The organism is Burkholderia sp. 22313 (assembly GCF_052045245.1).
Lineage (GTDB): Bacteria > Pseudomonadota > Gammaproteobacteria > Burkholderiales > Burkholderiaceae > Burkholderia.
In genome coordinates this window covers 57,672-173,014 of sequence record NZ_JBQEON010000002.1, presented here as the reverse complement: position 1 = coordinate 173,014, position 115,343 = coordinate 57,672, and the positions used below count along the sequence as shown (strand labels likewise).

General features: G+C 68.0%; 96 protein-coding genes and 2 pseudogenes (1 of these 98 only partly in view). 36 read left to right on the top strand and 62 right to left on the bottom strand.

Annotated features, from left to right (window positions below; genetic code table 11):
- From ACTJKF_RS02480 to ACTJKF_RS02440, 9 genes and pseudogenes are all read right to left on the bottom strand, one after another.
- Positions 1–266, bottom strand: the start of a protein-coding gene (locus tag ACTJKF_RS02480; protein WP_440621970.1) for an NAD-dependent succinate-semialdehyde dehydrogenase. It extends 1,195 nt beyond the left edge of the window; the window shows 266 of its 1,461 coding nt (coding positions 1–266); its start codon is at positions 264–266; its stop codon lies off the left edge, out of view.
- 194 nt (positions 267–460) lie between these two features.
- Positions 461–1,168 carry a GntR family transcriptional regulator gene (locus ACTJKF_RS02475; RefSeq protein WP_440621969.1) on the bottom strand — a complete coding sequence of 236 codons (708 nt, stop codon included), beginning with the start codon at positions 1,166–1,168 and terminating at the stop codon, positions 461–463.
- An 11-nt stretch (positions 1,169–1,179) separates the two neighbouring features.
- Complete coding sequence (locus ACTJKF_RS02470; RefSeq protein WP_440621968.1) at positions 1,180–2,277, bottom strand: ABC transporter ATP-binding protein; 1,098 nt, start codon at positions 2,275–2,277, stop codon at positions 1,180–1,182.
- An 11-nt stretch (positions 2,278–2,288) separates the two neighbouring features.
- Positions 2,289–3,089 carry an ABC transporter permease gene (locus ACTJKF_RS02465; protein ID WP_440621967.1) on the bottom strand — a complete coding sequence of 267 codons (801 nt, stop codon included), beginning with the start codon at positions 3,087–3,089 and terminating at the stop codon, positions 2,289–2,291.
- A gap of 1 nt (position 3,090) precedes the next feature.
- Complete coding sequence (locus ACTJKF_RS02460) at positions 3,091–3,975, bottom strand: ABC transporter permease (protein WP_440621966.1); 885 nt, start codon at positions 3,973–3,975, stop codon at positions 3,091–3,093.
- Between the two features lie 151 nt (positions 3,976–4,126).
- Positions 4,127–5,167, bottom strand: coding sequence for an ABC transporter substrate-binding protein (locus tag ACTJKF_RS02455; RefSeq protein ID WP_440621965.1), 1,041 nt, complete (start codon positions 5,165–5,167; stop codon positions 4,127–4,129).
- A 186-nt stretch (positions 5,168–5,353) separates the two neighbouring features.
- Positions 5,354–5,785, bottom strand: a pseudogene (locus ACTJKF_RS02450) (flavin reductase); the annotation flags it as partial.
- Between the two features lie 256 nt (positions 5,786–6,041).
- Complete coding sequence (locus tag ACTJKF_RS02445) at positions 6,042–6,731, bottom strand: GntR family transcriptional regulator (RefSeq protein WP_440621964.1); 690 nt, start codon at positions 6,729–6,731, stop codon at positions 6,042–6,044.
- 135 nt (positions 6,732–6,866) lie between these two features.
- The gene (locus ACTJKF_RS02440; RefSeq protein ID WP_440621963.1) at positions 6,867–7,157 is read right to left on the bottom strand and encodes a DUF1330 domain-containing protein; all 291 of its coding nucleotides are present in this window, start codon (positions 7,155–7,157) and stop codon (positions 6,867–6,869) included.
- 111 nt (positions 7,158–7,268) lie between these two features.
- On the opposite strand from ACTJKF_RS02440, the gene ACTJKF_RS02435 reads away from it, so the two are divergent.
- From ACTJKF_RS02435 to ACTJKF_RS02405, 7 genes are all read left to right on the top strand, one after another.
- Positions 7,269–7,871 carry an amino acid synthesis family protein gene (locus tag ACTJKF_RS02435; protein ID WP_440621962.1) on the top strand — a complete coding sequence of 201 codons (603 nt, stop codon included), beginning with the start codon at positions 7,269–7,271 and terminating at the stop codon, positions 7,869–7,871.
- Positions 7,840–8,658 carry an alpha/beta fold hydrolase gene (locus ACTJKF_RS02430; RefSeq protein ID WP_440621961.1) on the top strand — a complete coding sequence of 273 codons (819 nt, stop codon included), beginning with the start codon at positions 7,840–7,842 and terminating at the stop codon, positions 8,656–8,658. The genes ACTJKF_RS02435 and ACTJKF_RS02430 overlap by 32 nt, the downstream gene beginning before the upstream one ends.
- Before the next feature lies 1 nt (position 8,659).
- A complete protein-coding gene (locus ACTJKF_RS02425) occupies positions 8,660–9,595 on the top strand; it encodes a flavin reductase (RefSeq protein ID WP_440621960.1) in 936 nt (311 codons plus the stop codon).
- 11 nt (positions 9,596–9,606) lie between these two features.
- Entirely contained in the window at positions 9,607–10,644 is a 1,038-nt protein-coding gene (locus tag ACTJKF_RS02420) for an LLM class flavin-dependent oxidoreductase (RefSeq protein WP_440621959.1), read from the top strand.
- A gap of 12 nt (positions 10,645–10,656) precedes the next feature.
- Positions 10,657–12,126: an aldehyde dehydrogenase gene (locus ACTJKF_RS02415; protein WP_440621958.1), complete on the top strand. Its 1,470-nt coding sequence runs from the start codon at positions 10,657–10,659 to the stop codon at positions 12,124–12,126.
- Between the two features lie 122 nt (positions 12,127–12,248).
- Positions 12,249–13,658 carry a purine-cytosine permease family protein gene (locus ACTJKF_RS02410; protein ID WP_440621957.1) on the top strand — a complete coding sequence of 470 codons (1,410 nt, stop codon included), beginning with the start codon at positions 12,249–12,251 and terminating at the stop codon, positions 13,656–13,658.
- A 15-nt stretch (positions 13,659–13,673) separates the two neighbouring features.
- A complete protein-coding gene (locus tag ACTJKF_RS02405) occupies positions 13,674–14,063 on the top strand; it encodes a carboxymuconolactone decarboxylase family protein (protein WP_440621956.1) in 390 nt (129 codons plus the stop codon).
- Between the two features lie 69 nt (positions 14,064–14,132).
- On the opposite strand, the gene ACTJKF_RS02400 is transcribed toward ACTJKF_RS02405, so the two are convergent.
- Positions 14,133–15,095: a 2-hydroxyacid dehydrogenase gene (locus tag ACTJKF_RS02400; protein ID WP_440621955.1), complete on the bottom strand. Its 963-nt coding sequence runs from the start codon at positions 15,093–15,095 to the stop codon at positions 14,133–14,135.
- A 313-nt stretch (positions 15,096–15,408) separates the two neighbouring features.
- Between ACTJKF_RS02400 and ACTJKF_RS02395 the strand changes: the two genes are divergently transcribed.
- The 4 genes from ACTJKF_RS02395 to ACTJKF_RS02380 all read left to right on the top strand — a co-directional run bounded on the left by ACTJKF_RS02395 (position 15,409) and on the right by ACTJKF_RS02380 (position 19,316).
- Positions 15,409–16,167 carry an SDR family oxidoreductase gene (locus ACTJKF_RS02395; RefSeq protein WP_440622138.1) on the top strand — a complete coding sequence of 253 codons (759 nt, stop codon included), beginning with the start codon at positions 15,409–15,411 and terminating at the stop codon, positions 16,165–16,167.
- 96 nt (positions 16,168–16,263) lie between these two features.
- Positions 16,264–17,550: an MFS transporter gene (locus tag ACTJKF_RS02390; protein WP_440622137.1), complete on the top strand. Its 1,287-nt coding sequence runs from the start codon at positions 16,264–16,266 to the stop codon at positions 17,548–17,550.
- 59 nt (positions 17,551–17,609) lie between these two features.
- Positions 17,610–18,002, top strand: a complete 393-nt coding sequence (locus tag ACTJKF_RS02385) for a VOC family protein (protein WP_440622136.1) — start codon at positions 17,610–17,612, stop codon at positions 18,000–18,002.
- Between the two features lie 66 nt (positions 18,003–18,068).
- Positions 18,069–19,316, top strand: a complete 1,248-nt coding sequence (locus tag ACTJKF_RS02380; RefSeq protein ID WP_440621954.1) for a citrate/2-methylcitrate synthase — start codon at positions 18,069–18,071, stop codon at positions 19,314–19,316.
- Positions 19,317–19,481: 165 nt separating this feature from the next.
- On the opposite strand, the gene ACTJKF_RS02375 is transcribed toward ACTJKF_RS02380, so the two are convergent.
- Together ACTJKF_RS02375 and ACTJKF_RS02370 are read right to left on the bottom strand one after the other, a co-directional pair.
- Positions 19,482–22,859, bottom strand: a complete 3,378-nt coding sequence (locus ACTJKF_RS02375; RefSeq protein ID WP_440621953.1) for a YadA-like family protein — start codon at positions 22,857–22,859, stop codon at positions 19,482–19,484.
- A gap of 331 nt (positions 22,860–23,190) precedes the next feature.
- Positions 23,191–23,331: a hypothetical protein gene (locus ACTJKF_RS02370; RefSeq protein WP_440621952.1), complete on the bottom strand. Its 141-nt coding sequence runs from the start codon at positions 23,329–23,331 to the stop codon at positions 23,191–23,193.
- Between the two features lie 549 nt (positions 23,332–23,880).
- On the opposite strand from ACTJKF_RS02370, the gene ACTJKF_RS02365 reads away from it, so the two are divergent.
- On the top strand, positions 23,881–24,696 hold the full coding sequence (locus tag ACTJKF_RS02365) for a response regulator (protein ID WP_440621951.1): 816 nt from the start codon (positions 23,881–23,883) through the stop codon (positions 24,694–24,696).
- A 24-nt stretch (positions 24,697–24,720) separates the two neighbouring features.
- Here the strand turns inward: ACTJKF_RS02365 and ACTJKF_RS02360 are convergent, their stop codons facing one another.
- A complete protein-coding gene (locus ACTJKF_RS02360; RefSeq protein ID WP_440621950.1) occupies positions 24,721–26,916 on the bottom strand; it encodes a TonB-dependent siderophore receptor in 2,196 nt (731 codons plus the stop codon).
- A 677-nt stretch (positions 26,917–27,593) separates the two neighbouring features.
- Here ACTJKF_RS02360 and ACTJKF_RS02355 point away from each other — a divergent pair.
- Entirely contained in the window at positions 27,594–29,792 is a 2,199-nt protein-coding gene (locus ACTJKF_RS02355; protein ID WP_440621949.1) for a LamG-like jellyroll fold domain-containing protein, read from the top strand.
- 31 nt (positions 29,793–29,823) lie between these two features.
- Here ACTJKF_RS02355 and ACTJKF_RS02350 read toward each other — a convergent pair whose 3' ends face one another.
- The 13 genes from ACTJKF_RS02350 to ACTJKF_RS02290 all read right to left on the bottom strand — a co-directional run bounded on the left by ACTJKF_RS02350 (position 29,824) and on the right by ACTJKF_RS02290 (position 45,933).
- The gene (locus ACTJKF_RS02350) at positions 29,824–30,726 is read right to left on the bottom strand and encodes a GNAT family N-acetyltransferase (protein ID WP_440621948.1); all 903 of its coding nucleotides are present in this window, start codon (positions 30,724–30,726) and stop codon (positions 29,824–29,826) included.
- Between the two features lie 141 nt (positions 30,727–30,867).
- Positions 30,868–32,055 carry a M20 aminoacylase family protein gene (locus ACTJKF_RS02345; RefSeq protein WP_440621947.1) on the bottom strand — a complete coding sequence of 396 codons (1,188 nt, stop codon included), beginning with the start codon at positions 32,053–32,055 and terminating at the stop codon, positions 30,868–30,870.
- 69 nt (positions 32,056–32,124) lie between these two features.
- A complete protein-coding gene (locus tag ACTJKF_RS02340) occupies positions 32,125–33,594 on the bottom strand; it encodes an aldehyde dehydrogenase family protein (RefSeq protein WP_440621946.1) in 1,470 nt (489 codons plus the stop codon).
- Complete coding sequence (locus tag ACTJKF_RS02335; protein ID WP_440621945.1) at positions 33,591–34,868, bottom strand: NAD(P)/FAD-dependent oxidoreductase; 1,278 nt, start codon at positions 34,866–34,868, stop codon at positions 33,591–33,593. The genes ACTJKF_RS02340 and ACTJKF_RS02335 overlap by 4 nt, the downstream gene beginning before the upstream one ends.
- A 136-nt stretch (positions 34,869–35,004) precedes the next feature.
- The gene (locus ACTJKF_RS02330) at positions 35,005–36,330 is read right to left on the bottom strand and encodes an NAD(P)/FAD-dependent oxidoreductase (protein ID WP_440621944.1); all 1,326 of its coding nucleotides are present in this window, start codon (positions 36,328–36,330) and stop codon (positions 35,005–35,007) included.
- Between the two features lie 2 nt (positions 36,331–36,332).
- Positions 36,333–37,067, bottom strand: coding sequence for a cupin domain-containing protein (locus ACTJKF_RS02325; RefSeq protein WP_440621943.1), 735 nt, complete (start codon positions 37,065–37,067; stop codon positions 36,333–36,335).
- A gap of 269 nt (positions 37,068–37,336) precedes the next feature.
- Complete coding sequence (locus ACTJKF_RS02320; RefSeq protein WP_440621942.1) at positions 37,337–37,792, bottom strand: helix-turn-helix domain-containing protein; 456 nt, start codon at positions 37,790–37,792, stop codon at positions 37,337–37,339.
- Between the two features lie 153 nt (positions 37,793–37,945).
- Positions 37,946–39,223, bottom strand: coding sequence for an NAD(P)/FAD-dependent oxidoreductase (locus ACTJKF_RS02315; RefSeq protein WP_440622135.1), 1,278 nt, complete (start codon positions 39,221–39,223; stop codon positions 37,946–37,948).
- Between the two features lie 200 nt (positions 39,224–39,423).
- Positions 39,424–41,310, bottom strand: coding sequence for an ABC transporter ATP-binding protein (locus ACTJKF_RS02310; protein WP_440621941.1), 1,887 nt, complete (start codon positions 41,308–41,310; stop codon positions 39,424–39,426).
- Positions 41,310–42,269: an ABC transporter permease gene (locus ACTJKF_RS02305; RefSeq protein WP_440621940.1), complete on the bottom strand. Its 960-nt coding sequence runs from the start codon at positions 42,267–42,269 to the stop codon at positions 41,310–41,312. Before ACTJKF_RS02305 ends, ACTJKF_RS02310 begins: the two co-directional genes overlap by 1 nt.
- A gap of 30 nt (positions 42,270–42,299) precedes the next feature.
- Entirely contained in the window at positions 42,300–43,253 is a 954-nt protein-coding gene (locus tag ACTJKF_RS02300; RefSeq protein ID WP_440621939.1) for an ABC transporter permease, read from the bottom strand.
- 58 nt (positions 43,254–43,311) lie between these two features.
- Entirely contained in the window at positions 43,312–44,895 is a 1,584-nt protein-coding gene (locus tag ACTJKF_RS02295; RefSeq protein WP_440621938.1) for an ABC transporter substrate-binding protein, read from the bottom strand.
- 369 nt (positions 44,896–45,264) lie between these two features.
- On the bottom strand, positions 45,265–45,933 hold the full coding sequence (locus ACTJKF_RS02290; protein ID WP_440621937.1) for a haloacid dehalogenase type II: 669 nt from the start codon (positions 45,931–45,933) through the stop codon (positions 45,265–45,267).
- 412 nt (positions 45,934–46,345) lie between these two features.
- Between ACTJKF_RS02290 and ACTJKF_RS02285 the strand changes: the two genes are divergently transcribed.
- From ACTJKF_RS02285 to ACTJKF_RS02250, 8 genes are all read left to right on the top strand, one after another.
- Positions 46,346–47,206: a GNAT family N-acetyltransferase gene (locus ACTJKF_RS02285; RefSeq protein ID WP_440621936.1), complete on the top strand. Its 861-nt coding sequence runs from the start codon at positions 46,346–46,348 to the stop codon at positions 47,204–47,206.
- A gap of 12 nt (positions 47,207–47,218) precedes the next feature.
- Positions 47,219–48,145 (top strand): 2-hydroxyacid dehydrogenase, encoded by a 927-nt coding sequence (locus ACTJKF_RS02280; RefSeq protein WP_440621935.1) that lies wholly within the window; start codon positions 47,219–47,221, stop codon positions 48,143–48,145.
- Between the two features lie 167 nt (positions 48,146–48,312).
- A complete protein-coding gene (locus ACTJKF_RS02275) occupies positions 48,313–49,713 on the top strand; it encodes an aspartate aminotransferase family protein (protein ID WP_440621934.1) in 1,401 nt (466 codons plus the stop codon).
- 85 nt (positions 49,714–49,798) lie between these two features.
- On the top strand, positions 49,799–50,290 hold the full coding sequence (locus tag ACTJKF_RS02270) for an Lrp/AsnC family transcriptional regulator (RefSeq protein ID WP_006749694.1): 492 nt from the start codon (positions 49,799–49,801) through the stop codon (positions 50,288–50,290).
- Between the two features lie 110 nt (positions 50,291–50,400).
- Complete coding sequence (locus tag ACTJKF_RS02265; protein ID WP_440621933.1) at positions 50,401–51,873, top strand: NAD-dependent succinate-semialdehyde dehydrogenase; 1,473 nt, start codon at positions 50,401–50,403, stop codon at positions 51,871–51,873.
- A gap of 216 nt (positions 51,874–52,089) precedes the next feature.
- A complete protein-coding gene (locus tag ACTJKF_RS02260) occupies positions 52,090–53,610 on the top strand; it encodes a diguanylate cyclase (protein WP_440621932.1) in 1,521 nt (506 codons plus the stop codon).
- A 251-nt stretch (positions 53,611–53,861) separates the two neighbouring features.
- The gene (locus tag ACTJKF_RS02255) at positions 53,862–55,820 is read left to right on the top strand and encodes a phosphatase PAP2 family protein (RefSeq protein ID WP_440621930.1); all 1,959 of its coding nucleotides are present in this window, start codon (positions 53,862–53,864) and stop codon (positions 55,818–55,820) included.
- 279 nt (positions 55,821–56,099) lie between these two features.
- Positions 56,100–56,270, top strand: coding sequence for a hypothetical protein (locus ACTJKF_RS02250; protein WP_440621929.1), 171 nt, complete (start codon positions 56,100–56,102; stop codon positions 56,268–56,270).
- Positions 56,271–56,403: 133 nt separating this feature from the next.
- On the opposite strand, the gene ACTJKF_RS02245 is transcribed toward ACTJKF_RS02250, so the two are convergent.
- The 3 genes and pseudogenes from ACTJKF_RS02245 to ACTJKF_RS02235 all read right to left on the bottom strand — a co-directional run bounded on the left by ACTJKF_RS02245 (position 56,404) and on the right by ACTJKF_RS02235 (position 57,955).
- Positions 56,404–56,877 (bottom strand): RES family NAD+ phosphorylase, encoded by a 474-nt coding sequence (locus ACTJKF_RS02245; RefSeq protein WP_440621927.1) that lies wholly within the window; start codon positions 56,875–56,877, stop codon positions 56,404–56,406.
- Positions 56,874–57,005 (bottom strand): annotated as a pseudogene (locus ACTJKF_RS02240) (antitoxin Xre/MbcA/ParS toxin-binding domain-containing protein); the annotation flags it as partial. The pseudogene ACTJKF_RS02240 and the gene ACTJKF_RS02245, both read right to left, overlap by 4 nt.
- Positions 57,006–57,079: 74 nt before the next feature.
- Entirely contained in the window at positions 57,080–57,955 is an 876-nt protein-coding gene (locus ACTJKF_RS02235) for an aldo/keto reductase family oxidoreductase (protein WP_440621926.1), read from the bottom strand.
- A 100-nt stretch (positions 57,956–58,055) separates the two neighbouring features.
- On the opposite strand from ACTJKF_RS02235, the gene ACTJKF_RS02230 reads away from it, so the two are divergent.
- Entirely contained in the window at positions 58,056–58,958 is a 903-nt protein-coding gene (locus tag ACTJKF_RS02230) for a LysR family transcriptional regulator (RefSeq protein WP_440621925.1), read from the top strand.
- 33 nt (positions 58,959–58,991) lie between these two features.
- On the opposite strand, the gene ACTJKF_RS02225 is transcribed toward ACTJKF_RS02230, so the two are convergent.
- From ACTJKF_RS02225 to xylA, 5 genes are all read right to left on the bottom strand, one after another.
- Positions 58,992–60,191, bottom strand: coding sequence for a sugar ABC transporter permease (locus tag ACTJKF_RS02225; RefSeq protein WP_440621924.1), 1,200 nt, complete (start codon positions 60,189–60,191; stop codon positions 58,992–58,994).
- Positions 60,188–61,747, bottom strand: a complete 1,560-nt coding sequence (xylG, locus tag ACTJKF_RS02220) for a D-xylose ABC transporter ATP-binding protein (protein WP_440621923.1) — start codon at positions 61,745–61,747, stop codon at positions 60,188–60,190. The genes ACTJKF_RS02225 and xylG overlap by 4 nt, the downstream gene beginning before the upstream one ends.
- Before the next feature lie 72 nt (positions 61,748–61,819).
- Positions 61,820–62,848, bottom strand: a complete 1,029-nt coding sequence (gene xylF / locus ACTJKF_RS02215; RefSeq protein ID WP_440621922.1) for a D-xylose ABC transporter substrate-binding protein — start codon at positions 62,846–62,848, stop codon at positions 61,820–61,822.
- Between the two features lie 87 nt (positions 62,849–62,935).
- A complete protein-coding gene (gene xylB, locus ACTJKF_RS02210; RefSeq protein ID WP_440622134.1) occupies positions 62,936–64,414 on the bottom strand; it encodes a xylulokinase in 1,479 nt (492 codons plus the stop codon).
- Between the two features lie 10 nt (positions 64,415–64,424).
- A complete protein-coding gene (gene xylA / locus ACTJKF_RS02205; protein WP_440621921.1) occupies positions 64,425–65,747 on the bottom strand; it encodes a xylose isomerase in 1,323 nt (440 codons plus the stop codon).
- 269 nt (positions 65,748–66,016) lie between these two features.
- Here xylA and ACTJKF_RS02200 point away from each other — a divergent pair, with 269 nt between their 5' ends.
- The 3 genes from ACTJKF_RS02200 (at position 66,017) to ACTJKF_RS02190 (ending at position 69,650) form a co-directional block, all read left to right on the top strand.
- Positions 66,017–67,210, top strand: coding sequence for a XylR family transcriptional regulator (locus ACTJKF_RS02200; protein WP_440621920.1), 1,194 nt, complete (start codon positions 66,017–66,019; stop codon positions 67,208–67,210).
- 27 nt (positions 67,211–67,237) lie between these two features.
- Positions 67,238–68,326 (top strand): aldose epimerase family protein, encoded by a 1,089-nt coding sequence (locus tag ACTJKF_RS02195; protein ID WP_440621919.1) that lies wholly within the window; start codon positions 67,238–67,240, stop codon positions 68,324–68,326.
- A 151-nt stretch (positions 68,327–68,477) separates the two neighbouring features.
- Positions 68,478–69,650 carry a glycoside hydrolase family 53 protein gene (locus tag ACTJKF_RS02190; RefSeq protein ID WP_440621918.1) on the top strand — a complete coding sequence of 391 codons (1,173 nt, stop codon included), beginning with the start codon at positions 68,478–68,480 and terminating at the stop codon, positions 69,648–69,650.
- Positions 69,651–69,693: 43 nt separating this feature from the next.
- On the opposite strand, the gene ACTJKF_RS02185 is transcribed toward ACTJKF_RS02190, so the two are convergent.
- The 6 genes from ACTJKF_RS02185 to ACTJKF_RS02160 form a co-directional block, all read right to left on the bottom strand.
- Positions 69,694–70,974, bottom strand: a complete 1,281-nt coding sequence (locus tag ACTJKF_RS02185) for a sugar efflux transporter (protein WP_440621917.1) — start codon at positions 70,972–70,974, stop codon at positions 69,694–69,696.
- 4 nt (positions 70,975–70,978) lie between these two features.
- Positions 70,979–72,949, bottom strand: coding sequence for a beta-galactosidase (locus ACTJKF_RS02180; RefSeq protein ID WP_440621916.1), 1,971 nt, complete (start codon positions 72,947–72,949; stop codon positions 70,979–70,981).
- Positions 72,950–72,985: 36 nt separating this feature from the next.
- Positions 72,986–73,837: a carbohydrate ABC transporter permease gene (locus ACTJKF_RS02175; RefSeq protein ID WP_440621915.1), complete on the bottom strand. Its 852-nt coding sequence runs from the start codon at positions 73,835–73,837 to the stop codon at positions 72,986–72,988.
- A 10-nt stretch (positions 73,838–73,847) separates the two neighbouring features.
- Entirely contained in the window at positions 73,848–74,765 is a 918-nt protein-coding gene (locus tag ACTJKF_RS02170) for a carbohydrate ABC transporter permease (protein ID WP_440621914.1), read from the bottom strand.
- Positions 74,766–74,884: 119 nt separating this feature from the next.
- Positions 74,885–76,123: an ABC transporter substrate-binding protein gene (locus tag ACTJKF_RS02165; RefSeq protein WP_440621913.1), complete on the bottom strand. Its 1,239-nt coding sequence runs from the start codon at positions 76,121–76,123 to the stop codon at positions 74,885–74,887.
- Positions 76,124–76,185: 62 nt separating this feature from the next.
- Positions 76,186–77,340, bottom strand: a complete 1,155-nt coding sequence (locus ACTJKF_RS02160; protein WP_440621911.1) for an ABC transporter ATP-binding protein — start codon at positions 77,338–77,340, stop codon at positions 76,186–76,188.
- Positions 77,341–77,575: 235 nt separating this feature from the next.
- Here ACTJKF_RS02160 and ACTJKF_RS02155 point away from each other — a divergent pair, with 235 nt between their 5' ends.
- Complete coding sequence (locus ACTJKF_RS02155; protein WP_440621910.1) at positions 77,576–78,589, top strand: LacI family DNA-binding transcriptional regulator; 1,014 nt, start codon at positions 77,576–77,578, stop codon at positions 78,587–78,589.
- 7 nt (positions 78,590–78,596) lie between these two features.
- On the opposite strand, the gene ACTJKF_RS02150 is transcribed toward ACTJKF_RS02155, so the two are convergent.
- From ACTJKF_RS02150 to ACTJKF_RS02140, 3 genes are all read right to left on the bottom strand, one after another.
- Positions 78,597–79,787, bottom strand: coding sequence for a porin (locus ACTJKF_RS02150; RefSeq protein WP_440621909.1), 1,191 nt, complete (start codon positions 79,785–79,787; stop codon positions 78,597–78,599).
- A 55-nt stretch (positions 79,788–79,842) separates the two neighbouring features.
- Positions 79,843–80,637, bottom strand: coding sequence for an ABC transporter substrate-binding protein (locus ACTJKF_RS02145; protein WP_440621908.1), 795 nt, complete (start codon positions 80,635–80,637; stop codon positions 79,843–79,845).
- A gap of 61 nt (positions 80,638–80,698) precedes the next feature.
- Entirely contained in the window at positions 80,699–81,820 is a 1,122-nt protein-coding gene (locus ACTJKF_RS02140) for a M20 aminoacylase family protein (protein ID WP_440622133.1), read from the bottom strand.
- Positions 81,821–82,039: 219 nt separating this feature from the next.
- Here ACTJKF_RS02140 and ACTJKF_RS02135 point away from each other — a divergent pair, with 219 nt between their 5' ends.
- The 3 genes from ACTJKF_RS02135 to ACTJKF_RS02125 all read left to right on the top strand — a co-directional run bounded on the left by ACTJKF_RS02135 (position 82,040) and on the right by ACTJKF_RS02125 (position 84,577).
- The gene (locus ACTJKF_RS02135; protein WP_440621907.1) at positions 82,040–83,002 is read left to right on the top strand and encodes a LysR substrate-binding domain-containing protein; all 963 of its coding nucleotides are present in this window, start codon (positions 82,040–82,042) and stop codon (positions 83,000–83,002) included.
- Between the two features lie 132 nt (positions 83,003–83,134).
- Entirely contained in the window at positions 83,135–83,410 is a 276-nt protein-coding gene (gene frmR, locus ACTJKF_RS02130) for a formaldehyde-responsive transcriptional repressor FrmR (protein ID WP_440621906.1), read from the top strand.
- A gap of 57 nt (positions 83,411–83,467) precedes the next feature.
- Positions 83,468–84,577 carry an S-(hydroxymethyl)glutathione dehydrogenase/class III alcohol dehydrogenase gene (locus ACTJKF_RS02125; protein ID WP_440621905.1) on the top strand — a complete coding sequence of 370 codons (1,110 nt, stop codon included), beginning with the start codon at positions 83,468–83,470 and terminating at the stop codon, positions 84,575–84,577.
- A gap of 165 nt (positions 84,578–84,742) precedes the next feature.
- On the opposite strand, the gene ACTJKF_RS02120 is transcribed toward ACTJKF_RS02125, so the two are convergent.
- Positions 84,743–85,936 (bottom strand): NnrS family protein, encoded by a 1,194-nt coding sequence (locus ACTJKF_RS02120; protein ID WP_440621904.1) that lies wholly within the window; start codon positions 85,934–85,936, stop codon positions 84,743–84,745.
- Between the two features lie 160 nt (positions 85,937–86,096).
- Positions 86,097–87,122 (bottom strand): AraC family transcriptional regulator, encoded by a 1,026-nt coding sequence (locus ACTJKF_RS02115; protein WP_440621903.1) that lies wholly within the window; start codon positions 87,120–87,122, stop codon positions 86,097–86,099.
- A 354-nt stretch (positions 87,123–87,476) separates the two neighbouring features.
- Between ACTJKF_RS02115 and ACTJKF_RS02110 the strand changes: the two genes are divergently transcribed.
- The 5 genes from ACTJKF_RS02110 to ACTJKF_RS02090 all read left to right on the top strand — a co-directional run bounded on the left by ACTJKF_RS02110 (position 87,477) and on the right by ACTJKF_RS02090 (position 92,386).
- The gene (locus ACTJKF_RS02110; protein WP_440621902.1) at positions 87,477–88,706 is read left to right on the top strand and encodes a dienelactone hydrolase family protein; all 1,230 of its coding nucleotides are present in this window, start codon (positions 87,477–87,479) and stop codon (positions 88,704–88,706) included.
- A 66-nt stretch (positions 88,707–88,772) separates the two neighbouring features.
- Positions 88,773–89,561, top strand: a complete 789-nt coding sequence (locus tag ACTJKF_RS02105) for an SDR family oxidoreductase (RefSeq protein ID WP_440621901.1) — start codon at positions 88,773–88,775, stop codon at positions 89,559–89,561.
- Between the two features lie 60 nt (positions 89,562–89,621).
- Positions 89,622–90,860: a styrene monooxygenase/indole monooxygenase family protein gene (locus ACTJKF_RS02100; RefSeq protein ID WP_440621900.1), complete on the top strand. Its 1,239-nt coding sequence runs from the start codon at positions 89,622–89,624 to the stop codon at positions 90,858–90,860.
- 5 nt (positions 90,861–90,865) lie between these two features.
- Positions 90,866–91,393, top strand: a complete 528-nt coding sequence (locus ACTJKF_RS02095; protein WP_440621899.1) for a flavin reductase family protein — start codon at positions 90,866–90,868, stop codon at positions 91,391–91,393.
- Positions 91,394–91,426: 33 nt separating this feature from the next.
- Positions 91,427–92,386 (top strand): SphA family protein, encoded by a 960-nt coding sequence (locus tag ACTJKF_RS02090; protein WP_440621898.1) that lies wholly within the window; start codon positions 91,427–91,429, stop codon positions 92,384–92,386.
- A gap of 102 nt (positions 92,387–92,488) precedes the next feature.
- Here the strand turns inward: ACTJKF_RS02090 and ACTJKF_RS02085 are convergent, their stop codons facing one another.
- From ACTJKF_RS02085 to ACTJKF_RS02055, 7 genes are all read right to left on the bottom strand, one after another.
- Positions 92,489–93,997: a hypothetical protein gene (locus ACTJKF_RS02085; RefSeq protein ID WP_440621897.1), complete on the bottom strand. Its 1,509-nt coding sequence runs from the start codon at positions 93,995–93,997 to the stop codon at positions 92,489–92,491.
- Positions 93,998–94,174: 177 nt separating this feature from the next.
- A complete protein-coding gene (locus ACTJKF_RS02080; protein WP_440621896.1) occupies positions 94,175–96,949 on the bottom strand; it encodes a helicase-related protein in 2,775 nt (924 codons plus the stop codon).
- The gene (locus ACTJKF_RS02075; RefSeq protein ID WP_440621895.1) at positions 96,946–98,958 is read right to left on the bottom strand and encodes a hypothetical protein; all 2,013 of its coding nucleotides are present in this window, start codon (positions 98,956–98,958) and stop codon (positions 96,946–96,948) included. The genes ACTJKF_RS02080 and ACTJKF_RS02075 overlap by 4 nt, the downstream gene beginning before the upstream one ends.
- A complete protein-coding gene (locus ACTJKF_RS02070; protein WP_440621894.1) occupies positions 98,955–100,265 on the bottom strand; it encodes a hypothetical protein in 1,311 nt (436 codons plus the stop codon). Before ACTJKF_RS02070 ends, ACTJKF_RS02075 begins: the two co-directional genes overlap by 4 nt.
- Positions 100,266–100,333: 68 nt before the next feature.
- Positions 100,334–101,968: an ATP-binding domain-containing protein gene (locus ACTJKF_RS02065; RefSeq protein ID WP_440621893.1), complete on the bottom strand. Its 1,635-nt coding sequence runs from the start codon at positions 101,966–101,968 to the stop codon at positions 100,334–100,336.
- 10 nt (positions 101,969–101,978) lie between these two features.
- Positions 101,979–102,998 carry a helix-turn-helix transcriptional regulator gene (locus ACTJKF_RS02060; RefSeq protein ID WP_440621892.1) on the bottom strand — a complete coding sequence of 340 codons (1,020 nt, stop codon included), beginning with the start codon at positions 102,996–102,998 and terminating at the stop codon, positions 101,979–101,981.
- Positions 102,999–103,145: 147 nt separating this feature from the next.
- Entirely contained in the window at positions 103,146–103,289 is a 144-nt protein-coding gene (locus ACTJKF_RS02055) for a hypothetical protein (protein ID WP_440621891.1), read from the bottom strand.
- Between the two features lie 221 nt (positions 103,290–103,510).
- On the opposite strand from ACTJKF_RS02055, the gene ACTJKF_RS02050 reads away from it, so the two are divergent.
- On the top strand, positions 103,511–104,050 hold the full coding sequence (locus ACTJKF_RS02050; RefSeq protein ID WP_440621890.1) for a hypothetical protein: 540 nt from the start codon (positions 103,511–103,513) through the stop codon (positions 104,048–104,050).
- Between the two features lie 424 nt (positions 104,051–104,474).
- Positions 104,475–104,879, top strand: a complete 405-nt coding sequence (locus ACTJKF_RS02045; protein WP_440621889.1) for a helix-turn-helix domain-containing protein — start codon at positions 104,475–104,477, stop codon at positions 104,877–104,879.
- A gap of 275 nt (positions 104,880–105,154) precedes the next feature.
- Here the strand turns inward: ACTJKF_RS02045 and ACTJKF_RS02040 are convergent, their stop codons facing one another.
- The 10 genes from ACTJKF_RS02040 to cpaB form a co-directional block, all read right to left on the bottom strand.
- Positions 105,155–106,129 (bottom strand): type II secretion system F family protein, encoded by a 975-nt coding sequence (locus ACTJKF_RS02040; RefSeq protein WP_440621888.1) that lies wholly within the window; start codon positions 106,127–106,129, stop codon positions 105,155–105,157.
- Between the two features lie 38 nt (positions 106,130–106,167).
- On the bottom strand, positions 106,168–107,145 hold the full coding sequence (locus ACTJKF_RS02035) for a type II secretion system F family protein (RefSeq protein WP_440621887.1): 978 nt from the start codon (positions 107,143–107,145) through the stop codon (positions 106,168–106,170).
- 33 nt (positions 107,146–107,178) lie between these two features.
- On the bottom strand, positions 107,179–108,546 hold the full coding sequence (locus ACTJKF_RS02030) for a CpaF family protein (RefSeq protein WP_440621886.1): 1,368 nt from the start codon (positions 108,544–108,546) through the stop codon (positions 107,179–107,181).
- A 19-nt stretch (positions 108,547–108,565) separates the two neighbouring features.
- Complete coding sequence (locus ACTJKF_RS02025; RefSeq protein WP_440621885.1) at positions 108,566–109,774, bottom strand: AAA family ATPase; 1,209 nt, start codon at positions 109,772–109,774, stop codon at positions 108,566–108,568.
- Positions 109,775–109,795: 21 nt separating this feature from the next.
- Positions 109,796–110,239, bottom strand: a complete 444-nt coding sequence (locus ACTJKF_RS02020) for a TadE/TadG family type IV pilus assembly protein (protein ID WP_440621884.1) — start codon at positions 110,237–110,239, stop codon at positions 109,796–109,798.
- A complete protein-coding gene (locus tag ACTJKF_RS02015; protein ID WP_440621882.1) occupies positions 110,236–110,769 on the bottom strand; it encodes a TadE/TadG family type IV pilus assembly protein in 534 nt (177 codons plus the stop codon). The genes ACTJKF_RS02020 and ACTJKF_RS02015 overlap by 4 nt, the downstream gene beginning before the upstream one ends.
- Positions 110,770–110,782: 13 nt before the next feature.
- Entirely contained in the window at positions 110,783–112,054 is a 1,272-nt protein-coding gene (locus ACTJKF_RS02010) for a pilus assembly protein TadG-related protein (RefSeq protein WP_440621881.1), read from the bottom strand.
- 25 nt (positions 112,055–112,079) lie between these two features.
- Positions 112,080–112,376, bottom strand: coding sequence for a hypothetical protein (locus ACTJKF_RS02005; RefSeq protein WP_440621880.1), 297 nt, complete (start codon positions 112,374–112,376; stop codon positions 112,080–112,082).
- Between the two features lie 20 nt (positions 112,377–112,396).
- Positions 112,397–114,376: a type II and III secretion system protein family protein gene (locus ACTJKF_RS02000; protein WP_440621879.1), complete on the bottom strand. Its 1,980-nt coding sequence runs from the start codon at positions 114,374–114,376 to the stop codon at positions 112,397–112,399.
- 113 nt (positions 114,377–114,489) lie between these two features.
- Positions 114,490–115,332 carry a Flp pilus assembly protein CpaB gene (gene cpaB, locus ACTJKF_RS01995; protein ID WP_440621878.1) on the bottom strand — a complete coding sequence of 281 codons (843 nt, stop codon included), beginning with the start codon at positions 115,330–115,332 and terminating at the stop codon, positions 114,490–114,492.
- Positions 115,333–115,343 lie beyond the last annotated feature (11 nt).

Here is a 115,343-nt window from a genome sequence, read left to right as displayed (position 1 = left end):
TCGATCATCAATTCGTACCAGCGGCGCAGGATGCGCGCGCGCTCCTTCGCCGTGCTTGCCCGCCACGCCGGCCAGGCCGCGTTCGCGGCGTCGATCGCGCGCGTCGTCTCGGTCGCGCCCATCAGCGGAACACCGCCAAGCGTCGCGCCCGTCGCCGGATCGAGCACGTCGAGGCGCTCGCCCGAGTCGGCGTCGCACCATTGCCCGTCGATATAAGCCTGATGACGCAAGAGCGCCGGATCCTTCAACAGCGTTGTCAATTCCACGTTGGTTCCTTCCGGGGATAAAAATGCAACGGGCGACCCGAGCACGACTCGGGCCGCGAATACGGAAAATTTCGAATGACGATCTGTGGTGACGCTACGGTGCGACGACGGGATTTCCTGCAATTCCTGAAATCCTCATCCCATTCGCAGTGCAAAGCAGTCAAATCAGAAACGGCGCCGTAAAGCGAATTTCACTACCCCGCCTGACGCCACCCAGCACTCTCGTGACCCTGCGCCAACAGCTTGCGCGCGATCTCGGCCACCCGGCCGACGTGCGCGATGGCCGCCGCGCGCGCCGCCACGCCGTTGCCCGTCTCGATACCCGCGAGAATCTCGCGCATTTCCTCGACCGCCTGGCGCCCGCGATCGTCCGACGCGATGGTCAGCGCACGCAACCGGTTGATGCGCGCGATCAGCGTCTGCACGATCTCCCACGCGACGTGCTTTTTCCCGGCGATGAACATGCGCTCATAGAATGCCGACGTGAGCGCCTTCACCGCCTGGTGATCCTGCTTATCGAACGCGTGCTGGATCTGGTCGATACACGCGGCCAGCTCGGCGACCAGCGTTTCATCCGCATGCTGCGCGCAGGCCATCGCCGCCTCGCCTTCCAGCAACGCGCGGATTTCGTAGATCTCGGCCGCCGTGTCGAAGTCGAGGATCGCGACGATCGGCCCCTGGTTCGGGATCGAGTCGACCAGCCCTTCCGTTTCCAGATGCCGCAGGACTTCGCGCACGACGGTTCGGCTCACGCCGAGGATCTCGCACAGCGAGCGCTCGACCAGCCGCTCGCCGGGCTGGAAATGCGCGTCCAGGATCGCGGTGCGCATCTTCTCGAGCGCAAGCTCGCGCAGCGTGGCGGTGGGTCGCTGGACTTTCAGGGACGGCAGTGCGGGATTCATGGCGGCCGCCGTCAGGCTTGCGCGAAGAGGCGCACGTCGCGTGCGTCCCAGTCGACGAGGGCCTGCGCGCCGATCACGATCCCGTTGTCGTGCCGATGGGCGGCCGGCATGCGGATCGAGATCTCCTGCTGCCACGGTGTCGCCACCGCGTAGTGCATCGCATCGCCCAGATAGGTGACGTCGCGCACGGTCACCGGCAGGCCCGCCGTGCCGTTCGACCCGCCGGCGCGTTGCAGCGAGCTGATGCGCATCTGTTCCGGGCGGATCATCAGCGCGCCTTCGTCGCCGGCGGCGAGCGTCGGATGAAACGCGTCCGACGCCATTTCGAGCCCGTTGGGCAACACGCCGCCGAGGCGGCCGTCGCCGTGCTTCGTCACCTTGACCGGCAGGAAATTCGAATTGCCGATGAAGCTCGCGACGAAGCGCGACGCCGGATTCGCATAAAGCTCCTCGCCGGTGCCGACCTGCTCGATGCGACCCTGGTTGAACACGGCGATGCGGTCCGACAGGCGCAGCGCCTCCTCCTGGTCGTGCGTGACGTAGAGGATCGTCACGCCGGTTTCCTGGTGAATGCGGCGCAGTTCGAGCTGGATTTCCTCGCGCAACTTCTTGTCGAGCGCGGAGAGCGGCTCGTCCATCAACAGCACCGGCGGATCGTACGCCAGCGCCCGCGCGATGGCGACGCGCTGCTGTTGCCCGCCCGAGAGCTGCGCGGGCATGCGGTCGCGGCACTCGGACAGGTGCACGAGTTTCAGCATCTGCTCGACTTTCGCGCGCACTTCGGCATCGGGCCGACGGCGCACGCGCAGCGGAAAGGCGACGTTCTCGCCGACGGTCAGGTGCGGGAACAGCGTATAGCGCTGAAACACCATGCCGATGTTGCGCTGGTTCGGCGCGACCGACAGCAGCGACTTGCCGTCAAGCAGCACGCGGCCGTCGGTCGGCTCCTGAAAGCCCGCGACGATATAGAGCGTGGTGCTCTTGCCCGAACCCGACGGCCCGAGGAAGGTCATGAATTCGCCCTTGCGGACGTCGAGCGACACGTGGTCGATCGCGACGACATCGTCGTAGGTCTTGCGCAGGCGCTGGATTTGCAGGAATGCAGTCATGGCGTGTTACCTCAGTGGGCGCGTGCGCGGCGCACGACGGCGCCCGCCAGCATCAATACGGTCGTCAGTCCGACGAGCAGCGACGACGCGGCCGCGACGACGGGCGTCAGGTCTTGCCGCAACGTCGCCCAGATCCGCACGGGCAGCGTTTGCAGCGTCGGGCTCGACATGAAGATCGACACCACGACTTCGTCCCACGACGCGAGGAACGCGAAGATCGCGGCGGCAAACAGGCCGAGCCGGATCGCGGGAAGCGTGACGCGCAGCTTCACGGTGAGCGGCGACGCGCCGCAGATCAGCGCCGCATCCTCCAGCGCGGTGTCGAAGCTCACGAGCGAGTTGCTGATCGAGATGATCGAGAACGGCAGCGCGATGATCAGGTGACCGATCACGAAGCCGGTCATCGTCCCGTTCAGGCCGATGCGCAGGAAGAACGCATAGAGCGCGACCGCGAGCACGACGACGGGCAGCACCATCGGCGTGAGGAAGAAGCCGCGCACGGCTTCGCGGCCGCGGAACTTGCCGCGCACGAGCGCCAGCGACGCGAGGAACCCGATCGCGACCGACAGCGCCGTGACGATCACCGCGAGCTTCGCGCTGGTCATCAACGAGTCGAGCCAGCCGGCATCGGTGAAGAGCTGCCGATACCATTCGAGCGTCCAGCCCGGCGGCGGGAAGATGAGCCACTGCGAATCGCCGAACGACAGCGCGACGATGAAGAAGATCGGCAACAGCAGGAACAGCGCGACGGCCGCGCCCACGGCCACGAGAACCCAGCGCAGCGCGCCCAGGCGATCGAAATCGAGCAGCATGTCAGCGACCTCCGGTGGTGGCGTTGGCGCTGTTGGTGAAGCGCAGCTGCAACGCATAGAGCGCGAGTGTCACGGCGAGCAGCACGAACGCCGCGGCGCCCGCAAGGCCCCAGTTCAGCAGCTCCTGCACGAGCTGCGCGATGAGTTCCGCGAGCATCATGTAGGACGGCCCGCCCAGCAGCGTCGGCGTGACGAAGTAGCCGAGCGCCATCACGAACACCATCAGCGCGCCCGACGCGACACCGGGCATCGCGAGCGGCACGAGGATGCGCCAGAACGCCTGCCAGCGGCTCGCGCCGCACACGGCGGCGGCGCGCAGCGTCGACGGATCGATGCCGCGCAGCGTCGCATGCAGCGGCATCACGAGGAACGGCAGCATGATGTAGGTCATGCCGATCGTCACGCCGGTCAGGTTGTTCACGAGCGACAGCGGCTCGTGAATCACGCCGATCGCCATCAGCGCGCGGTTGATCGGCCCGGTTCCCTGCAGCAGCACCATCCACGCGAAGGTCCGCGCGAGCAGGTTGGTCCACATCGACAGCAGCAGGATCGCGAACAGCACGGCACTGAGCTTGCGCGGCGCGATGGCGAGCAGCCACGCCATCGGGAAGCCGACCAGCAGCGTGACGAGCGTCACGACCGTCGCGACGAGAAACGTATTGCCGAACACGCGCACGTAGGTCGTCGAGCCGAGCAGTTGTGCGTAGTTGTGCAACCCGGGCGTCGGCTCGAGCACGCTGCGCAGCAGCAGCGACAGCACGGGCAGCAGGAAGAAAATCACGAGCAGCAGCATCGCGGGCGTCAGCAGCCGGATGCTGCGCCAGTCGCGCCGCTTGCGCGCGGCCGCCGACGGCGGATGCGCGACGGTACTCAATACGTTGGGCATGGTGTCTCCTTTGTCGGCCAGAGCCGGCATTTCAGCGCCCTTCAGCGCCCGCCACCCTGGCCCCATGCAGATGCGTTGCTCGGCCGGCGCGGTTCGATTCGATTCGTGATCCCGATCGGAACGCGTGCCGGCAGCCTGCGTGCGGGCCTGCTTACTTCGATTGCCACGCGTACCAGCGCTTCGCGATCGCGTCGCGGTTCTCGGCCCAGTACTTCATGTCGAGATTGATCTGCGAGCTCTTGTACTGGTCGGGCAGCGTCTTCGCGATGGCCGGCGGCATCAGCGCGGCCGACTTCACGTTGATCGGCGCATAGCCGGTATCGGCCGCGAATTTCGCCTGGGACTGCGCGCTCGTCGCGGCGGCGAGGAACTTCATCGCCGCGTCGCGATGCTTCGCGCCCTTCGGGATCACGAGCATGTCGGCGGCGGTCAGGTTCTGGTTCCACGACATGCCGACCGGCACGCCGGTCTGCGCGAGCGCATGCAGGCGGCCGTTCCAGAACATGCCGATCGGCGCCTCGCCCGACGCGAGCAGCTGCTGCGACTGCGCGCCGCCGCTCCACCAGACGATGTCGCCCTTGATCGAATCGAGCTTCCTGAACGCGCGATCGAGATCGAGCGGATACAGCTTGTTGGGCGCGACGCCGTCGGCGAGCAGCGCGATTTCGAGCACGCCCGGCGCGGACCACTTGTAGAACGTGCGCTTGCCCGGGAAGCGCTTGGTATCGAACAGGTCGGCCCAGTTCTGCGGCTGCGCGCCCGTGTACTTCGACTTGTTGTAGCCGAGCACGAACGAGTAATAGAAGCTGCCCACCGCGGAAGGTGTCGCGAAGCGCGGATCCAGGTCGGCCTTCTTCACCACGCCATAGTCGATCGGCTCGATCAGGCCGGCTTTCTCCGCCGCATACGCGAAGTCGCCCTCCACGTCGACCACGTCCCAGCTCACGTTGCCGCTGTCGACCATCGCCTTGAGCTTGCCGTAGTCGGTCGGCCCGTCCATCAGCACGCCGATGCCGCTCGCCTGCGTGAACGGCTGCGCCCAGTCCTTCTGTTGCGACGACTGGGTCGTGCCGCCCCAGCTCGTGAACACGATCTGATCCGCGGCCATTGCCGGCGCGGCGCACAGCGCGACCAACGGGGCGATACAGGCGAGGCGCGATGCTGCGAAACGCGGGATGCTTCTGCTGCTCATGGTCTCTCTCCAGGTGAAACGATGCGGCTCGCGGCCACCGGGACGGCAGCCATCCGAATACGCGTGTTCAGGCCGGCAGCATCAGCGCGCCGGCGTCTCGATCTTGTTGTTCATCGCTGCGCGACGGTCGCGGTGGCGTTGGGCGCCATCCATCCGCGCGCGGCACGCCGGCTCCGGGCAGCGACGTCAGTGCGCGAATGCGAGCGGCTGCACCGTGCCGGCTTCCGTGTCGCCGACATAGATGCCGTACGCGTCCTGCCGGCGTTCGCGCACGTAGCGCTCGAGCATCGAACGCACGGCGGTATCGGCGATGTCGCCCCACGGCACCTGCCAGAGCGGCACGATGCGGATGCTGCTGTCGAACCACGGCGAACCGTTCGGCATCACGCGGCCGCGGTAATAGACATGGACGCCCGGCTCGCGCTGGCCGGCTGCCTCGAACACGGCAAACAGGAAGTCGAGATGCGCGTTGAGGCCGAGCTTCGCGAGCACGCCGCGCAGGCTCGCCGCGTCGCTCGCCGGTTCGAGCCGCGTGCCGGTCGGCAAGCACAGCCCGTGCGGCGTATCGACGAGCACCAGTCCGTCGCGATGTTCGAGAATCGCACCCACCCGCGCGCGGCCGAAGCCAAGCATGTCGAAGGTCTGTTGCGCGATTGCTCCGGTCATCGACTCAGTCATGGCGTGCTCCCGTGGTCACTGCGTTACTCGATGAGATTATGGTATGCCATCTTATGGGTTACAACAATGAACATCGTATTATGGAATACCATGAGTCGAACCCGTCGAATCGACCGGCAAAGCAAAAGGCCGCGGGCGGGATGCCGGCGGCCTTTGTCGTGGCACGCGGGTTGCGATCCCGCGCTCGAGACGTTCGTCAGGTGTCGCTGACTGCCTCGTCCTGCTGCCGGGCGAGCGCCGACAGCGCCAGCTCGGACACCCGCTTGATGTGCGCGGCCGACGCGGCCGACGCCGCGTCGCCGTCGCGCCGCTCGATCGCGTCGAGCAGCCGGTTCATCTCGGTGTTGGAATCGCCGCCGCGCCCCGGCATCGCGATGGTCAGCGCCCGCAGCCGGTTGATGCGCGCGTTGAGCGTCTTGACGACGGTCAGCGACACCTGCTTGCCCGCGGCTTCGAACAGCGTTTCATAGAAGCGCTCGGTGTACTCGAGCACACGCGGCAACGCCTGCTTCTCGAACGCGTCCTCGATCGTCTTGCGAATCTCGCGCAGCTGCCGCACGACCTCGGGCGTCGCGCTCTCCGCGCACGCGCGTGCGGCATTGGCTTCGAGCAGGCCGCGCAATTCGTAGATCTCGCCGACTTGCGCCGGATCGAGCCGCGCGACCACCGGCCCTTGCCGCGACACGGTCTCGACCAGGCCTTCGGTCTCCAGGTGGCGCAGCACTTCGCGCACCACCGTGCGGCTCACGCCGAGTTCGTCGCACAGCGTGCGCTCGACGAGCCGCGCGCCGGGCCGGAAATAACCCTGCACGATCGCCCCGCGCAGTTTGTCGAGCGTCAGTTCGCGCAAGGTCTTGGCATTGCGGTCGATTTTGAGGTCTTGCATAGGCGGCACTCTGAAAACGGATGGGCGGCCCGCACCCGGCGATGCGCCGGATGCGGACATGGAATGCCATATTATGACCGAACTGTCAGCGCGCTTTCCATCCTGCCCGCCGCACGCGTGCCATCCGCCTCGCGATCAGCCCTGCAAGCCCTCGACGATCGAGACCTGCGCGCGGCAATGCCCGTCCCGCTTCGCCTTCGCCGCCTGGTACTCGGGCGAGTGATAGCACGCGAGCGCCGTCTCCATGTCGGGGAAGCGGATCACGACGTGGCGCTCGAACGACTCCCCCTCCAGCACCTGCGATGCGCCGCCGCGCGCCAGAAACACGGCACCGAACTTCCTGAACGCCTGCGGCGCGAGGTCCGTGTAGTCCTTGTACTTCGCGGGGTCCAGCACCTGCACGTGGGCAATCCAGTACGCACTCATTTTCCACCTCCACATTCGGGAAATTTCGAGACACGGGTTAACACTCATGGCATGCCGTAACATGGTATACCACAATGAATCCCACAATCAACGCACGAAAGGAAAGGTGCCATGAGCCTGATTCGGAAATCCGTCCTCCATGTCGAGACGCTGTATGTGGATGGCGACAAGGTCGCGGCCAGGCCGCTGAAGATGATCGGCGCGGTCGCCGTGATCAAGAACCCGTGGGCCGGCCGCGGGTACGTCGAGGACCTGTCGCCGGAGATCCGCGCGCTCGCGCCGCAGCTCAGCGAACACCTGACGAAGCTGATCCTCGACGAAGCCGGTGCGGGCGACGCGGTCGAAGCGTTCGGCAAGAGCGCGATCGTCGGCCTCGACGGTGAAATCGAGCATGCGTCCGCGCTGATCCACACGCTGCACTTCGGCAATACGTATCGCACGGCCGTCGGCGCGAAGTCGTATCTCGCGTTCAACAACACGCGCGGCCCGGCCAATGCGCCGCTGCTGATCCCGATGATGGACAAGAACGACGAAGGCCGACGTTCGCACTACCTGACGCTCCAGTTCTCGATTGCGGACGCACCGGCCGCCGACGAGCTGGTCATCGCCATCGGCGCCGCTACCGCCGGCCGTCCGCACCACCGCATCGGCGACCGCTACAAAGATCTCGCAGAGCTCGGAAATGACGTCAAGAACCCTGCCGCTGTCAAATAAGCGCGTCGCCCACTATCTCGACCAGGGCGCCGGCGAACCGCTGGTGCTGATTCACGGGGTCGGCATGCAGGCGAGCGCGTGGTATCCGCAGATCGACGACCTGTCGCGCGATTTCCGCGTGATTTCCGTCGACATGCCCGGTCACGGCACAAGCGATGCGCTCGACCCCGACGCCGACCTGCAGCAGTTCGTGCAGTGGGCGATCGAATTCATCGAGGCGTTGCAGGTCGGCCCCGTCAACCTGGCCGGCCATTCGATGGGCTCGCTGATCGCCGCCGGCGTCGCGGTGACGCGGCCCGAGCTGGTGAAGCGCGTCGCAGTCCTGAACGGTGTGTACCGCCGCACCGAGCAGGCGCGCGAAGCCGTGCTGCAACGCGCCGCCGAACTGCGCTCGGGCACGATCGACGTCGATACCCCGCTCAAGCGCTGGTTCAACGCGGAAGAAGCGCAGCAGGTCGCCGCGCGGAAGGTGGAAGCGTGGTTGCAGTCCGTCGATCTGGCGGGTTATGCGACTGCGTACACCGCGTTTGCGAAGGGCGACGACGTGTATGCCGACGGCTGGCACCGCATTACCTGCCCTGCCCTCGTGCTCACCGGGTCGGACGATCCGAATTCGACGCCCGGGATGGCCAGGCAGATGGCGCAGGCCGCGCATGACGGCACGGCCGTCGTGATCGAGAACGAGCGCCACATGGTGAACCTGACCGCGCCCGAGGAAGTCAATCGTGCCCTGCGTGCCTGGTTGCAGACCGCGCCGCAGGCGGAAACCCTGAAATCGGAAGTGTGAGATGAGCCCAGCAACCAGCCAGGAAGCCCCGACGATCAACACCCGGGAGCTGCGCGATGCATTCGGCGCGTTCATGACCGGCGTGACGATCGTCACCACCGCCCGCGACGACGGCCAGCCGCTCGGCTTCACCGCGAACTCGTTCTCGTCGGTGTCGCTGGACCCGGCGCTGCTGCTCGTCAGCATCGCGAAGACGTCGAGCAATTTCCAGACGTTTTCCACCACCGGCCACTTCGCGATCAACATCCTCGCGGAAGGGCAGAAGGACCTGTCCAACACGTTTGCCCGGCCGAGCGACGATCGCTTCGCGACAGTCGGCTGGCACCTGAGCGCGCATCGCAACCCGCTGATCGACGACGTCAGCGCGTGGTTCGACTGCACGACGCACGCGGTGATCGACGCGGGCGATCACGCGCTCATCGTCGGCAAGGTCGAGGCGTTCCATTCCGCCGGCTACGCGGGGCTCGGCTATTACCGCGGCGGCTATTTCACGCCGGCGAAGCTGTCGGCCGAAGTGATCGCCGGCCCGAAGGTCATCGTCAGCGCGATCATCACGCGCGACGACAAGGTGCTGATGGTGAAGGCGGCCGACGGCAAGTGGGCGCTACCCACGAAGGAGATCGGCAACGCAGGCGCCGACAAGGCGCTCGCCGAACTGTTCCGGCAGTACCAGCCGGACGCATCGGCAAGCTTCATTTATTCGGTCTACAACAATACCGAGACGCACTACCAGTACATCTCGTTCCTCTGCAGCGCACCGGACGAAGTGGCGGCCGCCGGCGAGTTCGTGAACCTCGACGACCTCGACGCCGACGCGTTCCAGGACAGCGCGCTGGCCAGCATGCTCGAACGCTATCGCAAGGAGAGCCAGTTGAAGAGTTACGGCCTGTACTTCGGCGATCACAGCACCGGCACCGTCCGCCCGCTTCTTTCCTGAAAGGTCACATCATGCGTTTTTCGCTTTTCGTCCACATGGAGCGCGTCTCCGACCAGACCAGCCAAAAGCAGCTGTACGACGAGATGGTCGAGCTGTGCCAGATCGCCGATCGCGGCGGCATGCACGCCGTCTGGACCGGCGAGCACCACGGCATGGACTTCACGATCGCGCCGAATCCGTTCATCAACCTCGCCGATCTCGCCAACAAGACGAAGCGCGTGCGGCTCGGCACCGGCACGGTCGTCGCGCCGTTCTGGCACCCGATCAAGCTCGCCGGCGAAGCCGCGATGACCGACATCATCTCGGGCGGCCGCCTGGAACTCGGCATCGCGCGCGGCGCCTATTCGTTCGAATACGAGCGCCTGATGCCGGGCCTCGACGCGTGGGGCGCGGGCCAGCGCATGCGCGAACTCATTCCCGCCGTGAAGAAGCTGTGGGAAGGCGATTACGCGCATGACGGCGAGTTCTGGAAATTCCCGTCGACGACGTCGTCGCCGCTGCCGCTGCAGCGCCCGCATCCGCCGATCTGGGTGGCCGCGCGCGATCCGAACAGCCATGAGTTCGCGGTCGCGAACGGCTGCAACGTGCAGGTCACGCCGCTGCACCTCGGCGACGAGGAAGTCGAGAAGCTGGTCGGGCACTTCAACGCCGCGTGCGAGAAGTTCAGCGACGTGCCGCGCCCGCAGATCATGCTGCTGCGCCACACTTACGTGGCGAGCAGCGAGGACGACGCGCAAGTGGCCGCCGACGAAGTCAACGTGTTCTACAACTACTTCGGTGCGTGGTTCAAGAACGAGCGGCCGGTCAGCCGCGGGATGATCAAGCCGCTGAGCCGCGACGAAATCGCCGCGCATCCGTTCTACACGCCGGAAGCGATGCGCAAGAACAACGTGATCGGCACGCCTGCCGAGGTCATCGAGCGTCTGAAGGCATACGAAGCGCTCGGCTTCGACGAGTACTCGTTCTGGATCGATACCGGCATGAGCTTCGAGCGCAAGAAGGCGTCGCTCGAACGGATGATCCGCGACGTGATGCCTGCGTTCCAATAAGGTCCCGATGCCATGAATGCGCACTTTCAGCTGTATATCGACGGGCGGTTCGAGCCCGGTGCCGCGACCTTCGGCAGCATCAATCCCGCAACCGGCGCCGTATGGGCGCAGATGCCGGAGGCGCGGACGGACGAAGTCAACCGGGCGGTCACGGCGGCCGGCCGCGCACTGACCGATCCGGCCTGGGCCGGACTGTCGGCGTCGGCGCGCGGCAAGCTGCTGTACAAGCTCGCCGAGCTCGTCGAAAAAGCCGCGCCGCGACTCGCTGAAATCGAAACGAACGACACCGGCAAGATCATCCGCGAAACGTCGAGCCAGATCGCGTATGTCGCCGAGTACTACCGCTACTACGCGGGCATCGCCGACAAGCTCGAAGGCAGCAGCATCCCCGTCGACAAGCCCGACATGCAGGTGTGGCTCGAGCGGCAGCCCGTCGGCGTGGTCGCCGCGATCGTGCCCTGGAACAGCCAGTTGTTCCTGTCCGCGGTCAAGGTCGGGCCGGCGCTCGCGGCCGGCTGCACGGTGGTGCTGAAAGCATCCGAGGAAGCGCCGGGGCCGTTGCTGGAATTCGCGCGCGTCGTGCACGAGGCCGGGTTCCCGCCGGGCGTCGTCAACGTCATCACCGGCTTCGGCCCGGAATGCGGCGCGGTGCTGAGCAGCCATCCGGGCGTGGACAAGGTCGCGTTCACCGGCGGCCCCGAGACCGCGCGCCACATCGTGCGCAATACGGCCAGCAACCTCGCGAAGGTGTCGCTGGAACTCGGCGGCAAGTCGCCGTTCATCGTGTTCGCCGATACCGATATCCAGAGCGCGGTCAATGCGCAGGTCGCCGCGATCTTCGCGGCGAGCGGCCAGAGCTGCGTGGCGGGTTCGCGCCTGCTGATCGAGGCGTCCGTCAAGGAGCGGTTCCTTGCGTTGCTGGTCGAGCGCGTCGCGCGCATTCGCGTCGGGTCGCCCAACGAGCAGGAAACGGAGTACGGGCCGCTGTGCACCGAGCGTCAGCTTCGCAACATCGAGGCGGTGGTCGCGAGTTCGGTGCGCCAGGGCGCGAAATTGCTCGCGGGCGGCAGGCAGCTGGAGCGCGACGGCTATTACTACGCGCCGACGATTCTCGACTGCACGGGTGTCGCGCACGCCGACAGCATCACGACGGAACTGTTCGGCCCGGTGCTGTCGGTCGACACGTTCGACACCGAGCAGGAAGCGATCGAGAAGGCGAACGGCACGGCTTACGGCCTCGCGGCCGGCATCTTCACGACCAGCCTGACCCGCGCGCACCGCGTGTCGAAGCGCGTGCGCTCGGGCATCGTGTGGATCAACACGTATCGGGCGGTATCGCCGCTCGTGCCGTTCGGCGGCTTCGGCCTGTCCGGGCACGGCCGCGAAGGCGGCCTGAGCGCCGCGCTCGAATATACGACGACGAAATCCGTGTGGCTGCGCACGTCGGACGATCCGATCAGCGACCCGTTCGTGATGCGTTGAGCGGGCCGGCATTCGCGTGCCGGACCCACTCGAAGCCGACCAGCGCCTGCCGTGCCATGCCGCGTCGAACCGCGTGCGTGGCGCGACACGGCCGACAATAAGGATGGAGACAGCGACACAACATGAAGCAAGCGGAAAACGATAACGGTGTTCTGGCGATCGAAAGCAACTCGATCGAGTACGTTGCCCCCGAGGCGCGGCACGGCAAGCCGGCCGACCTCTTCACCCTGTGGTTCTGCACGAACGTCGCGCCGCTGGCCGTGATCTCGGGCGCCACGTCGGTGCTGGTGTTCCACCTGGACCTGGTCAGCGCGATGCTCGCGATCGCGGCCGGGCAATGCTTCGGCGCGATCTTTCATGCGCTCACGTCCGCGCAAGGGCCGCTGGTCGGCGTGCCGCAGATGATCCAGAGCCGCGCGCAGTTCGGCCGCTACGGATCGCTGCTGGTGGTGGGATTCACCACGCTGATCTATCTCGGCTTCTTCGTGTCGAACATCATTCTCGCCGGCAAGACGCTCCATACGGCGGTGCCCGCGGTGCCCGTGGCGGTCGCGACCGTCATCGGCGCGGTGCTCGCGACGCTGGTCGGCGTGATCGGCTGCCACTTCATTCATCGCTTCAACAAGATCGGCGCGTGGTTCATGGGCAGCGCGCTGCTGATCGGCATCGCGTTGATGGCGCCGGGGCTCGACGCGCGAATCTTCGCGCACGGGCATTTCGATCTCGCGAACTGGTTCGCGATGTTCGGGCTGTGCGCGGTGTGGCAGATCAGCTTCGCGCCCTATACGTCCGACTATTCGCGCTATCTGCCGGCGTCCACCGGATTCGGGAAGACCTTTGCGTACACGTATTTCGGCACGTCGGTGGGGACGATCTTCGCGTTCCTGTTCGGCGTGCTCGCCGTCAGCACCGGGCATTCGACCGATGCGATGCAGGCGATCCGCGAGCAGACCGGCGCGTTCGGCTACGTGCTGATCTTCCTGTTCCTCGTCAACATCATCGGCCACAACGGCATGAACCTGTATGGCGCGGTGCTGTCGTTCATCACCGCCGCGCAGACGTTCCGCCCGCACTGGGTGCCCGGCCGCAACGTGCGCGTCGCCGTGTCGGCGGCGCTGCTGGTCGCGTGTACCGCGACCGCGCTGTGGGCGTCGAGCAACTTCATCGCGATCTTCCTCAACGCGATCTTCGCGCTGCGCATCGTGCTGGCGCCGTGGATCGCGATCAACCTGATCGACTTCTACCTGGTCAACCGCCGCCACTACCGGGTCGCGGAGATCATCAGCAGCAACGGCGGCGTGTACGGGGCGTTCAACGTCAAGGCGCTCGCGATCTACGTGTTCGGCATCGCGGTCCAGGTGCCGTTCATGGAGGAAAGCTTCTTCCACGGCCCGTGGGCATCGATTCTCGGCGGCGCGGACGTGTCGTGGATGGTGGGCCTCGTCGTCACCGCACTGGTGTGCTACCTGTTCGCGTCGAAGGACGGTTCGCGGGCGCGCGGCCGGTGCCCGGCGGGCGCCGCTCTGGATTAACCAAGGAGATCAATCATGAATGAAGACGACGTGCTGTTTCAGAAAGGCTTGCCGATCCGCCGCGAAGTGCTCGGCCCCGAGTACGTCGATGCGTCGATGGAAAAGGCCGATGCGTTCATGATGGCGTTCCAGCGCGCGACCACCGCGTGGGCGTGGGGCTGGGCATGGGGCGACGACACGCTCGATCGCAAGACGCGCAGCCTGCTCAACCTCGCGATGCTCACTGCCGGCGGCCATACCAACGAACTCAAGCTGCATGTGAAGGGGGCGCTCAACAACGGCGTGAGCGTCGAGGAAATCAAGGCGACGCTGCTGCATGCGACCGCCTATTCGGGCATCCCGCACGGGCTCAGCGCGTTCAAGGCCGCGCATGAGGTGCTGGTGGCGGAGGGGGTGTTGAAGTGACGAGCCGCGAATGCCGGGGTTTCCGTTATCGGACACCCCGGCATGGACGAGCGACGTCGCCCGTTTCCTTCACAGCGCGTTCGGCGCCCCCCTCCCGTCGAGCACCGCCGCGACGTTATCGAGCGCGGTGAACCCCATCTGGTCGCGCGTCTCGATCGTCGCGCTGGCCATGTGTGGCGACAGAAACACATTGTCGAGCTTGGCAAAGCGCGGATCGATATCGGGCTCGTTCCGATAGACGTCGAGCCCCGCGCCGAACAGCCGATGCGACGTCAACGCATCGTAGAGCGCATCCTCGTCGACGAGACTCCCGCGCGCCGCGTTGACGAACACCGCCCCGTCGCGCATCAAGCCGAACGCGCGGCGCGTCATCAGCGGCGTGCCGCCGCCCGGCACGTGCAGCGTGAGGATGTCGCACTGCGGCAGCAGCGTGTCGAGATCCGGGCAATAGCGCGCGCCGGCCTCGATCTCGGGCGGCGCCGGCCGCCGGTCGGTATAGACGATCTTCATCCCGAAGCCGCGCGCGCGTTGCGCGACCGCGCGGCCGATCCGGCCGAAGCCGACGATCCCGAGCGTCTTGCCGTTCACGCGCGTGCCGAGCATGTCGGTCATGCCGAACGACTTGCCCCATCCCGCGCGCACGATGCGCTCGTATTCCGATGCACGCCGGCACGCGGCCAGAATGAGCAGCATCGTGAAATCGGCCGTGCATTCGGTCAGCGCGTCAGGCGCATTGCTGACCACGATGCCGCGTGCGCGCGCGGCAGCCACGTCCATGTGGTCATAGCCGGCGCTCGCGTTCGCGATGATCCTCACACTCGGCGGCAAGGCCGCGATGTGCTCGGCCTGCAGCCCCGATTTCTTGCCGATCAGCACCGCCGGCGTTTCGTAGCGATTGCAGAACGCGACGACGGACGGCGCGTCCATGTCGGCATCCGTCACGTATGCGTGAAATTCGGCTTCGGCGCGTGTGGCCACGGCCGCGGGAACCCGTCGCGCTACCAGCAGGCGGGGGCGGTTGGTGTCAGGCATGGTCTCGTCCTTGGGTCGGAAAACGGAGCACAGCCTACGAAGCGCGGTCGGCAAGGGTCAATATTGATTGATTCAATCAACGTATGCGTGCGGCGCGGCGCTGCCGGTTTTCGGCGTCGTTCCCGTTGTGCCGTGCGCTGCGCGTCACGCCGTGCCGGCCAGCGAACGACGTATCCGCGGGCTCAGGAAAACCCTGACGCCGCCCCGCCGCGACGGGGCGGTTGATATTGATTGAAAGAATCAAGATTGCTGGGGAATCGTCACCGCGCAATGCTTTTCGCATGTTCAACGGACTGAAGACGAGGTCGTGAAAATGCACGTAGAGAAAAGAATCGCGGCAGTGACGGGCGCCGGCAGCGGAATCGGGCACGCAGCGGCGGTTGCGCTGGCGCGGGCCGGCTTCGCCGTCGCACTGCTCGGCCGACGGATCGATCCGCTGCTCGCGACGAAAGAGACGATCGAGCGGGCCGGCGGCGTGGCCGCGGCCATTCCGACCGACGTTTCCGACGAAGCATCGGTCGACGCTAGCTTCGCGCAGGTCGCGCGGGAGTTCGGGCGCCTCGACGTGCTCTTCAACAATGCCGGTCGCAATGCGGGCGCCATGCCGCTCGACGACTACTCGCTTCAATTCTGGAACGACGTGGTCGCGACCAACCTGACGGGCGTGTTCCTGTGCGCCCGCGCCGCGTGGCGTCAAATGAAGCGCCAGACGCCCCAAGGCGGCCGCATCATCAACAACGGGTCGATCTCCGCGCACACGCCGCGCCCGAACACCATCGCGTACACGGCCACGAAGCACGCCGTGCTCGGCATCACGCGCTCGCTCGCGCTCGACGGTCGGCCGTTCAACATCGCGTGCGGCCAGATCGACATCGGCAACGCGGCCACGTCGCTGACCGAGCGCATGAACAGCGGCGTGCTTCAGGCCGACGGCCGCGTCGCGCCGGAGCCGCGCGTCGACGTCGCGCACGTTGCCGATGCCATCGTGCAGATGGCGCGCCTCCCGCTCGAAGCCAACATTCTGAACATGACGCTCATGGCGAGCGCGATGCCCTTCGTCGGGCGCGGCTGAACACACGAGCGCCGGCGCCCATTGCAGCCCTGCGCCGCCCTATCAATCAGGAGACAGGAGACGACATTGAAAACCGCAGAAGAACAGGTTCCGGTCATGCGCGAGTTCGACGCGCACGCAGGCGCCGCCAGACGATCGCGGGTGCGCTACGGCGTGCTGTCGATGCTGCTGGTGGCCACCATCCTCAACTACGTCGACCGGTCGGCGCTCGGCATCGTCGCGCCGGCGCTGTCGAAGGATCTCGCGCTCACCCGCGTGCAGATGGGCGAGCTGTTCGCGGTGTTCGGCCTCGCGTACTCGCTCGCGCTGCTGCCGGCGGGCGTGCTCGCCGACATGCTCGGCTCGCGCGTCGCGTATGCGCTGTCGCTGGTCGGCTGGTCGTTCGCGACGCTGACGCAAGGGTTCGCGCACGGCTACCACATGCTGCTCGGCTCGCGGCTGGCGATGGGCGCACTGGAAGCACCCGCGTTTCCATCAAACGCGCGGGCGGTGACGATGTGGTTCCCGGTGCAGGAGCGCGGCTTCGCGACGAGCGTGTACGTGATGGGCCAGTACATCGGCACGCCGCTCTTCACCGGGCTGCTGCTGTGGATCTCGTCGGCGTTCGGCTGGCGCGCCGTGTTCTTCGCGACGGGCGCGTTCGGCATCCTGTTCAGCGTCGTGTGGTACCGGCTCTATCGCGATCCGTCGCGGCATCCCGCCGTCAACGCGGCCGAGCTGCAGTACATCACCGAAGGGCGCCCGGTCGTGACCGCGCGCGATCGTTTCGACTGGCGCATGGCGCTGCGGCTGCTCGGCTATCGGCAGATCCTCGCGATCTGTCTGGGCAAGTTCTGCAACAACACGCTGCTGGTGTTCTTCACGACCTGGTTCATGACCTACCTGGTCGAGGAACGGCACATGTCGATGATCAAGGTCGGTTTCTTCCAGGCGATGCCGTTCATCGGCGCGACGCTCGGAATCCTGATCGCCGGCTACCTGTCCGATCTCTGCATCCGGCGCGGCGTGTCGATGTCGTCGTCGCGCAAGGCACCGCTCGTGATCGGCACCTTCCTCGGCGCATCGATCGTGCTCGTCAACTTCGTGCACTCGAACGCACTGGTGATCGCGATCCTGACGGTCGCGTTCTTCGCGCAGGGAATCGGCTCGATGTCGTGGGCGGCCGTGTCCGAGATCGCGCCGAAACGCTATGTCGGGCTCACCAGCAGCATCACGAGCCTCGCGGCCAATATCGCGGCCGTCACCACGCCGCTGATGATCGGCTACGTGACCCAGCACACCGGCAACTTTTTCTGGGCGCTGAACCTGATGGGCGCAATCTGCCTCGTCGGCACGCTGTCGTACTCGCTGCTGCTCGGCAAGCTGTCGCGTATCGAACTCTGACCCCATTCATCGCTTCCTGTTTGCCGCTCCGGCAACTCAACCCCATCCAACCCACGACCATGATCGAATTCAAATGGGATCACCTGCAACTCTGCTCGGCTGATGCCGAAGCCACCGCCGCGTGGTTCGCGCGCTGCCTGAATGCCGAAATCGTGCGACGGCCCGGCCGCGTCGACCTGCGGATCGGCACCATCGACCTGTTCATCACGGCCCTGCCCGACGCGCGGTCAACCGCCGTGCGCGACGGCGCCCGCGTGCAAGGCATCGATCACTTCGGTGTACTGGTCGAGGATCTCGATGCCGCGTACGCGCATCTGGTCGAGCATGGCGCCGAGGTCGTGCAGCCGGTGACACGAATCCGCGCCGGCGTGCGCGGCTGTTTCGTGCGCGCGCCGGGGGAAATCCTCGTGGAAGTGCTCGAGCGGCGCCCAGCCGAGATGACATTCAACTGAACCCGGTCTATAGTCGGCGCAAGCGGCCGGACACCGGTCGCGCCTTTGCCTTCATCACGACGCCCCATGCAGAACTGGATCACCCTGACGGAAGCGGCACGTCGGCTCGGCGTGCGGGCGCAGACCGTCTACGCCTATGCGAGCCGCGGCAGCATCGCCGTGATGCAGGATCCGGACGATCCGCGCAAGAGCCTGTATCGCGTCGATGACGTGATCGCGCTGTGCCGCAAGAAGCAGGTCGGCCGCAAGCGGGCGGCGCTGGCGGCGAGCACGATCTTCGGCGCCGAGCCGTGCATCTACAGCGGCATCACCACGTTCTCCAAGGGCCGTGCGTGGTATCGCGGCCGCGACAGCATTCAACTCGCGGACACCGCCACGCTCGAGGAAACGGCCGCGCTGCTGTGGCAAGCCACCACGCCTGTCTCGTTCGACGCGCCCGCGGTTGTGTTGCCGCCCGGCGAGCGTGACCGCCAATGCGCGTTCACGATGCTCGCGACGCTGACCGCGCACGGCCACTCGACCCTCGGCCGGCTCGACAGCGCGCTGCACGCGGAGGCCGGGCAGCTCGTTGCAATCGTGTCGCGCGCGTTCGGTGCGCATGACGATGCCCATGCGGGGCTGCCCTGGACGCATCAGCGGCTTGCAGCCGGCTGGGGCCTCGACAGCCGTGGCGCGGACCTGCTGCGCCGCGCGATGGTGCTGGTCGCCGATCACGAGATCACGAGTTCGGCGTTCGCCGCGCGCATCACGGCATCGACCGGCGCGTCGCTCGCCGGCTGCCTGCTGACCGGTCTCGCGACGCTGTCGGGCCCGCTGCACGGCGACGCATCCGGCCGCGTGCGCGCGGTGTTCGACGACGTGCAACGATTAGGCGCCGAGCGCGTGGTCGACCATCACCTGAAGTCAGCGATCCCGATTCCAGGTTTCGGTCATCATCTTTACCCCGACGGCGATCCGCGCGCGGCCGCGCTGCTCGCGCGGCTCGAGCCGCCGGCGGAACTGGCGCACTTCGTCGACAAGGTCACGACGCTCACCGGCCAGCGGCCGACCATCGATGTCGCGCTTGCAATGCTGTCGGTGCAGCTTCAGTTGCCGCGCGATGCGGCGTTCGGATTGTTCTCGATCGCGCGCAGCGTCGGGCTGCTGGCCCACTGTATTGAACAACTGCGCGTGGGCAAGGTGATCCGGCCACGCAGCCGCTATACGGGGCCGGCGCTCGACGAGCGACATCTGCGGCCCGACGCCGAGGACGATGGCCGGCTGCCGAAAGCAGGGGTGATCGAGAAGAACCGGGTGTTCAAGGTCGTGGATTGACCAGATTGACCAGCGTGACGATGGCGGGTGAAGGCGACCTGGGTCGTCATGCGAAACGAAGCCGCCCGGGGGCAACCCTGCGCCCCCGGGCCCGGACGCATCGGAAGCGCCGGACATCACCCGCATGCCCGCCGCTTCCGCGCATTCAACGCGGTTCAGCTCACATCAGAACTGATACCCCGCCCCGACGACCGCGCCGAAGTCCGACCGCGCGTTGCCCGTCACCGACGCCTTGACGACCCAGCGATTGCTCTCCGTCACGTACGAGTACCCGGCCGCGAACCCTTGCTGCCCGTGATAGTTCGACGTCGCCGCCGACACCATCGAGCGCCCGGCCCCCGTCGGCTGCGGCAAGCCGGCCACCGCCATCGCCGACGCCACGCCGCCGTACATGTCCTTCTTCAGGTCGTTGAACGCGTTGTACACCTGCCCGACCCGCTGGTCGGTGTAGCCCCGCGCCTGCGTCGACGCGGCGTTGAGATTGTCGTTCAACTGCTGCACGTTGACCGCGTCGGTGGGCGCCGTGCCGGCCGCCACGTTCGTGACCTGGCGCTCGTTGCCCTTCGCGCCGACCGAGAACGAATTGTCGCGATCCGCCACCGAGCCCGCGCCAACCGCCACCGCATTCTTGCCGGTTGCGGTCGCCGTCGTGCCGATCGCGCCGGCATCGGCACGTGCGATCCACGTCGCGTTCGCATCGGTTGCCGCGGTACGGATCTTGTCGTTCGTCGCCGCGGTCCTCAACGCATCGTTGAACTGAGCCATGTTGACCGCGTCGTTCGCGTTCACGCCGGCCGCGACACCGCTCAGCACGCGGTCGCCCGCCGTGCCGGAGAAGTTCACGCGGGTGCCGCCCGAATCCTTGCCGACCGTGATCGCGCCGTTCGGGTCCTGTTGCTGCACAAGGCCGGCCTTGCCGTTCGCGATGTTCGTCACGTTCCCTTGCAGGTTCGAAATGTCGGTCGTGTTCTTCGATACCTGCTGGTTGGTCGCGTACAGCTGCGAGCCGTTCACCGCGTCCGTGCTGGTCGCGCCGAGTGTGCCGGCCTTCACGTTGGTGATGCGCGTGCCGCCGGCGCCGCCGAGCGTGATCGAGCCCTTCGATGCGTCGTCGTACTGCACCGCGAGCGCGCCGAGCTGGTCGAGATTCGACTGCACCGACTTCAGCTGCTTCACGTTCACCGCGTCCGTGTCGTCGGTGCCAGCCGCGACGTTCTTCAGCACGACTGCCGCGTTCGCGTTGCCGCCGACCAGCGACACCGAATTCAGCCGGTTGCCGTTGCCGTCGACGTCGTACTTGACGACGTTCTTCACGGCTTCGCCCGTCTGGTTCGACACCTGCGTGATCTGCTGCTCGAGATCGGACTTCACGCCGGACAACTGGCCGCCGTTCACCGCGTCGGTGCTGCCAGCGGCGAGGGTGCCGTCGGCGACGTGGGTCACCTTCGTCGGCGCACCGCCACGTGCCGCGCTGTACGCGCCGAGCGTCGGGTCGAACTGCAGCGCATCCTTCTGCAGCCCGGCGATTGCGTTCGTATTGCTGACGATGTTGGCTTCGGCGTTGCCGAGCCGCGTTTCGTGATTCGCGAGCGTCGTCGTGTTGCTGCCGACGCGGCCATCGAGGTTGGTGAGTGCATCGCCGACATTGTTGAACGAACCGCCGCCGAGCTTGTAGGCCGGCGCGGTGATCGAGCCATCGGAGTTTGCCGTCGCACCGCCGCCGAGCGCGGCCGCCGTGCCGTCGACCGCGCGGCGCAACTGCGCGCCGTTCACCGCGTCCGTGCTGCCGGCCGACACGCCGCCTTCCGCGACGTTGGTCACGCGCACCGGCACCCCGCCGTTGCCCGCGCCGAGCGACACCTGGCGCTTGCCCGCATCGTCGTACTTCACGGCGAGCGCGTCGAGCTGGCTCGTGCCGTCGTGGATTGCCGCGTTCAGCTGGTCGACGTTGACCGCGTCGGTGCCGTTCTGGCCGGCGGCGAGATTGCCGATGCGCTGCGGTCCGTTGCCGCCGTGGCTCGCGTCGTAGGTGCCGAGGGTCGCGTTCCATTGCAGCGCGTCCTGCCGCAACGCGGCGAGGTTGCCGGTGTTCGTCGTCACCTGGTCGCCGAGCTTCGCCACGCTGTTGCCGACGTTGGCGATCGACTGGTTCAGCGTGTCGGTCGCCTTGCCGAGCTGACCGACGTTCACCGCATCGTGCGCGGCCACGCCGTCCGCGACGTTGTGCAGCGTCGTGCCGTTCGGGCCGGCGAAGGTGACCGAGTCGAAGCCGCTCGCACCGTCGTATTTCACGTTGCGCGCATCGGCCGCCTGCAGCCCGCCGATGTTCGACGCGGCCGTGCTCAGCGATGCGTTGAGGCCCGTCACGTTGTTCTGCAGGTTCATGATGTTCGCGGCGGCCGTCGACAGCGACGTCTGCAGCGGTGCCACGCTGCCCTTCAGCTGCCCGACGTTGACTGCGTCCGTATCGGCGACGCCGGCCGCGAGACCGCCGATCGTCGTGCCGTTGGCGCCGTCGAGCGCGATCGCGGCATGCGAATTGTCGGTGTATTTGACGACGTTCTGCGTCGCCGTCACGATGCTCGTGCTGAGGCTGTTGCCGACGGTCGTCACGCGCTGGTCGACGTTCGCGATCGACGTCGACAGCGTATTGCCGACCGAGGTCACGCGGGCGTCGACGTTGGCGATGCCGGTGCTGAGCGTGCCGTTGACGTTCTTCAACTGCTGGACGTTGACGGCATCCGTATCGGCCGCGCCGGCCGCGACGTTCCTGATCTGGCGCTCGTGGCCGAGCGAGCCGAACGAAACGGCGCCGCCGACCGGTGCCGCCGTGCCGCCGAACACGGGCGTGCCGCCGTTGTTCGCGCCGACGCTGCCCGAGCCGAGCGCGACCTGATTGTTGTCGTTGGTCTGCGCGCCGGCGCCGATCGCGACGGACTGCGTGCCGCCGGCACGCGTCTGCGTCGCCGCGTCGTACGATGCGCCGTTCGACACGCCGTCGCTCGTGGTCGGATTCGCACCGCCGATCGCAATCGAGCGATCGCCGCTCGCCAGCGCCGAGTGACCGAGCGCGATCGAACTCGTGCCGTGTGCATCCGCGACGTTGCCGAGCGCCATCGAGAAATCGCCGATCGCGGCCGACTGGCGGCCCATCGCGAGTGCCGTATTGCCCTGCGCGAGCGCAACCGTGCCGATCGCCGTCGACGAGTTCGCGAGCGCCTGCGCGCCGACGCCGATCGCGATCCCGCCGCCGGTGCTGCCGCCGCTCTGGCTGCCCGCGTTCGACTGGTCGCCGATCGCGATTCCGCTGGAACTGGCCTTCGCATTCGTCCCCAACGTGACGTTATTGGTGCTGGTCGCGACGAACGTGCCGCTCTTCGTCGGAACGCACGCGGGGTTCGTCCCGTCGATGCACTGCCCGTTCAGCGCGTTGTCCGGGTTGCCGCGATCGACGAAGTTGTCGGCATGTGCGGCCCCCGCGACCAGTACACCTGCGCTTGCGAACATGGCGGCGACGAGCGCCGAAATCTGGTTCCTCTGCATTTTCCTGCTCCGTTTCTGTGGCTTCTGGTTTGAATTTGGACTGCTTAGGTTTATTCACCGCTTCAACTTCAACTTCGAATTCCGTACGCGATACGCTGTCTGCCTGGCCCGCATCGGCATGCAGGCGGTCGATTCTTCATATCGACAAGGCGTGCGCTCGCCTGGGCGCGTCGCTCCATCGACGGTCCGTTCCGTTTACTCGATCAACAACATAAGGAATACGAAATGACTGTCATGGACGAGTTCGCCCCGGCTGATTCTCGCGAGTCAACCTGCTGTCATTGCCATTCCGAATTGAATGTCGCGCGACGCGCGACCCAGCCCGTCTCTTTTATTTCATTGACTGCATGCGAACGAATTGCCGCGTGATCGCGCTCTCGTCGACGCGCACATCAATTGATGCGCCGATCGCCAGTCCCGCAACGTCCGCCTTGGTTTTCCGGATGTCCAACCCGTCGAATCCATCCGTCATCCAAAGTTCGAACGGATTATGAGACAAGCCCAAAAATTAGAGAAGGCGGCATTCTTTATAGATTGCAAAATTCAATGTTTTCAATTAGTTACTTGAAACCAGCCCATCGCGCAAACGATTTCGTATTGCCACACTTAATAAAAATGTTTTCCCGGAAGGATAAATACTTTGCTGGAGCGCATGGGAATTAAAGGCAGCCAATCGAAAATGTGTAAAAACCAAAAGTGAGATTCAATGCCAGCCCCGGCGCGCATCCCGATAATAGAGACGGCCGCTCTAGCGAGAATCGAAATATCCCCCTACAATTCGGCTCGCATCGATTCCGGCAGCGGTAATCATCCGCCCCGTTATCGGCTCGGCGATCAAAAGAAACAACGCCGGGTCATGCGCCGACAGGCTGCCTGCCGTGCAGTCGGGCGAAGTCCGTCAGTCGATGCAAGCGTGCCACGCGTGTTCGTGAAGCCATGTCGCGGCTTCCGACGATTTTCCCGAACCGGAATCGATCGCGCGCAGGAACGCTGCCCGCAGCCCTTCCTGAACAGGTCCACGATGTCGCCATCGATCGACGCATTGAACAATGCCCATATCCTGATCGTCGACGATCAGCCCGAGCAGCTTCGTTTGCTGATCGACATCCTGCGCAGCACCGGATGCCGGATCAGCATCGCATTCGACGGTGTGCAGGCCTGCCAGCGCGCGCAGGCGCTCGTGCCCGATCTGGTCCTGATGGACGTCCGGATGCCGCGCATGGACGGTTTCACCGCGTGCCGGCGGCTTGCGGCCAATCCACTGACGAGCGCGATCCCCGTCATTTTCCTGACGGTCGCCGGCGACTTGCACGAGCGCGTCGAAGGGCTCGAAATCGGCGGCGTCGATTATGTGGTGAAGCCGTTCGAGCCGGCCGAAGTCCTCGCGCGAATCCGCGTGCAGCTCGCGCGGACGAAACGGCCATTGCCGATCGATGCGCCGGCCGCACACGATCCGTTCGCGGCCGGCAAGGACGACGACATCATCGTGCGCGCGGCCATGCGCCATCTGTCGCGCACGCTGACCGACCCGCCGACGGTCGAGGCGCTGGCGCGCGCGGTCGGCACGCACGAGAAGCGGCTGTCGCGCGCGTTTCGCGACAACCTGGGCCAGACGGTATTCGAATATCTGCGGCACGAGCGGCTGCGGATCGCGCGGGATCTGCTCGATACGACGTCGCTCAGCATGGCGAGCATCGCGAAGGAGATCGGCTTTTCCACGGCGGCGAATTTCGCCACCGCGTTCCGCGAACGGTTCGGCCTCACGCCGACCGAATGGCGGCGACAGCGCCAGGCGGCCGGCCATGATGCGACCCGGGAACCGCGGCGCGACGCGTAGTCGCGCCCGGCATGGCAGCCGCGGCTACCAGTTGTATTTCGCGCTCGCCAGCACCGTCCGCTCGTTGCCGAACACGCACACCGCGTACGACTGGCAGCCGCTGACGTAGCGCCGGTCGAACAGGTTCGCGACGTTCAGCGCGAACCGCCAGTGACGCAGTTCGTAGTGCATCGCAAGGTCATACAGCGTGGTGCTCGGCACCGTCAGCGAATTGTCCGGCGCGCCGGCCAACGCACTCTGGTAGCGCACGCCGGCGCCGATCCCGAGGCCCGACAACGCGCCGGCATGCCAGGTCCAGTCCGCCCACAGCGACGCCATCTGCCGCGGCAGCGGCACGGCCACCGGCCAGTGGTTCAGCGAAACATCGTTCGCCTGCACGTTCTTCACGTCCTGATAGACATATGACGCGACGACCGACAGCTCGCGCGTCACCTTCCCGACCGCACTCAGTTCGATACCGCGCGAACGCACCTTGCCGGTCTGCACGGACGACGTGCCGGTGGGATCGAGATTCGGCGGCGTCGGCGTGACCACGTTGGTCTGGTCGATCCGGTACATGGCTGCGGTGAGCATCAGGTTCCGGCCCGGCGGCTGCCAGCGCAAGCCGGCCTCGACCTGCTCGCCGCGCGTCGGTTTCGGCAAGCCGCCGCCGTGGATGCGCGCACCGATCACCGGATCGAACGACGTCGAGTAGCTGACGTAGGGCGACAGCCCGGCGTCGCCCTGATACGCGAGCCCGACGCGCCCGGAAAACGCGCTGACCTCCTGCTGCGTGCCGATGCCGGCCGCGCGATCGTCGAGGTGCGCGTTCACGCGATCCTCGCGGCCGCCCAGCGTCAGCGTCCAGCGGTTCCAGCGGATCTGGTCCTGTGCGTACGCGCCGAGCGAATTCATCGCCGTGTACTGGTCGATATGCCCGAGCGACGTCGGCCCGGAAAAGATCGCGGCCGTCACCGGCCGATACACCGGGTGGTACAGGTCGAGCGGCGGCGCGAACGCGAGCCACACGCTGTTGGTCGTCGTCTGCCGGTCGAACTGCACGCCGAACAGCAGCGTGTGTTCGAGCGGGCCGGTGGCGAAGCGCGCCTGTGCGCGGTTGTCGATGTCGAGCCGGCTGTAGTTCAACTGGAACAGCCCCGCGGTGCGCAGCATGTTCGTCGTACTGCCGGGCATGAGGCCGTTGCCGAACACCGTCGCGTCGTCGAGCGACAGGCGCGACCAGCGCACGTCCTGGTGCAGCGTCCAGATCGAATTCACGCGATGCTCGAGCGCATAGCCGAGCGACCATTGCTTCTTGCGGTAGTCGTTGAACGACGGGTCGCCCATGTAGATGTCCTGCGACAGCGGCCCGTTCGGATTCGGCAACACCGTGCCCGACGCAGGCAGGAAGTTCGACGAAATGTCGCCGTGATCCTGCAGGAACGACGCGGACACCGTCAGCGACGTGTCGGCCGTCGGTCGCCAGCGGAACGACGGCGCGACCGCGACGCGCCGATCGGCGTGCGGGCCGGTCCACGCATTGCCGTCGCGCGCGACGCCGACGAAGCGATACGCAACCTTGCCGTCCGGATCGAGCGTGTCGCCGACGTCGAGCATGGTCTGCTTGCGCGCGTCGTTGCCGATCTGCACGCCGGCTTCGCGGATGCGCTCGCCGTCGGCGAGTTTCGTGTGCGCGTCGACGATCGCGCCCGGCTCGCCCGCGCCGTACAGCACCGACGTCGGCCCGCGCAGCACGGCGATCGAGTCGATCGTGTCAGGATCGACGCGCCAGTTCGCGATGATCGCCGCGTTCGGCGCCGGCACGCCGTCGACGTACAGCGTCGGCGTGAAGCCGCGCAGCGCCGCATACCAGTCGGTGCGGCTGTCGGCGCCGAACGTCGCGAAGCCCGGCACGTAGCGCAACACCTGGTTCAGGTCGGTCGCGCCGGTCATCTCGATCTGTTGCGCGGTCACGAGGTTGGTCGTCTGCGGGATTTCGGCGACCGGCGTGTCGGTCCTGGTCGCCGTCGCGGTGCGCAGTCCGACCAGCCCGACGGAAGCGCGGCCGGCCGGCGCCCGCACGTCGATCTTCGGCAACATCGTTGCCGCGTCGGCCGGCGGCGGCGCGGCCGCCTCTTCGTTCGGCGCCTGCGCGCGCACACCGCTCGCGGCCGCCATGCACAACGCTCCCCCGGCCGCGAGCGCGATTGCGCGCCGCACCGAACCTGTGTCCGTTCCCATCGTCTCGATACTCTCCGTCGTGTCGTTCGCGGCCCGGTCGCCCAGGCGTGCTTCATTGCCGGGCCTGGCGCGCTGTCGCGCACGAGCCGGTGCGCGTCGGTTGATTGCGTTGGTTGATTGCGTCGTTTTCGAGCGCCTGAAGGATATCGGCCGAACGCTGCGGGGTCTTTAAGAGAATGCGCGTCGGTGCGATCCGGGCATCGCAGGCGCGGGATCGTTCACCGCGAGCGCGGCAAGCGTGCCGCCGATGCGCGTGGTGCAAACCGATCGCCCCTTCGTGCCATCCTGCTCGCCATCGTGCTGTTCTCCGGACTTCCTGTACGTCGAGCGATACAAAAACGCCCGCCCTCGTCATCTGTTGTATGACAACAATATGAAAAGACGGGCGCACATCGATCGGCACACCTGACCAGTCCTCCGCTCGCGTGCCGGCAGCGATCATAGCGTGCAAATGTATCAATCGCCATTTTTTTTGGTTCCATTAGCATGTTAATCAACCGGATCGCAACAATAAGCAGCCGGAAAATTCGCCATCGACACGCAAATTCGTGATCCTGAGCGCCATCCATTCCGTTACAATCCGCATCGTCATGCGATGACCGATTTCATTGGGCGCCCTTCCGTCGCCGCCCGACATCGCTTGCCGCCGGTGAGTCTCGCCAAGGAACGAACGCAACATGCACGACACGCATCTCCTGCTTGAATCGGGCGCGCGACTGTCCCGCCGCACCTTCCTTTACAGCGTCGGCGCGCTCGCGCTGTCGGCATGCGGCGGCGCCGGCGCAAGCGAGAACGCGACCGCGGCCGGCAACCGCGCACTCGCGCGCGTGGCGACGGGCACGGCCGCCGTCACGACCCGCACCGCATTCGCGCATCCGGGATTGCTGCACACGCAAGCCGATTTCGACCGGATCGCGCAGAAGGTCGCGGCCGCCGCGTCGCCGTGGCGCGCCGGCTGGAACACGCTGATCGCGAACGGTCATGCACAGCTGTCGTGGTCGCCGCGCCCGCAGGCCGTCGTCACGCGCGGCGGCACGGGCGCGCAAAACTATCCGGTGCTGTACAAGGACATCGCGGCGGCGTATGCGTGCGCGCTGCGCTGGAAGATCTCGGGCAACACCGCGTATGCGGACAAGGCCGTGCAGATCATGAACGCGTGGTCGTCGACGCTGCGCAACCTCGCCGGCGACTCGAACGTCGACCTGGCCGCCGGCATCTACGGCTACGAATTCGCGAACGCCGGCGAAATCATGCGCACCTATCCGGGCTGGGCCGCGGCCGACTTCGCCGCGTTCCGCGCGATGATGGCCGACAGGTTCTACCCGATCAACGCCGATTTCCTGAATCGCCACAACAACACGGACATTACGCACTACTGGGCGAACTGGGATCTGTGCAATCTCGCGTCGATGATGGCGATCGGCGTGCTGTGCGACGACCACGCGAAGTTCGACGAAGCCGTCAACTATTTCATCGACGGTGCCGGCAACGGCGCGATCGCGCAGGCCGTCTATTACCTGCATCCCGGCCACCTGGGCCAATGGCAGGAATCGGGCCGCGACCAGGGGCACAACACGCTCGGCATCGCGCTCGGCGGCGCGATCTGCGAAATGGCGTGGAACCAGGGCATCGACCTGTACGGCCACGACAACAACCGCTTCCTCGCGGGCGCCGAATACGTGGCAAAGGCGAACCTCGTGCAGCCGGACCGCACGTTTCTTCCGGTGCCGTATGTGCCGTACGCGAACGTCAACGTGACGCAAGCGCACTTCTCGAGCGCCAGCCAGGGGACGATCCGACCGTGCTGGGCGCTCGTCTACAACCACTACGTGAACCGCAAGGGGCTGGCCGCACCGTGGTCCGAGAAATTCGCCCGCGCGATCCAGCCCGAAGGCGGCGGCGGCAACTACGGCGAAGCGAGCGGCGGCTACGACCAGCTCGGTTACGGCACGCTGACCTGCACGCGCGATCCCGTTGCATCGGCCACCGCGCCGAGCGGCCTGACCGCATGGCCGGCCGCGGGACGGGTCGTGCTGTCATGGTGGGGGGTCGCGAACGCGGCGAGCTACGACGTGAAGCGCGCCGCCACCGCGGGCGGCCCGTATACGACCGTCGCGACCGGCATCGTCGATCCGTTGACGTATACCGACAGCCCGGCCGCGGGCGTCTGGTACTACGTGGTCAGCGCGCGGACTGCCTCGGGAGAATCCGCGCACTCGGCCGAAGTCGCCGCAACGACGGCACTGCAATTGCATACGCTGCTGTCGTTCGACGAAACGAGCGGCACGGTCGCCGCGGATGCAAGCCGCAACGGTCATACGGGCACGCTCGTCGGCGGTGTTTCGCGCGTGGCGGGCGAAGTCGGCAACGCTGTGTCGCTCGACGGCACCAGCGGTTACGTCGCGTTGCCGAACGACATCGTCGCCGACGTGTCGGATGTCACGATCGCGGCGTGGGTCAACTGGCGCGGCGGCCAGACGTGGGCGCGCCTCTTCGACTTCGGGTCGGGCACCGGGCGCTACCTGTTCGTCACGCCGAAGAGCCCGCGCGGCACGATGCGCTTCGCGATCACGACCAACGGCGGACATGGCGAGCGCGCGATCGACGGCAACGCGGCACTGCCGGCGGGACAATGGGCGCACGTCGCGCTCACGCTGGCGGCCGAGACCGCGACGCTCTATCTGAACGGCAGCGCGATCGGCTCGGCGAACGACGTCGTCTTCGCGCCCTGGCGCATCGGGAAAACCGCGCAGAACTGGATCGGACGCTCGCAGTATCCGGGCGATCCGTTCTTCAACGGCATGATCGACGACTTCCGCGTCTATCGTGGTGCGATGTCGGCCGAACAGGTAAAGGCGCTCGCGCAGCGCGCGTGATGCTGGCCGCTGCCGGCCGCACGGCCGGCGCCTACACCATCGCCTGACTGATCAAGCCGTACAGCCCGCATGCCGGATCGGACCCGCGGCCGTGCGCCGCGGCAGGCGCGTTGCGCACCATCTTCGAGCAGGTGTCGACGCGTTTCAAACCCTGCGCGTCGAGCCAGTCGGGCAAGCTCGTGCCCGACGGCACGTCGATGCGGACGAATTCGTTCTCGCGTCCATGCAGCCAATGCGCGACCAGCGCCTTCGCCTGCACGTCGCCGCTCGAACGTGGTGCGACGACCGGCCCGATCACGTAGCCGCGACCGAAGCGGCGCAGTACCGAAAATCCGGCGACCTCGCCGTCGCGTTCGAGCACGACGCTTTCTCCGCGCGTCAGCAACGCCGTCAGAAGCGCGTCGCGCTCGAGGCCGGACGCACGCGTGTCCAGCTCGACGAAGCGGCCCAGATCGTCACGCGTGCCGGCCCGCAGCCGCTCGCCATCGGGCAGCGCCACCGCGGCCGGCCGGCCGACGTTCCCTTGATATTGATCCAGCGAGCCGCACACGTTGAAACCGAGCTTCTCGTAGAGCGGTTGGCCGGCCGGCGTCGCATGCAGGAACGTGATGCGCGGCCCCAGCTCCTCCAGCAGCGCTTCCATCAGCGCACGACCGATCCCTCGGCCCTGATGCTCGGACGACACGATCACGTGTCCGATGGCCGCACCGTCCGCACCGTACTTCCAGCACATCGCCGTACCGATCACCACGCCGTGTTCCTCGGCCGCGAACGCGATCGACGTGTCCGCGGAAAACTGCCAGTCCTGCGCCCGGAACGGCCAGCGCAGCGCCATCGACAGCGCATGGGCCGCGGGGACATCGGCCGCGGTGAACCGTCGATAGTGAAGCCCCGCCGCGGAGCCGGAAGCGTTCGTCACGTGTTCATTTTTCATCGAGTCGTCCTTCGAAATGGCGCTGTTTCGGTGCCCGCCACGCAAGCGCACAGTGCCCACTATAGGAAGGAAATATTTTCCCGTGCATAACGGTCGGTAAACCGACCATTAACGGCAATTAAACGCGGACGGCGCGCGCGTTCACGCGCGTCGCGCGAAATATCGTTGTGCGAGCGCGACCCAATACCGAACGCCGTCCGGAATGATGTCGTCATTGAAATCGTATTTCGGGTGATGCAGCGCCGGCGCGGCCGTTCCGGCCGGCGCATTGCCGATCAGCACGTACGCGCCCGGGCGCTCCTCCAGCATGAAGCCGAAGTCTTCGGACGTCATGTTCGGCGGCACGTCGCGGTGCACGTGTTCGTCGCCGAACGTCTCGCGCATCACCGCTTCGCAGAGTGCCGTCTCGGCCGGCGTGTTGACCGTCGCTGGGTAGTACTGAAAAAATTCGACGTCGACGTGCGCGCCATAGGCGTGCGCCAGCCCCTCGCATGCGAGCCGGACGTCGTGCTGCAGTTTCTGTTGCAACGCGGACGACAGCGTGCGGATCGTCCCGCGCAGCTCGGCCGTGTCCGGAATGACGTTGTCCGTCGTGCCCGCATGGAACATGCAGACGGAAATGACGGCGGGATCGACGGGATCCTTGTGCCGCGCGGCGATGGTCTGGCACTGCAGGACCATCGAACAGGCGAGCGGGACGGGATCGATGCCCAGATGCGGCTGCGCCGCGTGCGCGCCCTTGCCGGTCACGGTGATCCTGAACCGCGAGCCGGCGGCCATGATCGGGCCGGTGCGCAACCCGAAATGGCCGGCCGGCAGGCCGGGCCAGTTGTGCATGCCGAACACGGCTTCCGCCGGGAATTGCTCGAACAGCCCGTCGTCGATCATCTTGCGTGCGCCCGCGCCGCCCTCTTCGCCAGGCTGAAACACGAAATGCACGGTGCCCGGCAGCTGCGGCAATGCCTTCAGGATGCGCGCGGCGCCAAGCAACATGACGGTGTGGCCGTCGTGCCCGCACGCGTGCATGATCCCGTGCGAGCACGATGCGTGCGCGAAGTCGTTCGATTCGTGGATCGGCAACGCATCCAGATCGGCCCGCAGCACGATCGCCCGGCCCGGATCCGCACCGGGCAGGCTCGCGACGACGCCCGTGCCGCCCAGCCCGCGCGACACCGCATAGCCGAGCGTGTCGAGCTCGCGCGCGACGACGTCGGCGGTCCGGTGTTCCTCGAACCGCAACTCGGGATGCGCGTGCAGGTCGCGCCGCAATGCCGCCCAGTGCGCGTGATGCGCGCTCAACGATGCTTCGGGGATGACGGGGTTTTCCAATTCGGGCACCTTCGGGAAATGAACCGCTTCGATTCCGTACCGCCGCCGCGTTCGCACGCAGCGGCTGCTTCAGTCGTAAAAACCGAGGATCGACTTGATTTCCATATACTCCTCCATCCCTTCGATCCCGTACTCGCGGCCATTGCCCGACTGCTTGTAGCCGCCGAACGGCGCCTGCGGATCCCATGCCGGATAGTTCAGGTGCACCTGCCCCGAGCGGATGCGCGCGGCCACCGTTCGTGCGTGTTCCCGGTCGGTGCCCTGCACATGCGCGCCGAGCCCGTAGACCGTGTCGTTCGCGATCCCGACGGCTTCATCAACGGTGTCGTAAGGCAGGATCGCGAGGACCGGGCCGAAGATCTCCTGCTGCGCGATCGTCATGTCGGTGCGGACGTCGGAAAAAATCGTCGGCCGCGCATAAAAGCCGCGGTCGCATCCCGAGGGCCGCCCGGGACCGCCGGCGATCAGCTTCGCGCGTTCGTCGATACCCGCGTCGATCATCTGCGCGACGCGACCGAATTGCGCGCGGTTGGCCAGCGGGCCATGCGTCGTCGCGTCGTCGAACGGATCGCCTACGACGAGCCGCCGCGCCGCCGCGACGGCCAGTTCCTCCACCTCGCCGAGCAGGTCGCGCGGCACGATCATGCGGGTCGGTGCGCTGCACGATTGCCCCATGTTGCGGAACGCGGCGGCCACGCCCGGCGCGATGGCCCGCTGCAGGTCCGCGTCCGGCAACACGAGGTTCGGCGACTTGCCGCCCAGCTCCTGCGCGACGCGCTTGACGGTCGGGGCCGCGGCCTGCGCAACCAGCACGCCGGCACGCGTCGATCCCGTGATCGACACCATGTCGACCTGCGGGTGAGAGGAAAGCGCGGCACCCACCTCCGCCCCGCTGCCGCTCACCAGGTTGAATACGCCGGCGGGCACGCCCGCATCGGCGATCACTTCGGCAAACAGCAGCGCGCTGAGCGGCGACAGCTCGCTGGGCTTCAGCACCACCGTGCAGCCTGCCGCGAGCGCCGGACCGACCTTCGCGGTGATCTGATAGATCGGCCAGTTCCACGGCGTGATCAGTGCGCACACGCCGATCGGCTCGCGCACGACCGCGGTCGTCCCGCGCCGCGTGACGAACGGGTAGCGGGCCAGGTTGTCGCGCGCGACGCGGAGATGTTCGGCCGCGAGCGGCACATGCGCGGTGCGTGCGTAGCTGATCGGCGCGCCCATTTCCAGTGCCAGCGCCGTGGCGAACCGTTCGGCGCGCGCCAGCATCAACGCATGCACGCGGTCGAGCAGCGCGGCGCGGTGCTGCGGCGAGGTCGCGGCCCAGCCTTCGAACGCGTGGCGCGCGGCCTGCACCGCGCGGTCGGCGTCGCGCGCGTTGCCGAGCGGGATCTCGCACAGCGTGTCTTCAGTGGACGGGCAGACGACCGCGAACCGGTCGCCGCCGTCGGGCAAAACCCAATCGCCGTCGATGAAGAAGCGATCGAGCCTGCCGGCTTCCATCAGGTGACGAACCGGTGAGTCGACGGGTGAATTCATGTGAGGGTGTCCTTGAGTCGATACCATGCGCCGACGAACGGCAAGAACCACGGCTTGCCGAAGTGGCCGGGAATCGCCGGCCAGTCGAAGCTTGTCCACGGGTTGAGATCGGCGCGGCCGTCCATGATCTCCGCCATCAGCGTGCCCATCAGCGTCGCCATGTGCGTGCCGTGGCCGCTATAGCCCATCGAGTAATACACGCCGTCGCGCTGGCCCGCGCGCGGCAGGCGGTTGGCCGTCATGTCGACCATCCCGCCCCAGCAATAGTCGATGCGCACGCCGGCCAGTTCGGGAAACACGGCGGCCATCTGCTGTCGCAGGATCAGCCCGCTCCTTTCGTCCGAACGCGGGTTCGACGTGGCGAAACGCGCGCGCCCGCCGAACAGCATCCGGTTGTCGGGCGTGACGCGAAAGAAATTGACGAAGTTCTTGGTGTCGGTGACCATCCGGCGGGTCGGCAGCAACCGGTCGAGCAGTGCGCGCGGCAACGGCTCGGTGACGATGATGAACGCGCCGACCGGCACGATCCTGCGCCGGATCCAGCCGAACGGCCCGACCTGCGAGATGCCGCTTGCAAGCAGCACCTGGCGCGTGCGGATCTCGCCGAGCGGCGTGCGCACCGCGTAGGCGCCGCCCGCCTGCCTCGTCAGGCCGACAACCGGCGCATGCTCGAGAATCTGCGCGCCGCGCGCTTGCGCGGCGTTCGCCAGCCCGCGCACATAGCGGCCGACATGCATCCCCGCGCTCTTCTCGAAGATCAGCCCGCCGTGATAGCGGTTCGACCCGATCTCGTCGCGCAGTTCCGCCTTCGTCACCACGCGCGTGTGGGGGTCCACGCTCGCCGCGAGCAGCGCCTGGCTTCGCACGAGCTTGTCGAAGTGCTCGGCTTTCGCCGCGAGCTTGAGCTTGCCGTGCCGCACGAAATCGCAATCGATCGACTCCTCCCTGACGAGCCGCTCGACCGTGTCGACACCCGCGTCGAACGCGAGATATAGCCGGTTCGCCAGTTCCGTGCCGATGCGCCGCGACAGGAACGCGTAATCCTGCGCGAAGCCGTTGTTGCACATGCCGCCGTTGCGTCCGGACGCCGCCTGCCCGACGGTGCCCGCTTCGCAGACGACAACCCGTGCGCCCTTCTTCGCCAGCGCCAGTGCGGCCGCCGAACCGGTGATGCCGCCGCCCACCACCACCACGTCGCAGCTTCCGTCGGGCGGCTGCGGCGAGCGGCTCACGAACGGCTCGGAGGTGTCGAGCCAGTAGGAATCGAAACGCATCAGCACTCCAGTGTCCGCAGCACCAGGCTGCAACGCGCGGCGAGCCTTCACCACGCCGGTCCGGCCGCGCGCACGCAACCCGGATCGAAACGCATCATCGCGAGGCCGCCACGGCCGTGCGCGTAACGGCCGCTTCCTAGAAATCGGCGACCTTGCCCCAGGCGGAATCGGCGAACCGGCTCGGCCGATACGGCAGCGGGTCCACGAACGGTTGCGCACCCGTGGCGAGATCCGCGATCAGGTGGCCGGCGCCGGGGCCAATCCCGAAGCCGTGCCCGGAAAAACCCGCGGCCAGGATCAATCCGGGCACGCCGGGCACTTCGCCGATACCCGGCACGCCGTCCGGCGTGCTGTCGACGAACCCGGCCCAGGCGTGCGTGATCGTCGCTTCGCGAAGCTCGGGCAGCAGTTCGACCGCACGGCGGTAGGTCTCGGCGACCGTCGGCATGTCGGGCTTCGGATCCAGGATCCGGACGGCTTCCATCGGCGTCGGCGCATCGAGCCGCCAGCGCTTCAGCGTTTCATGACCGCCGCGCACTCCTTCGAAGCCGCCCGGCAACAGATTGCGCCAGCGCTTCGCGAACATCGGCACGAACTGCGGCGCGAAGCGCAGGAACTGCGGCGTCACGTCGACGCGCGCGCGGCCGCTGATGGCGAGCGCATAGCGCCCGTCGCTGCGGCGCGTGACCGACACGCCCGACGTATACAGCGCATCGGGCAGCGGCTGCGCGATGGGCGACACGCTCAGGATCGACTGGCGAATCGACGCTTGCGGAAAACGAATGCCGAGCTGGCGGCAGAACGACGACGCCCAGGCGCCGCCCGCGAGCACGACCGTCCGGGTCTTGATGACGCCGGCCTCGGTGACGACACCGGCGACGCGGCCGCCCTCCCGTTCGATCCCGCGCGCCGCGCAGTGCTGGTGCACGCTGCCGCCCAGCTTCATCAACGCGGCGGCCACGGCCGGCGCGGCCTTGCCCGGATCGGCCGTGCCGTCGGTCGGCGAGAATACGCCGCCTTTCCATGGCCGCCCCGTCACATGCCCGCGCTCGCTGGCCTGCTTGCTGTCGAGCATGTAGGTCGTGACGCCCGCGGTTTTCGCGAAGTCGCCCCAGCTGGCCCAGCGGGACAGCTCGTCTTCGTCATTGCTCAGATACAGCAGCCCGCAGCGATGAAAGCCCGTGTCCTCGCCGGATTCGGCGGCGAAGCGTTCCCACAGATCGATGCTCTTGCTGGCCATCGGCAGCTCGCGCGCGTCGCGGTTCTGCTGCCGGCACCAGCCCCAGTTGCGGCTCGACTGCTCGGCGCCGATGCAGCCCTTCTCGACCAGCGCGACCGTCACTCCGCGCCGGGCGAGGTAGTACGCGGTAAAGACGCCGATGATGCCGCCGCCGATCACGACGACGTCGGCCGACGCCGGCAGCGTGGGCGAAGTTTCTATTTGGCGCAGCGGAGGGGACATGGTCAGTCTCGTTCGGTTGATGCGTGGACGTTTTGCACGACGTAGAACTTCGCCACGCGCTCGCTGCTTTCCCACCCGATCGATGCGCCGCGCGGCACGAACAGCGCGTCGCCGGCGCCGAGCGACAGCACGCTGCCGTCGGGCGCGGCGAACCGCACGCTGCCGGCCAGCAGCAGCATGAACTCGTTCACGCGATGCGGGCGAACGATCCGGTGATAGGGCGTCGAATCCCACGTGCCGGCGCAGTACCCGGCGCCGTCGTCGATGAACACGTTGTCGCTGCGGCATTGCGGTGCCGGCCCGAGCAGCACCTCCGCGGGCAGCGACGCCGATGGCTTGAAGTCGGCGTCGGCCCGCAGCGCAAAGAGGCCGCGCTTCGTCGGTTGCGCGCACGCGGCCGTGCAGAACATGAGCAGCACGTGCGCTTCCGCGCCGATGCGCAGCGCCGTGCCGCCGCCGATGACGGCGCCCTCCCCCGGCCCCAGCACCAACGGGGCGGCGCCGGACGCTTCGAGCGTCAGTTCGCCTTCGATGACGACGAGGGTTTCAAGGTGCGGATAACTCGGGACGTCGAGCTCGCCCGTGAAGCGGATACGCCCGGCGGCCATCGCGTCGGGCCCTTCCCACGCAATCTCCCGATGTCGCGCGAAAGGATCGCGCTCGCCGAACGCCTGCTGGCGGAACGCGGTCGATGAAGGTGTGCCGTCGGCACGATGCAACACGAAAACTGCGGTCATTTCTGCTCCTGCCAGTGCGCGACGAGGTTGTCGGGAACCTGTCGCGCGGTATCGGAAATCGTCGTTCACGGACGTTCGATCCAAAAACCCGTTAGGACAATTGAACGGTGCGACACCCTGCGCCGCCCGTGAATCCCGCCCATTGTCGCGGGCGTCCATCCATTCCTGCCATTGTGCCGGGCCACCCCTTTCCGCTGATTAACCTTTCGAAAAGCATGCGTTAAGCGGCGGATAACGGTCGCGCCGCAGGCCGGCCGCCCGCGCCGCGCCTACGCGATGTGACACGACGCTTCGCCGCGTCCGGCGCGCGCACGCACCGGCGACGTTCGCGTCGTCACGCCCGCCGGACGCGCGACCACGTAATCGCGCGGCGTGATCCCGAGCACCCGGCGAAAATGCCGGCACAGGTGGCTCTGATCGAAGAAGCCGACCTCGGTCGCGACGACCGACGGCGCGAGCCCGGCGCACAACAGGTCCTGTGCCCGCCGCACCCGGACCAGGCACAGATACCGGTGCGGCGACAATCCGACTTCGCTGCGAAAGCGCGCGGTGAACCTCGACACGCTCAACCCGGCCACTGCCGCGAGCGTGTCGAGGTTCAGCGGCTGTGCGAACGACGCATCGATCGTGCGCAGCACGTCGCCGATCGCCGTCGACACGGGCCGCGCGACACGCGCCGCGCGAGGTGCCGCGGCTTCGGCGGGATCGTGGAACAGGGTGGCCATGCTGTCCGTCCTCATGCAGTCGCCTTGACGGCCGCAGCGCGCGCGGCGCACCGCGCGACCGGGCGCGGCCCGGCCGGCTGCGCCATCGTGGCGCCGGCGGCGAGCGGGGAAATGCAGCGTACGATCATGTCGAATCCTCCGGGGGCAGCCGCTTCAGTGCAGGAAATCCTGCATCCGGTAATACGCGCCGACGAACGGCAGGAACCACGCGTGCCCGAAATGGCCGGGGATCGCCGGCCAGTCGAGCTCGCGCCACGGATTCGACGCGGCCGCGCCGTACAGCACGTCGGCCATCACGCGGCCCATGTGCACCGACATCTGCACGCCGTGGCCGCTGTAGCCCATCGAGTAATAGAGCCCGTCGTGCTGGCCCGCGCGCGGCAGCCGGTCGGCGGTGATGTCGACCAGCCCGCCCCAGCAGTAGTCGAGCCGCACGTTGGCCAGCTCCGGGAAATAGCCGGCCATGCCGGCGCGCAGGATGTCGCCGCTTTTCGCGTCGGAGCGCGGGCTCGACATCGCGAAGCGCGCGCGGCCGCCGAACAGCAGCCGGTTGTCGGGCGTCACGCGGAAGTAGTTGCCGATCTGGCGCGACGTCACGTATGCGCGGCGATGCGGGAACAGCCGGTTCAGCTGTGCGTCGGGCAGCGGCTCGGTGACGACGATGAAGCTGCCGACCGGCGCGATGCGCCGCCGGAACCACGCGAACGGCCCGTGTTGCGAGGCGCCGGTCGCGACCAGCACGCGATCGGCGACGATCGTGCCGCGCGTGCTGGTGATCGTGTGGCGCTCGCCGTCGAGCCGCTCGAGCTGCGTGACGGCCGCGTGCTCGTAGAGGCGCGCGCCGGCACGCACGGCCGCCTGCGCGAGGCCGACGCCGAACTTGCCCATGTGCATCTGCGCGCCATTGCGCTGCAGCAGCCCGCCATGGAAACCGTCGGAAGCAACCTCATCGCGGATCCGCGACGGCTCGATCAGTTCGATATCGGGATCGACGTCGCGCCGCAACGCGTCGAAGGTCTTTTCGAGCCCCGCGAAATGCTGCGGCTTCGCGGCGAGCTTCAGCTTGCCCGCACGCCGGAAATCGCAGTCGATCGCGTGTTCGGCCACGATCGTCTCGACGCTCTTCACCGCGCTTGCGTAGGCGCGATAGAACTGCTTCGCGGGTTCGGCACCGATCCGGGCAGCGAGCGACGCGTAGTCCTGCGCGACGCCGGTGTTGCACTGGCCGCCGTTGCGGCCGGACGCCTCGCCCGCGATCTGCGCGGCTTCGAGCACGACCACCGACACGCCGCGCCGTGCGAGCGCGAGCGCCGCCGACAAGCCGGTGAAACCGCCGCCGATCACGACCACGTCGGCACGTCCTTCGACGGGGCCCTCGCAGCCCCCGCGAAACGCGGGGCGGGTATCCAGCCAGTACGATTCCAGTTTCATCGGATTGTTCTCGAGCATTCCCGCGACGACGATCGGCGACCGTCCAATGAGAATCATTTAACCATCGGCAAAAAGCGCAGTTGCCGCGTATTCGCGCGCGGCACGCGCACAATTTGCCGTTTTTCAGGACCGCCGCAGCACACTATGCGCACGGTCGTGCGCCGCCGCACGCGCGCACGGCGTACGAACGACGGCGCGCCCTACAACCGCACCGGCTGCACCGGCGTGCCGCCCGCCGCCACCGGCTCCGCCTGGAAGCGCGCGAGGTCCTCCTCGCTGCGATGGCACAGCACCTGCGCGCCGTTCTCGAGCGTGCGCAGCAGCGGCGCCGTCCGGTTGCACACGCCGTCCACCCGCATCGCGCAGCGCGACAGGAACGGACACAGCTCGGCATCGTCCGCGCTCGCGCCGATCGGCACCAGCGGCCGGTGGCAGCGCTCGGCCGCGGCGTCGAGCCAGCCCGCGCGCAACTCCGGCGCGGACGACACGAGCAGGTGCGAATACGGGTGGTAAGGCGGCGCGCACAGCGCATCGCGGCTGCCGGTTTCGACGCGGCGTCCCGCATACAGCACGACGATGTCGTCGCTGATCGCGCGCACCTTCGCGATGTCGTGCGTGATGAACACGTACGACACGCCGAGCTTCGCCTGCAGGTCGCGCAGCAGGTCCATGATCGCGGCGCCGACCACGGTGTCGAGTGCCGACGTCACCTCGTCGCACAGAATCAGGTCGGGCTCGGCCGCGAGTGCGCGCGCGAGGTTCACGCGCTGCTTCTGCCCGCCGGACAATTCGCCGGTGCGCCGCTCGGCCACCGCCTGCGGCAACCGCACGAGTTCGAGCAGCTCGGCAACGCGCTGCCGCGCACGCGCGCCCTTGATCCCGTGATAGAACGCGAGCGGCCGCGCCAGCGTGCGCTCGACCGTATGCACCGGGTTGAGCGCGGTATCGGCGTTCTGGAACACGATCTGCACGCGGCGGTGCTGTTCCTTCGAGCGCTTGCCAATGTCGAGCGCGAGCGGCTCGCCGTCGAGCAGGATCTGCCCGGCCGTCGCCGGCACGAGGCCCGCGATCACCTTCGCGAGCGTCGTCTTGCCGGAGCCCGATTCGCCGATCACGCCGACCGTCTGCCCGCGCCCGATGTGCAGGTCGACTTCGTGCAGGATCACCTTCGCGGGCCAGCCCTTCGCGGTACGGCCGCCGTAGCCGGCGATCGCGCCGCGCACCTCGAGCAGCGGCGCCGGCGCGGCGCTCGCCGCCTTCGCATCGCGTTCGGCGTCGTTCGGCGTGACGGCCGCGATCAGGCTCTGCGTGTACGGATGCGCCGGCGCATGCAGGATCTGCTCGGTCGCGCCGGCTTCGCGGATCACGCCGTCGCTCAGCACGACGATTCGATCGGCCATCTGCGCGACCACCGCGAGATCGTGCGACACGTACACCGCACTCATCCCGTAGCGCCGGATCACGCGCTTGAACGCCTGCAGCACGTCGATCTGCGTGGTCACGTCGAGCGCCGTGGTCGGCTCGTCGAGGATCACCAGCTCCGGATCGGTGATCAGCGCCATCGCGGCCATCAGCCGCTGCAGCTGGCCGCCGGACACCTGGTGCGGATAGCGCTTGCCAATCGTCTCCGGCTCGGGCAGCGCGAGCGCGCGGAACAGCTCGACCGCCTTCGCCTGCGCATCGCGCTTCGTCATCGTCTTGTGGATCAGCGCGCTCTCGATCACCTGGTCGAGGATCGTGCGCGACGGGTTGAACGCGGCGGCCGCGCTCTGCGCGATATACGCGACCTTGCGGCCGCGCAACGCGGTCAGCGCCTGCGCGGACAGCATGCACACGTCCGTGCCGCCGAGCTTCACCGACCCGCCGGCGATCCGGCAGCCGGCGCGCGCATGGCCCATCAGCGACAGCGCGATCGTCGTCTTGCCGGAACCCGACTCGCCGATCAGCGCGAGCACCTCGCCGCGCCGGATCTCGAAGTCGACGTCGTGGACGATCGTCGTTTCCGCGCCGCCCGGACGGCCGCCGACCACGCGCAGCCCGCGCACCTCGACGAGCGGAGTCGATTCCGGAGTCGATACATCTCGCATCAGTGTTCTCCCGCGGCCGCGGCCGCGCCCTTGCGGCGGCCGCGATGCGGCAGGCCGTCGATCAGCAGGTTGACGCCCACCGTCAGGATCGCGATCGCGACCGCGGGCATGATCGCGACGGCCGAGCCGTCGCCGAGGCTGGCGATGTTCTCGCGCACGAGCGAGCCCAGGTCCGCATACGGCGGCTGCACGCCGAGCCCGAGAAAGCTCAGGCCGCTCAGCAGCAGCACGACGAACGTGAAGCGCAGCCCGGTATCGGCGAGCATCGGATGGATCATGTTCGGCAGCATCTCGACGCACGCGATGTACAGCGCGCTCTCGCCGCGCGCCTTCGCCACCTGCACGAATTCGAGCGTGCTGATGTTGACCGCCAGCGCGCGCGCGATCCGGTACGAGCCCGGCATGTAGCTGACCGCGGCGGTCAGCACCAGGAGCGGCAGCGACGAGCCGAACGCGGCGACGAACATCAGCGCGAACATCTTCGACGGAATCGACGTGAGCGCGTCGAGCAGCCGGCTCATCGTCTCGTCGACGGCGCGGCCCGACACGGTCGCGAGCAGCCCGAGCGTCGTGCCGGTCAGCGCGGCGAGCAGCACCGCCGCGAGCGCGAGCAGCACGGTCAGCCGCGTGCCGTACAGGATCCGGCTCAACATGTCGCGGCCGAGGAAGTCCGAGCCGAACGGCAGTTTCGCGCTGAACGGCGCGAACACGTCCGGCGTGACGATCGCGCCGACGTCGTGCGGCGCGAGCAGCGGCGCGAACACGGCGATGAACAGCATCAGCGCGACCATCGACAGGCCGACGCGGCCGCCGAGCGTCAGCGGCACGCGCGCGGCGCGGCGCTTGCGCGGCTGGTCGGGGGCCGGTGCGGCGGGCGGCGGCGCGCCGCCCCACGGTGGGCGCGATTCGCCGGACGGCGGCAGCGCGCTGCTGCGTTGAACGGGTTCGGTCGGGTGCATGGGCGGCATCTCGGAAGAAGGACGGGACACTCAGGTCCGCAGTCGCGGATTCGACACGATCGAGCACAGGTCGGCGAACAGCACGAGCGTCAGGTAGGCGACGCAGAAGATCAGCGTGCACGCCTGGACCAGCGGGAAATCGCGGTTGCCGACGGCATCGACCATCAGGCTCGCGAGGCCCGGATAGTTGAAGATGGTCTCGACGACGATCACGCCGCCGAGCAGATACGACAGGCTCAACGCGATCGCATTCGCGATCGGCCCGATCGCGTTCGGCAGCGCATGGCGCAGCACGACGCGCGCGGGGCTCGCGCCCTTGAGCACGGCCATCTCGACATACGACGCGCTCAGCTGCTCGATCACCGCGGCCCGCGTCATGCGGGCCATCTGCGCGATCACGACCGCGCACAGCGTCAGCACCGGCATCGCATACGCACGCAGGAAATCGTGCAGGCTCTCGATCGGGCCGCTGTACGACAGCGCGGACAGCCAGCGCAGCTTCACCGCGAACAACAGCACGGCGACCGTCGCGATCAGGAATTCCGGCGTCGCGACGAGCGACAGCGTGCCGAGGCTGATCACGCGGTCGACCACCGACTCGCGCTTGACTGCCGCGAGAATGCCGAGCAGCAGCGCGATCGGCACCGACACCGCGGTCGTGATCGCCGCGAGCGCGAGCGACTTCGGCAGGCGTGTGCCGATCATCTCCGACACCGGCATGTCGCCGGACAGCGAACGGCCGAAATCGCCGTGCAGCAGCCCCGCGAGCCAGTGCACGTAGCGCACGTGGGCCGGCATGTCGAGACCGAACTGCTGGCGCAGCGCGGCGATCGTCTCCGGCGTCGCGGACTGGCCGAGCGCGGCCTGCGCGGCGTCGCCCGGCAGCAGGTTCGTGATGGTGAAGATGATCGCGGACACGATCAGCAGCGTCAGCGCGGTGACCGCGATGCGCCGGCCGATCAGCCCGAACAGGATTCGATTCATGAAGCGGCACTCCGGGAAAGGTCGCGCGCGGCCGNCGCGCCGTCGGCATGCGCCGTCGTCAGGCGTTCCACCACACGTGTTCGGCGAACATGCCGCCCATCATCGGCCCGGTCGGGATCGAGCCGAGGCCCGCAAGCCGCTTGTCGTAGCCGTCGAGGAAGCTGATGAACGCCGGGATGCCGATCCGGCACTGCTGCGCAACGAGCACCTGCATCTCGCCGTACATCTGCTTGCGTTTCGCATCGTCGGTTTCCGAGCGCGCGGCGAGCAGCAACTGGTCGAACTTCGGGTTCTTCCAGCCCGACTCGTTCCACGGCGCATCCGACTTGAAGAACTGCGTGAACAGCACGTCGGCGCTCGAGCGCGGGTTGATGTTGCCGAAGCCGAGCGGGTGCTTCATCCAGTGGTTCGACCAGTAGCCGTCGGGCGACACGCGGTTCACCTGCAGGTTCAGCCCGATCTTCTCGCCGGCCTGCTGCAGCAGCACGGCCATTTCGATCGACCCGTTCGCATCGGACGTCGCATAGATCGGCGGCACCGGGGCGCCCAGCGCGCCCGCCTTCTTGAACAGGAACTTCGCCTTGTCCGGATCGTGCGGCCGCTGCGGCAGCGACGCGTTGAAATAGCGATGTCCGGGCGGAATCGGCTGGTCGTTGCCGATCACCGCGTAGCCGCGGAACACCGCCGAGCGGATCTGCTCGCGATCGAACAGGTATTTCATCCCTTCGACGAAATCCGGGTTCGCGGTCAACGGGTTGTCGGGCCGCATGATCAGGTCGGTATAGAGCCCCGACTTGGTTTCCTTCAACGCATAGCCGGGCGTGGACGCGACCCGCTGCGTCGAGCGCGGATCGATCGCGTTGATCAGGTGCACGTCGCCGGACAGCAGCGCGTTCAGGCGCGCGGCGCTGTCGCTGATGCCGATCAGCTCGATCTCGTCGAGGTACGGCATCCCCGGCTTGAAGTAGCTGTCGTTGCGCACGCCGATGGTCGACACGCCCGGCTTGAACGACTTCAGCTTGTACGGGCCGCAGCCGATGCCGGTCGAGAAATCGGTCGTGCCGTCCTTGACGATCGCGAGTTGCGGCGTCGCGAGGATCACCGGCAGATCGGCGTTCGCGCTGGCGAGCGTGAGCGTGACTTCGTCCGGGCCGCTCGCCTTCACGTCGGCGAACTGGTCGGCGAGCGGCTTGACCTTCGAGGCGGTGGCCGCGTTCTTGTGGCGCATCAGGGAATACACGACGTCGGCCGGCCCGACGGGCTTGCCGTCGTGGAACGTGACGCCGTGGCGCAGCTTGATGATCCACGTCTTCGCGTCGGTCGTCTGCAGCGACTCGGCGAGATTCATCTGCGGCGTCAGGCTCGCATCGAGCTGCGTGAGGCCGCTGTAGAACATGAAGAAGCGAATGTAGTCCGCGCCCGTCGAGCCCTTGGCCGGGTCGAGCGTGTCGGCCGTCGAACTGGATTCGTTCGCGACCCGGATCTTGCCGCCGCGCCTGGGCGCCGGCGCGGCGAACGCCGACCGCGCGCCCATCAGCAGCCCGCCGCCACCGGCGGCCATCATGCCGCTCGCCGCCATGACCCGCATCATGTCGCGGCGCGTGATGCCGCCCTTGCCGCCGTTGTCGATATCGTCGCTCATCCGAACTGCTCCTGACTGTGGAAAGTGGGTCCTTGGGTCCAGCGTGGTTCTCGAATCCCGCGGCGTCCGCGTGCTGGTCGCGCCCGCAACGTCATGCACATGCAATTCATTTAAGCATCGCCAAAATGCGGGTTGTCGCGATTCGGGGCGGCCGCACGATACGATTCGACCGTTTTGGGGCGCCTGCGCAGCATGATTTGCTGCGGCTGTGCGCGACCGGCGGTTTGCGCGATGCGGTGTCGCGACGATCGGTTGAATCCGGCGCGACACACGAAATCGTCAAGCGACGCCGCCGCAGATTGCCGGAGGATGCCGGCCGGCTGCGTACGCGGGTTTTCCCGGACCGGCGGCCGGCCGAGGGCGCGCCGCTTACAGCCCGAGCTGCGTCGCGAGCTGGCCGATGTCCGACACTTCGTAATAGTTGTAGAACGGCGTGCCGGGCTCGTGGCCGCGGTTCACGAACGCCTTGTGCTTGATGCCGAGATCCTCGGCCGTCATCAGGTCGTAGCGCAGGCTCGACGACACGTGCAGCACGTCCTCCGGCCGGCAGCCGAGCTTGTCGAACATGTATTCGAAGCCCTGCATCCGCGGCTTGTACGACTGCGCCTGCTGCGCGGTGAACACCGCATGGAACGGCGCGCCGAGCTTGTCGACGTTGCTCATGATCTGGTCGTCCATGGCGTTCGACAGGATCACCAGCTTGTACTTCTTCGCGAGCCGCGACAGGCCGGCCGGCACGTCCGGATGCGGGCCCCAGGTCGGCACCGCCAGATAGAACCGTTCGGCCTCGGCTTCGTCGAACTTCACGCCGACCCGCGCGCAGGTGCGGCGGACCGCGTTGACGACGACATCGCGATACGGCTTCCATGCGCCCAGCACCTCGTCGAGCCGATAGGCGGCGAACGCGCGCACGAATGCCTCCATCGTGACCGGCGACAGTCGATCCGCATAGATTTCGCGTGCCGTCTCGGCCATCCGGAAATGGGTCAGCGTGCCGTAGCAGTCGAAGGTGATGAACTTCGGTTCAAACTGGATCATGGTTGCGTCCTGTCGGTATGAAGCCCCGGCAGGGCCGGGGACGGGCTGGGTTCAACGAAATTGAATCAGGTCAAAAAGTCGTTCGCGCATCGTTCGACGCCGCTCGAAACGCACGATCGCGGCGAGTTGCCCGGCGCGTTCAGCACGATGTGCGGTGCGCGCCGGCCGGCGCGGCCCGCCGACACGCGGCAGCGACACCGTGCCTTCATCGTAGTGGCATTCCCACAGCAGGCGCTGTCGGATCGACGGGGCGCGCCGGCACGATCCACGCGTTCGTGCGCGCCGATCGAGCGAGTTTGCGTCGATCGCGCACGAGCGCCCGCCGCGGCCTGAAAACAGGCGAATCGTCCTATCCGTGCCGCCGGGTCGCTGGCAGAGTCGACGTGTCATTCCCACCCATCCGGAGTCCGGCGTGTCCGATCTCAATCCTTCCCGCACGCTTACCTATCGCCCGTTCGCCGAAACGGACCTGCCCGCCGCGCATCGCCTGTCGGAAGCGGTCAAGTGGCCGCACCGGCTCGACGACTGGCGCTTCGCGTTCCAGCTCGGCAGCGGCTTCGTCGCCGAAGACGAAGCCGGCATCGTCGGCACCGCGCTCGGCTGGCGCTTCGACGACGCGCACGCCTCGCTCGGCATGGTGATCGTGTCGCCCGAGCGCCAGGGCCGCGGCATCGGCCGCGAGTTGCTCGCGCGGGTCGTCGACAGTCTCGGCGCGCGCACGATCTTCCTGCATGCGACGCCGTCCGGCGAACCGCTCTATGTGAAGTTCGGCTTCGAGGCGATCGGCACGATCGACCAGCACCAGGGCGCCGCCTTCCGGCCGCCGCTGATCTCGCTGCCGCCGGGCGAGCGCCTGCGCCCGCTCGGCACCAACGACGGCCCGCGCCTCGCGGCGCTCGCGTCGCGCGCGGCGGGCTGCGAACGCGGCGCGGTCGTCGATGCGCTGCTCGACGTCGCGAACGGCATCGCGCTCGATCGCGACGGCGAGCTGCTCGGCTTCGCGCTGTTCCGCCGCTTCGGCCGCGGCCACGTGATCGGCCCGGTGGTCGCGCCGGACGCGCTGCGTGCGCAAGCGCTGATCAGCCACTGGCTCGCGCTGCACGAAGGGATGTTCGTGCGGCTCGACGTGCCGGGCGACAGCGGGCTGTCGGACTGGCTGCAGGGGCTCGGGCTGCCGCGCGTCGATACCGTCGTCGCGATGGCGCGCGGGGCGGCGCCCGCGCGCGACCCGGCGCTGCGCGCGTTCGCGATCGTGAACCAGGCGCTCGGTTGAGCGGCACGCACGATGAGCTTTCTCTACAAGGCCGACCCGGTGCGCGGCGCGCAGTGGGCGCGGCGCTTCGCGCGGCAGGCGCCCGATCTGCCGTTCCGGATCTGGCCGGACCTCGGCGACGCCGCAGCCGTCCGCTATCTCGCCGCGTGGCAGCCGCCGGATGACCCGCTCGCACTGCTGCCGAACCTCGAGGTCGTGTTCTCGGTCGGCGCCGGCATCGATCAGTTCGACCTGTCGCGCGTGCCCGCGCACATCCCCGTCGTGCGGATGATCGAGCCGGGCATCGTCGAAGGCATGGTCGAGTACGTGACGCAGGCGGTGCTGACGATCCACCGCGACCTGTTCGACTACGCGGCGCAACAGCGCGCGCACGTGTGGCGCGAGCGGCCGGTGCGCACGGCCGCGTCGCGGCGCGTCGGCGTGCTCGGGCTCGGCACGCTCGGCCAGGCCGTGCTCGACACGCTGCGGCGCTTCGGCTTCCCGTGCGCCGGCTGGAGCCGCACGCCGCGCACGCTCGACGGCATCGACTGCCATGCGGGCGACGCGGCGCTCGACGCGTTCCTGGCCCGCACCGACATCCTGATCTGCCTGCTGCCGCTGACCGACAGCACGCGCGGGCTGCTCGGCGCGCGCGTGTTCGAGGCGCTGCCGGCCGGCGCGTCGCTCGTGCAGGTCGGGCGCGGCCCGCAGCTCGACGAGGCCGCGTTGCTCGCGGCGCTCGCGAGCGGCCGGCTCGACAGCGCGATCCTCGACGTGACGGACCCCGAACCGTTGCCGGCCGGTCATCCGTTCTGGACGCATCCGCGCATCCGGATCACGCCGCACATCGCGAGCGCGACGCGGCCCGACACCGCGGTCGACGCCGTGCTCGCGAACCTCGCGCGCCATCGCGCGGGACAGCCGATGCTCGGCGTCGTCGATCGCGCGCGCGGCTACTGACGGGCGGACGTGCGCACACGGCCCGGCGGCGCGCGCAGCAGAAAATGCCGAAGCGCCCCGTGCAAACGCCGTGTCCATACGTTTCAGGCGGCAAATTGAAGGCGCGTGCGAATGTCCCGCCCGGTAGCATGAACTCACGCTGACACCCGACGAGAGTCCTCCCCGCCATGAACCAAGCCGCGCTGATCGAAGCCGATCGTCAACACCTGATCCACCCCGTCGTCAATTACCGTGCGCACGAGGCGCGCGGCGTCACCGTGCTCGAATCCGCCGACGGCGTGTTCCTGCGCGACGCCGCCGGCCATAGGCTGCTCGACGCGTTCTCGGGCCTGTGGTGCGTGAACGTCGGCTACGGCCGCGACAGCATCGTGAAGGCCGCCGCCGAGCAGATGGCGAAGCTGCCCTACGCGACCGGCTATTTCCACTTCGGGTCGCAGCCGGCGATCGAACTCGCCGAACGGCTCGCGGCGCTCGCGCCGCCGTCGCTGAACCGCGTGTACTTCACGCTCGGCGGCTCGGACGCGGTCGATTCCGCGGTCCGCTTCATCACGCACTATTTCAACGCGACCGGCCGCCCGTCGAAGAAGCAGATGATCGCGCTCGAACGCGGCTATCACGGCTCGTCGACGATCGGCGCCGGGCTCACCGCGCTGCCCGCGTTCCACCGCCATTTCGACCTGCCGCGCGCGGACCAGCACCACATCCCGTCGCCCTACCCGTACCGCCATCCGCTCGGCGACGATCCGCAGGCGCTGATCGCCGCGTCGGTCGCCGCCCTCGACGCGAAGGTCGCCGAGCTCGGCGCGGACAACGTCGCCGCGTTCTTCTGCGAACCCGTGCAGGGTTCGGGCGGCGTGATCGTGCCGCCGGCCGGCTGGCTGAAGGCGATGCGCGACGCGTGCCGGCGCCTCGGCATCCTGTTCGTCGCCGACGAGGTCATCACCGGCTTCGGCCGCACCGGCCCGCTGTTCGCGTGCGAGGCCGAGCAGGTCGATCCCGACCTGATGACCGTCGCGAAGGGGCTGACCGCCGGCTATGCGCCGATGGGCGCGGTGCTGATGTCTGACGAAATCTACGAAGGGATCGCGGGCAACCGCGCCGATGCGCCGCCGGTCGGCCACGGCTATACGTATTCCGCGCACCCGGTCAGCGCGGCGATCGGCCTCGAGGTGCTGAAGCTCTATCACGAAGGCGGCCTGCTCGCGAACGGCCAGGCGATGGCGCCGCGCTTCGCGGCGGGGCTCGACGCGCTGCGCGCGCATCCGCTCGTCGGCGATGCTCGCTCGGCCGGCCTGCTCGGCGCGCTCGAGCTGGTGGCCGACAAGGCGCGCAAGACGCGCTTCGACGCGGCGCTGAACGTGCCGGACAAGATCGCGGCGGCGGCCTACGCGAACGGCGTGGTGTTTCGCGCGTTCGGCGACGGCGTGCTCGGTTTCGCGCCGGCGCTGAGCTTCACCGCGGGCGAGTTCGATCTCATGTTCGAACGCGTGCGCAAGACGCTCGACGACGTGCTGGGCGACCCGGGCGTGCAGCGCGCGCTCGACGCCGCGCACGCGCAGCCGGCCTGACCGGCCAAGGGAAAGCCGGACTTGTGGCGGCCATCGTTCGACTCTAAAGTAACCGGATATTCCATTTTTTCCCGCCCACGTGAACATGACGGACAGCAAGCTGGATCGCATCGACCTGCGCATCCTTTCCCAGTTGCAGAAGCGCGGCCGGATGACCAACGTCGAACTGGCCGACGCGGTCGGCTTGTCGCCCAGCCCATGCCTGATCCGCGTGAAGCGGCTGGAGAAGGCCGGTTACATCGGCGGCTACGGCGCGCACATCCAGCTCGAGAAACTCGGCGACGTGCAGGTCGTGTTCACCGAGGTCACGCTGGCCGACCACCGCCGCGAGGACTTCGACCGGTTCGTGGCCGCGATCCGCAACGTCGATGAAATCGTCGAATGCCACCTCGCGAGCGGTGGCTACGACTATCTGCTGAAGTTCATCACGCGCAGCGTGAGCCATTACCAGACGATCGTCGAAGGGCTGCTCGAGCAGAACATCGGCATCGAGAAGTATTTCAGTTACGTGATCATCAAGTCGCCGTTCGTCAAACGGCACTATCCGCTCGAATCGCTGTTCGGCGAACGGCACTGACCACCGCGGCGTGCGGCACCCATGAGCGTGGCGGTTCGCCGTCCGCGCGGGGCCGTCGCGCGCCCGCGCCGCGGCCGCCGGCGCAGAACCGCTTCATCCAAGGACCTGTCATGCCGCTTACGCTGTCCCGCACCGAACTCGTTCGCACCGCCAACCTGATCGACGGCACCTGGCGCGATGCGCTCGACGGCCGCCGCTTCGACGTCACCGATCCGGCCACGCTCGATATCGTTGCCCACGCACCCGACAGCGGCGCCGCCGACGCGCGCGCCGCGACCGACGCCGCCGCCCGCGCGCTGCCCGTCTGGCGCGCGACGCCGGCGCGCGAACGCGCCGCGATCCTGCGCGCGTGGCACGCGGCGATCGTCGCGCACACCGACGATCTCGCGAAGCTGATGTCGCGCGAACAGGGCAAGCCGCTGGCCGAAGCGCGCGGCGAAGTCGCGTACGGCGCGTCGTACGTGCTGTGGTTCGCCGAGGAAGCGACGCGCACCTATGGCGACCTGATTCCGCAGCAGCAGCGCGGCAAGCGGTTGAGCGCGGTGAAGGAGCCGATCGGCATCGTCGCCGCGATCACGCCGTGGAATTTCCCGCTCGCGATGATCGCGCGCAAGATCGCGCCCGCCCTCGCGGCCGGCTGCACCGTCGTCGCGAAGCCGGCGGAGGACACGCCGCTGACCGCGCTCGCGCTCGCGTTCCTCGCGCAGGAGGCCGGCGTGCCGCCCGGCGTGCTGAACCTGATCGCCGCGTCGCGCGAGCGCGGCATCGATGCGGTGGCCGACTGGCTCGCCGACGGCCGCGTGCGCAAGATCACGTTCACCGGCTCGACGCCCGTCGGCAAGCTGCTCGCGCGCGAATCGGCGGCAACGATGAAGAAGCTGTCGCTGGAACTCGGCGGCAATGCGCCGTTCATCGTGTTCGACGACGCGGAACTCGATGCCGCCGTCGACGGGCTGATGGCCGCCAAGTTCCGCAATGGCGGGCAGACCTGCGTATCGCCGAATCGCGTGTACGTGCAGGCCGGCGTCTACGGCGCATTCGCCGCGAAGCTCGCCGCGCGCGTCGCCGCGCTGAAGGTCGCGCCGGCAACCGACCCGGCCGCGCAGATCGGCCCGATGATCAACGCGCGCGCGGTCGACAAGATCGCGCGCCACGTCGGCGACGCCATCGAGCGCGGCGCGCGCGTGCTGACGGGCGGCCGGCGCCTGCCCGAACTCGGGCCGAACTATTACGCGCCGACGGTGCTCGCCGACGCGACCGGCGACATGCGGCTCACCTGCGAGGAAACCTTCGGCCCGGTCGCCGCGCTGTTTCCGTTCGACACCGAGGACGACGCCGTCGCCGCCGCGAACGACACGCCGTTCGGGCTCGCCGCGTATTTCTACACGCAGGACGTGCGGCGCATCGCGCGCGTGTCGGCGCGGCTCGAAACGGGCATCGTCGGGATCAACGAAGGCGCGCTCGCGAGCGAGGCCGCGCCGTTCGGCGGCGTGAAGGAATCGGGCTACGGCCGCGAGGGCTCGCGCTACGGCCTCGACGACTACCTGTCGATCAAGTACCTGTGCCAGGGCGGGCTCGACTGACACCGCGTGACACCGCGCCGCCGCGCGCGTGCGCCGCGGTGACGCCGCCGTTCCGTGGTGCGCCGCTGCCGGCGCGCCACGCGCGCACACGTTTGCGGCGCCGGTGCGGTCATCGGGTCGCAGAGGCCGGCCTCGATTTTCGGGCATCCCTGCCGTTAACCCGGAATTGACCAGCGCCGCTGCGGTCGCAGCCGGCATTCCGTACGAGCGCGAGCCATGCCTGCATCCCCTTCGATCGAGAAAATTGCCGACTGGGCAGGCCGCCACTACCTGGTCGTCGGGGTGCTGGGGACGCTGATGTCGGTCGCGGCGCTCGGCATCAGCGCGGTGACGCTGTGGGCCGCGCGCAGCGAAGTCGTCGAACACGCGCACGAGACGTCGCGCAACGTCGCGGCCGTCCTCGCCAGCGAGATCGCGCGCACCGTCGAAACGTCCAACAACGCGCTCGTCTCGCTCGCCGCCGACCTCGGCAACCCCGCCATCGTGCGCATGGAGGCCGGGCTGCGCCACGACGTGCTGTTCGAGCGCACGGCCGCGCAATACGTGACCGGCATGGGCGTGACGGACCGCAACGGGCGGCTGATCGACGGTTGTTGCGGGCCGACCCACAACTGGGACTTCAGCGATCGCGACTACTTCAAGGTCCATCGCGATTCGGACAACGTCGGTCTCTACGTGTCCGAGGCGTACCGCGCGCGTTCGCGCGGCGGCACCGAATCGATCGCGTTGTCGCGGCGCATCGAACGCGCGGATCATGCGTTCAACGGCATCGCGGTGGTCGCCATCGATCTCGCCTACTTCGACCAGTTGCTGTCGCGGCTGGACGTCGGACCGCACGGCGTCAGCGCGATCCTGCGCGCGGACGGCACGATCCTCGCGCGCAATCCGCGGTTGAGCGATCACCAGATGATGCACCTGCGCCGGTCGAAGTCGTTCGAGCGGATGGTGAGCCGCGAATCGGGCTTCCATGCCGCGCGCTCGAGCATCGACGGCACGTTGCGGCTCTATACGTACCAGCGGGTGCCCGGCACGCCGCTGATCGCCGTGGTGGGACCGGCCGAGGACGACGTGCTGGCCGGCATCACGCACCTGACGTGGACGGTCGGCGTGTCGGCGTCCGTCATCGGCGCGCTGTTCTGCGCGGTGGTGTGGCTGCTCGCCTTCGCGCTGCGCGACAACCATCGCAAGCAGACGCTGCTCACGGACCTGACGCGCACCGACCCGCTGACCGGCCTGCACAACCGTCGCGCGCTCGATGCCGCGCTCGCCGACGAATGGCAGCGGCTGCAGCGCGGCAGCGACGGCAGCCTGTCGGTGCTGTTCATCGACGCCGATCACTTCAAGCAGTACAACGACCGGTACGGCCATGCGCAAGGCGACATCGCGCTGCGTTTTCTGGCCGAATGCATCCGCGCGCATACGCGGCGGCACGGCGATCTCGCCGCGCGTTACGGCGGCGAGGAATTCGTCGCGGTGTTGCCCGATACGGACGAGCGCGGCGCCGCGCAGGTCGCCGAAGCGATTCGCCGCGCGGTGGCATGCAACCGGCTCGACGGCTTCGACGCGACGATTCCGGCGTTCACGGTCAGCATCGGCTGCGCGACCGGCCATCGCGCGCGGCCGGCGTCCGTGCATGCGTTGTCGCATCAGGCGGACCTCGCCCTCTATGCGGCCAAGCGCCAGGGCAGAAACCGCGTGTGCGTCGCCGACGCGCAATCGTTCGCTCAACCGGCTTGATCGTTGCGGTTCCCGTTGGGTACGCGAGCGCAAGCGCACGACCGGACGCACACACGTGCGGCTTGCCCGTCGCCGTCCGCTGCCGGGCCTCCTCGACGGCCGGATCGATGCGCCCGCATGTTCAGTAGCGCGAATTCACCAGATAGTGAGAATTCACGCGCATCGACCGCATTCCGAAACAAATTCGTAACTGCCACGTCACGATCGCCCACGACAATCCGCCATCTTTGATCCTCAGGATGGAGTCTGGCATGGGTGCGTCACGAAGCCGTTTCCCGCTGCACGTCGCAGCGCTGTCGAGTGCGTTTGTCCTGGCCGCCTGTGGCGGCGGCGACGACGTCGTGTCGACGACCCCGACCACCGCGGCCATGCCGGCTCCGCCGGCCGACCCGGGTTTCGTCGACAGCGCGCCGGTGCCCAGCGTGCCCGCCTTCGTCGACAACATCGCGACCAACCAGCGCGGCGACGCGCGCTATGCGACGCTGTCGACCAACGCGGCGGTGCGCGTGGTGAGCCGCTTCCTCGACCTGTGGCAGCCGTCGACGATGCTCGTCGATGCGGGTGTGAGCGCGCCGGCCAACGGCGCGTTCCCCGCCGTTTCGCCGTCGGCCTGCTCGGGCCTGCCGGCCAGCGGCACGCCGTGCGGCACGATCCTGAACGACACGGTGCTCGCGGCCAATGTCCAGTATGTGGTCAACGCAACGACCGCGCGCACGCAGCAGCAGGCCGACGCCGCCTATTTCGACGACCGGCGCGGCAAGGGCTACAGCGTGACCGACGGCATGGGGCCGCTCACCAGCGCGTGGCGCACGGCCGCGCAGCAGACGACCAGCATCACCAGCGTGCCCGCCGACGCGACGACCGTCCTGTACAACGATGCCGGCAACAACACCGGCGTCGGCAGCAGCACGAACGCGCGCTTCGGCAAGGTTGTCGACCTGCTCAACGAAATGGGCAACAACGCGTCGACGGAACCGTCGAAGCGTTTCTACAAGTATGCGCGGCCGTATCGCTGGAGCGCGAGCGTCGTCGTCGCGCCGACGCTCGTGCCGGCGGAAAGCACGACGCCCGCGACCGACGGCGGCTTCATCAGCGGCCACGAGGCCGAAGCGATGCGCGATGCGACGACGATGGCGTGGCTCGTGCCGGAGCGCTTCCAGGAGATGGTGAGTCGTGGCCTCGAGCTGGGCGAGAACCGGATCCTCGCCGGCATGCACTCGCCGCTCGACGTGATCGGCGGCCGCATGCTCGCGCTGGCCGTCAGCGCGGCGAACCTGACCGCGTACGCGAGCGATGCGCAGGCCGCTTACGGCCAGGCTCACCAGGCGCTGCAGCAGCTCACGGGGACGACCGACACGACCTTCGCCGCCTTCGCGCATTCGGGCACGACGACGACCGACCGGTTCGCCGATTACACCGCGAACAAGGCCGCGTTCCTGCGCCGCATGACGTTCGGCTTCGGCGCGATCGAGTCGACCGGCGCGCCGCCCGTCGTGCCGAAGGGCGCGGAAATCCTGCTGCAGACGCGCTTCCCGTACCTGAGCGCGGACCAGCGGCGCGTCGTGTTGAAGACCACCGAGGTCTCGTCCGGCTATCCGGTGATGGACGATGCGGAAGGCTGGGGCCGCCTGAACCTGTTCGCGGCGGCCGACGGCTATGGCGCGTTCAACGGCAACGTGATCGTGGCGATGGATGCGTCGCAGGGCGGGCTGAACGCGGCCGACCAGTGGCGCAACGATATCGCCGGCGCCGGCAAGCTGACGCTGCAAGGCAGCGGCACGCTGACGCTGGCCGGCAACAACAGCTACGCGGGCGGCACGCAGATCAGCGGCGGCACGCTCGCCGCGGCATCCGCGACCGCGTTCGGCAACGGCGACGTGTACGTCGGCACGGGCGGCAGCGTCAGGATCGCGGCGAGCGCGCCCGTGACGATCGCGACGCGCTACACGCAACTCGACAACACGACGCTCGAACTCGACCTCGACGGCAACGGCGGCGGGCGTCTGCGCGTGGGCGGGCCGCTGACCGTCGCCGGCGGCACGCTGCATGTGAAGTTCGTGAACGGCTATGCGCCGAAGGCCGGCGACACGATCGCGCTGATCGACGGCGCGGCGGCCGCGGCGAAGTTCTCGACGGTGACGGTCGACGGGTTCAAGGCGACGCCGGTTTATACGGCGACGGGCGTGTCGGTGGTGTTGTCGGCGTCGTAAGACGCACAGCGCTTGATGGAACGCGTCGGGCTGCATGCGCACGAAGCGGGAAGCCCATCGACGAAATGACGCGCGAGCCACGCGCGTTCCGGCCCCGTCATACGCGAAAACCAGGCGCGAAACGTGCTTGTACTTAGGGTTGCCGATTGCCTCGAGATGGCGAATCGACCCGCGCGCCGCTCTCGATCGCGCGCCTCCCGGTCGACCACCGAGCCGTGCACGGTAAATTCTGCACGCCAGGCAACCGGCGACATGACCCAAAACTACAAGGAGAAAACGATGACCCTGTTTATCTACCTGGTCGGCTGGATCATTTTCATCGGCGGCGTGGCCTGGGGATTGATGACGCTGCACGTGTCGCAGCACGTCATCGAGATCGTGGCCGTCATCCTGTTCGGCATCGCGGTCATTACCGGCGCGACGCGTGCGCGCAACCGCGACCGGTCGTAGCGCACGCGCGCCGCCGCGGCCCCGGACGGGCGGTACGTCACCTCTGCCTTGTAGTTGCTGGTCGTGCGGGCGCCATGCGCCGATCGACCACTTCCCGCGGCCGCCCTGGATCGGCGACCGGTGCGCCGCGCAGCTATCCAAAGAGCCACGGGTCGAGCTTGAACGGCGCCTTGCTGATCACGTTCACGCTCGCGGAAAAATCCGCGTGCAACGGATTCAACAGCAGATTGAAATCGGTCGGGCAGATAACGGACGGGACACGCATCGCCAATTGTTCGCCTCGTTCGAGCCAGGGCTGACCGATTCGCGCCGTCGACACCGGGTCTTCGGACAGGGTCGCCCAGTCATCGGGAAGCGCCGGTGCGAACGCAGCCTCATAGACCGCGTCCGGCACCTCGATCGTCACAAGGAACAGTCCCCCGGCCGGAAGGATCCCGGACATATGGACCAACGCCTCCAATAGCGATGTCGACGCATGGCAGCAGGTGTATAGGACGCGCATGCCCCGCGGATTCCAACGCCCTCCCGCAATCGCCGCACCGTTCCCGCTTAGATCATCGGCCAGATAGTGACCCATTCGTTCTTTTGCGAGTCGGTACAGCTTCACGCGGTGACTCCGAACTGCGCACGATTGAGAATGTCGCGAACGCGATCGTAGCCGGGTTGTACGTCGAGGACCTCGATCGGTTTAAATCCCTCAAGCGCTGCATTGCCACGGGTCATCCATTCCGCTGCGACGCCGTTTCACTGCGCCGGGCCGATATAGGCGGCCAGTTCCGCCGGCGTGCCGGACGGTATCCGCACCGGCCTCAGCCGCGAGCGGACACGACAGCGTCGAGTTCGCGCACGGCGTCCTCCGGCAACACCACCGCGCCCGCGGCGAGATTCTCGCGCAGATGCGCGACGGACGACGTTCCCGGAATCAGCAGGAGGTTCGGCGCGCGCCGCAGCAGCCACGCGAGCGCCGTCTGCATCGGCGTCGCGCCGAGTCGCGCCGCGACCGCGTCGAGGGTGGCCGACTGCAACGGACTGAAGCCGCCGAGCGGAAAGTACGGCACGTAGGCGATGCCGTCGCGCGCGAGCGCATCGACGAGTTCGTCGTCGTCCCGGTGTGCCAGGTTGTAATGGTTCTGCACGCAGACGATGTCGCAGATCCGGCGCCCTTCCTCGATCTGCGCGGTCGTGACGTTGCTCAGCCCGATGTGCCGCACGAGGCCCTGCCGCCGCAGTTCGGCCAGCGCGGACAACGGCGCCTCGATCGAGCCTTCGGCCGGGCCGTGCACGTCGAACATGATCCGCAGGTTGACCACGTCGAGCACGTCGAGACCGAGATTGCGCAGGTTGTCGTGCACGGCGGCCGCAAGCGCTTCGGCGGAGAACGCCGGCAGCCATGAACCGTCGTCGCCGCGCGTCGCGCCGATCTTGGTCACGATCAGCAGATCGTCGCGATACGGATGCAACGCGTCGCGAATCAGCTGGTTCGTCACATGCGGACCGTAGAAATCGCTGGTATCGATGTGATCGACGCCCGCTTCGACAGCCTCACGGAGCACCGCGAGCGCCGCATTGCGATCCCGCGGCGGCCCGAACACGCCGGGCCCGGCCAGTTGCATCGCGCCATAGCCGATGCGGTGCACGCGGCGGCCCGCGATGGAAAACGTGCCGGATTGAACGATGGGGGACATGATCGCGCTCCTGTAGCGAATGAGTGAATCGCAGGTTACGCCGCGTTGCGCTGCGCGATAATCGGCCATAATCCGCACGACCTGTACGAAAAGGCGAACAATGCAAATCGATCTCGGTGATCTGAACGCGTTCGTGGCGGTGGCGCGCGCGAAGGGCTTTCGCGAAGGCGCGCGAACGATCGGCGCGAGCGCGTCCGGCCTGAGCGAGGCGGTGCGCCGGCTGGAAGCGCAGCTCGGCGTGCGGCTGCTGCACCGCACGACGCGCAGCGTGGCGCCGACCGAAGCCGGCGAGCGCCTGCTCGCGCGGCTCACGCCGGCGCTGAGCGAGGTGGAGGCGGCGCTCGACGTGGTGAACACGTTTCGCGAGAAGCCGGTCGGCACGCTGAAGCTCAACGTTCCGATGAGCGCGGCGCGGCTCGTGCTGCCGTCCATCGTCCCGCGCTTTCTCGACGCCTATCCGGAAATCCGGCTCGAGGTCGTGGCTGACGAAAGCTTCGTCGATATCCTCGCAGCCGGCTGCGACGCGGGCATCCGCTACGACGAACGCCTCGAACAGGACATGATCGCCGTGCCGATCGGCCCTCGCTCGCAACGTTGCGCGACCGCCGCGGCGCCCGCCTATCTCGACCGGCGCGGCCGCCCCGCCCATCCGCGCGACCTGCTCGATCACGCATGCCTGCGCGGCCGCTTCGCGAGCGGCGCGATGCCGGCGTGGGAGTACGAGCGCGATGGCGAAGTGGTCCGCGTCGACCCGTCGGGCCCGCTCGTCGTGCAGATCGGCGGCGCCGTCGATCTCGCCGTCGACGCCGCCTGTGCGGGGCTCGGCATCGTGCATCTTTTCGAAGAATGGCTTCGTCCGCAGCTTGCGAGCGGCGCGCTCGAACCCGTGCTCGACGGCTGGTGGCGGCCGTTCTCGGGGCCGTACCTGTACTATCCGGGGCGGCGTTTCGTGCCGGCGCCGCTGCGGGCGTTCGTCGATTTCATCAAGGCGGATGCCGGATAGACCGGCACGCGGCGCTCACGCCCGCCCGCCTCCTCACCGCCGGTTCGACCGCGACACCACGTCGATCCACACGGCCAGCACCAGCACCGCGCCCTTCACGATCATCTGCCAGTACGCGTCGACGTCGAGCATCGACATCCCGTTGTCGAGGCTCGCCATCACGAGCGCGCCGATCAGCGCGCCATAGACGGTGCCCGATCCGCCGCGCATCGACGTGCCGCCGATGAAGCACGCGGCGATCGCGTCGAGCTCGCCCATCGTGCCGGCCGACGGCGAGCCGGCCGCGAGGCGCGCGGTGTTGACGATGCCCGCGAACGCGCACATCAGCCCCATCAACGCGAAGATCGCGAGCTTCACGCGATCGGTGTCGACACCCGACAGCCGCGTGGCCTCCAGGTTCGACCCCACCGCATAGATGCGCCGGCCGAACACGGTCTGCGTCGCGATCCACGAGAACGCGCCCAGCAACGCGAGCAGCAGCAGCACGGGCACCGGGATGCCGCCGTAGCGGTCGAGCGTCGCGACGAACGCGAACAGCACCGCGCCGGCACCCACGATCTTCGCGACGTCCTGCCACAGCGGCGCGACCGCGAGCCGGTAGCGATGCCGCGTGCCGCGCTGGCGCATCACCAGCAGCGCGACGAGCGCGAACAGCAGCACGGCGAGGCCGTCGCCCACCATGCGCGGCAGATAGCCCTGCCCGATGAACACGAAGCCGTCGGATACCGGCGCGATCGTCGAGCCGCCCGTCACGCCGAGCAGGATTCCGCGGAACGCGAGCATCCCGCCCAGCCCGACGATGAACGACGGCACGCGCCGGTAGGTCGACCACCAGCCGTTGAACAGCCCGACCAGCACGCCGAGCGCGAGCACCGCCGGCACGGTCGCGGCGACGGGCCAGTGGCGATTGACGTCGAGGATCGCCGCGACGCCGCCGAGCAGCCCGAGCAACGAACCGACCGACAGGTCGATCTCGCCCGCGATGATGACGAACACCATCCCGCACGCGAGCATCCCGGTAATCGACATCTGCCGCAGCAGGTTCGACACGTTGCGCGGCGTGACGAACGCGCCGTCGGTCAGCACCGAGAAGAACACCCAGATCGCCGCGACCGCGAACAGCAGCGCGAGCACCTTGTAGCGCACGAAGACCTGGCGCAGCGGATGGCCGCGCGTGCGGCGCGCATCGGTGTCCGGCGGCACGGCGGAAGAAGAGGAAAGTTCGGTGTTCATGTCTGACTCGCTGCAATGGGTTCGGCCGGACGCCGCGCGGGCTTCAGCGCGGCGCCGAGAATCTGTTCCTGCGTGAGACCGTCGTTCACGAAATCGCCGCGCAGCTCGCCTTCGCCGATCACGAGCACGCGGTCGGCCAGCCCGAGCACTTCCGGCAACTCGGACGACACGACGATCAGCGCGACGCCGCGTTTGGCGAGCGCGAAGATCAGCCGGTAGATCTCCGCCTTCGCGCCGACGTCGACGCCGCGCGTCGGTTCGTCGAGGATCAGCACCTGCGGGTCGGCCAGCAGCATCCGGGCCAGCACCGCCTTCTGCTGGTTGCCGCCGGACAGGCTCGCGATCGGCAGGAACGGATGCGCGGCCCGCACCGACAGCCGCTGCATCTCGGTGCGGATCGCATCGAGTTCGGCGGCCGCGTCGATCCGTCCGCGCGCCGCGAAGCGGCGCAGCACCGACAGCGTGATGTTGTGGCCGACGCCGAGCTGCGGCACGATCCCGTGACGCTTGCGATCCTCGGGCACCATCGCGATGCCCGCGCGGATCGCATCGGCCGGCGAGCGGATCGCGAGCGGCCGGCCGTTGATCCGCACGGCTGCCGTGCTCGCGCCCGGATACGCGCCGAAAATCGCCTGCATCAGCTCGGTGCGGCCCGCGCCGACGAGCCCGGCGACGCCGAGGATCTCGCCGCGCCGCACGCTGAACGACACGTCGTCGACGCGTTTGCGGCGCGGGTTCGCGATGTCGTGACAGGTCACGTTGCGCGCGTCGAGCACGACGTCGCCGATCTCGTGCGGCTCGCGCGGATACAGGTTGCGAATCTCGCGGCCGACCATCATCGCGATGATCCGGTCGGTGGTCAGCGCGCGCATCGGCTCGGTCGCGACGTGGCGGCCGTCGCGGATCACGGTCACGGTGTCGCATACCGCGTCGACTTCGTCGAGCTTGTGCGAGATGTACACGCATGCGACGCCGCGGCGCTTCAGGTCGCGCACGATGTCGAGCAGGATGCGCGTCTCGGCGGCGCTCAGCGACGACGACGGCTCGTCGAGGATCAGCAGCTTCGCGCGCTTGTTGAGCGCCTTTGCGATCTCGATCAGCTGCTGATGGCCGCCGCCGTAGTTCATCACCGGCTGCGCGACGTTGATCGCGTCGATCCGCAGCTCGCGCAGCAGCGCTTCGGAGCGCCGCACCATCTCCGCGTAATGCATGCGCCCGCCTGGCAGCGTGATCTCGTTGCCGAGGAAGATGTTCTCGGCGACCGACAGCTCGGGCACGAGCATCAGCTCCTGGTGGATGATGACGATGCCCGCGCGCTCGGTGTCGCGCACGCCGGACGCGACGAGCGGCGCGCCTTCCCAGCGGATCTCGCCGTCCCACGTGCCGTGCGGATAGACGCCGGACAGCACCTTCATCAAGGTGGACTTGCCGGCGCCGTTCTCGCCGCACAGCCCGACGCACTCGCCGGGGCGCACCGTCAGGTCGATGCCGTCGAGCGCCTTCACGCCGTCGAATGCCTTGACGATGCCGCGCATCGTCAGCAAGGGTTCGGTCATACGTTCATTGCCTCGCAATCGGCACGCGGCCGTGCGCCAGGGCCGGCCGCGTGCAGGGTGCCCGCCGCGCCGTTACTGGCTCGCCAGCTGGGCCTGGGTGTAGAAGCCGTCCTTCACGACGACGTCGACGTTGCGCTTGGTCAGCAGCGTCGGCTGCAACAGCACCGTATCGACCTTCTTCTTCCCGTTGTCGTATTGCGCGTTGAACGCGGGCTTGGTGCCCTTCGCGAGATCGACCGCGAGCTTCGCGGCTTCGCTCGCGATCAGCTTCAGCGGCTTGTAGACGGTCATCGTCTGCGTGCCGGCGATCACGCGCTTGACCGCGGCCAGATCCGCATCCTGCCCGGACACCGGCACCTTGCCGGCCAGGTGCTGCGCGGCCAGCGCCTGGATCGCGCCGCCGGCGGTGCCGTCGTTCGACGCGACGATCGCGTCGATCCTGTTGTTGTTCGCGGTCAGCGCGTCCTCGACGATGCGCAGCGCGGTCGACGCGCTCCACTCGGGCACCCATTGCTGGCCGACGACCTTGATGTCGCCGCGGTCGATCGCCGGCTTCAGCACCTTCAACTGGCCCTCGCGCAGCATCTTCGCGTTGTTGACGGTCGGCGCGCCGCCGAGCAGGAAGTAGTTGCCCTTCGGCTTCGCGTCGACCACGCCCTGCGCCTGCAGTTCGCCGACCTTCTCGTTGTCGAACGAGATGTATGCGTCGACGTCCGCATCGAGGATCAGGCGGTCGTACGACACGACCTTGATGCCGGCCTTCTTCGCTTCGGCGACGACGTTGCCGAGCGTCTTCGAGTTGAACGGCACGATCACGATCACGTCGACGCCGCGCGAGATCAGGTTCTCGATCTGCGAAATCTGCCGCTCCTCGCTCGCGTCGGCCGACTGCACGGACACCTTCGCGCCAAGCTTCGTCGCCGCCGCGACGAAATAATCGCGATCGCGCGACCAGCGCTCGACGCGCAGGTCGTCGATGCAGAAGCCGATCTCGGGCTTGTCCTTGCTCGCATGCGCGAGCGGCGTGCCCAGCGCGAGGATCGCCAGCGCAGCGGCGCCGGCAAGCGAACTCAATACGGTACGACGCGTCACGGATTTCATTGTCTCCACTCCTTGTTATGGAACCACGTCACGAATGCCGGACGGCCGCCGGAATGGGCCGCCCGCATCGAGTCACGACCAGGCGCGTCACGCGCCCGTTGCAAACACCGGTTCGAGCGCGCGATACAGCGCGCGAAACGTCGGACGCCGCGCGTCGCGATACCACGCGTGCCGCCCGAAGTCGGGCTCGCGCACCGCGACGATCGGCGGTTGCGGGCACACGTCGTCGAGCGGTGCATCCGGCTCGAGCGCGAGACGCGCAAGCCGCGCGGCGCCCAGCGCCGGGCCGACCTCGCCGCCCGCGCGCAGCGTCAGCGCGCGGCCGCTCAGGTCGGCGAGCATCTGTGTCCAGTACGCGCTGCGCGAGCCGCCGCCGATCACCGTGATGCGCTCGGGCGCGAGCCCGGCCGCATGCAGTGCGTCGATCCCGTCGAGCAGTGCGAAGCCGACGCCTTCGAGCGTCGCGTTCGCCAGATCCGCACGCTGCGTGTCGGGCGTGAGCCCGTAGAACACCCCCTTCGCGTTCACGTCGTTGTGCGGCGTGCGTTCGCCGCTCAGGTAGGGCAGGAACCACGGGCGGCCGGCACGTGCGTTCGCTTCGGCATCGGCGAGCAGTGCCGCGACGCCGTCGTAACCGGTCAGCCGCGCGGTGTAGTCGATGCAGCCGGCCGCGTTCAGCATCACCGACATCAGGTGCCATGTCGCGGGCAGCGCATGACAGAAGCTGTGCACCGCCGATTCCGGATTCGCACGAAATCCGTCCGACACCGCGAAATACACGCCCGACGTGCCGAGCGACAGCAGCGCATCGCCGGGCCGCACGATCCCCACCCCCACCGCACCGGCCGCGTTGTCGCCGCCACCGGCCACGACCGGAATCTCGCGCAGCCCGAGCGCGCGGGCGACGTCCGGCAGCAGCGTGCCCGTCACGCGGTTGCCCTCGAACACGGCCGGCATCTGCGTGCGCGACAGCCCGCACGCGGCGAGCAGCGTGTCGTCGTAGTCGCGCTTCGCGACGTCCAGCCACAGCGTGCCGGCGGCATCCGACGGATCGGTGGCGACCGCACCGGTCAGCCGGTAGCGCAGATAGTCCTTCGGCAACAGCACGGTCGCGATGCGCGCAAACACGTCGGGCTCATGGCGGCGCACCCACAGCAGCTTCGGCGCGGTGAAACCCGGCATCGCGACGTTGCCGGCCACCGTGCGCAGCGCGGGCGCGAGCCGTTCGAGTTCCGCGCACTCCGCATCCGCGCGGCCGTCGTTCCACAGGATCGCCGGGCGCAACACGTCGCCATGCGCGTCGAGCAGCGTCGCGCCGTGCATCTGGCCGGTCAGCCCCAGCGCGTCGATGTCGCGCGGATCGAGGCCGGCCGCGCGGGCCTCGCCGACGACCGCGGCGAGCGCACCGCATGCGGCGTCCCACCAGTCGCGCGGCGCCTGTTCGGACCAGCGCGGCCGCGGCCGGCTCACCGTCAACGGGCAACTTGCGCTCGCGCGCACCGCGCCGTCGCGGTCGAGCAGCACGACCTTCACGCCGGACGTGCCGAGATCGAGTCCGAGAGTCAGGGACATGGCGTCAGCGCAGCCCGTAGATCGCCTGGTTCACGATGTTCTCGAGCCGCTCCTGCGCCCCGCTCGCATGCCGGGGGTCGACCCCGCGCGCAAGCGCATCGTCCGCGAGCGCCTGCAGCGTATAGCCGCCCGACAGGATCTGGCGGCCGAACGCGTCGTCCCACTGCGCGTAGCGCTGCCGGCGCAGCGCATCGAGCCGGTCGTTCTCGACCAGCACCGCCGCCCGCTCCAGCGCGAGCGCGAGCACGTCGATCGCGCCGACGTGGCCGTGGAACAGGTCCTCCGGATCGATGCTCTGACGCCGCACCTTCGCGTCGAAGTTCATCCCGCCGGTCGTGAAGCCGCCGTGGCGCAGGATCTCGTAGAACGCGAGCGTCAGCTCCTCGACGCTGTTCGGGAACTGGTCGGTGTCCCAGCCGTTCTGCGGATCGCCGCGGTTCGCGTCGACGCTGCCGAACACGCCGAGCGCGAACGCGTTCGCGATCTCGTGATGGAACGAATGACCGGCGAGCGTCGCGTGGTTCGCCTCGATGTTCACGCGGATCTCGTTCTGCAGTCCGTATTGCACGAGGAAGCCGTGCACGGTCGCGACGTCGTAGTCGTACTGGTGCTTGGTCGGCTCCTGCGGCTTCGGCTCGATCAGCAGCGCGCCCGTGAAGCCGATCCGGTGCTTGTGCTCGACGACCATCGACAGGAAGCGCGCGAACTGTTCGCGCTCGCGCTTCAGGTCGGTATTGAGGAGCGTTTCGTACCCTTCCCGGCCGCCCCACAGCACATAGTTCTCGCCGCCGAGCCGGTGCGTCGCGTCGAGCGCATGGCAGACCTGCGTCGCGGCCCATGCGAACACGTCGGGGTTCGGGTTCGTCGCGGCACCGGCCGCGAAGCGCGGGTGCGAGAACAGGTTCGCGGTGCCCCACAGCAGTCGCACGCCGCTCGCCTGCTGGCGCTCGCCGAGATAGTCGACCATCCGCGCGAAATTGGCCGCGTACTCGCGCAGGCTGTCGCCCTCCGGCGCGACGTCGGTGTCGTGAAACGTATAGAACGGCGTGCCGAGCTTGGTGAAGAATTCGAATGCCGCATCCGCCTTCATCCGCGCACGCTCGAGCGCATCGCCAGGCTGCTGCCACGGGCGGCGAAACGCGCCCTGTCCGAAGATGTCGTGGCCCGGCCACACGAACGTATGCCAGTAGCAGACCGCGATCCGCAGATGCTCGGCGAGCGTCTTGCCGAGCACGCGCTTCGCGGGGTCGTAGTGATGGTAGGCCAGCGGGTTGTCCGACTGCGGACCCTCGTAGCGAATCGCGGGAATGTGTTCGAAATACGACATGGCGTCTCCGTGCAGGTGCTTGTTGCAGCGCAACGTGCATCGCATCGCGACGACGCACGCGGCTGAATCCGGTTGGCTGGATCGTGCCCGCGCGCCTGCCGCCCGGCAATTGCGAAATTGCGCAGCACGCTTAACGTTTCTTGCCAGCCGCGCTCGCACGGCGCGCGTTCCGTCCTACAATCGCCGGACACCAGAACACCGCGCGGCACCGCCCGCGCGCCCCGGAGACAACGGCGCGACGCCCGAGCGGCGCGCGCCCCGAGACCGAGATGACCCGCGCCCCTTCTACCCCGACACCGCACCGCATCGCGCTGCTGTTCAACGCGAACAAGGTCTACGACCGCGAGATCATCAGCGGCATCGGCCAGTACCTGCACACGACGCGCGTCGTGTGGGACCTGTTCCTCGAAGACGACTTCCGCTGCCGGCTCGCCGGCATCGAGCGCTTCGACGGCGACGGCATCATTGCGGACTTCGACGATCCGGCCGTCGCCGACGCGCTCGCCGGCTCGCCGCTGCCGATCGTCGCGGTCGGTTCGTCATACGAAGATCCGGCGCAGTATCCGCGCGATGTCCCATATATTGCGACGGACAACCCGAAGCTCGTGTCGCTGGCGTACACGCACCTGATCGGTGCGGGGCTCGCGCATTTCGCGATGTACAGCCTGCCGGTCGCGCAGGAGAACCGCTGGGCGCAGCAGCGCGAGCTCGCGTTCGACCGGCTCGCACGCGCGGACGGGCTCGATGCGCCGATCTACCGCGGGCTGTCGACGAGCGCGTCGGGCTGGAATCACGCGATCGAGCAGCTGATCGACTGGCTGCACGCGCTGCCGAAACCGGTCGGCGTGATCGCCGTCACCGATGCGCGCGCGCGGCACCTGCTGCAGGCCTGCCTGATTGCCGGCATCGCGGTGCCGGAACAGGTCGCGATCATCGGCATCGACAACGATCCGCTCACCCGCACGCTGACGCGCATTCCGTTGTCGTCGGTCATCCAGGGCACCGAGGAAATGGGCCGCACCGCCGCGCACCTGCTGCACCGGATGCTGCGCGGCGCACGCTTTCCCGGGCAGCGGATCCTCGTGCCGCCGGTCGGCATCAACGTGCTCGAATCGACGCGCCACCAGCCGCTCGCGAGCCCGCACGTGATGCGCGCGCGGCATTTCATCCGCCAGTACGCGTGCCAGGGGATCAAGACCGAGCAGGTCGCCGACTATGTCGGCGTGTCGCGCTCGCTGCTCGAAGAGCACTTTCGGCGCGAACTGCAGCGCACCGTCCACCAGGAAATCCTGCGTCACAAGCTCGAAGCCGCGCAGGCACTGCTCGCGGGCCGCCATGCATCGAGCGCGGAAGTCGCGATCCGCTGCGGCTTCACGTCGTTGCAGTACATGCATGCCGTGTTTCGCCGCGAACTCGGCTGCACCCCGCGCGAATACCAGGCGCGCACCGCGCCCGCCCACTGAATTCACCGCCCACGAGCGAACCCACTCATGCGTATCGATACCGACACTTCCCGTCCGACGTCCGACGTCGCCCGCATTCCGTCCGAGCCGTGGGGCACGCTGCCCGGCGGCGATCCGGTGCGGCGCTACACGCTGCGCAACGCGCACGGGATGCGCGTCGTCGTCAGCGATCTCGGCGCGACCGTCGTGTCGTGGCTCGCGCCCGACCGCACCGGACGCTTCGCCGATATCGTGCTGGCCCACGACACGCCGGCCGAGTACGTCGAGTCGGGCGCGTATCTCGGCGCGACGGTCGGCCGCTGGGCGAACCGGATCGCCGGTGCGCGCTTCACGCTCGACGGCGTCGACTACCCGCTCGACCGCAACGAGAACGGCAACCTGCTGCACGGCGGCGCGAGCGGCTTTCATCGTGCGCGCTGGGACGTGATCGACGACCGCGGCGGTCTGACGCTGCGGCTCGACTCACCGGAAGGCGATGCGGGCTTTCCCGGCAACGTGAGCGTGCAGGTGCGTTACACGCTCGACGACGACGGCACGTTGACGATCGACTATGCCGGCGTGACCGATGCGCCGACGCCGCTGAACCTCACCAATCACAGCTATTTCAACCTCAGCGGGCGCGCGGGCAGCGACGTGCGCGGCCATCTGCTGCAGATCGACGCCGATGCCTTCGTCGAAGTCGACGACGCGCTGATCCCGACCGGCACGGCCGACGTGACGGGCACCGCGTTCGATTTCCGGCAGAGCGCGCCGATCGGCGCCCGCCTCGACTGGCCGCATGCGCAGCTCGTGCGCGGACGCGGCTTCGATCACTGCTACGTGCTGCGCGATCCCCAGCGTGGCGTGCGGTCCGTCGCATCGATCTACGATCCGGAAAGCGGCCGGGAGCTCGCCGTGGCGACCGACCAGCGCGGGCTGCAGCTCTATACGGGCAACTATCTGGATGGCGTGCGCGTGAGCGGCGGTGGGTCGTGCGTGCGGCATGCGGCGCTGTGCGTCGAAGCGGGGTGCTTTCCGAACCAGGTCAACATGGACGCGTTGCGCGACGAAACCATCCTCCATCCGGGCGACACCTATCGGCAGACGACGCGGTATCGGGTCGGGGTGCGCGGCTAGCGCCAGATAGTAGGCACCGCACGCGTTCTTTGCGTCTGCATCGGCACGTGCGATACGCTCGATCCGGCTTCATGTCGGCGCCGAAATTTAAGCGCTTAAACCAACGCGCCCGCGATCCCGCGATCGACCGGGCCAACCCTGGAGGATGACGATGGACAGACGATCGATGTTGCGCTGGAGTGTCTCGACCGCGGCGCTCGCCTGCGTGGACCTGGCCGGCACGTTGCCGGCCGTCGCGCAAGGCAGCACGCAACGCGTCGCACACGCCGCGGGTGGCGCCCCGCTCGCGATGGGCGCCGACGTGTCGACGCTGCCGGAGCTCGAGGCGCACGGCGCGCAGTTCTTCGACCGCGGACACGCGCGCGACTGCCTGAAGATCCTGCATGCGCACGGCGTCGATTCGATCCGCATCAAGGTCTGGAACGATCCCGGCAATCCGGATTTCTTCCCCGCGAACCAGAGCGATGCGGCCGGCTACAACAATGCCGCCCACGTCGTGGCCCTCGCGAAGCGGGCGGCCGCGCTCGGGATGCGCATCCTGATCGATTTCCACTACAGCGACTGGTGGGCCGACCCCGGCAAGCAATACCCGCCGCATGCGTGGGCCGGCAAGAATCTCGCCGATACCTGCGCACTGCTGTCGGCCTATACGACCGACGTGCTACGCCAGTTGCAGCGCGCCGGCGTGCGGCCCGAGTGGGTGCAGATCGGCAACGAGATCACCGGCGGCATGCTGTGGCCGCTCGGCCGCTACGACCAGTGGGACAACCTCGCGCAACTGCTGAAGACGGGCCGCGACGCGGTGAAGGCCGTCGATCCGCGCATCAAGGTGATGCTGCACGTCGACAGCGGCGGCGACAACGCGAAAAGCCGCTGGTGGTTCGACAGCGCGACGCAGCGGGGCGTTGCGTTCGACGTGATCGGCCTGTCGTATTACCCGCAGTGGCAAGGCTCGCTCGACGACCTGCGCAATAACGCGAACGACCTCGCGGTGCGCTACGACAAGGAGCTGATCGTCGTCGAGACCGCGTATCCGTGGACCACCAGCGACGGCGATTCGGAACCGAACGCGATGACGAACACGGGCTCGACCGCGTTTGCGCCGTCGCCGGCCGGCCAGGCGCAATTCGTCGCGGCGGTCGTCGATATCGTGAAGGGCGTGCCGGGCAATCGCGGCAAGGGCGTGTTCTGGTGGGAGCCGGAATGGATCCCGACGCCGGGTGTCGGCTGGAAGGTCGGTGCGGGCGATCAGTGGGACAACAATACGTGGTTCGACTTCCACGGTAACGCGCTGCCGTCGCTCGACGCGTACCGTCAGCGGTAACGCATCACGGCATCGCGGTGTCACCGCATCGGCGCATCGCGCGTCAGTGCGGTGCATCGAAGCGCCGCCGCGCAGGCGCGTGGGTGCCGCCCCGCTCTCCGCGCGCATCCCGGACGAGCAGCGCGAACGCAACGAGCGCGAGCGCGCCACACCCGGCGAATGTCGCGCGATAGCCGAACAGGTCGACGCACGCGCCCGACAGCACGCCCGACGCGATCGAACCGACGCGTGCGGTGCTGAAGAACATCGCGGTCGCGGTGCCGGGGCGCGTGGGCATCAGGTCAACTACGCGCGTCATCCCTAGGCACGACGTGATCGCGACCACGGCGGCGCTCAGCAGTTGCAGCGGCAGGATCATGTCCACCCGCGTCACCGCCGCGAGCCCGATGAAATACGTCGCGTGCACGACCGCGCACGCGCTCAGCCAGCGTGCCTTGTCGAGCCGCGTCGAGCGGATGCCGAGCCACAGCATCATCGGAATCTCGAGCAGCGCGGCCAGGCCCAGCGCGGCCGACACGTTCGCCGGCGTGCCGCCGAGCGCGCGCACGATGTAGAGCGGCAGCACGATCATCGTCGCGTTCGCCGCGAGCCCCATCAGCGTGAGCGCGACGAGGGTTCGCCGCACGGTCGCGCGCGGTGCGACGACGACCGCCACCGGCGCATCGTCCCGCGGCGTCGCCGCGCGATCGGCCCTGCGCGCCGGAACCGCCGCAGGCCGCGGCGCCGGTTCCGGAATCCGCGCGACGATCGCCGCGCACGCGACGAAGCCCGCGGACGCCGCGAGAAAGAGCCCGGTAAAGCCGGTCTGCGCGAGAATCAGCGCACCGAGCGCGGGACCGAACACCCATGCGACCGACAGCATCGTGCGCAGCGCGGCCGATGCGAGCTCGCGCTGCGCGTCGTCGTCGACCGGCAGCACGGCGCGCGCGAACGAGAAGATCTGCGACAGCGACACGGCGCCCGCACCGAGCAGGATCGTGCCGACCGCGATCACCGGCCCGTGCGCGCGCAGCACGCACAGCAGCGCGAAACCGAGCGCGGCGGCGGCCAGCGACACGACGAGCAGCGGCCGATGCCGGTCGCGACGATCCGACCAGCGTCCGGCCCACGTGCTGGCGACGACGCCGCTCGCCGCGATCAGCGTCATGAAGAGGCCCGCGACGAACGGCGACATCCCCGTGGCTGCCACGCCGAACAGCGACAGGTACGGCGCCGTGAAGGACATCGCGACGCCGAGCATCAGCGCCGCGGCGGACAGCGGCACGAAATGCGCGATGCCCGCGACGCGCGCGACATGCAACCGCAACGACCGCAGCGACTGCATCGCGTCAGTCCGGCTCGACCCATGCGGCGACATCGACCGCGCCGAGTTCGGGGCCGCCGAGCACGAAGCGCGCGCCGTCCGGCGCGGGCAGCGTGCACGGCACATCGCCGTAGTTGAACGCGAACACGACACGCCCGCGCCGACGCAACCGCACACCGTCCGGCAGCGCGCGCACCGGCAGGCCGGCATCGCGCGCGCAGCGGCCCACGATCGCGCGCAACAGCGTGCGATCGAAGCAGGCGGTCGCCATCGTCACGTTGCCACGCCGCACGAGCGCAGGCACGCCGTCGTCGCACGCGGCGAGCACGTCGATGCCGGTCGCCGATGCGAGATCGACGTGATCGCGCCATTTCAGCGCATGGCCGTCGACACCGTCGAACGCGACGCGCGGCGCGAGCGACGGCCGCAGCGACTCGACCTGCCCGATCCGCATCGGCAGCACGTCGCGCAGCTTGCCCGGCGCGAGGCCCGGCACGATCGCGAAGTCCTCGGTGCGGGAGCCCGTGCGCGGCCCGAACAACCACTGCGCGGCCCCCTGCGCGACTTGCGCGACGACGCGATCCGGCACGACCGGCAGTGTCGGCGCGACGACGAGCGCATAACGCGACACGTCGGCATCGGCCGCGACGATGTCGACGTCGAGCCCCAGTTCGCGCAGGGCGCGATACCAGTCGAACGCATGCTGCTGATAATCGAAACCGGCGCCGTGCGGCTGAATCCGGATCATCCAGTCGGCCGCGTAATCGAACAGCAGCGCAACCTGGGCCGCCCCGCGCTCGGCGGCGACCAGCGCGGGATCCAGCACGGCCAGCTCGCGCGCGACACGCGCCACTTCATGACCGCCCGGCGACAGCCGGTCGTCCGGCGCGTTGAGCCCCGAGTGCAGTTGCTCCTGCGCATGCGGATACTGCCGCCAGCGGAAATACGACACGAGTTCCGCACCATGCGCGAACGCTTCCCAGGTCCACAATCGCACCGCGCCGGCGTGCGGCACCGGGTTGTAAGGCCCCCAGTTGACGGGCCCCGCCTGTTGCTCCATCACCCACATCCGGCCGTTGCCGACGCCGCGATACAGGTCGTGCGAGAACGCCGACACATCGGGATGCCCGATGCGGGCCCAGCGCCGCTTGTCCGCTTCGTCGAGCGGCAGCACTTCGGTGCGCGGCACCGGATAGCTGTCCCACGCGGCGACGTCGAGGCCGCCGCGCGCGAATGCGTAGTGATCGAACTCGCTGAAAAAGCCCATGAAATTGTGCAGCACGTCGCGGCCCGGCGCGTGCGGCCGGATCGCGTCGACCTGCACCGCATGAAACCGCGCGACCTCGTCCGACTGATAGCGCCGGAAGTCCAGCAGATGCGCGGGGTTCGCATCGGTCGGCGTATGGCGCGGCAGTTCGATCTCGTCGAAGCGGCGATACTCCATGCTCCAGAACACGTTGCCCCACGCACGGTTCAGCGCGCCGATCTCGCCGTAGCGCACGGCGAGCCACGCCCGAAAGCCTTCGAGCGCCGCGCGCGTGTAGCTCGGCAGCGTGTTGTGGCAGCCGAGCTCGTTGTCGGTCTGCCATGCGATCACCGCCGGATGCGCGCCGTAGCGCCGCGCCATCGCGTCGACGATGCGCACGCAGTGCTCGCGATACACGGGGCTCGCGATGTCGTAATGGCGACGCGAACCGAACTGCCACGCCGCGCCGTCCGCGCCGACCGGCAAAATCTCCGGATGGCGATCGACGAGCCATTTCGGCGGCGCGGCGGTCGGCGTGCCGAGCACGATCTTCAACTGCCGGCTCGCGAGCGTGTCGATCGCGTCGTCGAGCCACGCCCAGTCGTAGCGGCCGGGCTCCGGCTCCATCCGGCTCCACGCGAATTCGGCGATCCGCACGCGGGTCAGGCCCAGTTCGGCCATTCGCCGCGCATCGCGGTCCCACTGTTCGCGCGGCCAGTGTTCGGGGTAATAGCAAACGCCGAGGTGCATCGTGAGTTCCTTGCAGAAGAAAGAAGACGGGACGGGTCAGCCCTTGGTCGCGCCGAACGTGAGGCCCGCGACGAAGTGTTTCTGCATCGCGAAGAACATCAGCACCGACGGCAGCGCGGCGAGCACCGAGCCGGCCGACACGATGTTCCAGGCGGTCGTCCACTGCCCCTTGAGCGCGGCGACGCCGACGGTGATCGGCGCCGCGTCGTCGCCCTGCGTGAGGCACAGCGCCCAGAAGTAGTCGTTCCACACGAACGTGAACACGAGGATCGCGAGCGCGGCGAGCGCCGGCCGCACGAGCGGCAGCACGACGCGCCAGTAGATCGCCCACTCGGACGCGCCTTCGACACGCGCGGCCTCGATCAGCTCGAACGGCAGCTCGCGGATGAAGTTGCGCAGGAACAGCGTGCAGAAGCCGGTCTGGAACGCCGTATGGAACAGCACGAGCGCCCACACGGTGTTATAGAGGCCGACGCCAAGCATGATCTGTCGCACCGGGATCATCAGGATCTGGATCGGCACGAAGTTGCCGGCGACGAACAGCCCGAGCAGCACGAGGTTGCCGCGGAACCGGTAGTTCGCGAGCGCGTGCCCCGCGAGCGACGCGAGCAGGATCGACGCCGCGACCGACGGCACCGTGATCAGGATGCTGTTCGCGAAGTAATGGAGCATCGGCGTCTGCGTGAGCGCGGCGCCGTAGTTGTCGAGCAGCGCGAACTGCTTCGGCCAGTCCCAGTAGTGGCCGGCCATGATCTCGTCGGTCGAGCGGATCGACGTGACGAGCACCGCGAGCAGCGGCACGAGCCACAGCGCGAGCGCGCACGGCAGCGACAGCCGGTACAGAACGCGGGCGGGGCGTCCCCAGCGGGACACGGGCATCGGATACATGTTGTTATCCTTACGATTCGACGCGCACCAGCTTGCGCAGTTGCCACACGATATAGACGAGCATGATCGCGAACAGCACGACCGCGATCGCGGCCGAATAGCCTTCGCGGTAGTACTTGATCGCCTGGTCGACCATGAAGTACGCGAGCACGGTCGAGCTGTCGAACGGGCCGCCGCCCGTCATCACCGAGATCAGGTCGAAGCTGCGCAGCGCGCCGATCACGGTCAGCACGACGGCCATGAAGGTCGCGGGGCGCAACTGCGGCAGGATCACGTGCCACAGCAGCATGAAGCCGCGCGCGCCTTCCATCCGCGCCGCCTCGACGATCTCGCCGTTGATGCCGGTCAGCCCGGTCAGGTACAGGATCATGCAAAACGGGATCTGCGGCCACAGCGCGGCGACGATCACGCCGTAGGTCGCATGGCGCGGATCGCCGAGCACCGGAATCCCGTGCCCGACGATCAGCTTCAGCAGCCCGAAGGTCGGATCGTAGAACCACGAGAACACCAGGCCGACCACGACGCCCGGCAGCACGAACGGTGCAAAGAACAGCGACTTCACGAGCCGGATCCCGAACACGTTCTGGTTCAGGTACAGCGCGAGCGCGAGGCCGAGCGGCGGCGCGGCGAGGAACAGCACGAGCCACAGCACGTTGTTCCTCAGCGCGACGTAGAACGTGTCGGACGCCAGCAGCTCGCGATAGTTGTCGAGCCCGGCGAACGTCATCGGCGTCATCCCGTCCCAGTGATGGAAGCTCAGCCAGATGCTGCTGACGATCGGATACAGCACGAACACGGTGAACAGCGCGAAACCGGGCAGCACGAACCACAGGGCCGCGCGGTTGCGGCGGCGCGCGAGTGACGCGCGTTCCGGCCGCCGCGCGCCGGCGTCGCGGCGCGCGACGCTTTCGGACAGGCTGGTTGACATGAGATGACCTTCGACGAAACGGGCGTGACGAACCAAACGAACCAAACGAACCGGGCAAACGTAGCGGGCATGACGGGCATGACCGCGACAACGACGCGCCGGCCCGGCCGCGCGGCGCGCTACTTCCGGTAGATGCGCTTGCGGGTTTGCTCGAGGCGCTGCAGGATCGCGTCGAGTTGCGTCGGATCGGACAGGAACTGCTGCATCGCCTTCATCCCCTCGTCCGCCATTTCCTTCGTCATGTCGCGGTCGTAGAACTGCGCGATGCCGCCCGGTGTCGTCGCGAGCGTGTGGAAGCCGATCCTCGAGATCGGATCCTGCGGCTCCGGCGCCTTGTTGTTCGACGGCAGCTGCCCCATCCCCTTCGCGAACTCGCCGCTCACCGCCGGCTGCCCCATGAACGCGAGGAAGCGCCGCGCATCGGCCTTGTTGTGTGCTTTCGCCGGAACGATCAGCACGTTGACCGGGCCATCCTCGGCAAGCGGCACCGATGCGTCGATCACCGGGAAACGGAAGAAGCTGATCGGGTTGCGCGTCGCGCTCAGCAGGCCCGCCGAATACCAGGTGCCCATCAGCGTCATCGCGGCCTGGCCGTTGACGATCAGCGGGCTCAGCGAATCGACGTCGTAGGACAGCGCGTTGTCGATGAAATACTTGTCGTCGATCAGCTTCTTCCAGGCCGCGTACACCGCCCGCACGCGCGGATCGGTGTAGGCGACGTCGCCGGCCATCAGCTTCTGGTGAAACGCGTAGCCGTTGATCCGCAGGTCGAGATAGTCGAACCACGCGGCGAGCGTCCACGCATCGCGCGCGGCCACCGCGATCGGCGCGATGCCGGCCGCCTTCAGCTTGCGGCACGCGTCGAGAAACTGCGTCCAGTCGGCCGGCTCGCCGTGAATGCCGGCCTTCTCGAACAGGTCCTTGCGATAGAACAACCCGTACGCGTCATAACCGAGCGGCAAACTGTAGAGCTTGCCGCCGTAGGTCGACGACTGCTTCACCGCCGCATAGGTATCGTTCCAGCCGTTCTTCCGCCAGTCCGCGCTCAGGTCCTCGATCAGCCCGCGCTTCGCGAAATACGCGAGCCGCTCGCCGTTGTTCCAGCTCAGCACGTCGGGCGGATCGGTCGCGAGCCAGCCGGACATCTGCACCTTGTACGCCTCCTCGCCGACGTAGCTGACCTTCAGGTCGATATCCGGATTCACCTTGTGGAACTGGTCGAATGCGGCCTGCCACGTCGCGCGCTGGTTGCCGCGCGCGGCGACGTTCACCTTGAGCGTGCCCGCGTCGGCCGTGCCCGCGGCAAACGCCGCGGCAGTCGTCAGGGCAAGCAGCAGTCGGCTCGCACGAAGTCTCATCGTTGTCTCCTGGTCTGGGTGTGTGAGTGCCGCGTCGCGCGCGGCGGGTCGGCATGGCGCCGCTACGCGAACGCCGCTTCGGCTTGAAGCGCCGGCAACGCCATGCCGGCTTCGTCGAACAGGTGGCAGCGCGACGGCGGCACGTGAAACGCGTGGCGCTCGCCGCGCCGCAACGCGGCCTGCCCCGGCAGTTTCGCGAGCAGCGGCACGCCATCGGGCTGGTCGAGATGCACATAGGCGGCTTCGCCGAGCTGCTCGACCAGCGCGACGTCGCGCACGATCGCCGGCAGCCCCGCATCGCCGGCCGCGGCGAGCGTCAGATGCTCGGGGCGAATCCCGAGCGTCACGCGCGCGCCGCTGCCGACGTGGCGCGGCAACGGATGATCGGGCAGCGTCAGCGTTTCGCCGGTGCCGTCCAGGCACAGCCGGCAACCGGTCGCATCGCTCGACGCGACGACGGCCGGCAGGAAATTCATGCGCGGCGAGCCGATGAAGCCCGCGACGAAGCGGTTGGCCGGCCGGTGATACAGCTCGAGCGGCGCGCCGGCCTGCGCGATGCTGCCGAAGCGCGCGACGTCGTCGCCCGCGTGCAGCAGCACGATCCGGTCGGCGAGCGTCATCGCCTCGATCTGGTCGTGCGTGACATAGACCGAGCTCGATTGCGTGAAGCGCGCGTGCAGGCGCGCGATCTCGACGCGCGTCTGGCCGCGCAGCGTCGCGTCGAGATTCGACAAAGGCTCGTCGAACAGGAACACGCGCGGCTCGCGCACGATCGCGCGGCCGATCGCGACGCGCTGCCGCTGCCCGCCCGACAACGCCTTCGGCTTGCGCTCGAGCAGCGCCTCGAGCTGCAGCACGCGCGCGGCCTCGCTCACGCGGCGGCGAATCTCGTCCTTCGGCGTGCCCGCGATCCGCAGCCCGAAACCGATGTTGTCGAACACGGTCATGTGCGGAAACAGCGCATAACTCTGGAACACCATCGCGACGCCGCGCTCGGCGGGTGGCGTGTCGTTCATCCGCGCGCCGCCGATCCGCAGCTCGCCGTCGGTCACGTCCTCGAGCCCGGCGATCATCCGCAACAGCGTGGATTTTCCGCAGCCCGACGGGCCGAGAAACACGCAAAACTCGTGCGACGCAATCTCCAGGTTCACGTCGCGCAGCACCGGCGCATGGTCGCCGTAGCGCTTCGAGACATCCTTCAATGAAATGGCGGTCATCGCGCTCTCCTGTCGTCCGTCATGCGTGTCGGATCGGAAAATTTAAACGCTTAAATTTCGATGGCGCGATTCGCCCGGTTCGCCGTACCATGTCGTCTCCTTCCTCTGATGTGTCGAGAAATTAGCGTATCGGTTGTCCCTGTGCAACTTGTGGGACGCACTCCCAGAATATGAGCAGACTCTCCCCCGCATCGCTTTCCCCGCACCACGCTGCCCGTCCGGCCGGAGGCCGCGGATGGTGACGCTCGCGCAAGTCGCGCAGCGCGCGAACGTCACCGCGGCGACCGTCTCGAACGTGCTGCGCAATCCGCAGAAGGTGAAGCCGGCGACCGTCGAGCGCGTGATGGCGGCGATCCGCGAACTCGGCTATCGGCCGAACCTGACCGCGCGCGCGCTGGCCGAAGGCCGCACGTCGACGCTCGCGCTGATGCTGTCGAACATCACCAACCCGTTCTATCCGGAGTTCGTGCTGGCCGCCGAGCGCGAGGCGCGCAAGCGCGGCCATTACCTGCTGGTGTCCAATACCGACGACGATCCGGCGATCACGCGCAACTACCTCGAGCGGATCGCGGGCACGCTCGCGGCCGGCGCGATCGTGATGAACACCGATCTCGCCGAAGCCGAACTCGCCGACATCGCGCGTCACGGCGCGTCGATCGTGCTGTGCATGTGGGAACACGTGCATGCGTCGCGCACGCTGCCGTGCGTGACCGTCGATTTCGCGGCGGCGGGCGCGCTCGCGGCCGCGCATCTGTCGGGGCTTCGCCATCGCGCGTTTGGCGCGCTCGTCGGGAAAGGCTCGGGTGGCCCGCAGTCGGTGCGGCTGCGCGGCTTCGCCGACGAACTCGCGGCGCGCGGTCATCCGCCCGACGCATTGACGGCCGTGCCGGCGCACGACTCGATCGAAGGCGGCTACGAAGCGGCCGCCGCGCTGCTGCGCGAGCAGCCCGGCCTCACCGCACTGTTCGCGACCAACGATCTGATGGCGATCGGCGCGATGCAGGCGGCCGCCGATCTCGGGCTGCGCGTGCCGGCCGACCTGTCGGTGGTCGGCATGACGGATATCCAGCTCGCCCACCAGTTCCGCCCCGCGCTGACGACGGTGCGGTTCCCGACGTCGCAGATCGCCGCGCGCGCGATTGCGCTGACGCTCGACATGATCGACGGCATCGAGCCGGCCGCGGCCGTGCACACGATCGGCGCGCCGGAACTCGTCGTGCGGGAATCGACGGGGGTCGCGCCGGGGTGACGCGCACTCAGAATGTGTGCCGGATCCCCGCATGCACCATCAGCTGCTTCGACGTCGACGACAGGTCGGCCGCTCCCGGGATAACCGCCTGATCGAGCGACGAGCCGGTCGCGTCGCCCGCGATCCGCTGGTACGCGCCCATCAGGTACACGTCGGTGCGCTTCGACAGGTTGTAGTCGGCCATCAGCCCGAGCGAATGGATCTTCGGTTTCGCGCTGCCCGTGGTCGCGTCGTAGCGCACGGTCGTATACACATACTGCGCGCCGACGAAGAACGCCGGCGTGAACTGGTATTTGCCGTTCACCTCGAAGTTCTGGTACTTGATCGCCGCGACCGCGCCGCCCGCGAGCGGCCCCGTCACGGGTTCGATCGTCTCGCCGCCGAACAGGTAGCCGACGTTCGCGGTCGGCCGCGTGACGTTGCTGTTCGTATACGCGAATCCGACCGTCGCGGGCCCGGCCGTGTAGTTGATGCCGGCCCCGAAGATCCGCAGCCGCGCCGACGCGAAGTTCGCATCCGCGCCGGCCGAGCCCGCCCCCGCGATCGCGCCGCCGGCCGTCGCGCCCGGGTTGTCGGCGTTCAGGAACGCCGCGCCGACGAGCAGGCCGCCCTGCTCGTACTGCGCGCCGACGCTCCACTGCCGGTTGTTCGCGAACCCGGTGTCGTTGCTGAAGCTGTACGTGCCGCCGAACGAGAAGCCGCCGAAATCCGGGCTCGCGTACTTGACCGTGTTGTTCACGCGGAACGTGTTGCCGGTGTTGTCGTTGTCGAGCGGATGCGAGAACGGGTAGACGCCCCAGCTGCCGTTCGCCGTCGTCGGCGCGAGATAGTCGACGACGGCGTCGTATTGCCGGCCGAGCGTCAGCGTGCCGAAGCGCGTGCTGCCGAGCCCGACGTAAGCCTGCCGCCCGAACATGCGGCCGCCCTGCGCGAGCGTGCCGCTGTTCACGTTGAAGCCGCTCTCGATCTGGAACAGCGCGTTGTAGCCGCCGCCGAGATCCTCGGTGCCCTTCAGCCCCCAGCGGCTGCCCTGCGCGAAGCCGCTCGCCATTTGCCACGCACCGTGGCCACCGACGTTGTTCGTATAGTCGATGCCCGCATCGATCAGCCCGTACAACGTGACGTTGCCTTGCGCGAACGCCGACACCGGTGCCGCGCAGAGTGCCGGCATCGTGACGAGAAAAAGTCTCCAGTTCATTCGTTTTCCTTATTGATATATCGAGTGCTGCCCGGCTGCCGAGGTACAGCCCGGCTCACTTCGCGCCGTAGATGTCGAAATCGAAGTACTTGCGGTTGATCCGCTGGTACGTGCCGTTCGCGAGGATCGTCGCCAGCGCGTGGTTGAATGCGTCGCGCAGGTCGGCGTCCTGCTTGCGCAGCCCGAGACCGTCGCCTTGCCCGAAGTACTTCGCGTCGTCGATCGCCGCGCCGACGAACGTGAAGTCCTTGCCTTGCGGTTTCTTCAGGAAGCCGTCGCTGGCCGCGATCGATGCCTGGAACGCCGCGTCGAGCCGGCCCGTCACGAGATCGGCGTACACCTGGTCCTGGTTCTGGTACGACTCGATCTGCACGCCGGCCGGCTGCCAGTTCGCGATCGCGTAGTCGGCCTGCGCGGAGCCCTGCTCGACGCCCACCCGCTTGCCCTTCAGCGACGCGGCCGTCGGCAGCAACGGCGAGCCCTTGCGGGCGATCAGCCGCGCCGGTGCGTTCGAGATCCGGTTCGTGAACGCGATCTGCTGCATCCGCTTCGGCGTGATCGTCATCGACGACGCGATCACGTCGAACTTGCGCGCGAGCAGCCCCGGAATCATCCCGTCGAAGCTCGACTCGACCCACACGCAGCGCGCATGCAGCTCCGCGCACAAGGCGTTCGTGATGTCGACCCCGAAGCCGGTCAGCGAGCCGTCGGGCTGCTTGTATTCGAGCGGCGGATAGGTGGGATCGACCGCGAGGCGGATCTCCTTGCCCGTCCAGTCGCCCGCATGCGCGGCCCCTGCCACCGTCGTTGCCGTGAGCGCCACCGCGAGCGCCGCCATCCACTGTTTCATTGCCTGTCTCCTGGTTTCCATCGTTGAAGGTAAATCGAATCCGTGCGTCCGCCTGTTCGGCTCACGCGAGGTAGCGCTCCGCGAGCGCGATCCAGTAACTCGCGCCCATCGCCAGGCACGCGTCGTTGAAGTCGTAGCCGGGGTTGTGCAGCCCGCAGCCGGCCGCGCCGTCGCCGTTGCCGATCGACAGGTAGCTGCCCGGGCACGCGTCGAGCATGAACGCGAAATCCTCGCTCGCCGCGATCGGCCGCAAATGCGGAATCAGTGCGGCGTCGCCGCCCCATTCGCGCGCGACGTCCCGCGCAAACGCCGTTTCCGCCGCGTGATTGACGAGCACCGGATAGCCGTGGCGATAGTCGATCTCGGCCGTCGCGTCGTAGCTGGCGGCCTGGCCCTGCACGATCGCGCGGATGCGCCGTTCGAGCAGCGCGCGCACGTCCGGCGACAGCGCCCGCACGCTCAGTTCGAGATCCGCATGCGGCGGAATCACGTTCGACGCGGTGCCCGCGTGGATCGAGCCGGCCGTCACGATCGCCAGCTCCTGTGGATTCACGTTGCGCGACACGACGGTCTGCAGCGCCATCACGATCGACGCGCACACGACCACCGGATCGATCGTCGTGTGCGGTGCCGCGCCGTGGCCGCCGCGCCCGGTGACGCGCACCCGCACCTCGTCGGCCGACGCCATCGCCGGACCGTCGCAGAAGCCGAGCACGCCGGCCGGCAGGCCCGGCACGTTATGCATCGCGAACACGGCATCGCACGGGAACTGCGTGAACAGCCCGTCGTCGAGCATCCGCTTCGCACCGCCGAGCCCTTCCTCCGCCGGCTGGAAAATCAGGTTCAGCGTGCCGCTGAAGCGCTCGCGCTCGGCCAGGCAGCGGGCCGCCGCGAGCAGCATCGCCGTGTGGCCGTCGTGGCCGCAGGCGTGCATCACGCCATCGCGCCGGCTCGCATGCGGCAGCCCGGTCGTCTCGCGGATCGGCAGCGCGTCCATGTCGGCGCGCAGCCCGAGCCGCTTCCCGGCGCCGCGACTGAGCGTGCCGACCACGCCGGTGCCGCCGAGCCCGCGCGTGACCCGATAACCCCATGTTGTCAGGCAATCGGCGACGAGGTCGCTCGTCGCGTGTTCCTCGAACCCGAGTTCCGGATGCGCGTGCAGCCGGTGGCGCAGCGCGATCATCTCCGTCTCGATGGCCGCCATTTCAGGCGCAATACGTGTTCGATCCAACCCCGATACTCCTCGATAGATGCCGCGTGGCGATTGCCGGAATGGCTGATCGTTGGCGAGATCGTAGGCAGCGAAAAAACCGGCGAACAGCCGCAGTTTCGTTATGATGACAACCTTTCGTTGTCGGCATTCACGCCATCATTCTCGCCATCATTCACCCCATTTCGCACCATGAGCACGATCAAGCTGCATCAGTTGCAGGCGCTCGTCGCGAGCGCGGAGGCCGGGAGCATCCGCGGCGCGGCGCGCACGCTCGGGTTGTCGCAGGCGGCCGTCACGCGCGCGCTGCGCGAGCTGGAGGCCAGCGAGCGCCTGCCGTTGCTGGTGCGCGCGCCGGAAGGCATCGGCTTCACCGAATACGGGAAGACGCTGCTCACCCACGCGAAGCTCGTGCTCAAGCAGCTCGAGCATGCGCAGAGCGATCTCGAACGGATGCGCGGGCGCGTCGAGGGGCGGCTGAGTGTCGGCGTCACGCCGTGGCTGACGATGACGTTTCTCGCGGACACCGTGCTGCAGTTTCGCGAACGGATGCCCGACGTGCGCCTCGAACTCTACGAAGCGCTGATGGCCGTCGCGCAACCGCTGCTGCGCGACGGCAGCATGGATTTCGCGCTCGGCCACGTGCAGTCGGGCAGCGGCGCGCGGGAATTCGCGTTCGAGCCGCTGCTGCGCTACGACACGTCGGTGATGGTGCGCGCCGGGCATCCGCGCGAACGCGCGAAGTCGGTACACGACCTGCTCGACTGCGACTGGGTGCTGAATTCGTCGGCCGACGGCCAGGCCGCGCTCGTCGACTATCTGTTTACGCGGCACGGTGCGCAGATCGACGAACGGCGCATCGTGCGCGCGCAGTCGGTCGCGATGCTGCAGACGATGCTCGAACAGGCCGGCATGGTCACGTGGTGCCCGACGATCCTCGCGGCGGTGCAGCCGTTCGGCGAGCGGATGCGCGTGCTGTCGCTGCGGGAAACCTTCGAGCCGAGCGAACTCGGCATCGTCACGCGCCGCAGCAGCACGTCGAGCGACGCCGCGCGCTGCTTCATCGACTGCCTGCTGCAAGTGATCCGGCGGCATGCGCGGTCGGCGCGCAAGGAGGATCTCGCGCTGTTTCGCACGCTGGCGCTGCTGATCTGACCACGCGCGGCGACCGCCGCCGGCATCGCGCCCCGCACCGGCGGGGCTCATCCAGCATCCGGGCATGACCGGGTAGACCGCCGGCGTTACCTTGTTCTATACTGCCCCCCAGTATCCGGAACCCACGATCCCATGCCGCACTCCCCCGAAGAGAAGAAACGTGTCCTGACCCGCGTTCGCCGCGTCCGCGGGCAGTTGAACGCGCTCGAGCAAGCGCTCGAGGAGGGAGCGGACTGCGGCCCGGTGCTTCAGCAACTGGCTGCGATCCGCGGCGCGATCAACGGCGTGATGGCCGGCGTGCTCGAAAGCCATTTGCGCGAGGAATTTATCCAGCTCGCGGATGCCCCGCGGCCTTCTTCCGAATCGATCGACGATATCGTGACCCTCGTTCGGTCCTACTTGCGCTGACGGGCGCAGGATCGTCGACGATCCGCTCCATTCGAAGATTTTTTAAAAGGGATTGCCATGAAGTCACGTGCCGCAGTTGCATTCGAGGCGGGTAAGCCGCTCCAGATCGTCGAGATCGACGTCGAACCGCCCCGCAAGGGTGAAGTCCTCGTCAGGATCACCCACACGGGCGTCTGCCACACCGACGCGTTCACGTTGTCGGGCGACGATCCGGAAGGCCTGTTCCCCGCCGTGCTGGGCCATGAAGGCGCCGGCATCGTGGTCGAAGTCGGTGAAGGCGTGACGAGCGTGAAGCCCGGCGACCACGTGATTCCGCTCTACACCGCCGAATGCGGCGAGTGCCTGTTCTGCAAGAGCGGCAAGACCAACCTGTGCGTATCGGTGCGCGCCACCCAGGGCAAGGGCGTGATGCCCGACGGCACCACGCGGTTCAGCTACAACGGCCAGCCGGTCTATCACTACATGGGCTGCTCGACGTTCAGCGAATACACGGTCGTCGCCGAAGTGTCGCTCGCGAAGATCAACCCGGATGCGAACCCGGAGCAGGTCTGCCTGCTGGGCTGCGGCGTCACGACGGGCCTCGGCGCGGTGAAGAACACCGCCAAGGTGCAGGAAGGCGATACGGTCGCCGTGTTCGGCCTCGGCGGCATCGGCCTCGCGGTGATCCAGGGCGCGAAGCTCGCGAAGGCCGGCCGCATCATCGCGATCGACACCAACCCGGGCAAGTTCGACCTGGCACGCGTGTTCGGCGCCACCGACTGCGTCAACCCGAAGGATCACGAAAAGCCGATCCAGCAAGTGATCGTCGACATGACCGGCTGGGGCGTCGACCACAGCTTCGAGTGCATCGGCAACGTCAACGTGATGCGTGCCGCGCTCGAATGCGCGCACCGCGGCTGGGGCCAGTCGGTGGTCATCGGCGTCGCGGGCGCCGGCCAGGAAATCTCGACGCGCCCGTTCCAGCTCGTCACCGGTCGCCGCTGGCTGGGCACCGCGTTCGGCGGCGTCAAGGGCCGCTCCGAACTGCCGGGCATGGTCGAGGATGCGATGGCCGGCACGATCCAGCTCGCCCCGTTCGTCACGCACACGATGCCGCTCACCGGCATCAACGAAGCGTTCGACCTGATGCACGCAGGCAAGTCCATCCGGACCGTCGTGCATTACTGAAATACGCGTCGGGAGACGGGTTTCCGCGACCGGTCCCCTGCGCGATGCGCGCCGGCAAGCCGCAAGGCTTGCCGGCGCGACGCATTTCAAATCATCCGCCGTCGGGCGCGAAGCCGACACAGCTCGATACGCTCACGCGAGCGGCCCGACCACGACGTCCGGGCATCAATCCCGCCGCCCATCGGCACGCGGCGACATCAGGAACGGCGCGTAATGAATCGTGTACGCGACGAACGCGACGATCCAGCACGCACCTGACGCATCGAGCCAGACCGCGTACGGCACCCCCGGAATCAGCGGCCCGAACACGCGCATCACCGCCGCACCGATCACCAGCCAGTAACACAGCTGTTCCCACGGCCCGGCAACGAGCATGCGCCCCGTGTGGCCGAGCGCCGTGCGCGTGATCATCGCGATGATCGCGCCGCCGATCGCGCCGACGGTCAACGCATGCACGGCGAGCGAGTGCGCGACCACGCCCGCGACCGACAACGCGAGCAGCACGAAGCCGACCGGAATCCACAGGCATGACACGTGCAGGATCCACACGATCGGCCGCTTGCCGACCCGCCACGAATGCCAGCCGGCGAGCCGCCAGGCATGCAGCACGGCGGTGGCGAGCGCCGCGGCGATCAGCAGCGTCGCGGGCGCACCGAGCGCATCCGCGAACAGCGTCAGCGCGACCGCGGGCGCCGCGAGCGCGTCCACGATCCTGAAGCGGCGAATCTTGAACCCGGGGATCGCGTTCATCGTGAACATCGGCACGATGCGCCCGGTGATCACCGCGACGAAGAACACGACGAGCCCCGTCGCCGCGTAGGCCTCACGCAGCGCGAGATCGGTCCGCCCCGTCATCACGGCCGTATGGAACAGCACGTTCAACGCACCGAACAGCAACAGCGCGACCGGCAGGAACACGTTGTGCCGGTTCTTCGCCGAGATCAGCACACGCAGCAGCACGATGGCCGTCACCGGCAGGAACAGCGCATCGACGACGGCCGCGGGCAGCGCCGGCCCCGACCAGACGAGCACGCGCCCCGCCAGCCAAAGCAGCCACAGCGCGGCGAGCGCGGGGCCGCGCAGCGTGTCGCGCGCGGTCCACGCGCGCGTGGCGGTCAACAGGAAACCGACGACGATCGCGGCCACGAAGCCGAAGATCATCTCGTGCACGTGCCACATGAGCCCGGTCATCGCGCCGGCACGCCCGGCCGCCGGCATGCCGTGCCACGCCGCGAGCCACACCGCGACGGCGATGGCCGCGAACGGCGCACCGGTCAAATAGAACGGCCGCAGCCCAAGCTGCAGCAACGGCAGCGTATCGGGCGCCGACGGGGCCCGCATCGGTTCGCTGATTTTCATGAACGTCTCCGGCATTCGAGGATGACGTCATTCATCCTAGTCCCGTGACGCGCAAGGTGGGGGCGTGCCCCTACGCGGCGCAGTGGCATCGTCCGCGTTCATGACGTGCGTCAAGCTCGCGCGCTCACGCCTGTGCCAGACTTTCAACCGGGCGCGCGCGTCAGCCCCGCACGCGCCGCATCCTGAGCGTCGCCGACGGCGATTCCCCGAACGCGCGCTTGTAGTCGATCGCGAACCGCCCGAGGTGCGCGAAACCCCATTTCAGCGCGATGTCCGTCACCGATGCGAGCCCCGGTGTCGCTTCGTCGAGCAGTTCGTCGCGCACATGTTGCAGCCGCAACTGGCGCACGAAGGCCATCGGCGTGAGGCCGTGGCGATTGCGGAACCCGGCGAACAGCGTGCTCGGGCTGACGCCCGCGAGTTCGGCGAGCCGTTCGATCGTCAGCGGCTCGTCGACATGCGCGCGGATGTAGTCCTCGACGCGCCGCACATAGAACGGCGCGAGCGGCGCCGGCGCCGCGCGGGTGCCGTTGCGTGCGGTGTTCGGGTGGCCGTACAGCAACAGGTTGAGCAGCGTCGATTCGAGTTGCTCGAACGCGAGCGGATGGCGCAGCGGATGCCCGTCGGTGGCGATCGCGTCGGCCAGCATCGGCAGCATTTGCGCGAGGCATGCGCCCTGCGGCGACGCCAGGCTGAATTCCGGCTCGAACTCCACCGGCACGCGCCGGTCGTCGCCGAAATGCCGCCGCGCATGCCGCTCCATCACCTCGCGCTCGATGCGCAGGATCACTTGCGGGCATGCTTCGCCCCACCGCATCCGCAACGACAGCGTCGGCGACAGCAGCGACGCGGTGTCGGGCGACGACACGAAGCGCGCCGCGCCGCATTCGATCTCGGCATCGCCGCGCAGCGGCATCTGCAACAGATAGAAGTGTTCGAGCGGCCCGGGTTCGATCGATACCTCGCCGCCGTAATCAAGCAGGTTCAGCGACAGGTTGCCCCAGCGCGCGTGGTGCATGCGGCTGTGCAGCGCGTGCGAATCGCCGGTCAGCGTGAGCCGATGCGGCTTGAACACGTCCGCCACGCGCGCGCGCACTTCGTCGACGTCGTTCGACTGCAGCAACAGCGTGTCGCGATTGAAACAGGTGGCGTCGCCCAGCCAGCCCGTTCCCGAAAATTGCCCCATCGAAGTTCTCCCGTCGTGCTCGATCGCACTTGCGCCGTGCACGCGTTCCCGATTCCGGGGAATCCCGTCGCACGATCCGGATAGCGCCCGGCGTATCCGGACAGTCCGCGTCGCTACACGACGCAAGCCCTGCGTACCTGACGCAAGAAGCGGGCCGTTCGCGCATCGTAGAAAACTGTGCGAGGCTTCCGCATCCGCACATACCCGCAGTGCGCCGCGTTCCGGCCCCGGCGCGGCGGGCCGCTCCACAGGTTTCCGGAATTCGCGGATACCGGTCGAAGAAAGCGGATAGAAACGCGCGTTTCGTCCGCCAATACTGGGCCCATGCAAGCCACGAACGAAATGGAGGGACACATGGAAGGACGATACATCGAGATCCCGTCGCCGGACGGCGGGGCGTTTCGCGCATACCTGAGCACGCCGGCCGGCGGCACGGGGCCCGGCATCGTGCTGTGTCACGAGATCTTCGGCGCGAACGCGACGATGCGCGACGTGGCCGACTATTACGCCGAGGAAGGCTACACGGTGCTCGTGCCCGACCTGTTCTGGCGCCAGGCGCCCGGCATCGAGCTCGGCTACACCGCGCCCGACTTCGAGCGCGCGATGGCGCTGTACCGCGAGTACGACGAGAACAAGGGCGTCGAGGACGTCGCCGCCGCGCTGGCCGTGCTCACGCAACGGCCGGAATGCACGGGCCGCGCGGGCGTGCTCGGCTACTGCCTCGGCGGCAAGCTCGCGTATCTCGCCGCCTGCCGGCTGCCGGAGGTGGCCGCCGCCGTCAGTTACTACGGCGTGGGGATCGAGCACGCGCTCGACGAGGCCGCCCACCTGCGCGGCCGGCTCGTGCTGCAGATCGCCGCGCAGGACCGCTTCTGCCCGCCCGACGCGCAGCAGCGCATCGCCGCGGCGCTCGCGGGGCGCGATGGGGTCGAAGTGTACGTGTACCCGGGCGTCGATCATGCGTTCGCACGCGTCGGCGGCGATCATTTCGACAAGGCGGCCGCGGTGATGGCGCACCAGCGCGCGATCGCCGCGTTCCGCGCGGCGCTCGGCCCGCACTACGACCTGTCCACCCTGTGGGAAGAACATCTGCGGCACGAATTCGACACGCGCAACGTCGATGCGACGATGGCCACGATGGTCGCGCAACCTTACGTGAACCATATTCCGACGCTGACGGGCGGCGTCGGGTACGACGAGCTCAAGCGCTTCTACACGCATCACTTCGTGCATGCGAACCCGCCGGACACGACGATCACGCCGATCTCGCGCACCGTCGGCGCGAGCCAGATCGTCGACGAACTGCTGTTCTGCTTCACGCATACGACCGAGATCGACTGGATGCTGCCCGGCGTCGCGCCGACCGGCAAGCGCGTCGAGATCCCGCTCGTCGCGATCGTCAAGTTCCGCGGCGACAAGCTGTATCACGAGCATATCTACTGGGACCAGGCCAGCGTGCTCGTGCAGATCGGCCTGCTCGACGCGGCCGGGCTGCCCGTCGCCGGCGTGGAAACGGCGCGCAAGCTGCTCGACGAAACCGTGCCGTCGAACCGGTTGATGCAGCGCTGGCACGACCGCGCGTAATGACCGGATACGGCGGCGCGCATTCGACGCGCGCCGCCTTCATTCAATCCTTCCAGGAGACACCCCATGACTGCCCTTGCTGGCAAAGTCGCGATCGTCACCGGCGGCGCCACGCTGATCGGCGCCGCCGTCGCGCAGGACCTGAGCCGCGCCGGCGCGTGCGTCGCGATCCTCGATCTCGATGCGGACAACGGTGCACGCGTCGCCGCTACGCTCGGCGAACGCGGGATGTTCGTCGCCACCGACATCACCGACGACCGCGCGATCGAACACGCGGTGTCGGCCGTCGCCGAACGCTTCGGTGCGATCGACCTGCTGGTCAACCTGGCCTGCAGCTACGTCGACAACGGCATCCAGGCGTCACGCCGCGACTGGCTCGGGGCGATGGACGTCAACGTCGTGTCGGCCGCGATGCTGGTCAAGGCCGTGCATCCGTACCTGACGCGGCGCGGCGGCGGCGCGATCGTGAACTTCAGCTCGATCTCCGCGCAATGCGCGCAGACGGGGCGCTGGCTCTATCCGACCTCGAAGGCCGCGATCCGCCAGCTCACGCGCAGCATGGCGATGGATCTCGCCGCCGACCGGATTCGCGTCAACTCGGTGTCGCCGGGATGGACGTGGTCGCGCGTGATGGACGAGCTGACGCACGGCGACCGCGCGAAGACCGATCGCGTCGCCGCGCCGTTTCATCTGCTCGGCCGCGTCGGCGATCCGTCGGAAGTCGCGCAGGTCGTCACGTTCCTGTTGAGCGATGCGGCGAGCTTCGTAACGGGCGCCGACTACGCGGTGGACGGCGGCTACGCCGCGATGGGCCCCGAGCAGGCCGTGCCGGCGATTCCGCGCCTGGCCGAGTAACCGCGGGCCGTTTCCACCGCTCCGCTCCGTCCCAAGTCATTCGTTCTAAAGGATGTCATCATGAAACGCATCGCTATCGTCGGTGCCGGCCAGTCCGGCCTGCAACTCGCCTTCACGCTGCTCGACCAGGGCTATCACGTCACGCTCGCGACCAACCGCGACGCGCAACAGATCCGCACCGGCAAGGTCATGTCGAGCCAGTGCATGTTCCATACCGCGCTGCAGATCGAGCGCGACCTCGGCCTGAATACCTGGGAAGAAGCGTGCCCGTCCGTCGACGGCATCGGCATTGCCGTGCCGCATCCGGACGGCAACGGCCGCAAGGCGATCGACTGGTCGTCGCGGCTGACCCGCTATGCGCAATCCGTCGACCAGCGCGTGAAGATGGCCGACTGGCTCGACGCGATCCAGCGCCGCGGCGCGGACGTGCGCCTCTGCGACGTCGGCGTGCCGGAGCTCGAGGACCTCGCGCGCAGCCACGATCTCGTGCTGCTCGCCGCCGGCAAGGGTGACGTCGTCAACCTGCTGGGCCGCGACGACGCGCGCAGCGCGTTCGAGCGCCCGCAACGCGCGCTGGCGCTCACCTACGTGAAGGGCATGACGCCGAGCCAGCCGTATTCGCGCGTGCGCTTCAACCTGCTGCCCGGCATCGGCGAATACTTCGTGTTTCCCGCGCTGACCACGACGGGCCCGTGCGAGATCATGGTGTTCGAAGGGATCCCCGGCGGCCCGCTCGACTGCTGGGCCGACGTGAAGACGCCCGAGCAGCATCTCGACCGCAGCCTGTCGTTCCTGCAGCACTACGTGCCGTGGGAATTCGAACGCTGCCGCGACGTCGAACTCACCGATCCGAACGGCGTGCTGTCCGGACGCTTCACGCCGACCGTGCGCAAGCCGTTCTTCCGCCTGCCGTCGGGCCGCACCGTGTTCGGCATGGCCGATGCGGTGGTCGTCAACGATCCGATCACCGGCCAGGGCTCGAACAATGCGGCGAAATGCGCGAAGGTCTACGGCGAGGCGATCCTCTCGCGCGAGGCCGAGCCGTTCGACGAAGGCTGGATGCATGACACGTTCGAGCGCTACTGGGCCTATGCGCAGCATGTCGTGCGCTGGACCAACTCGCTGCTCACCCCGCCGCCGCCGCACATCCTCGAGCTGCTCGGCGCGGCCGGCCAGTTCCCGTCGCTCGCGTCGCAGATCGTCAACGGTTTCGACGATCCGCGCGAATTCTCGCCGTGGTGGTTCGAGCCGTCGGCCTGCGCGGCGCTGGTCCGCGCCCATGCCGCGCGTTCGGAGTAAGCGCCATGGACACCACCGTTTCCTGCCCCCCTGTCCTCGATCCGCTGCAATTGCGCGCCGCCTTCGGGCAGTTTCCGACCGGCGTCACCGTGATCACCACGCGCTCGCCGGACGGACGCAAGGTCGGCCTCACCGCCAATTCGTTCTCGTCGCTGTCGCTCGACCCGCCGCTCGTGCTGTGGAGCCTGCGCAAGGTCGCGCCGAGCCGGCCGGATTTCGTGGCGGCCACGCACTTCGCGATCAATATCCTCGCGCACGACCAGATCGAGCTGTCGCGCCGCTTCGCGACGCCGAGCGCCGACAAGTTCGACGGCGTGCCGCACCGGGATGCGCAGGCCGGCGGCGTGCCCTGCCTCGACGGGGCCAGCGCGCGCTTCGTGTGCCGCAACGTCGGCCATTACGAAGGCGGCGATCACCTGCTGTTCATCGGCCAGATCGAGGAATTCGCTGCGTTCGGCCATGCGCCGCTCGTGTTCCATGCGGGCCAGTACCACGCGATCTCGGCGCATCCCGAACTTTCTCGCGCCGTTTGATTAGTCATACAAATAAAAATTCAGGAGATGGTGATGATGAAATGCGGCTCTCGCCTGCTTGCGATCGCGGGCCTCGTGTTCGCCGGCTTGACCGGACCCACGCCGGCCCATGCAACCGACCTGCCGGCGGTCAACCTGGGGATGACCAGCTTCCTCGACGGGATGCCGCCGGCCGGCTCCGGCTGGTACGGCACGCAGTATCTCGAGTACTACACGGCTGGCCGCATCAACGACAATGCGGGCAACAAGGTCGGGTTGCCGAAGCAGGACATCGACTTGTTCGCGGGGCTGAGCCAGCTCGTCTACCAGGCGCCGCTGACGTTCGGCGGCATGCATCCGGGGCTCGACGTGATCCTGCCGTGGGTGGCGTCCGTGCATACGAACGACGGCATCGGCAACGTCGCGCTGAATTCGCGCGCCGGGTTCGGCGATCTGCTGGTCGGCCCGTTCGTCCAGTTCGATCCGGTAATGGGCGCGCAGGGGCCGCGCTTCGCGCAGCGCGTGGAATTCCAGTTCATCGCGCCAACCGGCGCGTACGATCCGGCACGCGCGATCAATCCGGGCAGCCATTTCTGGTCGTTCGATCCGTACTGGGCCGCGACGTTCTGGGTCACGCCGAAATGGACCGTCTCGTGGCGCCTGCACTATCTGTGGAATGCGACCAATCACGCGCCGGCGACGGCGCTCGGGCCCGACGTGAGCTCGACGCAGGCCGGTCAGGCCGTTCATGCGAACTTCGCGACCGAATACGAAGTGCGGCCCGGGCTGCGGCTGGGGCTCAACGGCTACTGGCTGCGCCAGACCACCGACATGAAGGCGAACGGCCAGGATGTCTCCGGCACGCGGGAAGCCGTGCTGGCGATCGGGCCGGGTGCCATGGTCAGCTTCTCGCCGCAGGATCATCTGCTGTTCAACGCCTACTTCGAGGTCTATGCACGCAACCGGCCGCAGGGCACGCGGCTGGTGCTGCGGTACGTGCATCACTTTCAGTGATGCGCACCCGGCCGGCGTGCCCGGCCGGTTTCATCCGACAAGTGGAGGCCGCATTCGCGATCGCACGTCACGCTGCCGGCTGTTCCGGTGTCGCCTGACCGCTCAGCGTGGGCGCAGATCGCGCCCGTTGCGATCGACCCCGAGGCGATCGCGAAATTCGTCGAAGCCGCTGCCGAAGAACCGGAAGAAGAATGCCGTCGGACGGCCCCGCCCGTCGAGCAACCCGAAATGCCGGCCGACGCTCCGTCCGACCGACATCAGGGTATCGGCCGAATGTGCCGTGCCGGCGAATCCGCCGGCGATGAGGCGGCGCTTGCGTGCATCGGCCGTCGTATCGGCCAGTCTGCAATAGCCGGCCAGCCCCGCATCGACGACACACACCTGTTCGCGGTCGTCACCGACGACAAATTCGGGTTCGCCGCCGTTCGCGGTGATCAAGCCCGCTTCGCCACCCTGTGCGATCGTCCGGATTTCGTCGAGCGGGCGATCGTACAAATTGAATTCGCGCGCGCCGAGCGGATAACAGTAGCTCCGGAAATTTCGCGCGAACGCGGCGTATCCTGCGGCATGCGCTGGCAAGTCGAGCCATTGCCTGAACGCGCCAGCGTCGTGCTTCGCCGGACCGGTTTCGCGGTAAGCCGAATAAGTCGCCAGCACTGCGCTGAACGGATGCCCGGTCGGCACATAGTTGCCGGTCGGAACGGCTGCGACACGCTCACCGCCGGCGCGAACGATGTCGCCGCCGCAATCTCCGCCGGCCACGCTGCGGATGTCATAGCCGATCATGAACAGTGCGGCTTCGAACGCGTGGCAGCGCGCGGCGATCAGACTCGCCCCGTCGCCATGCGGCTCGTCCGCGAACCATGTGGTTCGTTCCAGCACGGCACGGATGATCCAGCCCGCTTGCAACTGCCAGCGCGCCCACGACTCCGCCGGCACCCGACGCGTATGGAACTGCGGCGCGCCCGCCAAACCCAGCGCGCCCGGATCGCGAATCTGCTCGCCGCGCGCCGGCCCTGACGGGAAGCGCAGCGGAGTGTGCCGAACCCCAGCGCGTCCGGCATCGGCGCGAAACCGCTCGGACAGCATCGCCAGTGCCGCGCCGACCCGGCTATCGTAGATCGGCGAACCGGTCGTATCGAGCAGCGCATGGACCTTGGTCAACCCGGCGTCGAAGCGCTCGACGTTAAGCGCATGCAAATCGTCTGTCGACTGCGAACCATCCAGCGCCAACAGCGGCGTAAGCGATTGCAGGTATGCACGGAATGCCCGGTTCCTGACCTTCGCGCCGATAAACGGCAGCGCGCCGACCACGCCGCCCCATCGCAACACTTCGCGCGCGACTACGCCTGCAAGTTCGTCGTCGCCGCTGGCAACGGCCGCGCGCAGCAAGCCGCTCAGTCGTCGCAGCGATGCCCGCGTCGTTTGCCAGTCGTGCGAGTCGATCCGTCGCCCGGTGTCCGGATCGATCCATGAACTGTTCCAGCAATATCGCGCGAGCACGGCTTCGATGCCGATCACGCGGATATCCAGGCCACCGGGAACGAATTTGCTGCGAGCAAACCGCAGTCGGACAGGGAGGGTCGGCAACTGTTCGGCGAGCCACGTCACGAACTCCGCGACCGCGGGTTGCGCGACGAACGCATTGCGATTCATCGATTTCCTTTTTGCTTCATTGAAACGACCTTTGCCGAACCGCGAATCGGGCCGACGGGCTGCCCCGTGAGGGGAACGTGCGGTTGCTTCGGAACGAGCTTCGCATCGGCGATGCGACGCCGGCAGACAGCTTCAGCCGTGCCCTTCCTGTCCGGTGTCGCGGGCCGAGAACCGGTCATCGTTCTGCGCCGCACGCTGCGTCCCGGCGGGCTGTTCCGCATCGGGCTCCGGCGGTGGCGTAAAGTCCGGTGCGGCGCGGTTGATATCGTCGATCTCCCTGATCAACTCCGGGTGACACTCCGCCAGACGCGGCGACACGACGACACCGTGCAGCTGCGCGCGCAGATCCTCCCAGCGCTCGTGCAGCACGCGCCAGTTCACTTCGTCGTAGGTCCCCTTGAATACGACCGGGCAGAATTCGATGCGCGGAACATCATCTGGGTGCGCGCCGTGCATGGCGCGGTCGATCAGCGACTCCCACAGACTGCCGAGACGATCGACGCGCCCGATCTGCTGCTCGACGACCGCGGGGTTCCATTCCGGATGCAACAACACCACGGTTCGGCATGCACGGTGCAGGTTGAGTCCCTCGCGCCCGACCATCGACTGTGCGACCAGCACTCGCGGGTACACATGGGCTCGATTGAAGGCGAGCTGCTGCATCCTGCGCGTCTCCGGCTTGGTTTCACCATGCATCAGACGGGCGAAGCCACCCTCGGGACGGTTGAATTCTTCGTTCAGGCGCGCTTCGATCGTCTTCCACGCGGCATCGAAATCGGCGTCGTCGAATTCAGCGTCCCCGGATGCTTCCATTTCGGTCTGCTCGACGTCGCGATCGCTGGTCGCCTCGACCAGTTCGACGAAGGCCGCCGCATAGACCGACGGATCGCGCCGCTCCAGGTCGCTGCCCCGCAGCGCATGCATCGCACGTGCCACGAGCGCCCGCGGGTTCGCGTCGGCACTGCCGGCGCGGCGCGTGTCGGCAGCCCGCTCGAAGGCCTCGAACAGATGTCTCGCCCATGCATTCGACGTGTCGTCGCGCAAGCCCTGCCCGATCAGACTCAGCAAGTCATCTCGATACTTTTCCCGCTCGGTTTCGCGCGTCCTGTAGTTGTGCTCGAGCGCGCGTTCAAGCGCGTCGCGCTCAGGCACGCCAGTGCGCTTCAGTTGACGATGCGCCGCCTGCACCGCTGGCCACTCACGATCGTTCAGCTTCCTCTGCGGCCAGGGCTTGCCTTGATCAAGACACGTCAACATCTCGCGCGCGTTGATGAGATCGACCAGCGCCCGCAGCGGGCGCGTGAACCGGCCGAACACGAGAACCTTCTCGCCGCGCCGCGTGACCGCATCGATCTCGGCAACCGCAGCCAGGATCGCCGGGTGGTCGTAAAGCGGGCCGCGCCCGTCGCCGAACGGGCGCGTCGCCACGTCGATCCACCATTGCGCGCGCTGCCGCGCCTTGGCGTCGGCAGCGGCATCGGGCGGAGGATCGGCCATGACCGATTCGGCGCCGGCCGCCTTGTCGTGCTCTTCCTGCTTGCGATCGGTGTCGGCATCACGGGTCGCGCGATCCATCAGCGTCGCGATGCCATGCCCGTTCCCCATCGTGAGCCGCAGGCGCGTCGCGAGACGCGACCAGCCGGCGTCCGCCTGCCTGCCGACGAAAGACAGGGACTCGGCCGCACAGACGGCCTGCTTCCACCGGTCGTCGAGCCGCACGGTATCGACCACAATCTCGCGTTCGCGCCGATACGCGTGACCCGGTTCGTTCGCCATTCGCGCGAACGCCTGCACATACCGGTCGTTGCGCTTGTCGCGCCGCAACACCCAGCGTGCGAGCGCATGCCGAAACGCCGCCGCCTCCGTCTTGTATGCGTCGCGCGCCTCGTCGTTACCGACACATTGGCGCACCCGCCGGACGGCCTGCGAGTATCGCTCGATCACGTTGCCCACCGCTTCGGCATCGGCGCCGATGCGGCCCAGCGTCTGCTTCCATTGCGCGGAGTCGAGTTCCACCGGCGTGGCCGTCAGCGCAATGCGCCGCACGGACGGGGACGCAAGCAGCACGTTCTCGAGCAGCTTCGACAGCCCGCTGTCGTCTCCGCGGCCCTTGTGGGCTTCGTCGATGATGATCAGATCGAATGCACCCAGGCCTGCGCCGACCGCTTGCTCAAGTGCCGGGCGCAGCTTGCGGCCGCTGCGATACTCTGCCGAATCGTTCAGTCCCATGCGGCGCCGGTCGCCCGGCATCATTGTCTCGACCAGCCCGGTCAGCCGCCGCGCCATCGGCCCGTCCGGATCGACCGACGCGGCATCGACGATGCCGGCCACCGCACGGCGCAGATATTCCCGCTCGCGATCGCCGCGCCGCGCCGACTGACTCCCACGCGGGCGCTCACGCCAGCGCGTACAAAGCGCGGAAGGCAACCGCCAGCGCCATTCTTGCCGGCTGCCGCCAAGCGGCCATGTGCCGAATGCATGCGAAATCAATACCGCGCGCTCGTCGAACCAGGGCTTGCGCATCGCAGGATCCTCGTCTTTCCACGCGCACAGGTATTGCAATGGACTACGCAACAGCATCGGCGACTGCACATCGCCGTCCCGCAATTCCGCACCCCATTGATATCCGAGACCGGGCGGCACGAGAATCGCGACACGCCCGCCGCATTCGATCACGGCCCGCGCGACGGCAACGGCAATTCGTGTCTTGCCCATGCCGACTTCGTCCGCAATGATCAGGCCGTTCCCGGGCAGCCTGCCGGCAATCGCGCGCAGGCTCGCGCACTGCCCGTCGTTCAGTCGCCAGCCGGCCGCCTGCACCGGTTCGTCGGCAGCGGCGTGTGCCGCTTCCGCGATGCGCATCAGACGCGCACCGACCGCCTCCCATCCGAGGAATGCTTCCTTCATGCCATGCTCCCCAATGCCGGTAGCGAGTCGACCGCCCAGGCCTGTTCAATGGTCGTCAGCGCCGCCTCATAGCGGGCGCCAGCGGGACTGTCGCCGGTCTCCGCGTACGCCGGCCGGAACGGCGCCGCCCGCAGCGGCGACAACGGATTCAGCCCGAGTTCGGCGAAGGCCGCGACACCGGCGCTGTCCGCCGCACGAGCGAGCGTCTGCTCGAGCCGGCTGCACCACGCATGCCAGTCTGCTACGTCGACCGCCGTCTGCCGCTGCGCGATGTTCTCGACGAGCTCCATCATCCGGCGGATCGGATACGTGCGTCCGTCGGCCGGCGCCACGCCTGGCGCAACGGTCGGCGCCGGATCGAACCCTTCGCCGAAGCGGTCCGGCACATCGTCGTCCGGCGCCATCGGAAAGCTCGCGAGTTGCCACCAGATTTCGTCGACGTCCAGCGTGGTCAGCGGCGTCGCCGCCACCCGCCCGAATTCGTCGAGCACCGGCACAGTGGCACGCCCTGGGCCATCCGCATCGACCCAGCGAACCTCGACCTGCCGCGGACGATCGCCCGGCCACACGAAAGCATCCGCGCGCCTGTCGCACGGCGCGCCAGCCGGGCCGATCACGTCCAACCCGTCCATCGGCTCGGCCGGCGTCAATCTGCCCGGCCCCGCCGGACCGGCGTCGCACCAGGTCAACCAGGCAACCGGCGCCGCCATGCATTCGTCGGGGCGCTCGGGCATGTCCGCGCCGGGCGTGAGCGTCTGGTTAATTCCGACGCATGCGCTGCGCTGCACCGGCAGCACGTTGCCGAGGACGCGCCCCGGCGGTACGCCGCGCCGCGCTTCCCATTGCAACTCGTCTACGGCGAACACGACCCCGGCTTCCAGGTTTCCACCGTGCGCACTGACCGGCGACAGGAGACCCGGCTTCGTCAGGTTGCCCGATCCGAGGTACAGCCACGCACTCGTGCAGGCATTGGAACCGTTGCGCTCGTTCGCGGCGAACAGGAACTTCGCATGCAACGTCCGTCGCTCGTTCGCCGCCGTACCGAACACGGCTTCCGGCGCGTGTGCGTGCCGCACCGTCACGCCATGCGCCGCCAGCGCGGCGACGGCACCCGCGACTGCCTGACACGCGTCGGGATTGACGAACACGTCGATCCTGCAGTTCGCGGTGATCCGACCGGTACGCTTCAGCTCGGCGATGATCCTCAGCAGCGTGGGCGGCGCACCACTCGCGCCGGCCGACACCGACTCGAAGAATCCCGAGCCCATCGCGAGCCGATTGCAGGCCGCGCCGCCCGTCGCACGCTCCGCGAACACGGGCAGTTGCGTCAGCAACGACTTGTCCCAGTTGTCGAGAAAGCGCGGGCGGGCACGCCCCGCCGCCTGTTCGCACTGCTCGATCCAGCCCCGCAGCTGTCTATCCGCATGCGCCGATTCGCCCGGCAACGCGCCGCCGATGGCCGCGAAGATGCGTGCATCGAAATGCGGCTCGAGCCGCGCGATCATTCGCCACGCGGCGCGCACGTCGGCGCACGCGGTTTTCGTGTCGTCGTCGCGATTCGCCAGCATGTCGCCGGCGACGTCGATGCTCCACACGAGATCCAGGCTGTCCTCGAGCGTCTCGCGCGTCCAGTTGCCGGTTGAGACGATCAGCCGCACGCACCAGCGCGACGCATCGTCCTGGTGACGAAAGCCGAGCAACGCCACTTTCGCATGCAGCAAGCGGAACGGGCGCGGCACATCTCTGCGCATCGGCAGATGAATCAATCCCGGCACGTCGACCGCCGTGATCAGTGGGTTGCCCGGATCGAGCATCATCGCGAGCGCGATGCGCCCGCCCGCTGCACGACGCGCAGAGGTCTGGCCGGTGAAGCGCTCGAGTGCGTCATTGAGAAAGGCCGGATCGGCCGCATAACCGCACAGCCAGCCGAAATGCCCGAGAAAGTCGTCCGGTGCGTCGAAAAGTTGTGCCAGCGACGGCCGCTTGACGGCCCGTGCGTTGCTGCTCATGCTTCTGCCTCCGGGCTGCGGGAGTCAAGCCAGTGATCGAGCTGGCCGTGCAAGTCGGCATTCAGCAGGAACAGGTTCTGGATGCGATACGAGATGCCCGCGGGCCAGACGATTTCCGAGCGCACCGTCGGCGCCGCTTCGTCGGACTCGGCCGGGTCCGCCGCGGCGGTCGCACCGGCCCGGAATGCCGGCCCGGGAACGACCTGTCCGTACCTGAGGCGCAATACCCGCTCGTCGCGCAGCACCAGCGTTTCGAGGCGCTTCGTGTGGTCGGGATCGGTACATTCGCGGCAAAATTGCTGCGCGCCAGCCTCGTCATGCCCTTCGTCGAGGAACGCCTGCGCGGCCACGGCGAGCGTGTCGAGCCGCTCCGCGACGGCGTCGGGGATGCGTGCGCCGAGCTCGAAGCTCGGTCGGCTTCCGTTGGCCGCAATCGCGGCTTCCAGCGCGTCGAGTACGGCCAGCGCTTCGTCACGGGCACGGAACAGCCGCGCGCCCGCGCGCAAGTCGTTCCAGTGCTCGTTGACGATCGCGCCAGGGCGCCGCGCCCAGTTGAGCGTGCGATCCTCGTCGCCGCCCTCACGCACCGCGTTCACCCACTCAAGCGCGGCCCGCCGACGCGCCTGCCGGTCCTCCGTGTCGCCGCCACCGATGCGCAACTGCTGTGCGACCAGCGCCAGTGCGTCAGGCGTCATCGCTTCAAGCGGCGACAGCGCGTCGGCAAACTCGTGCTTGTCCGTGAGCCGTTCACCGCGGCTCATCCAGTACACCAGATAATCCAGCACGCCCTGGGTGCGATAGCACGGCTCGTAGCGGCTGGCTTGAGCGTCGATCAGCGCTTCGCCGGCCGGCGTGCACTGAAACGCATTGAACCGGCTCGCGCCGGTGTCCACGAGGCCAAACGACGGCAACGCCTGAACGATCGACATCCGCATCGGCTGACTGACATAAAAACCCGGTTTGCGCACCCGTGCGAACGTCAGATCCTGCTGGCCATTCAACTTGCGAAACCCGCGCAGACGCGCGTCCTGCGCGTGCCCGTTGCGCCGGAACCCCGACCAGCACGCAATCGCCTCGATCGCATTCCCCGCCTCGATATTGGTGACTTTCAACCGGCTCGCGCGCGCGTGCTCCGCCGCGCGCACCCCGAGCGTGGCCAGAAACAACTGCTTCGCGAACCACAGCCCGCCCAGTCCCGGCACCGCCAGCTCGTTGAACGCTCGCACGGACGCGCCGAGGTTCAGCGTCCGCGTCCGGCGTTCGGCCGTCAGCATTTCCGGGCCCAATAGCCCCCACGACATCTGCATGAATGACACCATCACAATTGTTGAATCCATGGCAGCGAACGCACCGCCATTCGCCTTCCCGCCCCTTGCTACCCGATCCGCTCCATCAACATCCGCGCCGCCCGATCCGACATCACGACGAACAGCTTGACCGTCGCGCGCGTCGCGCCGACGAACAGCCGCCGCAGCGCGATCTCGTCGAACTGCTCGAAATCGACTTCGGTGAGGATCACGCACGGCGCGCTTTGCCCCTTGAACCGGAACACCGAATCGAACCGCAGCTCGCCGTCCCGGTACACCGGCGCGCCGTGTGCGTCGTAAGCGCCGGTGAAGCTGCGCAACGCGTGCGCGCCGATCCGGTCCAGGACGGTAAACAGCGACTTGTCCCGACCGTGGAAGCTCAGCAGCGCGATGTCGGACGGCGCGAAGCCGGCAGCCAGCGCGGCGTCGATCGCCTGCCGTGTCGTCTGCGCGGCATGCGCGCCGGCATAGGTCATGAGGCCCACGTCCGAACCGTCGAACGGGCTGGCCGCCTCGAATCCCATCGGCGCGCCGGCGAGCGCGCCGACGAAGCGCACGATGTCGCGCGGGCTGCGATAGTTCGACATCGCCCGCACTTCGACCCAGCCGGGCAGCGCGACGCCGTCGCGCCGATAGAGGTTCTGCATCGGATCCTCGAGCCACCACAGCTTGCCGTCGCCGCGCAGCAGCCGCTCGATCGGCGCCACCCAGTCCTGCAGGAAGTCCTGCCCTTCGTCGACGACGATCGTGTCGAAGCGCTCGGCGTCGTCCGGCTGCCAGCCGGCAAGCGCGCGCTCGAGCCGCTCGAACACGCCGCCGTCGGCAAAGTCGATCGTGTCGCCGCATCGTGCCGCGGCCTGCTGGCAGAGCGTGTGGTACGTGAGCACGGTCGCATCGGGCGGCGCGATCCGGCGCAGATGATCGGCCAGCGGCCGGTTGAAGCACAGATACAGCGCCCGCCGGCCCGCCTTCGACGCGTCCTCGAGCACGCGCAGCGCGAGCTGCGTCTTGCCGGACCCGGCCGTGCCGATCACCCGCAGGCGAAACGGCCGGCACTCGATCGCACGCGCCCATGTCGCGAGGCCGCCCGAGATCCGCGTGACGACGCGCGCCACCTCGCCGATGGTCGCGCCGACATCCGCCGTCAGCGACAGCTCGTCCGCCAGGAACGCGTGAATGCGGTCCGCACAGGGCAAGCGCGCCTCGTCGGCGGGCAGGATGGCCTGGACGATCGACGGCAGCGCGGCACGGCGCGTCGCGTCGACGATCCGCTCCGGGTTCACGCCGGCGATTTCCGGCTGCTTCACGCGGTAGTCCGGGCAGTACAACAGCTCCTCGAGCCGATAGCGCATCGTCCCGAACGCCGTCTTGAAGCGGCCGTGCATCCCGGCAATCGTTCTGGCCAGTTGGGACGACACGCGCTTGCGGGTCGCCCCGTACACCTTGGCCAGCCCGTCGGGCGTTTCCTCGAGCGGGCCGGATTTCTGCTCGATCACGAGCACGCGGCCCGACGGCCCGACGACGACGAAGTCGGCCTCGCCGAAAATGGCGAAGCCCTTGTCGAGGTGGGTCCAGTGCACGCCGTGGTAGACGGTGTAGCTGTCCGGCAAGTCGCGCCGCAGCGTCTCGAGCGTCTCGATCTCGCGTTGTGCCGCGCCGCTGACCGCCAGCGCCTCCCAGCCATTCGGAAAGACTCGTGCCATGGGTCGCCCGTCAGACGCCGTAGATCCGCGCGAGCGCACCCGCTTCGGCCGCCAGCTCGGCGCGCAGGCTCGCGGGCCCCAGCACCTCGACGTTCGGCCCGAACGAGCGAAGCCACCAGCGCAGCCGCTGGCTCAGCATCGCGGTGCCCTGCACGAACAGCGCGTCGTCGGTGCGGCGCGTCGTCTGGTCGAGCGACAGCGGCGCCTCCAGCAGATGGTCGCCGGCCTGGTTGACGAACTTGAGCGACAGCTTCACGGCCTTGTCGACCATGAAGTCGAAGCGGCGCTGCTGCTTCACGTAGACCTCGAGCGAGAACGACGCCGGATAGACGAACGATTCGAGCATCGCCTCGGCGCGCGACAGCCGGTCCATCCGGTACAGCGTCGGCTCCGGCTTGCCTTCGGTCGCGCCGACCATGTACACCAGCCCGCCGACTTCGACGAGGCCGAGCGGCAGCACGGTCTTCGGCGTCTCGTTGTCGGCGTTGTGGCGCGGCCGGTAGACGATCTCCAGCCGGCGCTCCTCGAACAGCGCGCGCGACACGGCCGCGAAGATCTTGCGGTCGATGGCCGGATAGTGAAGCGAGAAGCCGCCGCTCTCGACCGCGACCTTGCCGGTCCAGCGCGCGTACTTGCGTTCCGACTCGCTGACGGGCCGTTCGAGCCGCGCATCGGCGATCTTGAACAGCGCGGAAATCGAATCGGCGACGAGCCCCGGAATCTGCCGCGACGAAAAGCGCCGCAACGTCTGCAGCGCGAGCGCCTCGTCAAAGCTCATGATCGAGCCGGCCTTCGCCGCCATGCCGCTCGCCCCGTCCTTGCGGCGCCACACCGAGGCCGTGCCGCGCCGGTCGGTCTCGACGAGGCCGCGCGCTTCCAGTTCGGCAAGACGGCGCAGCACGGTCTTGATCGACGGAAGGTCCGGCACGATTTCCTGCATCCGCACATACAGGTCCGGCGTGCTGACGTAGTCGGCCTGCGCGCCGGCGTCGGGCAGCAGGCGCATGATGTCGCGATCGAGATCTGGCATGGGGAAGAATCCGTGACTTGAAGGGGGAACGTCACGGGTTAACGGCATCCGTCCCGATTTCTTGAGCACGACTCGGATTCGATCGAGCCTTCGCCACGGCGATGCATCGAGGCGGCGACGCCGTGATGCCTGCGTCTGCCGTACAGGTCAACCGGCTTCAGCGACCGTTCGCCGCGCGTCGGCCTGCACCTTGCCGACGTATCTGGCAAGCACGGCCGTCGACAGCACGCCAGCGGCAAATGCGATGGCGAATGCCGCAAGACTTTCGAGCGGTGACGGGTAGCCTTTCATATTGCTTCCTTGAAAAAAGTTGCACATGCATCTATACGGTCCGATCGCGCGTGGCGCGCCCGGCTTCGTCGGTCGTGCGAGCCGTCACCTTAACCGCGCATCGGGACAAACGGCGTCCCGAGTTCCGCGTGACACGCCATTCGCATCCGGTCGTCAAACAGGACACATTTTGTCCCGATGAACGCACACCATCGGCATCCCTTCACTCGTGCCTGCCCCCTATGACCCGACCCATCGATCGCCCGAACCTCAACGCTGCATCGAATGCGCGTGCGCCGCACGGCCGCCGCGCCGCACTTCGCGTGGCATTGCGGTTGTGGGGCATCGACGAACGCGACGCGCAAAGCTGGCTCGCCGGGCTGCGCTTGCGCCATCCGCGACTGGACTGGCGGATCGCCCGCGATTCAGCCGCCGCCGGCGCCGACATCGTCGTGCATGTCGTCAAGCCGATGGCGCGCCGGTCCGACGGATTCTGCTGGAACTGCATCGGTGCAAACGGCGCGCTGACGCGTTCGCTCGCGCGCACCCGCACCGAGATCGCATTGTTCGCCGGCGACGCACGCGGGTTGCCGCCTCGACGCGCGGGCCTCTGGGCCGTCGCCGGCACGCTCGATACCTGCACGGCGCTCGACGCACTCGCGCGCGCGCTGCATGCGTCGGCCGCCCGCGGGCCCGACGGTCGCACTACCGTGCGGCAAGACCTGCTGGCAATGATCGCCACGCGGCTCGACGCGATCGATGCGTCGTTCGACGCGAACTGATCGCCGGACACCGGATCGCCGCACCGCCGCCGCTGCATCTGCATCTGCATCTGCATCTGCATCTGCAAAACGGCAACGCGGTGTCGCAACGGTGCGGATCGATCACGACGATGACGACGACAACGACGCCGACGCCGATGCCGCCACTGCCGGAATCCTCGCTCGACATCCGGACACGGATTGTCCGGACCGGCATCGACAATCCCCACTCGACCACGACAGGACGCTCTTCTTGATGCCATTCATCCCGGACGCTCGACGCTCGACGTGCCATGCCTGCAACTGCCAACACCAACACGACGCGGAACGCGAGCCGGTCCGGTGCCGCACCACGAGGTCCGTTCACACGTCGAACGACGCTGCCGCACGCGCTGGCGGCCCGCTCGAATCCGCCGCGATCCGGATTCCGTTGAACGAGTGGGCGATGGCCGACAAGATGCGCCACGTGGCCGAATGGATCGCGTCCAGCTACGCGAACCCCGTCCGGATGCGGCAGGCCGCGGCGCTCGTCGCGATGAGCGAGCGGTCGCTGCTGCGCAACTTCGCACGGGAAATCGGCGTGACGCCGAGCGCTTATCTGACGCAGACGCGCCTCGCCCACGCGTGCACGATGCTCGAGCGCACCGCGCTGCCGGTCGATTCGATCGCGCGACGCTGCGGGCTCGGCAGCGGCGACTATCTCGCGCACCTGTTCCGGCAGCACTTCGACACGACGCCGACCGACTATCGGCGCGCTCACGCGCGTGCCGGGTGGCATGCGGAATGTCGACAGCAGGCATCGGGCGTGGCGGAACCGGTCTCGCCCGGCGGCGGCGACGCCGGCCGGTAACGCGAACGAGGCCGTCCGGGCCTCGTTCCGTCACGGTCGGCTGCCTGCCTGCGGTTGCATCGATAGCCGTAGGGGGCCACCCGCGCGGGCAGTGGACTACGGCTGGGTCCAGGGTCGACCATGGGTCCGGGTTGCCTTGACGCCGCTATGATCAACCTGTCTCGCGGCGCCGCCCGGGGGGGAGAAGGAGCCTCCCATGAAGACGGGGGTCGTGCCGGCAGGCGATGCCCGGCCGGCACACAGGGCTGGTTCGCGCGGCAACCCGTCGTTGCCGCTTACTGCGAGATACTGGTGAAGGTCGGCAGCAGCACGCGATACACGTGAATCATCGCCGGCCCGAGCAACACGCACATCAGCGCGGGGAAGATGCAGAAGATCAGCGGGAACAGCAGCTTCAGCGCGATCTTCGCGGCCCGCTCCTCGGCGCGCATCCGGCGCCGCGTGCGCAGCATGTCCGACAGCACGCGCAACGATTCGGCGATGCTCGTGCCAAAGCGATCGGCCTGGATCAGCATCGCGCAGAACGACTCGATATCCTCGACGCCGGTCCGCAGCGCCAGATTGCGCAGCGCGGTTTCCTTCGTGAACCCGGAACGCATCTCGAGCAGCAGCAGGTCGAGTTCGCCCGCGACCACTTCGCTGCGAAAGCGCAGTTCCTCGCTCACCCTCATCAGGGCCGAATCGAGCCCGAGCCCCGCCTCGACGCAGACCGTCAGCAGGTCGAGCGCATCCGGAAATTCCTCGAAGATCAGCCGCTGACGCGTCGCGATCCGTCGCGACAGGACCAGGTTCGGCACGTAGTAGCCGATCCCGGCGAGCGCGACGAGGATGCACGACAGCAGCACCCGTTGATCGGCGAGCCGCGTCGTCGCGAGTGCGAGCAGCGCAATGCCCGGCAGCGCCAGCGCGAGCACCGTCTTCGCCGCGTAGTAAAGCGCCCCCGCGTTCGGATCGCGCCAGCCCGCGTTCATCATGCGAATCCGCAGCGGCGAATTCTCCCAGCCCTCCTGCGGCACGGACAGCCGGGAGATCGGGCGCGACAGCTCGACCAGCTTCGCGACCCAGCGCGACGGTTGCCCGCCGCCGTCGTCCGTGCCGGCGCCGATGCCCACGGTCGCGCCGCTCGCCTGCTGAATCCGGCGCTCCATGTTGCGCGGCGCGAACAGCAGCATCGCGACCAGCGCGCCGCCGGCGACGAAGATGAACAAGCCGGCCAGCATCACGGTATGGACTACGTTCAGGTTTTGCATGACAGCCTCGAATCGGTTCGTGAAGCTCGCGACACGCGTCAGACGCGAATCCGGATGATGCGGCGAATCCACAGCAGGCCGAACGCCATCGACGTCAGCATCACCCCGACCATCTTGATGCCGGCCGGATCCTGCCAGAGCACCGACAGAAACTCCCGGTTCAGCACGGCCATCATGGCCCCGGTGCCGAACGGCAGCAGGCCGAGGATCCAGGCCGACAACCGCCCTTCCGCCGACAGCACGCGCACCTTGTCGAACAGCTTGAAGCGTTCGCGCACCAGCGCCGCGATGCTGTCGAGCAGTTCGGCCAGGTTGCCGCCGGTCTCGCGCTGGATCAGCACCGCGATCACGAAGTACCGCAGGTCATTGGCGGGCACGCGCGTCGCGAGGTTCACCAGCGCATCGTGCAGCGATACGCCATAGTTGATCTCGTCGAACGTGATCCGGAATTCATCGCCCATCGGATCGGGAAACTCCTCGCCGACCATCCCGAGCGCGCCCGTAAACGAGTGGCCGGAGCGCAGCGCCCGCGCGATCATGTCGCAGACGTCGGGCAGTTGCCGTTCGAGCTTGAGCATCCGCCGGTTGCGATGCCGCGCCACACGCAGTGCCGGCAAGCACGCGGTCAGCAGCGCAAGCGGCGCCACGGCGAACATCGGCAGCGGCGTGAAGCCCAGGACCAGCGCGGTGACCACCGGAAACGCGACGCTGAGCACGACCAGCTTCGCGACCGTCCAGTCGAGGCCCGATTGCTGCAGTATCAGGTCGAGCGATTGCACTCGCGGCACGCGCAGCAACAGCCGGTCGAACGGTTTCGACTCGTCGAGCATCCGCTTCTTCAGGATCGACATCCGCTCCTGCTGCACGCTACCGCCGGCCGACATCGCGCGCAGGCGCGACTCGATCCGGCGTGCCGCGGCACCGTGGCGCGCGTTCCACCATTGATAGACGCCCTCGATCGCGAGCACGACCGCGACGAAGGTGAGAATCACAAAACCGTAAAAGATCGAGTCCATGAGGCCTCCCCGGGATCAGACGCCCGCGCGCCGTTACTTCGTCTCGAAGCGCTGCGCCGGGTCGTACAGCGAATCCGGCAAGTTGATGCCGAACGCCTGCAGCCGCTCGGCGAACTTCGGTCGCACGCCGGTCGCGCAGAAGTGTCCGCGCACCGTGCCGTCGCGATCCATGCCGGTGCGCTTGAACGTGAAGATCTCCTGCATGTTGATGATGTCGCCTTCCATGCCGGTCAGCTCCTGGATGCTGACGATCTTGCGCTTGCCGTCGGTGAGCCGCGTCGCCTGGACGACCACCGAGATCGCCGACGCGATCTGCTGGCGCATCGTCTTCGTCGGCAGCGTCAGGCCGCCGACGCTGATCATGTTCTCGAGCCGCGTGAGCGCATCGCGCGGCGTGTTCGCGTGGATCGTCGCGAGCGAGCCTTCGTGGCCGGTGTTCATCGCATTGAGCATGTCGAGCGCTTCCGCGCCGCGCACTTCGCCGAGGATGATCCGGTCGGGCCGCATCCGCAGCGCGTTGCGCACGAGCGTGCGCTGCGTGATCTCGCCCTTGCCCTCGATGTTCGGCGGGCGCGTCTCGAGCCGCAGCACGTGCGGCTGCTGCAGTTGCAGTTCGGCCGCATCCTCGATCGTCACGATCCGCTCCGAGCGCGGAATGAAGCCCGACAGGATGTTGAGCAGCGTCGTCTTGCCGCTGCCCGTGCCGCCCGACACGAGCACGTTGACCTTCGCCTGGGCCAGCGAATCGAGCAGTTCCGCCATCGGCGGCGTGAGGCTCTGGTAATTGACGAGGTCGTCCATCTTCAGCGGGTTGACCGCGAAGCGCCGAATCGACATCAGCGGCCCGTCGATCGCCGACGGCGGGATGATCGCGTTCACGCGCGAGCCGTCCGGCAGCCGCGCATCGACCATCGGCGTCGATTCGTCGATGCGGCGCCCGACCCGCGACACGATCTTCTCGATCACCTTCATCAGGTGCGCGTCGTCGTAGAACGTCACGTCGGTCAGCTCGAGCTGGCCGTGGCGCTCGACATAGACCTGACGGTACGTGTTCACGAGGATGTCGGAGATGCCGGGGTCGCGCAGCAGCGACTCGAGCGGGCCGAAGCCGAACATCTCGTCGTACACGTCGACCGCGAGCTGGCGCCGCTCGATGTCGTTCGCGGGCGTGCGCTGCTCGTCGAGAATGCGCGAGATCAACGCGCCGATTTCCTGCCGGACCTGATCCTGGGGCAGGCGCGACAGCCGCTCGAGTTCGACACGCTCGAGCACGGCCAGGTGAATTTCACGGCGCAGCTTCTGGTACGCGTCGCGTACCGACGAATGCGTCGACGCAACCGGTTCGGTGCCAGCCGCCTGCGGCTGAGCCCGATACAAGGACATCTGTTCGCGCAATGACATGATGGTTTCCCCGAGAGATTCACATGGACTTGAGCTTCGGCGTGGCCTTGCGGCCGAACAGCCGGGACATCAACGGTTCGCTGGCGGCCGCGCCGTGCTTGACGCGCACGTCGCCTTCGACGATCTGCTTCGCGCAGGCCTGCAACGCACGCGTCACCGCGGCGCCGCGCGCGACGCGCGAGGCCGGATGCCCCTGGTCGAGCGCTTCGCGCACGGTGTCGGCATCGTCGGGGATCGTGCAGCTGGCCTTCAGGCCGAGCACTTCCTCGAGCGCGGTGCGGGACCGCTCGCTCGTGCGCGTCATCCGGTTCACCACGAGCCGCAACTGATCGGTCGGATAGCCGAGCGACACGAGAATCTCCAGCAGCCGGCGGCCCGCGCGCACGTGCGGCATCGCGGGCTGCAGCACGAGCTGGACCTGGTCGCTGCGATCCAGCGCGATCATCGCCAGCGGATTGATGCTCACGCCGAGGTCGAAGATCACGAAGTCGTAGCGCGGCGCCGCGACGCCGAGAATCCATTCGAGCGCATCCTCGCGCATCTCCGCGGCCTTGACCGGGTCGCCCGCGCCCGCGAGCACGTGGAAGGTCGGCGTCACGTGCGCGACGCTCGCATCGAGAAACGCGCCGTCGAGCCGCTCGATCTGCGCGCACAGCTGCGGCAGCGTCGACGGCGGCGTCTCGTCGCTGACGAGGAACGCGGCATCCGCGAACTGCTGGTTCAGATCGACCAGCAACACGCGGCGCTTGTGGCCCTCGGCGATCTCGTACGCGACGTTGCTCGCGGCGAAGCTCGTGCCCGCGCCGCCCTTGCACGACATGAACGACACGAACCGCGTATCGTCGGCGTCGCGCCGCGTGCTTTGCGCGGCGGCGCGTTCGAGCGCACGGGCGAGCGCCGCCGGTTCGATCGGCCACTGCAGCACGTCGCGCACGCCGGCGCGCATCGCGTCCAGCAGCACGTGCGGCGCCGCATCGGCGGCCACCAGGATGCCGGTCAGGCACGGGTGCAGCCGGCAGATCCGCTCGATCGCCGACAGCTCGGCCGCCTCGCTCGTCGCGCCGTCGATCAGCAGGATATCGAATGAATCGAGCCCGTCGGTTCGATGCTCGATCTGGGACGGCCGGCCATGCGCGCGCGTCACGCGATAGTGTCCGCAGTCCGTGACCAGACGTGCGATCTGCGTGAGCCGGGCGGTATCGTCGGCAGCTACGAGGATATTGATCATGGCTGTGCCTCGTCGGTTCGATTATTGACAGGCGCTACCGCCCGTCGAGGAGTTCAGGCTTTCCCGCGGCATCGTCGTGGTGAACGGCGGCATCGTGATCGTGACGCTCGCGAGCGGAATCATCGTCGTGACCGTGACGTTGGTAACGCTGACGGTCACGAACGAGCAGGAGCTCACGTCGCAGCCTGTGGGCGTATAGCTCACCGCCACGTTCGAGTTCGCGAGGATCGGCAGCAGCGACCTCACGCGCTTCACGATGCCGGCGGCATTCACGTCGCAGACGATCGCCGTGCGCGCGCCGAGCCGGATGGCCTCGCTCGCCGTGTTCCAGTAAAACAGCACGCGCCCGAATTCGAAGATGCCGATCAGCAGCATGATCAGGATCGATGCGACCAGCGCGAATTCGACGATCGTGGCGCCACGTTGGGCGCGACGGCGCGACGGCGAGAAGGAGCGCGCGTTCATGACACTTGCCTCATCACGGTAACGATGTTGCCGAAGGTGATCGACGACAGCCCCGGGTAGGCCGGAATCGGCTGGTACTGGTAACCCTTCACCTTTACCTCGACGACGTTGATACTGCCCGTCGCCGTGCCGCTTGCCGCGTTGTTGGTCGAGTCGTAGGTCGGCAGGTTCGCGAACTGCGGCGGATCGGACGCATCGGCGCAATCGGTCGAATGCGCGGCGTCGCAGACGATCACCATCGACGTCGTGAGTCCCGGCACGAGCTCCGTGCCGGCGGCCCCGCAGGTCGTGTTGCCGTAGACGACCAGGCACTGCGCCGCCGCGAGCGGATACGCGCTGTCGGCCGGCAGATAGACCGACAGGTAGCGCGCCGCGTCGCGCGTCGCCTTGGTCAGCGTCTCGTACTGGTAGATCGCGCGGCCGAACTCGGCCACGCCGGTGGCGAGCACGATCATCGGCATCAGCACGAGCGCGAATTCGACCGCGGCGACACCGCGCATGCGTGACCGGCGAATCGGGAGCCTTTTCATGATCGCGTCTCCTCTATTGAACGAGCATCGGCACCTTGATGCCGGCCGCGCTGCCGCTGCCCGGCAAACCGTGCGTCGCGCAAGGCGTGCTGCCGGATGCCGTCGAGCCGAGGTATTCGAGGTGCGCGACGACGCCACCGGAACCCGGGCTGAACGGCAGCGGATCGAGCATCAGCACGCAGTCCCACTGCGTGACGGTCAGCTGGTTGCTCGCCCCGTTCAGCGTCGAGCAGTCGCCCTCCGGGGCAAGCGCGACCCGGCGGTCGCCGCCAAAGGTCTGGTAGTTGCTGGCCGGGTAGCTCCCGTTGGTCGCGATGCCGCTGCCGGCGGGCGCCGCACCGTCGCCCTGGTAGGCCTTGAACTGCGTGCGATCGATCACGAACTGCGTGTACGCGTCGCCGACGATGCCGGCCGTTCCCGGCGGCCCGTAGTTCGGGCCCACATACGCATAGCCGGTGAAGTCCGGCTGGCCGCTCGCACCGTTGGCGCCGTTCGTATAGATGCCGAAGCGGGTATTCCACGCGCGCAGCGACGCGGACTTCAGGCCCGTCGAACCGAGGGCGGGCGGCGACGTGATGTTGCAGGTATTGCCCGACAGTTCGCTGGCGATGGTCGGCTCGTTGGTCGAGCCGTCGAGCGCCGCCCAGCCGAAGTTGCCGGGCCCGTAGGTCGCCGACGAACCGGACGGCGACGAGATCCAGTCGCCGACCTTGTACGGTGCGCTGGCCGCCGCGCGGCACACGAACACCGGAATCGCGCAGGTCGTCTGCCCGGATCCGACCGTCGCGATCGCACTCGCCGAAACCTGCGCCGCGTTCGCGACCTGCACGCCGGGAATCGTGTTGAGCACCTCGATGAACCAGTGCGCGATGTTGGTCAGCTGCGCGGTGCACTTCACGTACTTGACGTTCGCCGGCGTGGTGACCGCCGTCTTGGTGAGGAACGGATTGGTCAGCGAATCGCTGAACGTGACGTTCGAATCCGTCGCCATCTGCACGGCGTTCTGCTGAAAGAACGCGAAATTCGAGTGGCCTGCGGCGATGCCGTCCGCTTCCGCGACCTGCAGGCTGATGGCCGTCGTCAGGTCGCGGGCCGCGGACAATGCGCATGCGTCGGCGCTGTTCTGTAGTTCGCTGCGTGTGACGTACAGCTTGCCAAGGTCCAGCGCGAGACCGACGAACCCGATCATCACCGCCAGTGCGAGACCGACGATGATCGCGACGGCGCCTCGCTGACGATGCATACCGCGACGCGTGAGCTTCGGATGACGAGCTGCGCTGGACATGGCGTTCTCCCTGAGCGTGCCTGTGTTACTGCGCCGACTTGCCGATCCCGATCACGAAGGCATTGGCTTTCGGCTCGGGCGACTTGAACGACTTGTCGTAGTTGTCGAGCGCGGCTGCCGCGGAGCTGCCGTCGACGACCTGGCGCGATGCCGCGTGGTCGGCGGCATGCGGATCGATGATCTGGGCTTGCGTGACGGCGCGGACCGAGTCGCCGAAGCGGGTGTCCCACACCGGCGTCGACGACATGCAGCCGGCGAGCGCGAACGCGAGCGGTATGGCGAGCGCCGCGCGGCGCACGAATACGAGGTGGGCGGAGTTCATGAGCGTCCCCTTGGATGACTTCAACGATCGGTGGATTCGGGGCCGGTGTTCGCCCGCGCGATCTCCGCGCGGGGAGCGGCGGGCAAGCCGGGCTTCGAGTGCGGCGCGGGCTTGGCCGGCGTGGCGGAGCCAGCCGCCGCGAGGCGCGCGGCAGCGGCTTCGATGCGCGCGATCCGCGCCGCGCTGGCCGTATCGGCCTGCGGCTGCGCAAGTGGCTGCGCCAGCGGCACCGACTGCGCCTGCGCGGTCGGCACCGGCTCGACGCGCACGGCCCCTGCCGCGTCGGCCGCGGCAGCCGCGGCCTGCTCCGGCCGTGCCGGCACCGGCGCCGGTGCAACCGCTGCCTGCGGCGCACGCGGTGCCGGCAATGCGACGGCCGGCGCAGCGGGCGCGTTCGATTGCGGCGCCGGCGCCGGAGCCGGCGTCTGCGGTGCGGCCGATGCGCCGTTCGCCGGCTGAGCGCCTTGCGTGCGGACCCCCTTGCGGCCTTCCATGTTGCCGGTCGCAAATACGTCGGCTTCGTTCGGCTTCGAGAAGCTGTCGGTCGGCAACGGCACGGCGGCGGTCTGCAGCGGCTTCACCAGGTGCGGCGTGATCAGGAAGATCAGCTCGGTGCGGTCCTGCTGGAACGATGTGCTGCGGAACAGCGCGCCCAGCACCGGCACCTCGCCGACGCCCGGGATCGCCTTCAGCGCACCGCTCGCGTTGTCCTTGATCAGCCCGCCGATCGCGAACGATTCGCCGTCGCTCATCTGGACCGTCGTCGACGCGCGCCGGGTCGTGATCAGCGGCAGGATCGACGTGCCGCCGATGTTGCTGGCACTCAGCGTGACGCCCGTCTGGGACAGCTCCGATACTTCCGGCGCGACCTTCAGGTTGATCCGGCCGTTCGCGAGCACGGTCGGCGTGAACTTCAGCGCGACGCCGAACTCCTCTTCCTGCAGGGTGATCGACGACGTGCCGGTGCCGCTGCTCTGCGGGACCGGGATGAAGATCTTGCCGCCGGCGAGGAACGTCGCCTCCTGACCGCTGATCGTCACGAGGTTCGGCTCCGCGAGGATCTTGACGAGGTTGTCGGTGTTCTGCGCGTCGGCCGCGATGCTGAACGGCCGGTTGTTCGCCTTGTTGAAGACGGCGGCACTCGCGACGCCCGCGAGCAGGTTGCTGACGAGCGCACCGCTCCACGAGCCGAAGCCGCCCTGGATGTTGAACGCGGCGCCCATCTGGTTGATCAGCGTCTTCGACACTTCGGCGACCTTCACCTCGAGCATCACCTGCTGCGGCGACGTGACGGCCAGCATGTTCAGCACACCGCCGCCCTTGGCGCCGCCGCCTTCACCGGCGCTGTCGCTGTACGCGTGGGCGATCTGCATGGCCTGCTGCGCGGCCTGCGAGCTCGATACCGTGCCGGCCAGCACGATCGTGCCGGCGGCGGTCGATACATGAATGTCGCGCTCGTTCGGCATCAGCTGCTGCAGCGACGCCTGCAGGCCGCCGGCATCCGCGCCGACCGCAACGTCGATCACGCGGCACGCGCCGCTGCGCCCCTGCACGATCATGTTGGTCGTGCCGACCGACAGCCCGAGGATATACAGCGTCTGCGGCGACACCATCGTCGCCTGCGCGACGGCCGGGTTGCCGATGGTCCGGTTGCGGACCGGCTCCGGCATCGGCACCAGCATCGACTTGCCGAGCGGCACGCTGACGCTGGTCGACTCGCGCACCGCGCCCACGCAGTTCGGTCCGCGCAGCGGCCCCGCCGATGCGGGCGCGGCGGCCGGTACCGGCGCCATGCTGATCGTCATCTGCATCGGCCCCTTCGCGACGGCGGCCGGTGCGCTCGCACCGCCCTTCATCAGCGCGGCCGATTCGGCGCCTTCCTGGGCCAGTGCGCTGTACACGGTCAGCGTCCCGGTACAGAGGATCGCGGCCATCATCGTGCCCCGTGCGATGCGCGAGCACACCGGGCCGGTACCTGAATGTTGCGGATTGATCTTCATTTCGTCTGATCCCCCGAGTGGCCGGCGAGACGCCGGTTATCGACTTCCAAGGCCGCCGTGCCCTGACGGCGGCCGATCTGGTCAATCTGGTTATCTGGATGTGTTCTACGAATTCAGAAACATTCGACGCTGCCGCGCACCCCGGTCAGCACGCCGACGCAATCGCGGCGCGCTTCCGGTGCGACGTGCGACGCGACCCGCACACGCACGGTCTTCACGCGTTCGGGTGCGGGCGCGGGCGCCTCCGGTGCCGGGGCCTTGCCGAGCAGCGTGAGCTTGGTCGCGCCGTCGGTGATCAGCGTCTTCTGGTCGACCTGGTTGCGCAGCACGAGCGACAGCGTGCCGACGCTGCGCGCGAGGTCGAGGCGTTCGGCCTGGTCGGGCGTGACTTCGAGCGTCACCGCGTTGACGACCTTCGGTGCGGTGTCGTCGCGGCTGACCTGCTGCGCGACGGCGAGCACGAGGATGTGTTCGAGCACGATCTTCGAGATGCTCTGGCCGTCGGCCTTGCCCTGCTGTTCCTGCGTGTTGACGATCACGTCGACGTAGTTGCCCGGCAGCGCGAAGCCTGCGACGCCGACCACGTCGTTCACGCGCACCGTGATCGCACGGCTGCCGTCGGCGATCACCGCGGACAGCCCGCCCTTCGTGCCGACCGGCGCGAGTTTCGACTCGATCACCGGCTCGCCGCGCGCGAGGCTCGTGCGCACGACGCGCCCTTCGAGTTCCTTCGTGTCGGTGAACGCGCCGGTCGGCACGCTGCCCGACGGCCAGCTCACCATGCGGATCTGGTTCGGCCCGAGCGGCTCGCCCAGGTTCAGATCGGTGGTCGCCACCGCGACCGACGTGACCGAGCTGCTGGAGGTATTCATCAACCAGCGGGACGCGAACACGACCGCGGCAAGCCCCGCGACCATCGCGACGATCAGCATCATGACCGCTCGAGTGTTTTTCATGGCAATGCTCC

Coding starts and splice junctions, on each gene's coding strand:
- ACTJKF_RS02265 (WP_440621933.1), top strand. CDS start 50,401: ATGCCGCTTACGCTGTCCCGCACCGAACTCGTTCGCACCGCCAACCTG.
- ACTJKF_RS02315 (WP_440622135.1), bottom strand. CDS start 39,223: ATGAAACTGGAATCGTACTGGCTGGATACCCGCCCCGCGTTTCGCGGG.
- frmR (WP_440621906.1), top strand. CDS start 83,135: ATGCCGCACTCCCCCGAAGAGAAGAAACGTGTCCTGACCCGCGTTCGC.
- ACTJKF_RS02170 (WP_440621914.1), bottom strand. CDS start 74,765: ATGTCAACCAGCCTGTCCGAAAGCGTCGCGCGCCGCGACGCCGGCGCG.
- ACTJKF_RS02165 (WP_440621913.1), bottom strand. CDS start 76,123: ATGAGACTTCGTGCGAGCCGACTGCTGCTTGCCCTGACGACTGCCGCG.
- ACTJKF_RS02100 (WP_440621900.1), top strand. CDS start 89,622: ATGAAACGCATCGCTATCGTCGGTGCCGGCCAGTCCGGCCTGCAACTC.
- ACTJKF_RS02080 (WP_440621896.1), bottom strand. CDS start 96,949: ATGAAGGAAGCATTCCTCGGATGGGAGGCGGTCGGTGCGCGTCTGATG.
- ACTJKF_RS02020 (WP_440621884.1), bottom strand. CDS start 110,239: ATGAACGCGCGCTCCTTCTCGCCGTCGCGCCGTCGCGCCCAACGTGGC.
- ACTJKF_RS02010 (WP_440621881.1), bottom strand. CDS start 112,054: ATGTCCAGCGCAGCTCGTCATCCGAAGCTCACGCGTCGCGGTATGCAT.
- ACTJKF_RS02460 (WP_440621966.1), bottom strand. CDS start 3,975: ATGCCCAACGTATTGAGTACCGTCGCGCATCCGCCGTCGGCGGCCGCG.
- ACTJKF_RS02305 (WP_440621940.1), bottom strand. CDS start 42,269: ATGCACCCGACCGAACCCGTTCAACGCAGCAGCGCGCTGCCGCCGTCC.
- ACTJKF_RS02140 (WP_440622133.1), bottom strand. CDS start 81,820: ATGATCGCGCTGCGCCACCGGCTGCACGCGCATCCGGAACTCGGGTTC.
- ACTJKF_RS02230 (WP_440621925.1), top strand. CDS start 58,056: ATGCAAATCGATCTCGGTGATCTGAACGCGTTCGTGGCGGTGGCGCGC.
- ACTJKF_RS02425 (WP_440621960.1), top strand. CDS start 8,660: ATGAGCCCAGCAACCAGCCAGGAAGCCCCGACGATCAACACCCGGGAG.
- ACTJKF_RS02185 (WP_440621917.1), bottom strand. CDS start 70,974: ATGCAGTCGCTGCGGTCGTTGCGGTTGCATGTCGCGCGCGTCGCGGGC.
- ACTJKF_RS02390 (WP_440622137.1), top strand. CDS start 16,264: ATGCGCGAGTTCGACGCGCACGCAGGCGCCGCCAGACGATCGCGGGTG.
- ACTJKF_RS02180 (WP_440621916.1), bottom strand. CDS start 72,949: ATGCACCTCGGCGTTTGCTATTACCCCGAACACTGGCCGCGCGAACAG.
- ACTJKF_RS02430 (WP_440621961.1), top strand. CDS start 7,840: ATGACGTCAAGAACCCTGCCGCTGTCAAATAAGCGCGTCGCCCACTAT.
- ACTJKF_RS02015 (WP_440621882.1), bottom strand. CDS start 110,769: ATGAAAAGGCTCCCGATTCGCCGGTCACGCATGCGCGGTGTCGCCGCG.
- ACTJKF_RS02280 (WP_440621935.1), top strand. CDS start 47,219: ATGAGCTTTCTCTACAAGGCCGACCCGGTGCGCGGCGCGCAGTGGGCG.
- ACTJKF_RS02445 (WP_440621964.1), bottom strand. CDS start 6,731: ATGCAAGACCTCAAAATCGACCGCAATGCCAAGACCTTGCGCGAACTG.
- ACTJKF_RS02120 (WP_440621904.1), bottom strand. CDS start 85,936: ATGAAAATCAGCGAACCGATGCGGGCCCCGTCGGCGCCCGATACGCTG.
- ACTJKF_RS02300 (WP_440621939.1), bottom strand. CDS start 43,253: ATGAATCGAATCCTGTTCGGGCTGATCGGCCGGCGCATCGCGGTCACC.
- ACTJKF_RS02465 (WP_440621967.1), bottom strand. CDS start 3,089: ATGCTGCTCGATTTCGATCGCCTGGGCGCGCTGCGCTGGGTTCTCGTG.
- ACTJKF_RS02350 (WP_440621948.1), bottom strand. CDS start 30,726: ATGAAAAATGAACACGTGACGAACGCTTCCGGCTCCGCGGCGGGGCTT.
- ACTJKF_RS02160 (WP_440621911.1), bottom strand. CDS start 77,340: ATGACCGCCATTTCATTGAAGGATGTCTCGAAGCGCTACGGCGACCAT.
- ACTJKF_RS02025 (WP_440621885.1), bottom strand. CDS start 109,774: ATGATCAATATCCTCGTAGCTGCCGACGATACCGCCCGGCTCACGCAG.
- ACTJKF_RS02295 (WP_440621938.1), bottom strand. CDS start 44,895: ATGAGCGACGATATCGACAACGGCGGCAAGGGCGGCATCACGCGCCGC.
- ACTJKF_RS02470 (WP_440621968.1), bottom strand. CDS start 2,277: ATGACTGCATTCCTGCAAATCCAGCGCCTGCGCAAGACCTACGACGAT.
- ACTJKF_RS02400 (WP_440621955.1), bottom strand. CDS start 15,095: ATGCCTGACACCAACCGCCCCCGCCTGCTGGTAGCGCGACGGGTTCCC.
- ACTJKF_RS02030 (WP_440621886.1), bottom strand. CDS start 108,546: ATGTCATTGCGCGAACAGATGTCCTTGTATCGGGCTCAGCCGCAGGCG.
- ACTJKF_RS02000 (WP_440621879.1), bottom strand. CDS start 114,376: ATGAAGATCAATCCGCAACATTCAGGTACCGGCCCGGTGTGCTCGCGC.
- ACTJKF_RS02175 (WP_440621915.1), bottom strand. CDS start 73,837: ATGTATCCGATGCCCGTGTCCCGCTGGGGACGCCCCGCCCGCGTTCTG.
- ACTJKF_RS02325 (WP_440621943.1), bottom strand. CDS start 37,067: ATGACCGCAGTTTTCGTGTTGCATCGTGCCGACGGCACACCTTCATCG.
- ACTJKF_RS02275 (WP_440621934.1), top strand. CDS start 48,313: ATGAACCAAGCCGCGCTGATCGAAGCCGATCGTCAACACCTGATCCAC.
- ACTJKF_RS02435 (WP_440621962.1), top strand. CDS start 7,269: ATGAGCCTGATTCGGAAATCCGTCCTCCATGTCGAGACGCTGTATGTG.
- ACTJKF_RS02360 (WP_440621950.1), bottom strand. CDS start 26,916: ATGGGAACGGACACAGGTTCGGTGCGGCGCGCAATCGCGCTCGCGGCC.
- xylA (WP_440621921.1), bottom strand. CDS start 65,747: ATGTCGTATTTCGAACACATTCCCGCGATTCGCTACGAGGGTCCGCAG.
- ACTJKF_RS02155 (WP_440621910.1), top strand. CDS start 77,576: ATGGTGACGCTCGCGCAAGTCGCGCAGCGCGCGAACGTCACCGCGGCG.
- ACTJKF_RS02050 (WP_440621890.1), top strand. CDS start 103,511: ATGACCCGACCCATCGATCGCCCGAACCTCAACGCTGCATCGAATGCG.
- ACTJKF_RS02370 (WP_440621952.1), bottom strand. CDS start 23,331: ATGACGGATGGATTCGACGGGTTGGACATCCGGAAAACCAAGGCGGAC.
- ACTJKF_RS02190 (WP_440621918.1), top strand. CDS start 68,478: ATGGACAGACGATCGATGTTGCGCTGGAGTGTCTCGACCGCGGCGCTC.
- ACTJKF_RS02090 (WP_440621898.1), top strand. CDS start 91,427: ATGATGAAATGCGGCTCTCGCCTGCTTGCGATCGCGGGCCTCGTGTTC.
- ACTJKF_RS02365 (WP_440621951.1), top strand. CDS start 23,881: ATGTCGCCATCGATCGACGCATTGAACAATGCCCATATCCTGATCGTC.
- ACTJKF_RS02320 (WP_440621942.1), bottom strand. CDS start 37,792: ATGGCCACCCTGTTCCACGATCCCGCCGAAGCCGCGGCACCTCGCGCG.
- ACTJKF_RS02335 (WP_440621945.1), bottom strand. CDS start 34,868: ATGCGTTTCGATTCCTACTGGCTCGACACCTCCGAGCCGTTCGTGAGC.
- ACTJKF_RS02135 (WP_440621907.1), top strand. CDS start 82,040: ATGAGCACGATCAAGCTGCATCAGTTGCAGGCGCTCGTCGCGAGCGCG.
- ACTJKF_RS02410 (WP_440621957.1), top strand. CDS start 12,249: ATGAAGCAAGCGGAAAACGATAACGGTGTTCTGGCGATCGAAAGCAAC.
- ACTJKF_RS02455 (WP_440621965.1), bottom strand. CDS start 5,167: ATGAGCAGCAGAAGCATCCCGCGTTTCGCAGCATCGCGCCTCGCCTGT.
- xylG (WP_440621923.1), bottom strand. CDS start 61,747: ATGACCGAACCCTTGCTGACGATGCGCGGCATCGTCAAGGCATTCGAC.
- ACTJKF_RS02125 (WP_440621905.1), top strand. CDS start 83,468: ATGAAGTCACGTGCCGCAGTTGCATTCGAGGCGGGTAAGCCGCTCCAG.
- ACTJKF_RS02105 (WP_440621901.1), top strand. CDS start 88,773: ATGACTGCCCTTGCTGGCAAAGTCGCGATCGTCACCGGCGGCGCCACG.
- ACTJKF_RS02340 (WP_440621946.1), bottom strand. CDS start 33,594: ATGAATTCACCCGTCGACTCACCGGTTCGTCACCTGATGGAAGCCGGC.
- ACTJKF_RS02420 (WP_440621959.1), top strand. CDS start 9,607: ATGCGTTTTTCGCTTTTCGTCCACATGGAGCGCGTCTCCGACCAGACC.
- ACTJKF_RS02385 (WP_440622136.1), top strand. CDS start 17,610: ATGATCGAATTCAAATGGGATCACCTGCAACTCTGCTCGGCTGATGCC.
- ACTJKF_RS02395 (WP_440622138.1), top strand. CDS start 15,409: ATGCACGTAGAGAAAAGAATCGCGGCAGTGACGGGCGCCGGCAGCGGA.
- ACTJKF_RS02150 (WP_440621909.1), bottom strand. CDS start 79,787: ATGAACTGGAGACTTTTTCTCGTCACGATGCCGGCACTCTGCGCGGCA.
- ACTJKF_RS02075 (WP_440621895.1), bottom strand. CDS start 98,958: ATGAGCAGCAACGCACGGGCCGTCAAGCGGCCGTCGCTGGCACAACTT.
- ACTJKF_RS02055 (WP_440621891.1), bottom strand. CDS start 103,289: ATGAAAGGCTACCCGTCACCGCTCGAAAGTCTTGCGGCATTCGCCATC.
- ACTJKF_RS02270 (WP_006749694.1), top strand. CDS start 49,799: ATGACGGACAGCAAGCTGGATCGCATCGACCTGCGCATCCTTTCCCAG.
- cpaB (WP_440621878.1), bottom strand. CDS start 115,332: ATGAAAAACACTCGAGCGGTCATGATGCTGATCGTCGCGATGGTCGCG.
- ACTJKF_RS02145 (WP_440621908.1), bottom strand. CDS start 80,637: ATGAAACAGTGGATGGCGGCGCTCGCGGTGGCGCTCACGGCAACGACG.
- ACTJKF_RS02095 (WP_440621899.1), top strand. CDS start 90,866: ATGGACACCACCGTTTCCTGCCCCCCTGTCCTCGATCCGCTGCAATTG.
- xylF (WP_440621922.1), bottom strand. CDS start 62,848: ATGAAATCCGTGACGCGTCGTACCGTATTGAGTTCGCTTGCCGGCGCC.
- ACTJKF_RS02440 (WP_440621963.1), bottom strand. CDS start 7,157: ATGAGTGCGTACTGGATTGCCCACGTGCAGGTGCTGGACCCCGCGAAG.
- ACTJKF_RS02195 (WP_440621919.1), top strand. CDS start 67,238: ATGCGTATCGATACCGACACTTCCCGTCCGACGTCCGACGTCGCCCGC.
- ACTJKF_RS02005 (WP_440621880.1), bottom strand. CDS start 112,376: ATGAACTCCGCCCACCTCGTATTCGTGCGCCGCGCGGCGCTCGCCATA.
- ACTJKF_RS02070 (WP_440621894.1), bottom strand. CDS start 100,265: ATGCAGATGTCGTGGGGGCTATTGGGCCCGGAAATGCTGACGGCCGAA.
- ACTJKF_RS02045 (WP_440621889.1), top strand. CDS start 104,475: ATGGCCGACAAGATGCGCCACGTGGCCGAATGGATCGCGTCCAGCTAC.
- ACTJKF_RS02035 (WP_440621887.1), bottom strand. CDS start 107,145: ATGGACTCGATCTTTTACGGTTTTGTGATTCTCACCTTCGTCGCGGTC.
- ACTJKF_RS02310 (WP_440621941.1), bottom strand. CDS start 41,310: ATGCGAGATGTATCGACTCCGGAATCGACTCCGCTCGTCGAGGTGCGC.
- ACTJKF_RS02200 (WP_440621920.1), top strand. CDS start 66,017: ATGACCCGCGCCCCTTCTACCCCGACACCGCACCGCATCGCGCTGCTG.
- ACTJKF_RS02060 (WP_440621892.1), bottom strand. CDS start 102,998: ATGCCAGATCTCGATCGCGACATCATGCGCCTGCTGCCCGACGCCGGC.
- ACTJKF_RS02110 (WP_440621902.1), top strand. CDS start 87,477: ATGGAAGGACGATACATCGAGATCCCGTCGCCGGACGGCGGGGCGTTT.
- ACTJKF_RS02065 (WP_440621893.1), bottom strand. CDS start 101,968: ATGGCACGAGTCTTTCCGAATGGCTGGGAGGCGCTGGCGGTCAGCGGC.
- ACTJKF_RS02255 (WP_440621930.1), top strand. CDS start 53,862: ATGGGTGCGTCACGAAGCCGTTTCCCGCTGCACGTCGCAGCGCTGTCG.
- ACTJKF_RS02355 (WP_440621949.1), top strand. CDS start 27,594: ATGCACGACACGCATCTCCTGCTTGAATCGGGCGCGCGACTGTCCCGC.
- ACTJKF_RS02380 (WP_440621954.1), top strand. CDS start 18,069: ATGCAGAACTGGATCACCCTGACGGAAGCGGCACGTCGGCTCGGCGTG.
- ACTJKF_RS02405 (WP_440621956.1), top strand. CDS start 13,674: ATGAATGAAGACGACGTGCTGTTTCAGAAAGGCTTGCCGATCCGCCGC.
- ACTJKF_RS02225 (WP_440621924.1), bottom strand. CDS start 60,191: ATGAACACCGAACTTTCCTCTTCTTCCGCCGTGCCGCCGGACACCGAT.
- ACTJKF_RS02115 (WP_440621903.1), bottom strand. CDS start 87,122: ATGGGGCAATTTTCGGGAACGGGCTGGCTGGGCGACGCCACCTGTTTC.
- ACTJKF_RS02290 (WP_440621937.1), bottom strand. CDS start 45,933: ATGATCCAGTTTGAACCGAAGTTCATCACCTTCGACTGCTACGGCACG.
- ACTJKF_RS02375 (WP_440621953.1), bottom strand. CDS start 22,859: ATGCAGAGGAACCAGATTTCGGCGCTCGTCGCCGCCATGTTCGCAAGC.
- ACTJKF_RS02260 (WP_440621932.1), top strand. CDS start 52,090: ATGCCTGCATCCCCTTCGATCGAGAAAATTGCCGACTGGGCAGGCCGC.
- ACTJKF_RS02415 (WP_440621958.1), top strand. CDS start 10,657: ATGAATGCGCACTTTCAGCTGTATATCGACGGGCGGTTCGAGCCCGGT.
- ACTJKF_RS02040 (WP_440621888.1), bottom strand. CDS start 106,129: ATGCAAAACCTGAACGTAGTCCATACCGTGATGCTGGCCGGCTTGTTC.
- ACTJKF_RS02235 (WP_440621926.1), bottom strand. CDS start 57,955: ATGTCCCCCATCGTTCAATCCGGCACGTTTTCCATCGCGGGCCGCCGC.
- ACTJKF_RS02475 (WP_440621969.1), bottom strand. CDS start 1,168: ATGAATCCCGCACTGCCGTCCCTGAAAGTCCAGCGACCCACCGCCACG.
- ACTJKF_RS02330 (WP_440621944.1), bottom strand. CDS start 36,330: ATGTCCCCTCCGCTGCGCCAAATAGAAACTTCGCCCACGCTGCCGGCG.
- ACTJKF_RS02250 (WP_440621929.1), top strand. CDS start 56,100: ATGACCCTGTTTATCTACCTGGTCGGCTGGATCATTTTCATCGGCGGC.